Origin of the sequence: Acinetobacter halotolerans, assembly GCF_004208515.1 — a bacterium.
GTDB classification, from domain to species: Bacteria; Pseudomonadota; Gammaproteobacteria; order Pseudomonadales; family Moraxellaceae; genus Acinetobacter; species Acinetobacter halotolerans.
Genome location: NZ_SGIM01000002.1, coordinates 1 through 115,343, shown reverse-complemented (window position 1 = coordinate 115,343; position 115,343 = coordinate 1). Strand labels below are relative to the sequence as shown.

The following is a 115,343-nucleotide window of genomic DNA, read 5'->3' as shown; positions in this document are numbered from 1 at the left end:
TTTACCAGTTTGACCCACTTGGAAGTCGTTTGGTACGAAACCAGCATCAACCGCAGCACGTGAAGCACCTTGTGCAGCACCTAACTTATCAGCTAATGGATCAAGTACTTTATGGTAGTTCTCACCAGAACCTACACCACGACCACCAGAAACAACGATACGTGCAGCTGTTAATTCTGGACGATCAAGTTTCACGATTTCTTCGTTTACAAACTTAGAAATACCAGCATCTTTTGCATCACTTACCGCTTCAACAGCAGCAGAACCACCTTCAGCAGCAACTGCATCAAACGCTGTACCACGAACTGTACCAACGATGATTGCTTCATCAGATTGAACAGTTGCGATTGCATTACCTGCATAAATTGGGCGCTTGAATGTATTTGCAGAATCAACAGCAATGATGTCTGTGATCATGCTTACATCAAGAAGTGCAGCAACACGTGGAAGTAAGTTTTTACCCGTCGTTGTAGAAGCTGCTAATACGTATTTGTAACCGCCTTTCGCGATGTCAGCAACTAAGCCAGCAACGTTTTCAGCCAATTGGTTTGCATACGCAGCATTATCAGCAAGCAACACTTTGCTCACACCAGCAACTTTAGCAGCAGCATCAGCAGCTGCTTGAGCGCCTGAACCTGCTACTAATACAGTAATATCACCACCGATTTTTTGAGCTGCCGCAACAACGTTTAAAGTTGCACCGTTAAGTGTCTGGTTGTTGTGATCAGCGATAACTAAAATACTCATGATTTTATCCTTCTGTATTAGATCACTTTCGCTTCATTTTTCAATTTTTCTACAAGCTCATCTACAGACTTCACTTGTACGCCAGCTTTACGTTCAGCAGGTGCTTCAACTTTAATTGTTTTAAGTTTAGTACCAGTCGCAACGCCATAATCAGCAGGTGACTTAACATCAAGCGGCTTCTTACGAGCTTTCATAATGTTTGGAAGCGCAGCATAACGTGGCTCATTCAAACGTAAATCAGTCGTGATGATTGCAGGAAGACCAAGCTCAACAGTTTGTAAACCACCGTCGATTTCACGCGTAACTTGAACTTTACCGCCATCAACTTTAACTTCAGATGCGAAAGTACCTTGACCCGCACCAAGTAAAGCACCAAGCATTTGACCTACTTGGTTAGAGTCATCATCGATTGCTTGCTTACCTAGAAGAATAAGTTCTGGTTTTTCAGCATCAACAACGCCTTTTAAGATTTTAGCAACTTCTAAAGCACCGACTTCATCAGCAGTTTCAACTAAAATACCGCGGTCAGCACCTAAAGCCATTGCAGAACGAATTTGTTCTTGCGCGTCTTTAGAACCCACTGAAACAACAACGATTTCTGAAACCGTTCCTTTTTCTTTTAAGCGAACCGCTTCTTCCACTGCGATTTCACAGAATGGGTTAATTGACATCTTAACGTTGGTAAGGTCAACCCCACTATTGTCCGGTTTAACACGAACTTTAACGTTGGCATCAACCACACGTTTTACAGCAACAAGAGCCTTCATGTAATCCTCGGCTGTTCTAAACAAGTAAATGTAGTAAAGAGCATTCTAACTCTTCGATCGAAACTTTTTAGGTGCCCTATCTTGCAATGTATTTGGCATTTTGGTCAAGTCACAATTTCCGCTACGACTAGAAAAAAGATGAAATGCCCAGTTCACTAATTTAAATTCCCAATCCAGATCATAAATTTCAACATCACCTAACATCAATATTAAACTTTGATTTTTCTAATAATTTAAAAAATTCAACAACCTAAAACACGTATTTTCTTTCAAACACCCCTGATCTGTAAACGACCATTACCAGTGCACTTGATTATTGCAACTATTTTGCAAAAACTTGGCAATAAAGTAAGAACACCAATTAAACAAACTTTCATGACAAAGTTGAAAGTAGTCGGCTATTAAACACTCAATTTTGCAACATAATATATCATTTCAAGCCTATTTAGCTTGGCGTTAACAGTCAAAATCACCATTTAAACATCGGTAATGGACTCCAAGGTTTTTGCACTAAGCGCTTTATACCCAAATAAATCAATGTTTTGTGAAACCCAAAATTTGGAAACTGTTTGGTTAATTTTTTAAACTGGTTCACTGGGATATTTGAACGTAATAAACCTAATGAAAAATCTGCATAATCGGCCTGTCTAAAATATTCAACCAGTGGATATTCCGAAAATTCTGCTTTAGTTAACTTATGATGTTCTGTAATCATCAAGGCGATTTCTTTTTCCCAATCTAACAAATCATTTGTAATAAGGTATTGTTGCATTTGATCTACTGATGGGGAGAGATAATCAATCGTTTTTGCAGTCCAAATACCGATATCATGAAAAGCAGCAGCAATCGCTATTTTATAAATTGTCTCGCTTCCGTTATCTTGGCATAAAGTCAAACAACATGCTGCAACACGCTTACAATGATTGAGATAACCTTGATAATCTAACTGAATAACAGTCTTGTATTCCTGTAAGATCGTTTCAATCCAAGTGCTACATTGTATAAAAGCATCATCATCTAGAGATAATGAAAATTGTTGTTTAATATTCATTTTTCTGTGCTCTTGGGTGGGCTTGGTCATATACTTTTGCGAGTTGATCAAAGTCCACATGCGTATAGATTTGGGTCGTTGAAAGATTGCTATGCCCTAACATTTCTTGTACAGAGCGTAAATCCCCACTGGCAGAGAGCATATGACTGGCAAAACAATGTCTCAATAAATGTGGGTGTAAATCAACATCTACTCCCGCTCTTTGTGCTTGCAGCTTCACCCTATTTTCAATTTGTCGCGGCTTTAATGTCTGCCCACGCTGAGTAATAAATACAGCTGAATCTGCGGTGAATTCACCCACCCAAATCCGATAGATTTTAAACCATTCGATCAGACTTTCTTTGGCTTTACGTCCAAAAGGGACAATACGTGTTTTATTACCTTTACCAGTGATACGCAATAACTGTCGATTGAAATCAATATCTTTAATGGTCAAACCCTGCAATTCAGCCAAACGTAAACCACTAGAATAGAGCAGTTCCAATATCGCTTTATCCCGCAACCATAATTGTTGATCAAGCGGTTTTTCAGGCGCCGCTTGGTCTAATATTTGATTGACAGTTTCAATATCAATCAAACCTGGTAAAGGTCGAGATTGGCGTTTTAATTTAAAATCTTCTGATGGGTTTTGTGCTAAATATTGCCCCTGTTCCGCCCATTTCATAAATTGACGGATGGAAGTCAGATGCCGTTGCAAACTACTTGAGCTAAGTTGATCTCGTTCCACTCGCTCAGCTAAATACTGTCTAAGGTCAGAAGCCTCAACATCTTGTAATTGGAGTTGTTTGTGCTCACAAAATAGAAAAAAATCGGTTAAATCACGCCTATAAGCTGTAATAGTATGTTCAGACTGATTTTGAATCATCCGTTCTTTTAACCACATGGAAAGCAGTTTTGCTGGGGTTTCCAAATAGCTCTCCATATTATTGAATTCATCATGTCTACAGTCTAACAATTTTTTTACGCTGATGTATTAGGGTTGTAATACAATAAATTTCAAGTTTTAGAACGTGCTTTCTCATAATGACAACAATTTTAATCCCTTATCTGATCGCAATCACACTGCTTACGATCACCCCCGGCCTAGACACGACCTTGATTATTCGTACTGCAACACTCGAAGGAAAATTAAAAGCATTTCAAGCCGCTTTAGGGATTAATTTAGGTTGTATTGCTTGGGGTGTAATCGTCGCTTGTGGTTTAGGGGCGTTGTTGATGACCTCCGATCTAGCCTTTGATGTTTTAAAATGGATCGGTGCCGCTTATCTCACATGGCTTGGACTCAATATGATCTTCAAACCTAGAGCAGAACTTGCAAGTACAGCGAATTCTGGATCGAATCAAAATTGGTTTATCAAAGGTTTTTTCGGAAATTTGCTCAATCCCAAAGTCGGTATTTTTTATATTTCATTCCTTCCTCAATTTATTCCACATTCAGCCTCACCAATTGCGTGGACAATGGGATTGGTCATGATTCATGTGATCATCGGATTTATTTGGTCCGTTTTTTTAATTTTGGCCATGCAATCTGTTGCGCATTATTTAAAGCAACCGAAATTTATTCGCAACATGGATCGAATCACCGGCAGTATTTTTATTTTATTTGCACTGAAACTCGCATTCAGCAAACGTTAAAACTACAAAATTCTGTTTAGGTAGTTGTTGATGTGTTCAGCAACAATTTGTGCATGTGTATGCGCAAACTGGTGATCACCACCCTTAATGACATGTAATTCAGCATGTGAAAAACACTGACTTAGATATTCTCCGACAGTAGGTGGACTCAAAGGATCTTGGTCTCCCCACAACAACAATACGTCATTTTTGATTAAACCCAATTCAGCTTCAAAATTGATATTGGCGGTCACAAACCAATCTGGATATTGTAAATAATGCTGACGATATCCTTCTCTCCAATCTTGTACATCAAAAGGATCCAGTGAAATTCCACCAGATGTCGCAACCAAAACTAATCCTTTTACCAGTTCAGGTTTTGTTAATGCCGCAGCCACAGCAAAAATGCCACCCATTGATTGAGCGACGATTATACATTCTTGTTGTATTTGCCCAACGACATAGTTAATGAGTTCATCAAAACTTGTTAATTCATGATTCGCTTCAACACTACCAAACCCCGGATAACCTATAATTTCTTTCGCATATGTGCTTGGCAATAAGTCACGAACAGGCTGCCAAAAGCTCAAATCGCCAGAAGCACCAGGTAAAAAGATAATTTTATTCATAAGCAATTTTTTGTCTGAACCTAAAACAAAAGAGCACCATCATCTGGTGCTCTTTTTTAGTTAACCTTGAAAATATCTTAAATCTAATCGTGCATCATAAACATGTGTGGTTGGACCTGTCATCCAAACCACATCTCCTTCACGCCATGCGATATGCAACTTCCCACCCGCAAGCTGAACCTCAACTTCACTGGCAAGTAAACCACGACGCATACCACTCACAGCCGCAGCACACGCCCCTGTTCCGCACGCTAAAGTTTCACCTACTCCACGCTCAAACACACGTAAGCGCACGTGTTTTTCATCCAAGATTTGCATAAACCCTGCATTAACACGTTGCGGAAAGCGAACATGAGATTCGACTTGTGGGCCAATCCCTGCAACATCAGCAGTCAGCACATCAGGAACAATCGTAACGGCATGCGGATTGCCCATATTGACCACATCAATGTTAATGCTTTTATCATTGGCTAAGCCAAGTGCATAAAGACCTTCAGCATCTTCATGTGCATCGGTTAAAAATGGGATTTCTTGTGGTAGAAATTTAGGATAGCCCATATTCACACGAACTAAACCATTTGCACCCAGCTCAGGCTCAACAATACCCGCTTTGGTCTGCACACGGATTTTGGTTTTCGTGGTTAAACGACGTTCATGTACAAAGCGTGCAAAACAACGTACACCATTACCACACTGTTCCACTTCAGAACCATCGGCATTGAAGATACGATACTTAAAATCCACATCTGGAAAATCAGGTGGCTCAACAATCAAAAGTTGATCAAAACCCACACCAAAATGACGATCTGCTAAACGTTGGATCGTCACGGTATCTAAATAAGCGCGCTGGGTAATCAGGTCAACAACCATAAAGTCATTGCCCAGACCATGCATTTTGGTGAATTCTAAATACATCCCGATTTACTCCTGAGGCAACAAATGCTCTTTTTCCCAGAGTGATTCTATTGTTTCACGTTCACGAATTAAATAGGCTTGATCACCATTGACCATAACTTCAGCAGCACGACCACGCGTATTGTAGTTTGAGCTCATTACAAAACCGTATGCGCCAGCACCTAATACCGCTAATACATCATTTTCCTGCAATGCCAAATCACGCTCTTTACCTAGAAAATCGCCTGTTTCACAAATGGCACCAACTAAATCCCAAGTTTTAGTTTCAACATCAGCATTTGGGTTGACCGACTGAATATCCATCCATGCTTCATACAAAGCTGGGCGAATTAAATCATTCATTGCCGCATCAATGATGGCAAAATTGCGATGATTGGTTGGTTTAAGTAAATCAACTTTAGTCAGTAATGCACCAGCATTGGCTGAAATACTACGACCTGGTTCCATATAAACTTTTAAACCGAGCTTTTCTAAAGCAGGTCGAAGTGCATTGGCATATTCTGCAACAGTAGGCGGTATTTCATCTTTATAACAAACACCCAAACCACCACCAATATCAATATGTTTTAGGGTGATACCTAGGCTTTTCAACTGCTCGATCATCAACATCACACGATCAAGTGCATCAACAAAAGGCTTGGTCTCAGTCAACTGAGAACCAATATGACAGTCAATCCCCACGATCTCTAAGTTCGGAAGTGATGCCGCATATTGATAAGTTTCATTTACAGTATCGCTAGGAATACCAAACTTATTTTCTTTCAAGCCCGTTGAAATATAGGGATGAGTTTTAGCATCAACATCAGGATTGACACGTAAAGAAATCGGCGCTTTTTTCCCTAACTTGGCTGCAACTTTTTGAATACGATCAAGTTCGGCATAGGATTCCACATTGAAACAAGCGATACCCACATTTAAGGCTTTTTCAATATCTGCTTCAGATTTCCCTAAACCAGAGAATACAATTTTTGATGGTTCGCCACCTGCAGCCAGCACACGGGCTAACTCACCGCCCGTCACGATATCAAAACCAGCGCCAAGTTTTGCCAAGACATTTAGAACAGCGATATTTGAGTTTGACTTCACCGCAAAACAGATTTGATGATCAATAAAATCAAAAGCACGGTGCATATCTAAATAATGCTTTTCCAAAGTTGCTTTTGAATAAACATACAAAGGCGTGCCAAATTGCTGTGCGAGCTGATCTAATGAACATTGCTCAGCATGCAATACTCCATTAATGCGCGTGAAACTCATGAAAATGTCCTTGTTTACAAACTTAAGGTGACGTTGGTTGTGATTCAGTCGTTGATAATGTTGCTTGGCTTTCCGCTTTCACTTCATCTACATTTACGTCAGATGATGCTTTGGCTGTAGACACTTCATTTTTATAAAGCAGGTATTTTGCACGCTTATCATGATTTGGATCAGAAGGAAGTTGCAATGCACCCGACTGACCGCATGCGGTTAATACAACACAACTCAGCAACACACTGATAGAACAAATGACTGGACGCATCTGAGCACCTAACTTTTACAATTCGCAGCAGTATAGCGTGATCAATCGATAGGCTAAAGTCTAAACATAAAAAAACAGCCACAAGGGCTGTTTTTTTATGTTGGGCGATACTTCACTAGAGAAAACTAGATCACTTTTTTTGTTCTTGTTCTTTCTTTAAACGATCTTCCCAGAATGTTGCATTACGGATTCCAAGTTTGACTGGATCAAAGGTAAACTTGGTCACGCCTGCTTTTTGTTGTTGCTCGTAATCGTTGAGTGCCTTGATGGTTGGTTTCCAAATGAAATAGGTCATGATAATACCAATGATATTAATCCATGCCATTAAACCAACACCAATATCACCGATCCCCCAAATATAACCTGTCGCGCTAATCACACCATAAATTACAGCTGAAAGAATAAAGCATTTGGTCAGGAACATTAATGAAGGTGTTTTAGTGATATAGCTCAGATAAGTAATATTGGTTTCAGCAATATAGTAATAGGCAATAATTGTAGTGAAAGCAAAGAAGAAAACTGCAAGTGCGACAAAGATTTGACCAAAACCACCAAAGACCGTATTTACTGCCATTTGAGTAAATGCTGGTGAACCAATTTCAACAGAAGCACCGACATTTTGCACAATAAACTGACCTGCTTCTAAAGTACCTTGAACGTTATACATTCCCGTAATCAAGATCATGAAAGCGGTCGCAGAACAAACGAATAAGGTATCAACATAGACAGAAAAAGATTGGACTAAACCTTGTTGTGCTGGATGTTGAACTTCAGCTGCTGCTGCTGCATGAGGACCTGTACCTTGGCCTGCTTCATTTGAGTAAACACCACGTTTTACCCCCCAACCAATCGCAGCACCGATACCCGCCATTGGTGAAAAAGCATCTGCAAAAATCATTTTTATCACACCCGGAAGTTCCTGAATGTTCATAAAAATGATCACCAGCGCCATGATAATGTAGCCAAGCGCCATAAATGGTACAACAAACTGAGCAAATCGAGCGATACGTTTAATACCACCGAAAATAATGACAGATAATAACGTGACAATGATAACAAGTGCCAACAACTTATAAGCACCGACATTGCCAAAAACAATAGCACCATCACCTGTAATTTGAGTAAATGCATTTCCAACCGCATTCGCTTGAATACCCGGCAAGAACAAACCACAGGAAATGATTGCAGCAATCGCAAAGAGAACACCTAACCAACGTTGCCCTAAGCCTTTATCAAAATAAAATGCAGGTCCACCACGATACTGACCTTGGTATTCAACTTTATAGATTTGACCTAAAGTTGATTCGACATATGCTGTACTAGCACCTAAAAATGCAACCACCCACATCCAAAATACAGCACCAGGACCGCCAAAACCGATTGCTGCTGCTACCCCAGCAATGTTACCCACACCAACACGACCAGAAAGTGAAACTGATAACGCTTGAAATGATGAAATACCCTGCGATGAGGATGTTCCTTTAATTAATAGTCGCCCCATCTCTTTGAGTTGTCGTACTTGAACAAACCGCGTAAGAATAGAGAAAAATAAACCTGCACCTAAACATAAGTAGATTAGCGCGGGGCTCCAGATAATGCCATTTACCCAATTAACAATTTCTGCTGCACTCATATATATCAACCTTTTTTATATAAATTGAAAATATAACAACTGTTAAATTTTCATTTGCTTGAGCAACAGCAATATCTATGCCAATCAACCGTAGTTTCTTGACAAGAATTGAACAATTGCTCAAAACCGTCCATGGAAAAAGTGAACTGAACAAGTATATTAACTCAAAAACACACTGTATCTTACTTGTAAAAGTCTTATATCATGTTATTTTGCTGAGCACTTCCCTTTAACCAGTGAGTTACGAAAACGTCGTTTCTCTTCATCCTTATTAAGAGAAACATGATCAACGCACTGTTTTCGTAATTACTTTACTTTTTAACTAATTTACAGAAAATTTTCAATTTTAATATGGCAAAAATTAAAACTATTTACCGTTGTGAACAATGTGGCACAGATCACCCCAAATGGGCTGGGCAATGTACTGAATGCGGTGAATGGAATAGTCTCACTGAAGTCCGTATAGAACCGAGTGTCACTCATCGTGGTCAACCCAAAATGGGCGGCGGATATTCAGGTCAAGCAGCAAGTATTACCACCTTAAACCAAGTCTCTGTTTCCAATGAAACACGTCTAGCCACCGGTGTGAGTGAGTTTGACCGTGTTTTAGGTGGAGGTCTAGTCACAGGTTCAGTGGTTCTGATTGGTGGCGACCCTGGAATTGGAAAATCCACCATTTTGCTACAAACTGCAACACATATGGCCAGCAAAAAAAGTTCTGCCCTGTATGTCACAGGCGAAGAATCACTTTCTCAAGTTGCATTACGGGCACAGCGTTTAGATTTACCCACCGATCAGCTCAAAGTTATGGCTGAAACCTGCGTTGAACGGATATGTGAAGTTTTAGCTCAAGTGCGCCCTGCTGTTGCTATTTTAGACTCCATTCAAACCCTATATACCGAAACCTTGCAATCTGCACCCGGCGGCGTCTCGCAAATTCGTGAGTCAGCTGCACTTCTTACCCGTTTTGCTAAAAATAGTGGCACTGCTTTATTCCTAGTCGGCCATGTGACCAAAGAAGGTGCGCTGGCTGGCCCGCGTGTTTTAGAACACATGGTTGATTGCGTGCTCTATTTTGAAGGTCAATCTGACTCACGTTACCGTATGATTCGTGCAGTGAAGAACCGTTTTGGTGCAGTCAATGAACTTGGGGTCTTTGCCATGACAGATAAAGGTCTACGTGAAGTCGCCAATCCATCGGCAATTTTCCTCAGCCGTTATGATGAAGCCATCCCTGGTTCAATTGTAATGATCAGCCGTGAAGGAACTCGTCCTCTATTAGTTGAAGTGCAAGCATTAGTTGACGATGCCCATGGACAGCCACGTCGTGTGGCTCTCGGTTTGGAACAAAACCGTTTGAATATGCTACTGGCGGTTATGCACCGACACGGAGGAGTACAAACCGCTGGTCAAGATGTTTATATCAATGTGGTCGGAGGATTAAAAATCACCGAGACAGGTTCTGACCTTGCGGTTCTACTCGCCTGCGCATCCAGCTTACGCGGTAAAGCTTTACCTCAACAATTGGCTGTATTTGGTGAAGTTGGGCTATCTGGCGAAATCCGCCCCGTTCCAAATGGTCAAGAACGCCTAAAAGAAGCAGCTAAACATGGTTTTAAATATGTGATTTTGCCTCGTGGCAACGCACCACAAAAACCAATTGAAGGTATCCAAGTGATTGCAGTTGCCCGATTACATGAAGCCTTGACTGAAGCGATGCAACTTAGTGATGAATTGTAATAAAAAATATGCTTTTCTAGTTGAAATTCACGGCAAATGCCTGCATAAATACACTTACTAATTGGAACTAAATAGGGATTTTCGATGCAAGTACACCAGCGTGGCTTGATGGCCGCTTTATTAATGGCAACCTTGGTTGCTGCACCACTCGCAGAAGCGAAACGTGCAGGCGGCGGAAAGAGTCATGGTATGAGCAGATCTAACTCATCTAGCCAGTCTTATCAACAACCTCGCCAAGCGACTCCACCAGCACAACAACAAGCCGCTCCGACTGCTGCACCTCAAAAAGCAGGTCCTGGTGTCGGTGGTATGGTTGCCGCAGGTGTTGCTGGCGCAGCATTAGGTGCCGTTGCAGCAAACGCAATGGCAGATGATAAAGATCCATCTCAAACAGAACAACAAGCTGTTGCAGCCGAGGAGGAGAAACAAGGGCTTCCTAGTTGGATTTGGGTTCTACTTGCAGCAGCCGCCGCCTTCTTTGTGTTCCGCAGATTAGGCGCAAAAAAAAAATTAGCAGCAGATAATCCGTACGCTCCGAACAATAGCGGTCGAAATAACTTTAGCCGCCAAACAACATCGCAACCAACTGCTCGCCAAACAGGTGACAACACCAATATCTTTGGTCAATCAGTTGGTGGCGGTGCTGCGACTCAAGCACCGTTCGGTAATGCTCCAACTCAAGCACCATTTGGTAGTGCTTCGACCAGTAATGGTAATCAACTACCAGATGGTACCGAACCAGCTGCATTTTTACGTACTGCCCGTCAACGCTTCAATCACATCCAATCAGTAAACAACGCAAATAATATCCAAGAAATCCGTCGTTATTTGTCACCTGAGCTTTACAGCTCAATGTATAGCGACATTATGGCCAACCAAGATCAAGACGTTGCTGAATTTAGCAATCTCAATGCCATGGTAGTCGAAAGTTCAACTGAGAATGGACAATATGTTGTCAGCGTTCGTTTTACAGGTACTGTGAGTGAAGACTTAAACAGCTTGCCACAACCATTTACCGAGATTTGGCACTTTGTTAAACCTGCTGGCTCACAACAAGATTGGGTTGTTGCAGGTATTCAACAAGCCTAAACGATTTCATCAAATTCAAAGGAGCTGTTTCGACAGCTCCTTTTTTATTACCCGTAAATCCTATATCCATCTACATAGACGTTTATTAAGCTTTTTCTTTTTAAGCATCTTTGATCTGAAAACCAACTTACAATACGCCGTCCCTATTCAACTAACGGATGCAATCTCAATTACGATGTGCAGACATTATCGACATACACGATACTTCGAAGATTACCGTCAGGCATATTTTCAGAGTGGACAGCCCTCAAGCATTAGAACGAAGTAGTGATCAGATACAGATCACAGCTGAGACCTTTCACGGCTAGGCATAGACATCTTTCATGGAACCAACTTCGACAAATGATCACTCAGAAATTCACAGACATAAAAAAAGCCTTGCCGAAGCAAAGCCTTTAATATCTATTAATATCTATTTTCAGATTGAATCGTTAAATCAAGAAACAAACTGCAAGAATAACCAGTACAAGCCGCCAGATAAACAGATCGTTGCTGGTAAAGTGAATACCCATGCAGATAAAATCGTTCTCACCGTAGCGAAGTTCAAGCCTGACTTATTCGCAACCATCGTACCCGCAACCGCACTGTTTAAGACATGCGTCGTTGAAACTGGCATACCAAAACCATCAGCCGCAGCAATAGTACTCATCGCAACAAGCTCAGCAGACATCCCCTGACCATAGGTCATGTGATTCTTACCAATACGCTCACCCACAGTAATAACAATACGTTTCCAGCCCACCATCGTACCGAGACCAAGCGCAAGAGCGACTGCTACTTTTACCCAAGTCGGGATGTACTGTAAAAATGAATCCATATTGCTACGATATTCTTTTACAACTTTTTTCTGTTCGTCAGTCATCACTGGTAATGCTTCAGCTTTGTCTAAACGTTTAAATGCTGTCGTACTCAAGTACATGTCATTTCGCAACTCAGCCACACCCTCTTCAGGAATGCTTTTGAGATCACCATAAGCTGCAACTTTTTCACCTAAATGATTGGTCATACTTGCCAATGCAGGTACAACTTCAGGCGTTTGTTCTTTGGTTTGAATATACGTGGTCAGCACTTCACGCGCTTTTTCATCAGAAAAATCTTGTCGATCAACATTTAGAACTAAAGCCGTTTGAGAAGACAATTGTTCAAATGATTGTAGATGTTTTTCATCTAAATTTTTATTTAATGAATATGCCAATGGAACCAAACCAATCAAGATCAACATGATTAAGCCCATGCCCTTTTGACCATCATTTGAACCGTGAGCAAAACTAACCCCAGTACAAGTAAAAATCAAAATACCGCGAATTAACGGTGGTGGTGGCTTATTGCCAACAGGCGGCTGGAATAACTCCATTTGGTTTTTAAATATCTTCTTAACCAACAAGAATAGAACCGCAGCGAAAGCGAAACCAATCATTGGCGAGAACAGTAAAGCCTTACCAACTTTAAGCACTTGATCCATGTCAATGCCACTGGTCGCACCAGTTGAAGCATTGAGCAAGTGGTTCATAATCCCCACGCCCAAAATTGAGCCAATCAAAGTGTGCGAGCTAGAAGCAGGAATACCGAGAAACCATGTTCCAAGATTCCACATAATCGCTGCAATCAGCAATGCAAATACCATCGCAAAGCCTGCACCACTGCCCACATTCATAATCATTTCAACAGGAAGCAATGCAATAATACCGTATGCAACTGCCCCACTCGCGACCATAACCCCTAAGAAGTTACAGAAGCCCGCCCACATCACCGCTACAGGTGCAGGAAGCGCATTGGTATAAATGACCGTCGCTACAGCATTGGCAGTATCATGGAAACCATTTACAAACTCAAAAGCCAAAGCAATAAAAAGAGCCGTTGATAATAAAATGACAGAATATAAACTTAAGGCAGGAACATGCGCTAAGTCAGCACTGACCTGAAAACCGATATAAATTAGTGTTGCAACAATAATCGTCAAAAACACCGGCATAAAAAATTTCGGTGTTGGTACATGTACATTCGTTGATTTTGCCGCTGGGTTGGCAAGTGGTGAATCCGAAGCAGGGGGAAGATTAGAATTCATGTAGACGGACAGAGGATAATGAAATCCCCCGTATTGTTTAATTAAATTATGACAATTATATGACAAAGGAATGCCATATAAAGCCAAAATTTCATATTTTCACACTGATTTTCGATACTTTTTGGCGATAAATCCACCTTTGTATTATTAAAATATTAACAAAAACAACATCTTAATCAAACAAAAATCAGTTCAAAACTGTTTGTCTGATTTTGCAACAAATGCTACGAAAGTTGACATCTTATTGTCACATTTCAGGGCACTTGTTTTATTTTTAGACATTATTCCGTTTAATTATTTCAATTTAATGAAACTTCGATGACATTTTTAATGTGAACTGACAGATCATCACTCTGCTGTACTGAAAATACACGCATTGATACGGCTTCTGTTACAATGCCACTGCTTTTTATCTTCATTTTATACTGGGGTTCCTTATGTCCACACTTGCCACCCTAAAATCACTTCTCGCCCAGCGCATCCTGATCATTGATGGTGCGATGGGAACTATGATTCAACGCCATAAATTAGAAGAAGAAGATTATCGTGGGGAACGTTTTGCAGACTGGGCATCGGACCTTAAAGGTAATAACGATTTATTGGTTCTAACACAACCACAAATTATTCAAAGCATTCATGAAGCGTATTTGGATGCTGGTGCAGATATTATCGAAACCAACAGCTTCAATGGTACTCGCGTCTCAATGTCCGATTATCACATGGAGGATTTGGTTCCTGAGATCAACCGTGAAGCAGCGCGTTTGGCGCGAGCTGCATGTGATAAATATTCAACGCCAGATAAACCACGCTTTGTTGCAGGTGTATTGGGTCCAACATCACGCACTTGTTCAATTTCACCAAATGTAAATGATCCTGCATTTCGTAACATTACTTTCGATGAACTCAAAGAAAATTATATAGAAGCAGCTCATGCACTCATTGAAGGTGGTTCGGACATTCTTCTGATCGAAACCGTATTTGATACTTTAAACTGTAAGGCAGCAATCTTTGCGGTCAAAGAAGTCTTCAAGCAAATCGGGCGTGAACTGCCATTGATGATTTCAGGCACGATTACCGATGCTTCTGGTCGTACCTTAACAGGTCAAACTGCCGAAGCGTTCTGGAACTCTGTCCGTCACGGCGACTTACTTTCTATCGGCTTTAACTGTGCTTTGGGTGCAGACGCAATGCGCCCGCATGTCAAAACTATTGCCGATATTGCAGATACCTTTGTTTCAGCACATCCCAATGCTGGCTTGCCAAATGCGTTTGGTGAATATGATGAAACACCTGAACAAACGGCTGAATTCATCAAAGAATTTGCTGAAAGTGGTTTGATCAATATCACAGGCGGATGCTGTGGGACTACACCAGATCATATTCGCGCCATTTATAATGCCGTAAAAGATATTAAACCACGACAAATACCTGAAACCGTTCCTGCCTGTCGTTTAAGTGGTTTAGAGCCATTTAACATTTATGATGACTCACTCTTTGTGAATGTCGGTGAACGTACCAACGTCACAGGTTCTAAAAAATTCCTGCGTTTAATTCGTGAAGAAAACTTTGCCGAAGCCTTAGAAGTTGCTCAGCAACAAGTGGTGGCAGGTGCACAAATCATCGATATTAATATGGATGAAGGGATGCTCGATTCGCAAAATGCGATGGTGCATTTCCTGAATCTTGTGGCATCTGAGCCTGATATTTCTCGTGTACCGATCATGATTGACTCATCAAAATGGGAAATCATCGAAGCGGGTTTGAAATGTGTGCAAGGCAAACCTGTCGTCAACTCGATTTCCTTAAAAGAAGGTTATGATGAGTTTGTCGAGAAAGCTCGATTATGCCGCCAGTATGGTGCTGCAGTTATTGTCATGGCCTTTGACGAAGCTGGTCAGGCGGATACCGCTGCGCGTAAACGCGAAATCTGTAAACGCTCTTATGATATTTTGGTCAATGAAGTCGGCTACCCTGCTGAAGATATTATTTTTGACCCGAACGTCTTTGCAATCGCGACAGGTATTGAAGAACACAACAACTATGCTGTGGACTTTATCGAAGCAACGGGTTGGATCAAACAGAACTTACCTCATGCGATGATTTCAGGTGGGGTCTCTAACGTATCATTCTCATTCCGCGGAAATGAGCCTGTCCGAGAAGCGATTCACTCAGTGTTCCTATACTATGCCATCAAACAAGGCATGACCATGGGGATCGTCAATGCTGGGCAAATGGCCATTTATGATGATATTGACCCTGAGCTCAAAGCAGCAGTTGAAGATGTTGTTCTGAATCAAAATCAAGATGAATCAGGGCAAGTTGCCACAGAAAAGTTGCTTGAAGTTGCTGAAAAATACCGCGGTCAAGGCGGTGCACAACGTGAAGCGGAAAACCTAGAGTGGCGTAATCAATCTGTAGAAAAGCGTCTTGAATATGCCCTTGTTAAAGGCATCACCACCTATATTGATGAAGATACAGAAGAAGCGCGTTTAAAAGCAAAACGTCCACTTGATGTAATTGAAGGCGCATTGATGGATGGTATGAACGTCGTCGGTGATCTATTTGGTTCGGGCAAAATGTTCCTACCCCAAGTGGTCAAATCTGCGCGTGTGATGAAGCAAGCCGTAGCTTGGTTGAACCCTTACATTGAGGCTGCAAAAACAAATAGCCAACCTAAAGGTAAGGTTCTAATGGCAACCGTCAAAGGCGACGTTCATGATATTGGTAAAAATATCGTGGGTGTGGTGCTCGGTTGTAACGGTTACGACATCGTTGACCTTGGTGTCATGGTTCCTTGTGAAAAAATCCTGCAAACTGCAATTGATGAGAAATGTGACATCATCGGTTTGTCGGGTTTGATTACCCCGTCACTCGATGAAATGGTTTTTGTTGCCAAAGAAATGCAACGCAAAGGCTTTAATATTCCGCTATTGATTGGTGGTGCGACTACCTCTAAAGCACATACCGCAGTAAAAATTGATCCACAATATTCAAATGATGCGGTGATTTATGTTGCCGATGCATCGCGTGCGGTGGGTGTTGCAACTACCCTACTTTCACCTGAAATGCGTGGCAGTTTTATCGCAGAACAACGTGCTGAATATGCCAAAATTCGTGAACGCTTAGCCAATAAGCAACCAAAAGCGGCAAAACTGAGCTACCCAGAATCTGTTAAAAATGGCTTTAAGGTCGATAAAGACTATGTGCCGCCGATTCCAAACACATTGGGCACACACGTTCTCACCAACTATCCACTTGCAACCTTGGTGGAGTATTTTGACTGGACACCATTCTTTATTTCTTGGAGTTTGGCAGGCAAATTCCCGAAAATTTTACAAGATGAAGTTGTCGGTGAAGCAGCAACAGATCTATATAACCAAGCACAAGCGATGTTAAAAGACGTGATCGACAACAAACTGTTCGATGCACGTGCCGTGTTTGGTTTATACCCTGCGCAACGTACTGGTGCGGATACGGTCAGTGTATTTGATGAAACAGCTCAACAGCTCACGCATACTTTTGAACACGTACGCCAACAATCTGACAAAGTCACAGGTAAACCAAATCTGTCTTTAGCTGACTTTATTAAACAATCTGAGCAGCCAGAAGATTATTTAGGTGGTTTTACCGTGTCGATCTTCGGTGCGGAAGAATTGGCAAATGAATATAAAGCCAAAGGTGATGACTATTCTGCGATTTTAATTCAGTCTTTGGCAGATCGTTTTGCAGAAGCATTTGCAGAGCATTTACATCAGCGTGTCCGTAAAGAGTTTTGGGGCTATAAAGCCGATGAGACTTTGGACAATGATGAACTGATCAAAGAAAAGTATGTCGGTATACGTCCCGCACCGGGTTATCCTGCGTGCCCTGAGCATTCTGAAAAAGCAGTGCTATTTGATTGGTTAGGTTCGGAAGAAAAAATCGGTACGAAACTGACTGAACACTTTGCCATGATGCCACCTTCTTCTGTCAGTGGTTTCTACTATTCGCATCCTGAAAGTGAATACTTTAACGTCGGCAAGATCTCTCAAGATCAGCTTGAGGATTATGCGAAGCGTAAAGGTTGGACACTGGATGAAGCGAAGCGTTGGTTAGCACCGAATTTAGATGATTCGATTGGTTAATCTAGAGTTCTTATAATCTCCCTTGCGAAGCAGTGCTTCTCACCTCCTTTAAAAAAAAGAAGGGTATGTCATGTGATTTAATAAAATTACATGACTGCTCCTCCCTTTTTTAAAGGGAGTTTGGGAGGGGTTTATAAAACTTCAAAAAGATTTACTTTATATATTGAGGTAGACTAAATTTCCAAAAAAAATTAATAATAATGTATAATTTATATTCGTGCACATCTTGTTAAATAATCAAAATTGAAATGAAAATTGGCATTAAACTAAATAATCATCAAAAAAGCAATCTAGCACAAATTATAGCTTTAATATTAACTACAATCATAGTTTTTATAATCACGCTAGGTATCTATAAGCTATTAAACCCTCAGAAAATAGTTAGGGTAATTCCACACCTACATCTTAAAACTAATGAGTCTATGATTTATGAGTTTAGTATTAAAAGGTTCAATAAAGCTGACACCATATTCATCACTCAAAATAAAAACCGTTTTTTTCTCATTGGCTGTTCAAGCTACTCTGAAACCATTTGTAATAAGCAACAAGTAGAAGAACAGAACTATATAATACAAGAATTAGATATTGTAAGAGTGGGAGACAAATTTTTTATCAAAAAAATCAGTTGGATTAATTCTTTAACGAAAGAGAAAACTCTGTACACTTTGAAAAACCAACAACTCATTGACTTTTATAAAGTAAAAAGTGAAACCTCAAAATTATCTATTGCTGTTTTTTTACTTTTCACTTGTGGGGCATTTTTTTTAATAATTTTTGGGCGTATTTATAAAATACTTCTAAGTAAGCTTATCATTAATTAGATCTACTGACATTTTTGTATGCTAGATAGCAATTAAACTTTATCGAAAACCTAAAATTACGATCCTTAATACCATACATGAAATTATATTTATATTAAAATCTAGAATAAGTCTTTTAAATGACAACTTTTTCTTTCTGTAATATCACTTATAGAATCAACTAAGAGCATATTCTTATTTCCATCACCTCTATAAGCTCCAACAACCTCAGCATATACAGGTTTTACCATATCCTTTTCCTTAGATAAAAAGTTTGATACTGCTTTTTCATCACTCCATTCAGCATCTTTTAGTTCATATATATTTCTACTAATATCACAACGCGTTAAAATCACTTTCTTGTTTTTAACATCCAACGTCCCAATAAAAATATCCATCACCTCATTTGATTCAATAGACTCAGCAAAAGCAGCCAAAGGATTCAGCAATATATACACAATTAAAAGTAATATGAGGTAAATTTTTTTCATTGAAACGCTCCTAACGTATGATGTAAGAAAATACGAAAATATATTCGACATCTGGTCTAATCAATTCTATTGATTGAGTTTAGTATATTTATCAGGGATGGCTGTTTTAAGTTTTTATAATAAGGCTCCTTTAATCTCCACTTTTAAGCAGACATTCGCTCTACAAACAACACACCATCCAAATGATCAACCTCATGTTGAACGATCCGCGCAGGAAAACCCTCATAAGTGGTTTCAACCACCTCACCTTGCAAAGTGTAATAACGTACTTTAATCGCTTGTGCTCGCTCCACTACCCCGCGCTGATCAGGAACACTCAAACAACCCTCTTCACCTAAACAAGTCGCTTGAGAAAAGGCTAGAATCTCAGGATTCACCATTACCACCGCATCCATTTCAGGCGCATCTGGATAGCGTATATTTGGACGAGAAGCGACAATAATAATTCGTTTTGAAATATAAACCTGCGGTGCAGCAATCCCAACACCATTACGCTCAAGCATGGTCGCATGCATCGCTGAAGCAAGTTGCATCAACCATTCACTATTAAACTCACCATCCCCAACGGTTGCAGCTTTAAGGGTTAAAATATCCTCACCGCGCTGTGCTACAGCTAAAACCACACTCATAACAATGACCTTATTCTTGATCAAATAGTAAATAACATAGTATTGGATATTTCATGTGGCTTCTATCATTTTCGCGCTAAAATAAAAAAACGCTCCGTATTGATGATACGAAGCGTTTTTTCTAATCTAAGTTGAATTAAAGATTTTTCTTTAATTCATCAGCAACAATTTCAATTTCAAGTTGGCTAAATTTACGAATTTCACCTTCAGCATGTCTCTCTAGCATACCGCCAATCAAAGGCACTTTCACTTTTACAGTCCAAGTCAAAGAGATATTTACTTTCTCACTGTCACCAGTAACACTGCGCTCACCTTTTGCTTCTAAAGGTAAATTTGCACCCAACTCAACTGTTGAGGTTAAATTTTTCAAATGGGTAATATCAGAACGTTTTAAGCGGAATGCATTTTTTAATAATTTTTTCGCAACATCTGGAATATTAACATCAAGATTATATTCACGGCGCAGCGTATAAGTATCACCGTTTATAGCCGATTCAATAATTTCTAAGTTTTCCCCAGGAATACGTTTACACACTGCTTCATGCAATGCCGTATCCGCGACTAATCTTGAAAAGTCTTCAATTGAAACACCATGGATTGTTTCATTTACCGTAAATTGATGTGCCATTTTTAAATTTCCATTTCGTTTTATTTAGGATTTCATCACGGACCGAAGTATATCATTCTCATTTGAATCGCAAAGTCTGAAGCAGCAAAAATTGGTGACTGCTCCGATTAGTTATTTTTATTGAGATTTTCTCGAGTGGCTAATTTTACAGCAATTGATGTCGTACGACTGATCGATAAATAATGATGACCATATTCAATCACAGCATGGAACTGTTCAGCACCATCGTCTAAGCCTGTTGCTGACCATGTCGTACCTTGAGGAAATTCATCTAACCACGTCGCTTTATAAAAATCTGAAACCGAATCAAAACATAAATATGTTTCAGGATCAGCCATTATTTTAGTTGCCATCTGGTCGAATTTTTGCTGTTTAAAAGCATCAAAGCTGATTAACACAAAGGTTCCTATTTTTATTTGCTAGAAGCGGCTCAAGTATGTTATCAACATATTACGGTCTTCAACAAACCCGAATGATCACAACGATAAATTATAAGGAGTAACCATGTCTTATCAAAATATTTTAGTCCCAGTGGACGACTCGCCAATATCTTATGCGGCGGTTGAACATGCACTGTCTTTGGCGAAATTATCGGGTGCAAAAGTTACAGTGCTGAGTGTGGTTGCAGTTGATCCTTATGTGGGCGTGGACTTTTATCAAGTTGCTCCTGCAATCACTGAACATTTCATGCAAGCTGAAGCACATGCAAAAACACAATTACAAGACATTGCCCAATCATTTAGTCAAAATGATATCACTGTCGCCACTAAAATTTATCATGGCTCAGCCAGTGAAGGCATTCTTTTTGTTGCCGATGAAATTGGGGCAGATTTGATTATTATGGGTTCGCATGGTCGTACTGGGGTAAAACGTTTATTGCTCGGTAGTGTGGCTCGTACTGTTCTAACAGAATCACATATTCCGGTTCTGATCATAAAACAATAACGTCATATTTTTAAATCAAAAACCTTGTGCTAAATCACAAGGTTTTTTTATTGGATTAAATCTATTCTCGAAAAGTCTCCCAGCTTTCAAAAGCATGCTGCTTATATACCTTTAATTCAGAAAACTGAGGAATAATTGCCTCGCTTTGTGTGGGTCTTAAAAACACAAAATCATCTACTTGAATATCACAATCTTTCGGGACATTAACCAGCTCTTGGTTACTACTACGTCCATACAAAGCATGTGGATGTGATTGTTTTGGATAGACATAATTTGCTAGCCAATACCCTCCATATATAAATAATGCTTTCGATTTATGTGGCAGTTTATCGAGTAAAGACATAGAAGGAAGCTGAGTAAAAGGCAACACTTTTAATATTGGCGCAGCAATCCATAACGCAGGTTGCAAAGCTTTTAAAAAATCACTGTCAAAATCGCTTGGTTTTAATAACATAGAGCCGAAAGATAAGTCGTTGCAATCACTTTCAGTAGTATGAAAACTAAAAGTTGGACTACCACCACCATTAAAACAAAGTCCATCATTCCATAGCGTTGGGAACTGTTTTTGAATGAGATTTTGATAATTGGCATAAGTCTGTTGTGATTCCAAATAAGCCTGCTCTGGTTTTTTAATCAGTGCAGGTATTTTGGTGACATGTGCGTCGTAGCCCATTAAACCTGATAGCTTTAAATGCTGTGGATATTGCTGAATCAGTTTCAATATTTCAGCCAGTTGCTGGGTGGACTGCACTCCACCACGATGTAAGCCAACATCAATTTCAATATTCACGTTTAAGCAAATTGAATATACCTGAGCAATTTCCAAATACTGCTGTAGGCGTTGTTTGGTATCAATTAGCCACTGAACCTTTGCATCTGACCATTCGGAATGCTTTTCATAAAAACAACGTGCAGCTTGAGCTGGCATGGGCTTGCCTAATAAAATATCAGCTTCTGCAAAGTTCTCTAAGATTGAAATAATATGTGGTTGATGAAACACCATAAACCGTTGCGTATTGATCTGTTCAGACAACATTTTTAATAAATCTAGACAGGCAAGCGATTTCACCACCAAACGTGCTTTCAAGTGTTGAGCATGTGACAAACGCACTTGTACATGTTGGATATTTTGTTTTAAAGCAGCCGCATCCACGATGAGTTGTGGTGTCACAACCCCCTGTTTTTTTAGATCGAAATTGAGTTGTTTAAAATAATGATCCAACATTTTTTATCCTTTATCTAATAATTAGAGATATGCCGACCCCACGGAGTCTTATCTTATTCTCATCCTATTTCAGGATAAGCCTTCGGCTCGACCTACTTTTCTTTCGGGAAAAGTAGGCAAAACCTGAGCTGCGTTTGAAGCAGCGTAAGATCTACAAAACTCGATGGCTACCACCTAATATCAGAACAATCGCAGAAACTTTATGTAATTGATTTAGTCCTGCCTCAAACAGTTGCAGATGACGATTTCGAGTATCAAAACAAGGAGAAAAGTTTGATATCAAAACGGACCCAAAAACAACTTTTCCAAATATGGGTTTAAAAACTTGGCTTGCGGATCAAGTCGCTGACGTACGGCCATAAAATCATCCCACTTTGGATATAAAGCACGAAGCTGCGTGGTGGTTATATTATGCATTTTCCCCCAATGTGGACGACCCTTATATTTCTGCAAAATCGGTTCAACCACATCAAAAATCAAACGCGGATCTTGTTTGTGATATTGATGAACCGAGATCGAAATCGAGTCTTGCTGATAAAAAGGACTCAACCAAATATCATCACCTTTGACAAAGCGAAATTCGAGTGGGAAAAAAGTTGAGACTTTATAATTTCTTAAGGTATGTAAAACCTCATCTAGACATTCGATGCCTTGCTCAACAGGAATCTGATATTCCATTTCATTGAATTTGGTATTTCGCGGCGTTGGAAATATCCTACTCGACCAATCCACGTAAGTTGTTGGTTTAACCAGTACCCCTAAAAGCTTCTGCAAATAGGGATTGATTGGTGGGAAAAATCGGGTGAGCTCAGAGCACATGGTCAGCAAAGTATCATCCGATGGGAAGTTTTCTTTACGTGGCAATATCTTCTCATCAGTTTCATCTAAGGTTTTTAACATCACCTGTTTTTCATAGGAAAATACAAAACACTCAATGTGCCGATGCTGATGCTTCCATTGCTGAATATGATGCATCATATCTTCGAGGCGGCAAAGTTCGATATGCTCTTTCAGCTTATAGCGTGGACGATTTTGCATGGTGATCTTGGTCAAAACCCCTAAACTGCCTAAGGAAACACGTCCTGCGGCAAAAATTTCAGGATGTTCGCTTCGACTACATTTTAGGATTTCCCCTGAAGCCGTCAGCAACTCAAAGGCTTCGACATACGCTGAAATACAATGCAAATCTGCGCCTGTTCCATGTGTACCTGTTGAAACTGCACCTGCCAGACTTTGCTGATCGATATCGCCCTGATTCATCAAGGCTTGATTGATCGGGTGTAAGTGTTGATCTAAATTGTATAATCGCGTTCCTGCATAGATGGTACTTTGACAGCGGTCAATATCTGAAGACTCCACACCCGCTATACGATCTAAAGACAATAACAAAGCATCTGTACAGACCAACGGCGTAAATGAATGCCCTGCACCAACTACCCGTATTTTGGGATAGTCTTGCACAATTCGCTGTAACTCTAAAATATTGGTTGGTTGTAAGATCTGCGTAGGATAGGCCTTTTGAAAACCTGACCAATTCGACCAAGTTGCCTGACTAAATTCATTCATACTGCCTCTCCTTGGCCTACGGCAGTTTTTAAGTTACCGTGATTGGTTCGCTTTACGAGTTCTTGTTCTGGAATCGGCTTTGGCCGCGTCGTTTGATCATAACCTTGATCATCGTTACGTTTATGTTTCCCCTGTAATAATTGTTCTGCTAAATGTTTGAATTTGCTTTGACAAGCGGCAAGTGTCCATTGCCCAAATAAGGTATGCCCACCTTCATAAGCTTGTTCTTGGTATTCTTCATAAGTGGTGACATACCCCATATAATCATTGCAATAAGAACTTAACCAAACTCGATCTATATCAGACTGATCAGCCAAAACTTGTTTTACAGTATGAATAACGCGCTGTCCTGCAATCGTCGTAAACTCACCCGGACAGCACACAAGTGCTAACTGACCTAATCGAATGATTTGTAATGGCACAACACTCGGCACTAAAGGACTTTGCTGTATTGCCCCTACTTTGATTTGTCTATTCATTTCTGCAATCAAGGGATCAAGCATACTCGGCGGAAAGCCAATCGGCTGCCCTAAAATCTTTTTTGCGCCTGCTTCTAGAAAAATCAGCTTTGGTCCTTGTGAGGCATATAGTTGTTGATAGGCAGTAAAATCAGACGCTAAAGGATGCTTGGTTTTTTGTTTACGATATTGATTGGCTAAAAACTGCATCGCTTTGATTAAAGGCTTTGGCGCACCGAGTCCATCGACAGGCGTTCCTGCAAAAAAAGCAACGCCATGACATGGTTGACTGGTTTTGGCACCGACGTGCCCAGCAGCAAACTCAGGAGGAATCTCAATATTGCTTAAATCCACATAAGACAATACTGCATCAATTTCTCCCTTAATCTGTTGCAAAGGATGCTGAAATGCCATTAAAGCCAATTCACTTTGATAACGTCCATTTTGCTGTGCATATTGGTACTCTTGTTCGCCTTTAATTTTGTTGCGAATCTTGAGTTGGTTTTTGCCATGAAAATGTGGAGACACATCGCCTGCGGTTGCTTGCGCAAAAATCGTGACAGGATTTTGAATCCCTTGATCAATCAAAGCCTGCTCTGAAAATGCAGCGGCATAGCCCTTATTATCGCCATCATGTGCTTTTAAATTATTTCCAAGACAAGTTGCATGCACCCCAAACAAAGAAATAAAGGATTGTAATTTTTGCGCTCGATAAAAACCGATCAGTTGCATTTCACGATTCATCGCCAAATGTGTTTCAGTTTCTGAATAATGGATGACATCAGGATTACGGTTATAAGCCTTGATTGAACGATTCCATGCCACAGGTATGTTTTCTGCAAAATTCTGTGTGGTGAGGAAAATCTCAGTCTCTTGTTCTTGCTCTATGGCGGTCAGAATACTCAGAATAATCGCATCGACAATCGCGCTTAAATGTTCGGGCACAAAACCCGGTGTTGGCATGTTATACAAGGCTTCATGTGCACAGCCACCCGGCCCTGAATGGGTATGGGTTGCGGTCAAGACCAATTGATTTTCATTAAACGCTGAACCAAAGCTTTGCTGAAGTCTCGTCACCGTTTGATTACGCATGGCATGGGTAATACAGCCTAAATCGACACAGCAAAAAATAAGCCGATTTTGCTGCTGATCGACGATGCTAAAACTACGCACATATAAAGCCGTTCGCTTTTCATAAGCACGATGTGACCATTGGCCATAACCGAACATGGCGTAGCCTTTGGGTTTTATTTGAATTTCCTGCTTATCCCAACCAACCTGATACATTGGTACATTCCCTTATTAAATTCTTTTTCTAACTATCTGTTATAAAGCATGTTTAAAGTTAAACAAAATTATGCGATAGCCAAAAGCGTTAAGGGAATTTATTTTTTTATAAAAAGGGATTTTGGTCTAAAAAAATGTATTTTTTGTCAAATGTTCAACAGATTATCATTCAAGCACAAACAAGCTTAGGGCTCACTAGCATCCCAAGCTTGCTTTAAATAACCGAAAAATAGAAATTTAACTTGCAGCTTGATAAAACGGAACATCACCATTAATGGTGGCGCGATGCATAATCCGATGCGCATCACCATAATCAAATAAAGCCTTATGCTGCGTGCAACGATTATCCCAAATTGCCACGTCACCCGCCTGCCACTGCCAACGTAAATGGAACTGCTCACTGGTCGCATGCGCAAATAGATACTGTAACAACTCAGCACTTTCGGCTTTATCTAATTCATTAATACGCGTGGTAAAACCTTCACTCACGAATAAAATCGGCTGACCTGTGACAGGATGGGTTCTCACCACTGGATGAATGACAGGAGGATTACGTTTAAAGGTTTGTTCCAGTTTTTGACGCTCAACCTCATTGTGTGCAAAACGTTCAATCGGGAAAGACTGACGAATATCATGGGTAGCCGTTAAGCCTTGCAACTTTTGCTGTAAGTCTTGATCCAGTGCAGCAAATGCAGCGACTCCACTTGACCACAGTGTATCGCCACCCACAGGTGGAATCTTGATGGCTTGTAAGACGCAACCTAATGGCGGATTTTGGCTAAACGTGACATCAGTATGCCATAACTCATTGTCACGTAAGTCTTGTTTCCAGCTATCCAATACAATGATTTCAGGTACATTTTCCACCGTTGGAAAAATCGGATGAATATGCAAAGAACCAAAACCACGTGCCAAATCAGCTTGGGCTTGCGGTGCTAACTGCTGATGACGGAAGAAAATCACATGATGATCAAGCAACGCCTGTTGAATGTGTTGGGTCGTCTTTGCATCAACCATATTTAGATCTACATCGTGAATAATTGCACCAATGCTTGGTTTAATGATTTCAATATTTAACGTCATTTTTACATCCACACTTATAACTGTTGACCATACCAAGGCGAGAGTTGCTGTTGTAACCAACGCAAAAACAATTCAAAACTGACGGCGACAATGGCAATCACAATGATGCCGAGTACCACAGTATCGGTGATCAGGAATTGCGCCGCTGACTGCACCATAAAACCAATACCACGATCTGCTGCCACCAACTCCGATGCTACTAAGGTTGACCAGCCCACACCTAGACCAATACGGATTCCTGTCAAAATATGCGGTAAAGCCGTTGGTAAAATCACATGCCAAAACACTTGTGACTGGCTCGCGCCTAAAGATAAAGCAGCACGCTCACGATTAAGTTGATGGCTCAACACGCCATGGGTACTGCTGATAATCACGGGTGCAAGGATCGAAAAGAAAATCAAAAGCACTTTGGTGGTTTCACCAATGCCGAACCAGATCACCAATAAAGGTAAATAGGCCAAAGGTGGAATCGGACGCAATAACTCAACCAACGGATCAAGCAGCGCACGCACCCATTTGTTCAATCCCATCCACAAACCGACAGGCACACCAATGGCAATCGCCGCGACTAAAGCCAGCAAGACCCGTGAAATACTTGCCGCCAAATGCTGCCACAATGTTGCTTGCATAAAGCCTTGTTGACTGACTTCAAGGAACTTCTGCCATACCGCTTGCGGACTCGGTAAAAATAGGCTTGGGACAATGTTTAATGCAGTGATCAGATACCAAATCGCTAATACACTCAAAACACTCGACAAACTAAGAATCAAATTACGGCGGCGAGCTACAAACCCTCCTAATGCATTCAGAACGAAACTTGATTGCTTTGGCTCGGATGGATGCAGCTCAGCCGTCTTCGTAACTTCATAGACGATATTTTTTGCTTGACCCGTCATACAGTCACCTCATTTACTGCTTGTTTCTGTACACGTAACCGTTCAAACAATTGCTCACGTAATTGAATAAATTTTGAATCAGATTTAATCGCACGAATGGATTCGCCCCGTTTATAGCGATCAGCAAAATCTAATTTTAAAGTTTCCACGATCTTGCCGGGACGAGCTGTCATCAACACCAGTTGATTGCTCAGTAACAAGGCTTCTTCAATATCATGTGTGATCAGAAAGAAGGATTTATTTTGTTCAATCCATAAATCCAAAACCAACTGCTGCATGGTTTCACGAGTAAATGCATCTAATGCTGCAAAAGGTTCATCCAACAAGATAAAAGCTGCATGGCTAATCAAAGCACGTGCAATACCAACACGTTGCTTCATGCCCCCTGACAGTTCCCAAATATTAGCTTTGGCAACATGGCTCAAACCAACAACTTTCAGGATCGTATCAACTTGCTGTTGAATTTCATGTGCTTTTAAGCCTTTGAGCTGCAAAGCAAAACCAATATTTTCAGAGACATTTAACCAAGGCAGCAAAGCGTGATCCTGAAACACCACAGCGCGGCGTGCATCAGGTGCAGTAAGCACTTCATCATCCAGTTTAATCTGCCCCGAACTTGGCTTTTGAAAACCTGCCAAAATATTCAACAATGTTGTTTTACCACAGCCGGACTCACCCAAAATAACAGTCAAAGTCCCTTCTTCAATCTTGAGATGAATGTCGTGAAGTACAGGCATCGTCTGCTTTGGAAAAGTTAAATGAAGATGCTCGGCAGCTAATACGCTCATTTCGATCTCCTATGGCTGTAAGAACTGAGTCGTGACAGTGGCTTTATAGTCAGGTTTGACTTGATCCACTTTGCCCTGACTTTTTAAAAAAGTTGCTGTATCAAAAATATTCTTGGCGAACTCACCCGCTAACGTCGCTTGTTGTTGCTTACCAGCCAGATATATATTTCCAGATAGGAGCAATGGAATATCTTTGCTATCCGACCCCGTCAGTTGCGCAATTTTCTGAATATTGTCCGTATTTTGTTCAAAGGCTTTGGGATCTTGGTTATAGGCTTCGATCTGCTTCAAGCTGGTTTTTACGAAGGCTTTGAGGAATTCAGGATTTTTATCAGCAAAATCTTTGCGCACTACCCAAAGATCATAGGTTGGTGCACCCCACTCGCCGACTTGTTTCGAATCCGTAAGCACCTGCCCGCTAGCTTTGATTTTGCTTAATGCAGGTTCCCAAACATAAGCTGCATCGATATCACCACGTTCCCAAGCCGCAGTAATTTCAGGTGGACGTAAATTAATAATCTTGACTTGGTTATCCGCAATATCCCAATGCTCTAAGGCAGACAATAGGCTGTAATGTGTAGTCGAAACGAATGGCACAGCAATGGTTTTACCGACCAAATCTTGTGGTGTTTTAATTCCAGATTTATGACTCACCACCAAAGCCTCAGAACCACCTAATTTTGAAGTCACTAAAAATACTTCGATGGGTAAATCACGACTGGCAGCGGCAGCGAATGGACTTGAACCAATATTGCCGATCACCACATCACCTGATGCTAGTGCATTGACTACATCTGAGCCCGCATCAAATTTACGCCATTGAATGGATTGCTGACTATCACGCTCATAATCACCATTGGCCTGTGCTACTTTGGTTGGATCAATACCCGTCTGATAAGCAATCACCACCGATTTGTTATTTTTTGATTGTACTGATGTAGCATCTTTTTGATTTTGATAAATAATAAAAACAACTATCGCCACAAGGACGATTGTTGTAACAATAAGTGGCTTGCGGTTTTTGAGGCCCATAATGAGATGATCTTTCAATAATAAGGACTTATGGTATGCGTCATGTTTTATGATTAAAAATAAGAAAAAATGCGTTGTTTATTCTTTTGAGGTATATAAAACATTCATTCTTCTTATAGATTTCCCCTAAGCCCCTTTTGTTTCTCTTGATGGAAGAAATACAAAGAGGCTAAGCAATGATGCAAAGGGTCTATCAAAACCGTGCAAATATTTATGGCATTTTCATTTTTTTGAATAAATACACATGCAAAATATACAAGACGAATAAAACTGACTCACCTATAATTCGCTGTTATTAAAGTGCATAGACGATATCGTTTATGTGAAAAAATCAACAGCGTTCTGAGAAAAATCATGCAACAAGCTGACGCACCAAACCAAGCTCCAACGATTCCATTTTGGCAAGCCTTTTTATTTTGGCTAAAGTTAGGTTTTATTAGCTTTGGTGGTCCAGCTGGTCAAATTGCCGTGATGCACCAAGAATTAGTCGAACGCAGACGCTGGATTTCTGAAAAAAGATTTTTACATGCATTGAATTACTGTATGTTGCTTCCTGGTCCAGAGGCGCAACAATTAGCCACCTATATTGGTTGGTTAATGCATCGCACTATCGGTGGTTTGGTTGCTGGCATTTTGTTTTTTCTACCCTCATTATTTATTCTGATCATACTCTCATGGATCTATATCCAATTCGGTGACGTTCCGATTATTGCAGGACTTTTTTACGGCATAAAACCCGCTGTCACAGCGATTGTGTTTCATGCAACCTATAGAATTGGCAGTCGTTCATTAAAGAATCCTTGCTTATGGAGCATTGCAGTAGCCGCATTTATCGCGATATTTTTCTTTAATATTCCCTTTCCACTTATCATCCTCAGTGCAGCAATACTTGGCTATTTAATCAGCAAAAAATACCCACTATTGTTTACTCAGCAGAATGCCCACGCAAATACTTCAAAGCGTTATGGTACAGCAGTGATTGATGATGATACACCGCCGCCTAGTCATGCTATTTTCCGCTGGGGAAATCTGCTCAAGATTTTAAGTATTGCAGGATTATTATGGTGCATCCCTATTTTAATGCTGTCTTTAACGCTGGGATGGCAACATACTTATACCCAAATGGCATGGTTCTTCACTAAGGCTGCCTTACTCACCTTTGGTGGCGCTTATGCAGTTTTGCCATATGTGTATCAAGGTGCCGTTGAATATTATGGTTGGCTTAGCCCAACGCAAATGATTGATGGGCTCGCATTAGGTGAAAGTACCCCCGGGCCGCTGATTATGGTGGTGGCTTTTGTCGGTTTCCTTGGCGCTTTCAATTCTGCTTTATTGGGAACTGAACATTTATTTCTCGCAGGCGCAATTGGCGCTGTGATCGTGACTTGGTTTACCTTTCTCTTTTCTTTTGTATTTATTTTGGCGGGTGCACCTGTCATCGAATCTACCCATAACCAGCTTAAATTTACAGCTCCACTTACTGCGATCACTGCAGCAGTGGTTGGGGTAATTTTAAATCTCGCACTGTTCTTTGGCTACCATGTACTGTGGCCTAATGGTTTTGATCAGGGATTTAATTTTGAAGCTGCACTGATGACTCTTGCCGCTTTAATTGCATTATTTAAATTCCAGATCAATGTGCTGTATGTGATCTTTGCTTCGGCATTATGTGGTTTGCTTTTATATCTCATATAAGATTGAAAATAGCGATTCGCGTTGTCCACTTATTAACGCGAATCGCTTCAAGATTAAATATAATGAATCTCGACAGATGCATGTACAATTTCTTCATGAATGGCCAATCCCGCTTTAATTCGATCTGGCGTTAAATCCATGGCTCCTGTTTCTAATCCGAGAATACAAGAAAACTTGCCCTTACCTACTTTCCACACATGTAAATCAGTAATTTCAACCTGAGGAAACTGTTCAATTACGTCCTGTATTTCTTGAACGAGCGGATGCGCCATCTCTGCATCTAGCAATGTTTTTCCTGTTTCGCGCATTAATCCCCATGACCATTTTGCAACCAATATTGCGCCTAGAATACCAAGTACCGCATCCAGAAAATTCCATCCAAAATATTTTGCAGCAAACAAAGCAATGATCGCCAATACAGAGGTGACAGCATCAGCAACCACGTGCAAAAAAGCAGCTTTCTGATTTAAATCATGGTGATGTTCATGATGATGGTGCTGGTGATCATGGCCATGATGGTGATGTCCATCCTCATGCAGTAACCAAGCACAAATCAGATTCACAGCTAAGCCCACAATCGCAATCGGAATTGCTTGATTAAAATGAATCGTGACGGGATTAATCAATCTTTCAATCGAGTGAACACCCATTAACACAGCCACGACCATCAATAAAATCGCACTGCTATAACCTGCCAGTACCTCGATTTTCCACGTTCCAAAACTAAACCGCGGATCATGGGCATAATGGCGCGCCATACGATAAGCAAAATAGGCCAACCCCAAAGCCAACATATGTGAACTCATATGCCAGCCATCTGCCAGCAAAGCCATGGAGTTAAAAATCCAACCACCTAGAATTTCTAATATCATCATGACCGCAGTCAATAGCGTGGCAATTAAAATTCTTTTTTGAGCTAAAGGATTTCCCTGATCAAATTGATGAGAATGACGACGTTTCAAGTTACTATGCTGCATATTGTTTAACTTTAAAATATACTCCCTACCAGTATATTATTTTTTTGGAGAAAAATAATGGCACATCTACAGCAGGACAAAAAAATTTTAAATCGAGTAAAAAGACTGCAAGGTCAGCTTAATGCTGTTGAGAAATCGTTGACCCATCCCGATCAGTCGTGCATGGATGTATTGCAACAAGTTGCTGCAATTAGAGGTGCTGTCAATGGACTCATGAATCAATTGATTGAACAACATTTAAAAGAACACGTTTTAAAAGACACTAATCAGGTGAATGACGAAGAAATTCAGAAGTTTCTAAGCTTATTGCAACGCTATTTATAAATACCACATCACATCTGTGAGTTGCTCTATTTCTGCTTTGTCATGGCTGACATACAGCATCGGGATTTTAATATCCTGTATCACCTTTTGAAAAAAAGGAATAATCTCAGCTTTGTGAGCAGCATCTAAGGCAGATAATGGCTCATCCAAGAGCAATAGTTGCGGTGAATAAAGCAATGCTCGGCCCAAGGCCACACGCTGTTTCTCTCCTCCTGAAAGTTTAATTGGCATCCGATCAATCAAATGACCTAATTTGAGTAACTCTACAATGTAGTCCACCTCAAACTGTCGCTGCTGTGGCTGAATATGCTTAAATCCAAACAATAAATTTTGCATCACATTTTTATGTGGAAACAGTTGTGCATCCTGAAAAACTAATCCGACACGGCGTTGTTGCGTGCTTAAATTAATTTTTTGGCAGTGATCAAACCATGTCTGATTCTGAACCTTGATCCAGCCAGATTGGGGAGTAATTATGCCAGCAATACTATGTAAAATTGTGGTTTTTCCTGAACCTGACGCGCCAAATAAACCAATAACTGTATGATCCGACTGGAAATGCTGATCAAGACTAAATTGACCTTGTTGTAAACGAATATGACAATCGATCATCACGCATACCCACGCTTATTTTTCTGATAGCGATTGAACCACTGCGCAAACCATAAGGCAAAAAAGGCAACGGTCAGTGACAAAATAATCAAGCGCCAAACGGCGGCTTCAGTATCAGGTTGCTGCATGAGACTATACATCGCTAAAGGTAAGGTTCGCGTTTCACTGGCAATGTTACCAACAAAGGTTATGGTCGCACCGAACTCACCTAAACTTCGACAGAAACATAAAATACTACCCACTAGAATACCACTACTGGCCAATGGCAAAGTCACCTGCATAAATGCACCAAATGAAGAAGCACCCAAACTCTTTGCCGCAATTTCTAAACGCTGATCGACCAGTTCAATTGCAAGTCGTATCGATTGTACCAATAACGGAAACCCCATCACTGCCGATGCAAGCACCGCTCCTTTCCAGTTAAATGCAAACTCTATCCCGAATGGTGCGAGATACTGCCCTAAAAATCCATTGTTTCCAAAAACTTGCAATAGTAAATAACCGGGCACCACTGGTGGCAACACCAACGGTAAAAACACCAGCGTCTCTAATAGTGATTTTCCCCAAAACTCTTTTCGCGCCAATATCCAAGCAATCAAGGTGGCAGGAATTAAACTAAAAATGAGACAAGTTGCTGCCACTTTACATGACAGCTTCAGGACTTCGATCTCTTCAGGTGTAAGCATCATTGCGGCAGTACACTAAAGCCATATTTTTTAAATATAGAAGTTGCTTCTCGGCTTTGCAGAAACTGATAGAACTTTACGGATTCTGTATTGTTCTTAAGTAATCCAACAGGATAAATAATCGGTGTATGGGTATTTTCAGGAAATACGGCGGCGATCTGCACATTCTTTGTCACCGCGGCATCTGTGGCATAAACAATTCCCGCGTGGCATTCACCACGTGCCACGAAATTTAAAGCTGCGCGTACATCTTCCGTTGCAACGAGACGGGGCTCTATGCTCCCCCACCAGCCCAACGATGTTAGCGCTTGCTTTGCATATCGTCCAACAGGCACACTTTTGGTATCTCCTGTGCAAACCCGACCTCGAATCACACTCAGAGGATCAAAGCTATTTTGCATTTTAATCTTGATTGGACGATCTTTTGGACTAATCAGGACTAAACGATTGCTGAGTAAGTTGATCCGATGATGAGCCGTGACTCGTTTTTTATTTTGTAAATAATTCATCCAATCTACATCAGCGGAAATAAAAAGGTCCGCTGGTGCTCCTGCTTCGATCTGTTTGGCCAAGGTTGCCGAACCTGCATAAGAGGTTTTTATTTTGACTTTATTTTCGTGTTGATAATGCTGAGTTAATTCATTGATTGCATCCGTCAGACTTGCAGCTGCATAGACCGTTACTGTATTGCTCGCCAATACATTTGCGCTTAACGATAAATTTCCTGCAAACAATATTGTTGCAAAGCATGCTGCTTTAATCTTCATAGGCGTTCTATCTACCTTCCTCGGATTCGCTATGTTTCCATAAACATAACGCCTAATAAAGATACACGAAAAACCACAATTAGCCAGTTTTGTTCACTGGTAAATGTCGCTAAAAATAACGATAAGTGAGAAATCTAGCCTTTTACCGCTAGATTTTGCTTCGGCAACAATTTACAACCACAAGACAGAGGATCATTGACTCGTGCAGCTATTTTACCCATTACCAGCATATTTGGATCGCCTGCAATAATCGTTGAAACAGTTTGATGCTTAGGGCAAGTCGCTTTATCTCCTACACAAGCAATCGGAATACCCTCAATCAAGAAGCTACTATTTCCAGAAATAACCTTCCCACCACCAGTTGTTGGACAACCAATCACAATATAGGGTGTTGCCATAATCACATCCCTCGCATCTTTAATGCTAAAAAACTAAAGTACTTCAAACTCAATTCGACGATTTTTACGGCGGCCATCAGCGGTTGCATTGTCTGCGATCGGTTGGCTTGAGCCCTTACCTTCGGTACTTAAACGATCAGTCGCAATATTCTTAGCGACTAAATAATCTTGTACAGCAACAGCACGCTCCTTACTCAGAATTGTATTTTTATTGGCATCACCCGAGCTATCGGTATGCCCAATGATTCGGACTTGCTTACCACCGACCTTATTTAAAGCAACGGCCATTTCATCCAAAATACGTTTACCTGCATCAGTTAAAATCGCACTGCCTGATTCAAATTCAATAATGCGATCTTTTAAAGCATCATCAATGACCTTTTGCTCAGCCAGATTTACAGAAAGCTGAGCATTGAACCGATAGGGCTGTTGCACTAAAGACTGGAAATTTGATGCTGTAGGTTGAATCTCATTTGGATTTGTCATTTTCCCAGTCAGTTCAATCTGAGTCCCTTGTACTCGTAGTTGTCCCTGCTTCACTTTCTTGAGATCTGGTGTAATGACACGTGTCACCGAATCGCTCCAACCGCTTGGCGCTGAAACAGGACGAACCTGAATCTTGTCTACCACTTGATCTGCACCATAAACCGACTGCATTTTAACCAAAATCGCCTGTTTGCTTGCCTCATTAGGAACAACGCCTTCAACCACTATCGGTGCTGCGATGGCTATAGGACTCAGTGCTAAACTCAATAAACCGACAACACAGCTACCCAATATAAATTTCGTATTATTTGTCATATTTATTCATCTAAAAAAGTTTGTCGAAATAACTTTAAACCTTGATTAAGGCTTAACTGACGTTGACACAATGATTGCTCTAAAGTGGCAAGACCTGCATTCTGCTCAAGATAAGCATCAATCCACTCGGCTTGGATCAAAGATACCCAATGATCACTCTGCATATTCTGGGTAAACAGATCACTTAGCGCCATGATATCGGCCCCTTGAAAACCGATGAATAAAATAGGGTCTTCCCGATGCAAGATACCAATCAATATTTCTGTATTACTTTTTTCTAAAAAGCGCCCAATCATTCCCACCCAAAAGGCAGCAATTTCATAGCTATACATATGATTATTGATTGGCAAAATCAGTACTTTATTCAGACGACTGGTGCCATTTTTTAAGATTGGCTGGAGCAAAAGCCCCAAGCCGATCATACTTTGTACCAGTTGATAGACATTGATTTTCATCAATTGAGCAAATGAATGCAATGTATGATTTTCATAAAAACTATTGCATTCTGATGCGGTGAAAACCTGAACTAAATTGGGTAAATTGTTGAGCTTATCCAACATCACATCCGTATCGCGGATACTGCGTAATACTCGATTTCGTTGAAATAAATCCACCAATACCGACTTATAAAAATAAGGTGCAAGCAACAGATTTTGATAAGGCTGTTCAATCTCTAATAATTGACTCAATACCATCGGGAATGCTCGTCCTGAGCTATCTTGGCTGGCAATCAAGTTTGCGACCAAGAACATTGATTCCGAAGGATTTGCAATAAAGAAATCTAAAGCAGGCAAAGTCTCGTAGCGCTGCTTAAACTCAGGTGCTTGCATTGCATGCTCAAGTGCTTCAGTGATCCACTGATCAAGCACTTGAATCAACGCATATTGGCCTTTAGATTTAATGAAATCCCCACGAGCAGGTGTTTTTCCATAATACAATGGCGTAGTTTTTACCGCTTGCATACGCCCCCCTCATGGTACTGCTTGATCATCCTAATCATTACGGTGTTGCTCCTTGAGATGGCGAAACAGTAGAGGGTTGTGATGCAGCAGCGTTGGTTGGTGTGGTTTGAGCAGCGACAACGCGAACTGCTTTCTCGGTTACCACTTTATCCACAAGTTTTAAATCTGCATAACCACGACTTGATCCGACGTTGCCTGAACTATTGCCGCTGATTAATCTAAAGTTTACTTTCAACGCCAATGCTGGATTTGCCTTGCTCTTCCAGAGCATCTCAAAACTACCGTTCTGCTCTTTACGTTGTGCACTATCAATCAAGCGATTAATCCCGTACTCACCAGGTTCATCAAAAATAGTATGAGTTTGTCCTTCTAGATCAATCGCAGTAATGCGAGCACCTGGAATCGCGCCTTTATTTGGCCAAACAAAATTCACCCATTGTTGAATACCGTTTTCATAGACCATACGTTGCCCATCAATATCAATGGTATAAGACAAGAATTGTGGGTTCTGTAATGGATAAAACTGGAAGTTAGATTGATTCGATGCTGGCGCAGCCGCCGGCTGATCCAAACTGCCCGTCGCCATACCATTCACTGGTGCGACATATTGTTGGAAAGCCATCACAAATTGTGGATTCAGGCTGATGCCTAAATCTTTCCAAGTTTTAGAAGTCAGCACATAACCACGACGAATCACAAATGGATCTAAAGCCTCTTTCACAAAACGAGAAATACTACCTGTTTCACCAAAGATCTGACCAATTTCATTACTGGTTGCTTGAAGTGTCACACTAGAATTAAATGGATACTTCTGACTGAGATTGGTTTGGAATGGTTGATACGCTTGTATACCCCAAAGTTTATTTAACTCATCCTGAGTTGGCAGGATCAAACTTGAAAATGCCTGCGTCAACGGACTCATCAATAATTTCTGCGCCACTTGCTGATCAGCTTCCTTCATACCCACCATCATTTTCTCATCAACATATTTCTGAGTAATGTTAAAGACAGAAGTTTGATCAGTAATGGTCTGTTTCACCAATGCCATTGCACTTGGTCCAATCTCACCTGCTGTTTTGAGGTCATTGAACTTACTACGCACTTGCGCGAGATTGTTCATGTACTCATCAAATAATGATTTGTCTTGTAGATCATCACGTTTACGCACCAATTGATAGAACATTTGGTACTCTTGCGAAATTGCACCCTGTGCTTTATTCATGGCTTGAACAGTGCGCTGATCATCCGAATTCCTCAAAACTTTACGTTTAAACCACGCAATAAAGCCTTTTTCAGGAATCGCCAATTCTGCTTGTACAATCGGATTATCCCAATTGGTTTCGATAGCTATGCGTTGTAATAACACACGGATTGGTGAGTTTTGTGGTTCACCTAGAACATCTATATTTTTGACTTGTTGGCTAAACTGATCCGCTTTTGCATAATAAATACCATTCAGGAATTTTTTCCATTCCGCAACATATTCTTGTTTATACAAAGCCACCAACTGTTTACGAATCTGTTCTGGGCTACCAGAGAAAGTAAGATCATCGGATTGACGACTGTTCAACACCCAATCTTTGCTGTCTGTTGGTTTGTTTGCGGCATCATCGATAGCGGTTTCCACATATTCATCCCAAGCTTTCTGTGTGAAAACACCTGGCAATGCATAACTACCTAACACGATACCTCGATTTTGCTCGCCAACAATTTGACCAACGGTTACCGCAGGGAAACGCACTGCAGCACGCATTTTAATTTCATTATAAACACGATCGCGTGCTGGCATACCTTGAACGACAGACAACAGTACTTGACGCGTTTGATCAACAACTTGCGCGTCAGTTTCCAAGATAGGGAAACCACTTTGATTGGCTAAGGTCATCGCATAGGAAAGAATCTTTTCCGCATCTTGAATCATCTCGCCACGTGGCATTTGGCCTCGATTGCTATCTAGCCAAGAACGCCAGAAACGAGAGACTTGATCACTCAAGTGACTGCTATCCATATACTCAGGATTGCTCATCATCAGATAAGCTTTAAGCGCATTGTAAGCATCTTGTGGATTACTATCAGACGGCTCTAAATACTGTTGAGTTTTAGCGACTTGTTTAATTTCGACATTGACATGATTTTCTTTCAACGTTGTTTCATTGTTTTTAACACGTTGTAAATATTGGGCAATATTTTGCTGGGTCGGTGTCAATACGATCTGCTTGATGCCTTTCAAGTATTCAGTTTTTAGGCTTTCACGCAATTGATTGCCTTGATATAAGCCAAAACTAAACTTGAGCGGGCGATTGTTATCGAACTCATCCAGTTGTTGTAGACGCTCTTGTAATATTAATAAGGCTTCAAGTTGAGTTGATAGCTGTCCTCCAGAGGACTTTTCTAGATGCACAACTTTGTCTAGATCTGCCTGTACATCATTAATCAACTGTTGATTATTACGATATGACCAGACCCATACTCCCAATATCAGTGACACGCCCACCAACGCACCAATAAAGGCGATATAGCGTTGACGTTTTTTAGCGGGGTTAATATGTTGTTTAACTAAATCCTTATCTCGCAAAATGACATTTGAGAATAATCCCTGTAAAAAATAACCATGATTCGGCGCGACAGATGGGGTGATGCCTTCTTGGGTACTATTTGGGATATGCTGAAGCTGAAACTCTTGTGCAATATTCTCAGTCATCGGGCTTTCAATCACGCCCTCTTGCAAAGCACTGGTAAAATAGAAACCACGGAATACTGGTTGGAACTGATAGGGATTATCTTCAAATAACGTCCCAATAAAGCTCTTAAGTGCAGGCTTTAATGTTTTAAATTCCAGTGGGAATGTCATGACACTTGGTGAGATGTTTTGCGAATGACGACGACTGAGATGTGTCGTACTTACGCTTTTCAAACCGTCATAAAGTAAGGTGTAATGTTTATCAAATAATTCGACAGCATTTTGTGAAGAGTTTTGCTCATAAGGCAAAGTCGCCCCCCAAGCTTGATTGTATTCTTGCGATTCATAACAATCAAAAAATTCAGTAAATCCAGCAATCAAATCCATTTTAGAGAAAATCAAATAGACTGGAACCACAACTTCTAATTTTTCGGTTAAATCTTGAATACGAGCGCGTAAGTTCTTGGCCAATTTCAATGAACTTTCAGGACTCTGACTGACTAACTCAGCGATACTCACAATCACAATCAAGCCATTTACAGGGGCTTTTGAGCGATTTTTCTTTAAAATATTGAGGAAGCCTAACCATTCAGAATGATCTTCTGAATACACCGAATAACGCCCTGCGGTATCCAGTAAAATTCCCTCTGTAGAGAAAAACCAATCACAATTACGTGTCCCACTTAGACCAGCAGAGACCATTCTTTGATGTGTTTCTTCAAAAGGAAACTTTAATCCTGAGTTATAAATTGCTGAACTCTTTCCAGCAGCTGGATTACCAATCACCATATACCACGGCAATTCATATAACGCAGCATTACCTTTTTTATCGCCTAATTTTGATTTACGAATCAACTGAATCGATTCTTTCATCTGCTGATGGATTAACTGTAATTCAGCCTTGTCTTTTTGTTGACCGTGTTCAGCACTACTTTCTTGCTCAATCGCATTGGCTAACTCTTCACCCTGCGCGGCGTGGCGTTTTCTTTGGATCAACCAATAAATGCCATAGACGATTAAACCCAGTACATACGTCGCAGCCAAAGCCAAAAAAATATGACGTGGAATAACCGAATAGGAAGAAACAAGTGCCACAAATAAAGACAAGGCAATAATTGCTTTAGGATTGGTGATGTACTGCCACAGATAACCTAAAATGATGTACATTGAGTTCTCGAATTCTTAAAAAGTTAATCAATCAGCAATTGCTACTCTTTCCTGATCTTGATTGATCTCAGAAAAAGTTTGAATAAATGCTTTTAAATCTTGGCTATACACAAAAGCAACCTGTGGATCTGGAAGCTGTGCTCCTAACATCAATCCAAAAACTTTTGCGACGTTTTGAGTGTGCCCTGCCATCGGTTGGCAATAAAGATAGTGATGTGGTTCAACAGGGCTTTGTGCAAAAAACTGTTCTAGTTTTTTAACAACCTTGATATCAGCACCATCTTCAACCACCAAGACAAAAGGCACTTCATCCTCATATTGTGGTAAATCATGAATATCTAGCTCATCAAAAATTTGCTTTAAATTATTTTGATTTGATACAAGCTTTAATGTCTTTAAAGGTTGTAACTGTTCTATCTCAACCACAGGTGATGTAACACACCAACTGCTGACAAATTCAGCAGGGGTATATGCGTTCTTACCCCAAATCTTTTCATCAAGTATATCTTGATCAAGCTCAGAATCAGCTGCAATGATCAATGCAATTTCATGTGATTGTTTTTGGATTCGATCAAACAATTCAATCAGATACTGATCGACAGATGATCGACTTATGAAGTGATATTCAATATAAAACTTTTGAGGGATGATCCCCAACTCATAGAAAATAGCCTGAATACTTTGATGACTGCTTTGATCATTCCAAGTATGAATCACATCCTCAGAAAGAATAATATGCACATTGAGCTTATCTAAACGATAGACCGGTTCAATCTGTTTCAACTCAGTTTCTTCATCACTCGATACTGTTGGATCAATCCAAGCTGGATGCATACGATACTCATGTAAATTCTGACTTTCGTAAAACAGGCTAGAATGTTGTAAATGAGCTGAGATCGCGTTCAGAAGTTCATTATGCTGTTGAATTTGATGCTGAATAAGTAGCATGATTCGCTGTTGTCGCGTCGTTATAAATTGCATGTCCTCATCAGTGGTATCTTCACTGAGCAATTGATCTAATGCTTCGATACGATAAGACAAAACAGGCAATCCATGCGAACCCGATAATTTATTATCTAACAGCGGACCCGCCAACATTTGGATGCCTTCAAGGGTAGAATCATTTTCACCTAAGGCACTGTATGCCCCAGAAGCATAAATATTCAGTTGCAACCACGTGCTTTTTTGAACTTGTGTTGGTTCAGTAGCATCCACGTTTTGGTTTTGCGCATTGGCTACAACTTGTTGCTTTTTATCTTTATACTTTTGATAAGCTTGATAAATCAACCATGGTGAAATTAGCGCGGTTGTAATTAACAGCGGTAATAATACAAAGTAGCGGATAAGATCATTAGACTGTGGTTGGAATTGTGTGTCACGCCAAAAATAAATGACAATCACCCCAACCAAAATGAAACAACTGATAAATATTGCAATAATCTTCTTAACCATTATGCCGCCCCTAACAGTGCATAACGCGTTTCAATGTTATGTTTTAATTGTGTGGATGGCATTAAAAATGCCCCTTGTCCTAAACCAATTTCATGAGTTGAATTTAAACCAATCGGGCTAATTTCATTTTTATCCAAGATCAATCGAACATCGATAAACAATGTTGGACTACACCACGTTTGGACCAAATGCTTCAATTTTTTATTTAAGGGTTGTTCGGGTAAAAAGGCCAAATACTGCGCACGTTTTAATGGACCAATTTGTATTTCAATCTTGCCATCAATTTGTTGTACGGTATCCCCGCAAAAAGTATTCACACCCAATAAACTTGGATTTTTTCCACCTAAACTGGTCTTCTGTTCTTCACTTAATTGGAATTTTTCTTTCACAAATTCCTGAATATGTACCTGCTCATTAAACATGCAGGTCAATACAGTTTTCAAGGCATGCGCGGTGTTGTTCTGCCCTTGCATCAAACCTGCAAATTCCGCAAAGTATTCTTCTAAATCTTGCTGCTCATGTTGGGAGCTAATATAACCATTTAAAGCGTGCAGAATATCGAGATAATGATTATCCTGTTCGATTTCATAGCGTATCGGCAAATTATAGGTCAGACTTGCATCCACATACTTTGCAGTTAAAGTATGATTGAACAATCCCAAAAACTCTTTGGCTTCAAGTCTTTGCTGTCTAGAACTTTGCTTTAATTTATTGGTATAAGTATAAGGCAGTGCCCCTTGCGTACCAGTTAAACCCACAACAAGATTTGTTAAATAAATACGTTCATCCTGATAGCGTAATTCTTCAATTTCAGTCGCAGGAAAGCTTAAACTAAAGGATGTTTCAAATTTAAAATCTTCTGACCAATCTCGAGAGACAGATGAGTGAGGCACATGCCGCAACAGCCGAGCTGACTGGATAAACTCAAAAGTACCCGCCCTGTTAAAGAGCTGATCAACTACAGAAGCGTCTTGCCACCAACGTTCTGAACGCATTGGTATATCTCCTGTTGGTTAAGGCTATCTTTAACAATCACATCGACAAAACTATTGATCTGTACTTTAAGATTAAAAATATGGCTGAGTAATTGACTAAAAATATATAAGCTGTGCCCTCTAAACACACTACGATTCACAGCTAACTCTACTTTTACTCCTCTTATAAACATGGGAAATGGTTTCGCATTCACCAGTTTATTGGTCGTAGAAAAGTTTAATGTTTTCAAGGCATCAATCAATAAAATATTTTCTTTGGAATGCGGCAAATTATATAAGGCCAACAATTCTTTGACATGACTGAGTGCATCGCCTTTCATCAATGCCAAGGTGTTTAATGATAGATGAGAAATAATCCGCCACTGTTCATTTTTATTTTTATCGAATTCAAAAGGAGACGTTGGGCGTTTGAGAATCAAAGCACGTCGAGCCAAACTACTATCGTTTAGATTTAAGATATTATTACTCTGCCCCAAAGCCTCATGTGGTAAGTCGCCATTTGAGCACAACAACTTGGTACTAATAAAATCAGATTTTATTTCATACGGTTTTAAATGCTTTGAAACAATTGAATATCCCATTTGCATGGTTTTGTTGGAAGATGGGAAATAATTTAACGCATAAAAGAACTGTACTTTATCGTTATGGTAATGGCTCATTGCGAAGAAAGGAAGCACAGGCAAATACGTTTGTTCTTGATTGGTTTTTTCCCGCACCATATTCATTTCTACCACTGAATACACCTGATATAGCTCAGGATGATGTGCATCTGTCACAAGTGGGTATTGCAATTGAGTATGGGCTATTTTTTGTGGCTCAGCCTGCTTTTCGAACAAATTAATCGCAGGTGTGGTAAATAATTTAAAATTTGCGATATTCAATTCTGAATAATTACGCACGACAGCCTGATCATTCAGATTCAATTTAAGATGGATCAAAATTTCAAAATTCGGTTGTTGTTGAAGAATTCCTTTCAACTGACTCAAATCGAGATTCAAATAATTAAATTTCTCAGGAAAACAAAAATATTCCATCAATAAACGATAAGCATGGTGTGTATGCTGATCTACAGGAAGTAAACTTTCTTGTTCATTGAAACCCATCACCATAAAGGGATTAGGAATCTCAACAATACGTGACCCAACACGAACAGAAAAAGCCGTTTCTTTGCGGAAAATACTATCTAAAACTTGTAATGGAAAATTTGAAATTGCATCTAAATATATCGGTAGTTTTTCTTCAAGCAAACAAGGCTGAGCATCATTAAACACTTCAAACTTCAAACTCAAGGTTGCATTCTGATTTAGATGCATATGCGTACTTGGTGAAGTTTGAAAATCCAATTCAGTTAAAGCAATCGGTAATAACCGAACTTCATTGGTAGTATTAAATTCACATTGAACGCCCTTAAAACTACGCGATCGCAGTGCGGTTTTTTGAGGAATAAGATGAGGTGATGTCAGCTGTTTAATTTTATTAATATCTTCAAAGCTGACCACCGTACATGCTGGAAAATGACGCAAATATTGAGGAAACATCACCTCAAATAATGAATAAGTAAATACGTCATAGCTATCTGCTAATTTTTTATCAATCCGTGCCGCAATCAATGAAAAGGCCTGAATTAACCGCTCAATATGAGGATCATCGATTTGTTCTTGGTTCAGTGATAATCGTTGAGCAATCTTTGGATATTTCTGTGCAAACTCTCTAGATTGTTGACCGAACTCTTGTAATTGTTTTTCATAATACGGTAAAAGTTGTTCTATCACAGTTCTCTCGCGCTAAGCTCTTGCAGAAATAACATATTGTTGTGTCGTCGGTTTTAATAAAGCATCAAAAAAAACCGGCTCATATAAAGGATGTATATTTAAGTAAGCTTGGATACTTAAACACAATGCCCCCATGTTATGCCCGTCTAATAACATCTCAACTTTAATCTGTCTCAACCTTGGTTCATGGGCTGCAATAGATTGCTCAATTGACTGACAAATTTTATCTCGATCCAATGGATTTGCAGTTGAAAGCCCGACGAAGTCAATGATCCCAAATTGCAAAATAGATTTCTTTGCGAGAGGATATTCATCCATATCAACATCAAACTGCGCAATTCTGGTATTGAGTAGATCCTCCAAATCACGAGCAACTGATTCCCGTAATTGTTGAATCGACAATCCCCTTAAATAATCTTCATGCTCAGGTAATAAGCGATCAAACAGTGTTGACCTAAACCCATATGGATATAAATGATCTAAATTCATTTTTTGATAAAACAGAAAGATAAGGGAAATAGAGGTTAATGAATCATTAACCTCTATGAAAAAATCACGATTCTAATTATGCAGCGTATGATGCTGTATTGTTAGAAAGTGACCATTTCTTAGTAACAGCACCTTTCGCAGTACCGTTAATATCTTGTTGGTTATACGTCCACTCAACAGCAGCGTATTTCAAGCCGAACTGTTCAGTTGGAACACCTTCTTCATTTACAATCGGAGTTACACTTGAAACTAGAACATGCTTCAATTTGATTTGTAAGTACTTGATACGCTTATCACCGTTTGCACGATAAAAATCAATTTGTACTTCATCAAAAGTATAACCAGCAGAACATGCTTCCCAAAGTTTAGGACTAGTTGCGTCCAAATCTTTAAGGAAAATCATATCTTCGTGCTCAACACGTTCAGCAGTATGCCCCCCAACACTACTTGAAGTCGCAGACTTAGGCTGACGGATTTTGTGAGACCAAGAGTTAACTTCTAGCCAACCTTTGTGCTCTGAATCACGAGATTCTCCATCTACCTTGTATTTACCACGAAACTCAACGTATATATCTTTCATTTAAAAATTACCTCTGTTTATTTAAAGTTATTTTAGGGTCTGTTCACACCTCAGCTATGTTTTGAATCGTCTAAAAAACATCTTTAGTCTCAAACATTTGTGAAGTGCAAACCTCCCCTTTTGGCTGATCTCATTTTTTAATTTGAGGACTGCGGTAGTTCAGTCACGAGTCGCAAAGAAACAGACAACTCATCCAGCTGGAAATGTGGTCTTAAAAAGACCACAGATTTGTAGTGACCTGGCTGTGCAGGATCTTCTACAACTTTTACTGATGCCTCACGAAGCGGATATTGTGCTTTCGCCTCTTGAGATGCACCATCATCAAGCAAAACATATTGTGAGAGCCATTCGTTTAAAAAGGCTTCAACATTGCCTGCTGATGCAAAGCTTCCCACTTTGTCACGCATCATTGCTTTTAAATAATGTGCGATACGTGAGACAGCCATGATGTACTGGATCTGACTTGAAAGTGCAGAGTTTGCGTTCGCAGTATCACTGTCATATTTCTTCGGTTTTTGCGCAGACTGTGCACCAAAGAACGCAGCATAATCTGTATTTTTACAGTGAACCAATGGGATGAAACCCAAGTCACTGAGTTCTTTTTCTCGGCGATCTGTAATCGCAATCTCAGTTGGGCATTTAAAGACCACTTCACCATCTGAGGTTTTAAAGGTATGTACTGGTAAGCCTTCCACTAAACCACCACCCTCTACACCACGAATGGCAGCACACCAACCATGTGCATCGAAAGCATTAGTTAAACGTGTACCAAAGGCATAAGCAGCATTCATCCATAAGTAATCATTATGGTCTTCACCTGTTACCGCTTCGATGAAATTAAAGCCTTCAGTCGCAGTCCCTTCTTTAGGATGATATGGCAAGCGTCCTAAAACATGCGGCATGGTCAAAGCGACATAACGTGAATCTTCGCTATCACGGAAAGAACGCCATTGCACGTATTCAGCAGTTTCAAAGATTTTTGAAACATCACGTGGACGATCAATATCTGTGAATGATTCAAGACCTAAAATATTGGGGCTCGCTGCAGAGATAAACGGCGCGTGAGCTGCCGCTGCGACATGCGAAACTTGCTCTAATAAATACATATCAGACGGTGTGCGATCAAACTCAAAATCACCGATTAACGCAGCGTATGGTGCACCACCAAATGAGCCATATTCTTCTTCATAAATCTTTTTAAACAAAGTACTCTGATCAAAGTCTGTAGCACCTTGGAAGTCCTTCACCAACTCTTTTTTGGTCGTATTTAACATACGAATTTTAATCATTGAGTGAGAAGGTGTTTCTTGACAGAAATAGTAAAGCCCACGCCATGTTGATTCAATTTTCTGAAACTGCTCATGGTGCATGATTTCACTAAGCTGCTTTGAAATTAAAGCATCAATTTCAGCAATACGTTTATCAATCGATAAGGTCATATTTTCTGAAACAGTGATTGTTCCTGCCATCACTTCTTTGGCTAATTCGCCAATTAAACTTTTAGCACGAACATGCTCGTCATCATTGCGGGCAATACGACTTTGCTCTACGATCGAATCAAGCAAATTTGCTGATTCAGCTTCTACATTTGATGCAGTTGCAGTTTGTAAATTACTCATTTTCTGCCTCCGCGCTCAATTGGCGTACTTGATCCGTATTTTTTAGCACTTCATCTAATAAATCTTCCAAACGCTCACTGTTCGAAATTTTATTTCGAAGGTCCGTTAAGCGTTCACGCGCTGCAACTAATTTGCGTAAAGGATCAACCTGCTGTACAACTTGCTCAGGTCTAAAATCTTCCATTGAATTAAAGGTTAAGTCGACAGACATACGTCCACCTTCTTCAGTCAACGTATTTTCAACTTGAAATGCTGCTCTTGGCGCTAAAGACTCCATCACTTCATCAATATTGTCCAAATCAACATTGATAAACTTCTTGTCTTTTAATTTGGTCTTTTCAAGCTCTGAAGCAGCAGAAAAGTCCCCCATTACACCAACAACAAAAGGTAACTCTTTAGACTCTTTGCCATCGCCTACTTCAACATCGTAAGTGAGCTGCACACGAGGTGGACGAATACGTTGCAATTTTTTCTGTACGCTTTCTCTTTTTGCCATAACTCTATACCCTTGATTATTTTTTCAACGAAGCGAATGGATTCGTACCTGTCGGTCGAACAGCACTTGGTGTTGTGGTTGTTGGACGACTTGCTGGTGCAGCAGTCTGTGTGGTGTTACGCGACGCAGAAGTGGTTCGTGTTTTAGGCTGACTCGCTACACGTCGATTCGCGGTACTCGTAGTTCGAGCTTCTTTTTTTGGTGCTTCTTCTACGGCTTTGGTCGTGATCACAGGTGCAGGTAATGCTGTACGAATATTCTCACTTAGCTGCTTAGCAGGTGGATAAGTTAAATCAGTACTGAGATAACGCATTTCATCAGACCGCATGTGTTGCAAGGCATCGTTTGCAATATCAACACTCGCCAAAAAAGTGACATCAGTTAATGTCGAACCATGAATATTTTTCTGTTGCAACTCAGTTGCCAGCCTCAAAGCATTCATTGGTTGCTTTAACTCGTACATTCTCATCGCCGCTTGAGCCAATAAATCATTGACCTGATTAGCATTCGATTTATCGCAAACCTGCTGATAAATTTTCAATAGCGCTTGGTCCGTTTGACCCGCGACTAATGGATTCTGTTTGACACACTTTCTTTTTAACTTTACTGGTTTTATTTTTTGATCAGTCAGGCTGGCTTCTTGATCAACACTTTTTGTTTCTTGATCGTCAGCGTAAGCCAAACTACCCATAACCATACAAAGAATTGATACTACAATACCTTTTTTCAAAATATGCCTCATAATTATTTAACTTATATAATTGAAGAGTCGACAATTATTGTTTAAAAAACCCTCTTACTCATCAATTTCGTGCACCTAGAACATTGTGGCGAATTTAACAAAAAAACCACATAGAAAGTCAATACTATTTACGTTTTCTAACATTATTAAATTATTTTAATTATATTACCTCAAATATTTTTTTTAAGAATAGTACTCCCTTTCTATTTAAAATTAATATATTTTGTTGTAGAATAATCTGTACACTCAGATAGAGTAAAGCTAAGTTTTTAATTTTATTCAGAAAATATATTTTAGATATAACAACAATATCAAGTCTGAACTTACTTAGCGGGGCTTGATATTCAAAATTATTGTGAGTAATAAATGAGTAATTTAAAGGTTTTAATTACAAAACTATCACCTCCTACTCGTGCTGCATTAGAAAAATCTGCCAATTACTGCATTAATCAATTGAATTATGAGATTGAGATTGAGCATTTATTTGTAGAGTTATTAAATCAAAGTCCAGTGAATGATTTACTTATTTTATTACAAAAAAATAATATTTCCGCAGATGCTTTAACTAATGATTTAAAAGAAACAATTGCCTCTTTACCCAAAGGTAATACTCGGACCCCTATATTTGCAAAATCGATTGTTAAGTTATTTGAACAAGCATGGCTTTTAGCATCTGCTGAGCAAACACCGTTAATTCGGAGTAGCCATTTAATTATCGCACTGTTAACAGCCCCTGATTTACAACAAATTGCCTTCAGAGCGTCGAGCTTGTTTGAGCTATTCCCTATCGATACTATGAAACACAAGTTTTTAGATATTTGTGGTCAGAGTAGCGAGCAAACGCAAACTGAACCATCGACAGCATCAATAGAACCACAAAAAGAAAATACAGCAACTGCTACCACTGTAAAAACGCCTGCATTAGACCAATACACCATCAATCTGACGACAAAAGCACAAAATGGGCAGATTGATCCTGTTATTGGGCGAGAATTCGAAATTCGCTTAATGCTCGACATCTTGATGCGTCGTCGCCAGAACAATCCGATTCTGACAGGTGAACCTGGTGTGGGTAAAACCGCTGTTGTAGAAGGGTTAGCATTAAAAATAGCGCAAGGCTTAGTGCCTGAAGCATTAAGAAATGTACAATTGCATGTATTAGACATGGGACTATTACAAGCTGGTGCAAGTGTTAAAGGTGAGTTTGAAAATCGTTTAAAACAAGTGATTCAAGAAGTTCAAGCATCGACCCACCCGATTATTTTATTTATCGATGAAGCACATACCTTGATCGGTGCTGGTGGTCAAGCTGGGCAGAATGACGCTGCCAACCTGCTTAAACCTGCCTTGGCACGTGGTGAATTAAGAACGATTGCAGCTACAACTTGGGCAGAATATAAACAATATTTTGAGAAAGATGCAGCCCTGAGCCGTCGCTTTCAAGTGGTTAAAGTAGAAGAGCCAACCGAAGAGGTTGCCATCGATATGTTGCGTGCCATGATTCCTGTCATGCAAAACCATTTCAACTTACATATTGATGATCAAGCCATTGTGACTGCTGTTCAGGCATCTCATCGTTATATCAGTGGACGTCAGCTTCCCGACAAGGCAATTAGCGTGTTAGATACCGCTGCGGCTCGTGTAGCATTAACTCAAAATGCCCAACCCGTTATTCTGGATCAGTTCAAAGCTCAACAACACAATTTGAAATTGGAACAGCAAATTCTAACCCATGAGCATCAGCAATTCCCGATCCATCATGAGCGTTTAGAGCAGCTTAACCAAGAACTATCAACTTTAGAAAATGAGATACAAGCAATTGAAAGCCGATGGCAACAAGAGCTTGCGTTGGTAAAACAAATCCAGCAATTGAATGCTGAATATGAATACGCTGAGACCAAAAATCAGATCGCCGATTTAAGAGCGGATTTGATCAAACTTCAAGGACAAAGCCCTTTGGTCTTTGAACGTGTCACACCAAGAATTATTAACGAAATTATTTCTGACTGGACAGGAATTCCTGTTGGAAATATGGTCAATGATGAAATTAAGCAGATTTTAACGCTTGAGGATAAATTGGCTGAGCGAGTCATGGGTCAAGACTATGCACTTAAACAATTGGTGCAAGGTATTAAAACCTCTAAAGCCAAATTAGAAGACCCCAATAAACCTCAAGGCGTGTTCATGTTAGTTGGGCCAAGTGGTGTTGGGAAGACCGAAACAGCCTTGGCTTTAGCCAATGAGCTTTATGGTGGCGAACAACATTTAATCACCATCAATATGTCTGAATATCAAGAAGCACATACCGTTTCTTCTTTGAAAGGCGCCCCTCCTGGCTATGTTGGTTATGGCCAAGGTGGCGTTCTCACTGAAGCTGTTCGCCGCAATCCATATAGTGTTGTGTTATTGGATGAAATCGAGAAAGCCCATAGTGATGTACAGGAACTTTTCTACCAAGTATTCGATAAAGGGACACTGGAAGATGGTGAAGGTCGCATCATTGATTTTAAAAATACAACCATCTTGCTCACTTCAAATACTGGATCAAGTGCAATTATGCAGGCTTGCTTAAATCAACCTGTTGAAGAGTGGCCAAATGCTGAAGATTTACTCGAACACTTAAAACCAAGCTTATATAAGCAATTTAAACCAGCATTTATTGGTCGTATGCGGATCGTCCCTTACTTCCCATTACATGATGAGTTACTAGTCAGAATTATTAAACATAAGCTGGGTAAAATTGTTTCTAGAATTGAAAAGCAATATGCCACTAAAGTTCAATATTCTGACGAGCTTGTCGAACTACTGTTGAACCGTTGTACTGAAGTTGATAGTGGTGCTCGAAATGTGGACAATATCCTAAACTCGACTGTATTACCTTCACTTGCAACTGAAATTCTCGTTGCTTTAGCTGAGCATAAACTACCGAAACTCATCATTATTGACGTCAAAGATGAGGATATTAGCTATCAATTAGATCCTGTAGAAAAAGGAACTAGAAAGCGTTCGAGTAAAAAAGCAAAAGCTGACGTTTAAGATTCTTGAGATTGAGCCCCAATTGTTATGAATATGGACATATCCCTATTACTTACACCAATTCATGAGCAATCGCCTTGTGGTGAAGATTATTCTTTTTCCAATGAGTTTCACAGCATCAAAAAAGCGAGAACGCAAGATGATGTTTTGTTGGATCAAGGGGATTGGGTCACCGAACCTAAGCAAGCTGATTGGGATTTTGTGGCATCTACATCTATTGATTTGCTGCAATCTAAAAGTAAAGATATTCGCTTGCTTACGTGGCTTTCAGAGGCTTGGGCAAATCTTTATGGTTTTTCAGGTATTGCTAAAAGCTTAGAATTAAGCCATCGCTTACTTGAGGAATACTGGCTCACAATACACCCAGAAGTTGAAGATGATGATCTTGATCAACGCATTGGTTTATTACAGGGGTTAATTAACCAGTTACCGTTACTCATTAAAAAAGTCTCGTTAGTTGATCACTCGCCTTTTTATCATTTGCTCGATTATGACAATTTTCTCTATCATGAAAATATTCGTCGTAAACAAAGTGATGATTATGATAGTACGAATAACCACACTGAATTAGAGCAATTTGAACAGGCTTTATTAAATACAGATAAAAACTTTCAATATTCAAACTATCAACATTTTAATGAAATCCTCCAGCAATGGTCTGTACTTAAAAATGTTTTAGATGGTTTATTGGGCTTAGATTCACCAAGCTTTGCAGCGATTGATTCAAGTTTAGATACGATTCATATTAGTCTAAAAAAGATCTATAAAACCGATCATTTTGAACAATCTACTCAACTAAGCGCAACCCAAGTCGAAATACCAAGTTCACCAATAACTCAACCAGTTACGGCTCAGGCTCCAATGACCCACAATCAACTGTCTTTTCAACCGCAAGTTCAATCTCATGTTGAAAATCGTGAACAAGCCATGCAAGTGCTGCAAGAGATTGCAACTTATTTTCAAAAAAATGAGCCACATAGTCCCGTGAGTTATATGCTGCAAAAAACAATTAAATGGAGTCAAATGCCATTACATGAATGGTTAAGCCAAGTCATTAAAGATGAACATCCATTGCAAATGGTGCAAGACATGCTCGGCGTTCAGCCAAAGAATGAATACGAATAATTACTGGTAAATTGATATGTTTAAAGCAGAAAAAATTCTTTGGGGCGAAGGCTTATTTTTACGTCCACAGCATTTCCAAATTCAAGATACGTATCACGAGCAGCGTTTAAACCATACCATTAGGGCCTTGGTTCCTTATGCTTATGGCGTACAAAAGCTCAAGTTTGATCAAGTTCAGCTTTCAACCCATATTTTGGCTTTAGAAGAAATCGAAATCATCTGGCAAGATGGTGAGATTTATCACGCACCCGCTCAAGATCTACTCCCTGAACCATTATTGTTAGATGACTTGAATCTAAAAGGTGAAATGGTTGTTTATCTTGCCTTACCGATTCTGCAAGCCAACAAGAAAAATATTGCAGATGGAAATCACTCACTTTCTAGTCGTTATCATAATTACTTAGCTGAAACCCACGATTTATTTACCGATGCGAGTCCCGCAGAGCTCAGCTTACTGCGTCGTCGCGCAGAGTTTAAACTGCTTGAACAACATATTCAGCCGAGCCAAAATCTAGATGGTTTCTTATATTTGGCAGTTGGCAAGATAAAACGTCAAAGCTCAGGTTCATTCGAGTTAGACCAGAAATTCATTCCACCCATTTTACATATTGCAGCATCAGAAGCTTTAACCAGCAACCTAAAACGAACACTCAATGTCATTAAAGCTAAGATCAAAACCATTCAAAGCAGTAACCGAGAAAATGAACAGAAACTCATCGAATTCCGTTCTGGAGATATTGTTTCATTTTGGCTGATTAATGCACTAAACACTGCTTATGCTGGTTTGAATCATTTATTGCAGTATCCACTGATTCACCCTGAGCGTTTATTTTCAGAGCTATTACGTTTAACTGGATCCTTACTAACCTTCTCCACCAATTATGACGTAGATCATTTACCACACTACAAACACCACCAGCTTCAAGAAAGTTTCCAACAGCTGGATGTTATTTTAAGAGATCTGTTAGATACCATTATTTCCAACCGATACTTTAACATTGCATTGAAAGAAACTCGCCCATCTTATTGGGTCGGTAGTTTAGAATCAGACAAAATCACACGCGATACTCGTCTGTATATTGCAGTTTCAAGTAGTATGATGCAAACCCATGAGCTTATTCAGATCGTACCATTACGATTTAAAGTGGGCAGTACCATTGATGTTGAAAAACGTGTAGTTGCTGCCTTACCAGCAGTCCCATTGCACCATTTAATGCAAGTTCCGACAGCTATTCCAGTCCGTTCAGGTGTAAGTTATTTTGAGATTGAACCACACCATGAATTGTATCAACAGATGCTTGAATCAGAAACTATTTGTGTATACGTACCTGCTGGTTTTCAAGATATCACGATCGAACTTATTGCCGTAATGAATACCTAAGAGAACAACGATGAGTCAACATCCAACGGGCATACCTTCTTTATTTGATGATGGGAAAATTGGTTCAGGTCTACCTACAACCAATCTCCCGCAAAATAAATCTCAAACCACAAATTTGATAGATCTGTTGCATGACGGATTCTATTTGGTATTTCTAATTCGTAATCGTTATATCCCCTCAAACCCAAGTGATTTCCGTACTAAAATTTTAGATCTATTAAATCGTTTTGAGCAGCAAGCGAAACGACTTCAATTTTCCAGCGATGATATTCATGATGCTAAATATGCATTCTGTGCATTAATCGATGAAACCATTGCCACTCAACAAGACCCTGCTTACTTCAACTTGCAAAATACGTGGCTGGTCAGTCCTCTGCAACTTAGTTTATTTGGTTCACAATTAGCAGGTTATCGTTTTTTTGAGATCTTAGAACAACTCCGGAGTCGTGGTAAAGAACGCTTAGCCGCACTTGAGATATTCCATTATTGTTTACTGTTGGGCTTTCAAGGGAAATATAGACTTGAATCTGTTGAAAGTTTAAATCATCTGGTCGCACGTGTAGGTGATGAAATTGATTATCTCAAAGGTAAAAAAGCAGCCTTTTCACCTTTTGCAGCAATCCCTGATCAAATTAAACATATTATCCATCATGAGCTACCGTTCTTCTGGATTTTAATATTTTTATTGGTGTTTGCTGCACTGACTTTTGCTGGGTTGAAGTTTATGTTATCCCAACAAAATCAGAGTGCATTATCTCCTTATCAGAATGTGATTTCAGCACCAGCGGAAGAAGCACATATCACGATCCATTTACCTTAGTTGATGCAACATGATTCAGGAAAGACCTACCTCTTTACGCATATTACAGACCAATAAAAAAAAGAATTTATCACCTGTGATTTATTTATTCATCGGATTTCTTTCAGGAATCATATTTAGTCTTTTGATATTCTTTATATTTTTTAAAGGACAATCACATCAGGAGATACAAGAATCTCAACAGACTGAAGAATTGTTGCCATCCCCAACCAATGTCCAACAAGATTCTCAAAACGCGCAAGTGATCGAGTATGTTCCTCAAGAAAGTAACGAGTCTGAGGAAGATAGTAATTTTACTCAACCAGAAAGTAGCGATTTAAATAAATTCTTCCAACATGCCGTGACGCCACCTGTAAATACAGCACAACGTGCCTCTCCGTTCACCAGTGAGCAAAATACTGGAAAAACAACGCACACCACCACACCCAAGCTCAACAACAAAAATGGGCAAACACCTGTGAGTGACAAAGTCAATAAAATAACAAATCAGCCAACTAAGACTGATACAGCAAAGGAAGTAGAACCTGAAGCAGAAGCACCTCAAGCAACGGTACAAATCAATGTCACCCAACGGCCATTTACTGTTAATGAATTGAAATAACCAATGATTTGGTTTGTTTCCCTCTGTTTTATTTTCGTCGCCGTAACACTGACGCTATTAATGTCGTATGAGTTACGCTCGAAATGCATACAATTATTACAATCGCTACTCCCTAGTAGTAGAAAGAAAATCGTCAATGCGATGCAGTTTGCAGAAAACATGCATCAAGCGGCAGCACCTGAAAAACTGCAATCGCATTGGCATTTACAACAGTGGTGGGTATTAATTGCGGGTTTCTTTTTATTTGCCAGTATTCTCATCTTTGCATTCACTCGTCCTATTAATTCAACGCGTATCGAAGCTGAGTATTTAAAAGAAACAGATCCTCAGGTTTATGCTTTATTGAATGGTGAAATACTCAGTCCTCCACCAGAGGTCGATGTAACACTGATTCACGATGCTCTCGTTGAAGCCACACGAATTGAACAAGAATATCTCGCTCAACATAATGGTTCAGTAGATGCATCACAGATAGAAGTGCCAATCACACATTCCCATGGCGCATTGGATAGCAACATGGTCGACCGTAAATGGGATAAGATGAATCCGCGTTATAAGCAACGTTTACTCATGGTCTTTAAGATCATGAAGGAACAGTATGGATACGAGCTGGTGTTATTGGAAGGCTATCGTAGCCCTGCTCGTCAGAATATGTTGGCGGGAAATCCAAATACCACACGAGCTAGAAGTTATCAAAGCTATCATCAGTTTGGACTGGCTGCCGATGTGGCATTTAAACGAAATGGTAAAGTGGTCATCACTGAACGCGATCCGTGGGCGATGAGAGGCTATGAGTTATATGGCCAAGTTGCTGAATCCGTAGGTTTAACTTGGGGTGGTCGTTGGAAGTCGATTAAAGACTATGGTCATACTGAATATCGTATGCCAGGCTTGAAGAAAACCAAAGAAATGGCAGAATTGCTCACCTCTGAAGGTCAGGTCAATAGCAATATTTCTTGACCTAAAATTAAAGAAACCCATATATATGGGTTTCTTTAATGGATTCATTGATAAGTTAAATCAAAGGGCTATGCTGATTGCTTCGGTTGTACCATGTTTTCTACAGCTAAAATATCCGCCAAAACTTGATCAGATAATAAGTTTTCCGCTTTGATTAATGCCAACACACTTTGTCCTGATTCATTGGCTTGTTTCGCGATACGTGTGGTCGTTTCATAGCCTAAATATGGGTTAAGCGCGGTAACAATACCGATTGAATTTTCGACCTGAGCCTGACAAAGTGCAGCATTGGCACGAATGGTAGCAATGCACTTATATTGGAACATATGCATTGCTTTGCCTAATAGCTCGATTGATTCAAACAGTTTAAATGCAATCAATGGCTCCATCGCATTCAACTGTAGTTGACCCGCTTCTGCTGCTAAAGTGATTGCTAAATCGTTGGCGATCACTTGATAGCAAACCAAATTCATTGCTTCTGGGATCACAGGATTTACTTTACCAGGCATAATTGAGCTGCCTGGCTGACGTGCTTCTAAATGAATTTCGTTTAAGCCTGCACGTGGACCACTAGATAATAAGCGCAGATCATTGGCAATTTTTGAAAGTTTGGTGGCTGTACGTTTTAACAAACTCGAAAATAATACGAAATCCCCCATATCCGATGTAGCTTCGATTAAATCAGGCGCACTGCTAATTTTGCGTTGAGTAATTTCAGATAGGGATGCAATGGCATATTCACGATACTTTACTTCAGTATTGATCCCAGTACCAATTGCAGTACCCCCTAGATTAACCACGCTCAATGCCTCAGGCATGATGTGATTTAATTTGTCTAAGTCATTTTGCAAAGTCGTTGCAAAAGCACCAAACTCTTGTCCTAAAGTCATAGGCACCGCATCTTGTAACTGAGTACGTCCCATTTTCAAGATATTAGAAAACTCATCTGACTTAGATTTGAAGCATTCAATTAAATCTTTGAATGGTGCATTCAATTGTTGAATAGCAGTGATCAATCCAATTTTTATCGCTGTTGGGTAGACATCATTGGTTGATTGGGACATATTTACATCATTATTCGGATGTAAATATTGGTACTCGCCTTTCGAATGACCAAGATATTCTAGACCGACATTTGCAACAACTTCATTTATATTCATATTCGTTGAAGTGCCAGCTCCACCTTGAATCATATCGACCATAAATTGTTCATGATACTGATTATTCAAAATTTGCTGACAAGCATATTGGATTGCGTTATTTTTATTTTCGTCAATTTTATTTAATTTAAAGTTTGCTTGTGCACATGCTGCTTTCACCATTGCCAGTGCTTTAATAAAAGCTGGAAATTGACTTAATTTATTTTGACTTAGATTAAAATTCTCAATGGCTCTTAAAGTTTGAACACCATAATAACAATGTGCTGGAATTTCTTTAAAACCTAATAAATCTTTTTCAGTCCGTGTGTTAATCTTAACGTTCATTTAAATAGACTCTGCTTAACGATGAATTTATATTAGAGGACGGATCTTTTTTTTTCTAATGTAAAAAAATATTACCACATGCATTTTTTGCATAATAGATTATAATGTATATAAGCAGACGTTAAGGATAGGTTATGACCTTGGAAATTCGATGGATAGAAGACTTACTTGCACTTGAGCAAGAAAAATCGATCTCCCAAGCAGCAGAGATGAGACACGTCACACAATCGGCATTTTCTCGTAGACTTCAAAATATTGAGACCGCATTGGGTTTCCAAATTTTGAAACGACATAGCAAAAATATTGACTTCACTGAAGCTGGACAAATTTTATTGGCCTCAGCAAAAAACATCCAGAACCAACTTGAAACAACAATAAATTATCTAGAAAAAAATATTAAAAACAATGAATTAACAGTTAAATTTGCAGTATCACACTCTTTGATAACGCAATTTTTTCCACGTTTCATCCACGATTTATCACTCAATTTAGAAGACTTAAAACTAGAAATTATCGCAGCCAATCAGAAACAAGGAATGCGTTTGCTCAAAGATGGATCATGTGATTTTTTAATTTGTTACTGTGATCAAAAAACGTTACAGCAACTTGATCCCTCTCTTTTTATTTTTCATAAAATTGTGAAAATGGAAATCCTCCCCGTTACCGCACTCAATAATAATCTCCCCAAATATTCATTTGACCAACTTTTTCCATTATTGGCTTATAGTAAACAAGCTTATTTAAGAAACTGTGTAGATGAAGTGATTGAAAATAAATTAAATTACCGTACTTTATATGAAACAGATAATGCAGGTGATCTAAAAGAATTGGCTTTACAAGGTTTAGGTATTGCATGGCTACCTAAATTACTTGTTGAAAAAGAGATTTCTGAAAATAAATTAATGATCGTAGATCAAGAAAATTATCATACTTTCCAAAACATATACATTATTAGGCGTCAAATAATACTTTCAAATAGAATAAGCTATATTTGGAACTCTCTAACCTCTCATGAAGTTTAAGAGCTCCACCTTTATTATAAACTCCAAAAATACTCTATATAAAAAGTGATTGTTTAGAAATTATGCTTTGGAAAAAATCCAAAATAAATAATCTAAACAACCACTCTTAATAAAGCACTTAAAATATTATATAATCAATAGATATGAATACCTATAACTAAAGTTTTAACTATTATCTGCCAATCGACTTACTGGAATAATTGGTTCAACCATGACTTCATCTTGCTCTTCAACCTCATGTTTGTCACCTTCAGTTCGTGCGATAACAGCGGTTGCAATGCTATTTCCGATAACATTGGTTGCAGTACGTCCCATATCTAAAAATTGATCAATTGCAAGAATTAATAAAATACCGGCTTCGGGAAGCTGAAACATGGCAAGCGTCGAGGCGATCACCACAATTGATGCACGAGAGACGCCAGCGATTCCTTTACTGGTGATCATTAATGTTAATAGAATCAAAGCCTGCTGAGCAAAACTTAAATCAATATTATAGGCTTGTGCAATAAACAACACCGCAAATGCCATATACATCATTGAACCATCGAGATTAAATGAATAACCCAAAGGTAATACAAAACTGGTAATACGTTTAGGCACACCAAATTTATCCAAAGCTTCCATCGTTTTTGGATATGCAGATTCACTACTCGCTGTGGCAAATGCCAACATGGTTGGCTCACGAACCGCTCGCATCAATCTAAAAACATCTCTTCTCAAGAAGATATAACCAAATGAAATGAGGATCATCCAAAGGATCAATAGACCAATATAAAACTGCCCAATGAAAATACTATAATCAAGAATTAATTTTGGTCCCTGAACCGCAATTGCAGATGCGATTGCTGCAAATACCGCGATCGGTGCTGCAGCCATGACATAATCGGTGATACGGAACATGACACGGCATAATTCATCAATAATTCGACCAATGACAGAAGCACCCGTTTGATGCTGTACATACGCTAATGCTGAACCAAAGAAAATTGAGAACACCAAAATTTGCAAAATTTCGTTATTTGCCATCGCTTCTGCAAAACTGCGTGGGAAAATATGGGTAATAAATGTCTGCAAACTCAAGCTAGAAGCACTCACTCCGACATCAACTGCTTCTTTTGGAATACTAAGATTCATCCCAGCGCCAGGTTGGAAATAATTGGCTAAGCCCATTCCAAGCAAAAGTGAGATAAATGATGCACCAACGAACCAAGTCATTGCTTTCAGCGTAATCGATCCGAGTGAGGATGATTTCCCCATCGAGATTAAACCTGAAACAATAGTTGCAAACACCAAAGGTGCAATAATCATTTTAATTAGTCTTAGAAATACATCTGTGACGATTTTAAAGTAACCCGCTATGTCTGTTGTTTGTGCTGTGCTTAAAGTGCTATGACATGCCCAACCGACTAATATTCCTGTGATCATCGCAATCAGAATATATTTGAGCAGTTTTTTTTGATTCATAATAGTTATTCCTTCCCTATTTCGCTTAGCATCAAAATGACAAACATACGTTTGATCTTTGATGGCTATCCATGCTGATCTCATCAGATAGGCTGTGCTTTTTCTAGAAACACACACCCGTTGACTCAACAATTAGCAGAGGCAAGTGTTACTTTTTTTCAAAAAAAACAACAATGCAAAAATTAAATATTTCATGCAAAAAATGCATAATTTTGAATGTTTTTTGAGTGATATAAATGAAATAAAATTCAGATTCAAAGCTCAAATAAGCAAGACTTGGTAGATGAAATACGAGTTATATTTATTTGATAAATTAAGTAAATTTCCACTATTTTATGTTTATTATGCCGTAAAGATTGAATGTAAGAGGTACCTTGAATTTTATTTCATCAGACTTTCTACAAAGCCTATGCCTATACGCAAAGATAAGCAACTGAGATAGTTAATCATCAAACAGCATTAAATAACTGTAACTTAAAAGATTTGATTTCTTCCTTCTTTGCCTTGTAGTTGCGCATATAACTAAGTATTGGAATCAAATCAGGCCGAGAGATTTTATCGATTCATCAAGCTTGGTTGTGAAGAGACCAATGAAGCATATGATTAATTTTAGGTGCAGGTATATTCATCTGAAAATTATATTGTTGATTCAGTTTTGAGCAATAGGATTGTGTAACAAAATCATAAAAACAAAACAATGGTATTCACATAAAAAAATATCAGTATTTCTAAAATTTATAGGATATTTAAATTATTTGTGATAAAAATACACTCCCAAAAATACAGACCTGTATGTTTAATAAATCTGTAATTTTTATATATTAACTTCGATCTTAAAACTAAGATTTAAAAAATACACAAAACTGCCTATAGAGCACTTAAAAAGGAGTAAAAAATGGGCCATCTAGAACAACTAGCTTATCTAAAATTGGGTTTGTCTTCAGAAAATTTATTAGAAGATGGTTATCAGTTTCTGCCTGGTTCAGCTTGGATATTTCCTTCATATCTTTCTAAATTCTGGAATCAGCTAGTAGATAGCTGGAATCACTTAGAACTAGATACTTATATGAAAGAAGGAGATATTTATCGATATAGAAAGTTCGGAAGGTTTATTTATGATGATACAACAGGACATGTACAACCAATAATAAATAGCATTTTTTACCAAAGTAAATCCATCAATCAATATGCTGGTGATGTCGAAAGAAAATTCACCCATCTAGATGATAATATTTATAAAAACAGATTTCTACATTACATCATTGCCTCTTCACTTCATCATTTTATAGAAACTTATAAACTAACTGAGAAAAAATGGGATGTTACATTACATCAATTCCGAATTTTAGCTACTAAAGAATTAACAGGATTACCTACTCCAGAAGGTATTCATCAAGATGGGCATAAATTCATTAGTATGCATCTAATAAATAGACAAAATGTAGTTGGAGGTATCTCTAGTATTTATAATAGTGATAAAGAAAAGTTAAGTGAAATAACACTAAAAAAACCAATGGATAGCTTATTCGTTAATGATGAGGCTCTTTACCATTCAGTATCTTCTATTTCACCTAAATCAGATGATATCTCCTATCGCGACATTCTAGTCATTGACTACAACATAGCAAAGTAAAAAATCAAATTATTGGAAATATTTATATGAAAATTGCAATTACTGATCGCATACAGAATCTCGGTGCTCATCAAAAAAAATTTGATGACTTAGGTTATGAGTTTTACTTTTTAAATAGTTTAAATGAAAATGAGTATTCAGAAGAAATTCTAAAGCAAGTTGATGCTATGTTAGTTTGGCATGCAAAAATAACTGAAAAAACAATCAATCATTTAAATAATTGTAAAATCGTGATCCGCTATGGAATAGGATATGACCAAGTTGATGGCGAATCACTCCGCCATAAAAAAATCCCTTTTGCAAATAACCCATCTTACTGTGTCGAAGAAGTTGCTGATACTACAATAGGCATGCTATTAGCACTTACTAGAAACATATCTCGATACAATAATTTAGCTAGAAAATATAAAGATAGTTGGCAAGAAAATCATCTGAACTCTTGGCGTTCTAGCCAAAGAACTGTCGGACTTATTGGTTTAGGAAAAATTGGTACAGCAACGGCATTACGATTAAGAGCTCTTAATTTTAATGTAATTGTTTATGATCCTTATATTACAACCTCATATTTTAAGTCTCTTAATTTAAAAAGAGTCCATACATTACAAGAATTACTTAGCACGTCTGACATAGTCTCTTTACATTGCCCACTTACCAATGAAACTCATGGACTAATAAATGAAAATTTTCTTAAATTAATGAAACAAGATGCAGTATTAATTAATACTGCTCGCGGAAAAATGTTGAAGAACTTCGATGTACTCTATGATCATTTAATAAACAATCCTGATTTTAAGGTTGCCTTAGACGTATTACCAGAAGAACCACCAAAAGAACATCCACTTATTGAGTCTTGGTGTAATGGTGCAGAATGGTTAGCTGAGCGATTAATAATCAACCCACATAATGCATATTTTTCAGATGCGGCATCTATTGATCAAATGGGAGATGCTTATTTTGAACTAGTAGAAGCCTTATCTAAAAATAAATTCAATAATATTGTTAATTAAAGGAAAATTATGTCAATTCATTTTACAGATGGTGTTATAGAAAAAATCAACAATGTTTATTGTATTGGAAGAAACTACTCAGAACACATTAAAGAGCTAGGAAACCAAGGCGAAGACTATCCGGTCGTATTCTTAAAAACCAATACAAGCATTGTTACGGATAAAGAAATTTCCCTACCAGATGCTAGTTTTTCAAAAGATATTCATCATGAAGTTGAGCTCGTAATCTATATCGATGAAAACATAGATCATATCTCTGAAATAGAAGCTTTGTCATGTATCGGTGGATATGCCATTGGATTAGATTTTACAGCTAGAGATTTACAATCCACTTTGAAAATGAAAGGTCTACCTTGGACATTAAGTAAAAGTTTTAAAAATTCTGGTTGGGTTTCTGACTTTACTCGTGGAAAACCAGAAAAAGAAGCTTTGATTGAACTCTATATAAATGATGAATTAAGACAAATCGGAAGTACGAAGCAAATGATATTTCCTATTACATATTTAATATCTTACTTAAGCCAGATTTACGGTTTAAGAAAGGGCGATATTATTTTCACTGGGACACCTGCTGGCGTTGGAAACGTAAAGCAAGGTGATTGTTTGAAATTAATTTTGAATAGAACTTTGAATTACGGCCTTGAGATTATTTAACATGGAAAATTTATTTTCTTATTTCTTGATATGCCTATTACTAGTCATTTCACCTGGGCCCAATACTTTTTTAATTTTCAACACAGCTTCGTCTGTTGGTAAATATGACTCTTTTCTAAAAATTTTTGGTTTAGTATCCGCCACATACCTACATGGACTCTTGTCACTATTTGGTATTTCCTTAATTATCTTAAATTCACCATTTTTATTTAATATTTTGAAATACATAGGTGCAGCTTACTTACTTTATTTAGGAGTTAAATTCATAACCTCTCTTCTAAAGAGAAAAGAAGCCAACTCCACTGAAAGTAAAGTCATAGCCAAAAAGTCTGCACTATCTAGCTTTAATGAGGGTTTCTTAACACAAATATTGAATCCTAAAGTTTCTATGTTTTACATAGCTGCATTCCCGCAGTTCATAAACTTTGTTGATTCTAATCACTATCTTAAAGGTATTGTCTTAATTACAATACATGCCCTAACAATCATGACTTGGTTTGTTTTTATGACCCTTTCTATTAAGCTTTTTACTAATAAATCGGGAGATAATAAGTTTACGAAAGTGGTTTCATTAATATCTGGTGTTTTCTTAATTTACTTTTCATTTCTATTGATTACTCAACCGTTACCAAGTTATTAGTTTTAATCGATAAGGGGCTTTATTGCCCCTTATACGTAATGATAAAACAGAAACTTTCACTTGGTAAAATTTACATCCTCATCAGAAATTTATCATGAGAAGTTGAGGGGTAAACCATAGATATAAAAAAAGTCCTTGTATAAACAAGGACTTTTTGAATTTGGCGGAAGCGGTGAGATTCGAACTCACGGAGGACTCACACCCTCGTCGGTTTTCAAGACCGGTGCATTAAACCGCTCTGCCACGCTTCCAATGGCGGCTATCATATAAATAAAACCGCGCCTTGGCAAACCTTTTATGCAAAATCATGCATCAAATGATCAAAATAAAATCAACATCCTGTTATTTTAACAATTTTCGTTTTTTTCATAGCGAATTGAGTTGATATACCATACTTTTTTTCCGAGCGGCGTATGTACTTCAACATCATCATCAACGGCTTTACCAAGTAATGCACGAGCCATTGGTGATTCAATCGAAATATGCTGAGGGTGATGATCGTAGATCTCATCAACACCAACGATACGCAATGTTTTCTTCTCACCAACATCATTTTCAATCTCAACCCAAGCCCCGAAATAGACTTTTCCTTCTTGCTCAGCTACATAGTCGATGATCTTCAACTCTTCGAGACGTTTTCCCAGATATCGAACACGACGATCAATTTTCCTCAGTATTTGTTTATTATATTGATAGTCTGCATTTTCTGACCGATCACCTAAACTAGCCGCCCAGTTTACTTTTTTAGTAATCTCAGGGCGTTCTTCATGCCAAAGCTTCTTCAGCTCTGCAACCAATAGATCATGTCCTTTACGAGTTATTAAATTTGATTTCATAAGAAAAAAATACGCTAACATAACAATCTGTTTACAAGTTGTTGCATTGTATTCCTTATTTCATCATCACTAAAGTGTATAAATTTTATTCTTTTTCAAATCATGCGGTTGTGATGAATCTCTCAGTATTTTATTGCTCAAAATTTGACAATCCTTTTTTTGCCGCTTATTATGCGCCCCTAAGTTAACTTTTTGTTTATTTTTTATACACTTTATGAATGATGTGTAACAAGAACATCATTTCCACGATTAATTCAATGTCATTTTGAATGGCGTCATGATTTGCCCACCCTTATTGAATTTATCAACTTTAAAAAGTTAAGGCACTGTTTTGCTGAACTTTTTGGGCATAAATTACCTGTAGCGGAGACAACATGCACAGTAATTCAAGTTCTGGGTCGAGGCTTAGCCTTAACTCTTTATCTTCCAAACTCCCATTTCAAGCTTTAGCATTAGGTGTAGTCATCCTCCCTTTCAATAGCTTGAGCGCTGAAAAATCACATCAATACAATACTGTTTTGGCAAGCAATGTATTAACTGTGGTTGCAGTTGAAAATCCAACGATCGTATTTAAAGAAGATCAGTTTTTACATGGTTTTGGTTATGATTTAGCACGAAACTATGCGCAAAGCTTAAATGTAAAGCTCGATTTTAAAACAGTGCCAGACAATGCAACTGCATTGAAATGGATCGCCCAAGGCAAAGCCAATCTGGCTATGACGACAGCGAGTCTCAATCAGATTGAAAATAAACAACTGGTTTCTTTCTCAGCAAGTTGTGGTGATCAAGAAAGTTTGACCAAAAATGGTTTAAATCCACAACTGAATTGGGTATTTAAACAAGCTGATGATCCACTCACACTGACAGCAAGTGGCTTTGTATGTCAAAGTAAGCAATTGGGTACAACGCAACAACTCGCTTCTTTCTACAATCGTAATGTAGTTAAACCTGAATCTTGGTCAACAATTCAAAAAGATCTGAATCAACGTTTACCTATCTACAAAGCGAGCTTTAAACAAAGTGCATCTAAATACAATTTAGATTGGCATTTGTTGGCAGCAATTGGTTATCAAGAATCTTATCTTAAACCAACTTCGGTGTCGCCTACTGGCGTCCGTGGCTTAATGATGCTGACCAATAGCACTGCTCAAGCAATGGGTGTGACTAACCGTGTTGATCCTGTACAAAGCATCCAAGGGGGTGCCAAGTATTATGATTTGATGTTGGAGCAGTTTGCACATGTTCCATATCCTGATCGTAACTGGTATGCCTTAGTGGCATATAATATGGGACCAGGTGCAGTCAGCCAAGTGCAAAAAAGAATCAAGGCACAAGGCAAAGACCCAAATCAATGGGTAAATTTATATGATTATTTAGAGCGTAACCAAGCTAAAAATGGTCGCTATAAACAAGCTGTAAAATACGTTAAACGTATCCGTACTTATTTAGAACATATCAAGACCAGTAGTTTGATTAATGTCTAAAACAAAAAAAAGCTTACCAGTTCGGTAAGCTTTTTTTGTAAAGAATTTAAGCAGTTTGCTCAAGAACTTTTTTGAATAAATCTTTTTGCTCTTGGCTTGGCTTAGCAGTTTGTAAAGCCATAAGCTGAGACATATCACCTTGTACTTTGATTTTACCAGTCATGAACGCTTGCATTGCAGCAGCCATATCAAACTCTAAGAATACTTTACGTAAAGTTTCAGCATCCATATTTAAAGTCGTTTTAGCTTTTGAAGATAATCCTTTTTGGATTTTACCAGCGTCTAAAGCCAACTCTGTATTACCAGCTGCATCTGTTACAACCAAGTTAATTGCCAAATTCGCAAGTGCTGGTGGTAAGTTTAAATCACCTGCTTCAGCAGTAAGTGTATCGACAGTTGCAAACCAATCATCAGTTAAAAATGCAGCCATGATTATTCCTCAAATATATTTGTTCAATTTCTTGTGCCATCTATCCAGACGACATCACATGAAGCAATTTGCTTGTGCCATGTTATAGCACGTATATTTTCTTTTAGGCTATGACTTTTTGTACGTAGGATTCAATTTTTAAAAAATTTATAAAGAAAAGGCACTTAACAAAGTGCCTTTAAAAAATTTCTTACATTTTATTCAGCAGCGAAGCTTAAATTCACTACATCTAGGCGATTTTTCAATTCTTCTGGATCTTTCATATCAAACTCACGCTGTTCATCCAAAGCTTCAAAATCAAATAACTCTCGATCAGCCAACTGCGATGGCGATACATTCTGTAATGCGCCAAAAATACTATGTAAACGTTTAGGGTATTGCTTATCCCACTCACGTAACATGTCATTCAAAATCGCGCGCTGTAAGTTCTCTTGAGATCCGCACAAGTTACATGGAATGATCGGGAACTGACGCATTTCTGCATATTTGATAATGTCGTTTTCTTCAACATAAGCCAAAGGACGAATCAGAATATTCTTTTTGTCTGAAGACAGCAGTTTCGGTGGCATCGCTTTCAAACTACCGCCATGGAATAAATTCAGGAAGAATGTCGCTAAAATATCATCACGATGGTGACCTAAAGCCACTTTCGTCGCACCGATTTCTTGAGCAAAACCATACAGTGAACCACGGCGTAACCGAGAACATACTGCGCAATAGGTCTTGCCTTCAGGTGTTAAGCGCTTGGTAATGGTATAGGTATCTTTTTCAAGGATGTAATATGGAATATTGTTTTCTTCCATATAACGTGGCAATACATCTTCTGGGAAACCTGGTTGCTTTTGATCAAGGTTTACTGCAACGATATCAAAATTAATCGGTGCAATACGTTTAAATTGCAGCAAGATATCGAGCAAAGTATAACTGTCCTTACCGCCTGACACGCATACCATGACTTTATCGCCATCTTCGATCATCTTGTAGTCACGAATTGCATGCCCCACTTGGCGACGTAGTTTTTTCAACAAGCGATAATAGGCCGAACTAGTTGGAAGCTCTGGCTTGAAATTAAATCCTTGGTTGGACTCCACTGGCGCGTACATAGACGTGATTTACTCATAAACAAAATACCGCAAGATTTTATCCCATTCCGAAAAAATGCGCACCTAAAGAATTTTTCAATTTCTTTCAATCGTCATATTTGAGTTTCATACTGGTAAAATTCTGATCAAAAGTTATCAAAATCGGCTAGATCGCTTATATTTCAGACTTCTCCACAGTTTTCCACAAAAACTGTGGATAAAATTGTGGATTTCTTCGCTATTGACAAACTTTTTTTATCTTAGAATAAGGCTTTCAATCAAATTGATCACTTTTTAACCAATCATTTTAGTATATAAAAAACAATAGCTTATATAAGTCAACACATAATTTTTAAAAAAAATTTAATTTTTTTTTTGCTGAACATTCGAGCAAAAGGACTTGATTTTTTGTCAGACAGTAGAAAAATAAAAAAATGTAGCTAAAGTACTTTTTAGAGATTTTTTTGTTACACTGCTGAAGTGAATTAAAGCTCATCTTTTGTGAATATTATAACGATGAACAAAATAACTTATTTTTTTATGTTGTGTTTGGGGACAATCGGTTTTTTTAATACAACAGTAACTACACATGCTGGGCAAACCATCTATCAATTTAAAGATAGCAATGGTACTACACTGCTGACCAATAAAAAGAAAGCTGAGTACAGCCATTTAAAAGTGGTTAAAGCAACTTATTACCCCGATAGCAATATCCACACCTATCGTAACTGGGGAAATAGTGAAGCTTCCGTTCTGCCCAGTTATAGCCGTAATCGAAATACTTTTGACCATCTGATCCGTCAAGCAGCACAACAACATGGCGTTTCCGAAGGCTTAATAAAAGCGGTAATGCACACTGAATCTGGTTTCAATGTTAATGCACGCTCACCTGTGGGTGCTCAAGGCTTAATGCAGTTGATGCCAGCGACGGCGAAGCGCTTTAACGTCTCCAATGCTTACGACCCTCAACAAAATATTTTTGCTGGCGCTAAGTATTTAAGCTGGTTACTAAAACGATTTAAAGGTGATACTCGACTAGCCTTAGCAGCTTATAATGCAGGTGAAGGCAACGTTGATAAATACAAAGGCATCCCCCCATTTCGCGAAACACAGGATTATGTGCGTCGTGTCACAAGTCGCTATCAAAATCTTTATGTATCTGGTTTAGGGGCTGATTTATCTCAACCAACGGCTCATTCGACCAATGGGCAAGTGATCGCCCAATCAGTCAATTATTCTGGTTCAGATCGCGTTACAAATATTGATCCAACACCGAGCTCGAAACAGTACAATCGACAAATCATCACTTTGGCTGATGGTACTTTTACAGATGCGCCAGCAGGCAGTTACTCCACAGCGAATGCCACGGCTTCTGCGCACATACGTTTAACGGATTAATGTGTACATTAAAACAACGATAAATAGCACTTATTTGTTACTTTTTTGACACTCAAATTGTTTTTAAGTGCTTGTTTATCATTAGATTCATTATTTTACTCACAAACATGTAATAACATCTATATTTTCACTTGAATTTTTAGGGTCGAGCCTGCATATTATTGGGGTGATTTATATTTATAAATCAGATCACTTTTTCTTTATAAGAGGGTTCTCTCAATGATGCGGATTGGTTTGTTCTTGCTAACCAACCTCGCGGTACTGGTTGTAGCTGGCATTATTTTGTCACTCTTCGGTGTCGGTAGTTACCATGGCGCGGGTGGCTTAAATCTAGGCAACCTACTGGTTATCTGCTTTGTCTTTGGTATGGTAGGTTCTTTGATTTCCCTATTCATGTCAAAGTGGATGGCTAAGAAAACCACAGGGACCGAATTAATCGACCCTAATGCACCTCGTAATCAAGCCGAAGCGTGGTTATTACAAGAAGTTGCTCAATTATCCCAACGCGCAGGTATTAAAATGCCTGAAGTTGGTATCTTCCCATCTTATCAATCTAATGCATTCGCAACAGGTTGGAATAAAAATGATGCGTTAGTCGCTGTTTCGACAGGTCTATTAGAGCGTATGAACAAAGACGAACTTCGTGCTGTCCTTGCGCATGAAATTGGTCACGTTGCAAATGGTGACATGGTTACCCTTGCTCTGATCCAAGGTGTAATCAATGCCTTCGTTATGTTCTTTGCGCGTATTGCTGGGGACTTTATTGACCGTAATGTATTTGGTCGTGAAGATGGCGAAGCGCCAGGACTTGCTTATTTTGCGATTACGATTGCATTGGATATCGTATTTGGTATCTTGGCATCAACCATCGTGATGTGGTTCTCTCGTCAACGTGAATACCGTGCTGATGAAGCAGGTGCACGTTTGGCAGGTAAAGATGCGATGATTTCTGCACTACTTCGCTTACAAGCAGAATCAGAAATGCCTGATCAAATGCCTAAAGAGATGAAAGCGTTTGCAATTACGGAAGGTAAGGAACAAGGCTTTAGCTTAGCTGCTTTATTCCAAACTCACCCAAGCATCGAACAACGTGTTGCTGCATTGAAGCAATTAAACGTTCACTAATCCAAACAGATACATAAACAAAGCCTCCAAGATGGAGGCTTTGTTTTTTGGGAAAAATTAACCCATTTTAAAAGATTGATACAACTGCCACGCGTAACTCAAGCCAGCCCAGAGTGCAAGCACAAGTAAAATCAGAACGGCAATACCGAGTAAATCTGGTATCCGCAGCCAAATCCAGCTCACTATCGGATTACGCCAAAATGCTGAGGTTTTCTGTTTTTGCTCTAGAGATTCATGCAAAAATGGATGCACCACATGAATATCACTGTGTACCTGATATTCCTCACGGATATGATTATGCACAATCTCAAGGGTCTTACGGCTTGGCCGAATAAATACGTCAAATAAAGTCCCTACGATCGGCACAAAACCGACCAACATATCTAAGATCGCAAGTTTTACCACGCCATTGAGTTTGTGTTGTGGAACACCGACTTCTCGAGCTTTTTTAAAGGCATATAAGGTCAGAATAAAACCTGCTATATCACCCGCAAAAGGAATGGTACTCAGTGCAGCATCTGCACCAACACCTTGTTTAGTGAACGGAATTCGCACTAAGCTATCCATCGTATTGGCGAATTTCGCCAAATCACGCTCTACAACGATTGCTTGCTGCTGAGTTAATTTTTTTTGTTCTGACATTTGCTCAACCTTAAACCAAGTTTATATATTGATAATAAATAGTTTTTCACTCAAGTTGGTATAATTATTACAACTAGAATAAGATCATAGAAGCTATAAATAAATATACGATTACACCAGTGGCATCACAGATCGAAGTGACCAACGGCGCTGAAGCACTTGCTGGATCTAGTCCGACTCTATTTAAAATAAAAGGCAAACTCATCCCAATCAGACACCCCATTAGCACGATTCCCATCATACTCAAGGCCAACACCAGTGCCACCCATTCATCACCACGGAAATATCCAAGGAGTGAAACTGCGATCGCCATCGTTCCTCCCAAACTTAAAGCAACTAAGCTCTCTCGACCGAGGAGATAAAACCAATCTTTAAACTGTACATCACCTGTCGCCAACGCCCTTACCATTAAGGTAGAAGACTGAGAACCTGCGTTCCCTCCACTGCCAACCAATAAAGGTAAGAAAAATACTAAAACTAAATGCTGTGCGATCAAATCCTCATAATGTGCTATCCCTAAACCAGACAGCAAACTACCAAATACTAAAAAAACCAGCCAAAAAACACGCTTTTGGTAGAGTTGTAAAATCGGTGCAGATTTAATACTCAGTTTCGAAGATGCATTCACCGCACCAACTTTTAAGAAGTCTTCCGTTGCTTCTTCACTGGCGACATCCATCGCATCATCATAAGTTACGATCCCCACCATCATGTCATGATGGTCAAGAATTGGGAGTGCCAATAAGTCATATCTTGCGATGGTTTTGGCTACCTCATCTTGATCTGTACCAACATAGGCAGTCAGCACATTGGTAACCATTAACTCATTAATATTTTGTGTTTCAGGAGCAAGGATTAATTGTTTTAATGACAAAACTCCCAAAATTTTTCGTGCTTCATCTAAAACATAAGCAAAATAAATGGTTTCTGTGTCTGGCGCTTCAAGACGCAACATTTTAATTGCATCTTTCACCGTGATATTGGGTTTTAAGGTCGCATATTCGGAGCTCATAATCGCTCCTGCCGTTCCTTCTAGATATGATGAAAGTTGACGAATATCTTCTCTTTCAGCTTGAGCAAGTGCTGGAAGCAATGCTTTTTGTTGTTGTTTATCTAAACATTTAAAAACATCAGCTCGTTTGTCCGATGACATTTCCCCGACGATATCTGCCAAAATATTTCTTGGCATCGCTTTGGCAAGTTTGACTTGTTCATTGGGTGCAAGATAAGAAAAGACATAAGCTCTTTCAGGTAAATGCGTCAATAATAATTGACTTTGTTCTATAGGGAGCTGGGGTAAAAGATCAGCAATATCGACTGCTGGAAACGTTTCGACTGACGCAAGCGCAAGTTCAATATTGTTATTCTTCAATGCGTCTTGCAATAAATATAAAAAGTTGTTGTAGCTCATCTCTACCTCTTCACTACAATAGATCAGCAATGAAGAGTTCGACACTATTCTACTGTCGAATAACGACCTTCATTCTGATTTTTATGAAAATAAAATATGTAATTCGTAATAAATTACAACTCTGCGTGTCCATTTAGGGATTCAATCCTCAAGTAACCGTTTATACGGCGCATGAATATTAAGGACTTGAGCCAAATGACTCAAGTCCTATCTCTATGAAATATGTCTTATTTTGTTTCTATAAAAATGTTTTAGATTAAATGTAGACTCCAAATAGCATTTAACTTAGGACGGTACTTTTTCCTTTAAAAATTGATCGGATGAGCACATACATTAAAGGAATAAAAATAAGGACTAGCACCGTACCGAAGACCACCCCACCAAAAACACTATATCCAATCGCTTGACGGCTAAGTGCTCCAGCTCCTGTCGAGAACATTAATGGAATGACACCTGCACCAAATGCAATTGAGGTCATGAGAATCGGACGTAGGCGTAACCCAGCAGCATATAGAGCAGAGTCAAGTGCATTCCGCCCCTGTTGCTGTAGACTGGCAGCAAACTCCACCATTAAGATCGCATTTTTACAGGATAATCCGATCGTCGTGAGCAGTGCGATCTGAAAATAGATATCATTGGCAAAACCAAACCAGTGGCTAAATAAGATCGTTCCTCCAATGCCAAGCGGAATAGCCGCCATGACCACCGAAGGGATCGACCAGCTTTCGTATAGAGCAGCTAAACACAAGAAAATAAAAGCAATTGAAATCAAATATAGCCAAATCGCTTGGTTACTCGATTGCTGTTCTTGGTAGGATAAACCACTCCAAGCCAATCCCACTTCGGGCATTTGCGCCACTATATTTTCTAGGTCTTGCATGCCTTGACCACTACTAAAACCACTAGCTGCATCTGCCTCCAACTCAATCGAAGGATAGCCCATAAAACGTTCTAATAAGGGTGGCGCACCCTGCCATGCAACTTGACTAAACTGTGTGAAAGGAATCATTTGTCCTTGTGCATTTTTCACATGCCAAAAGCTCAAATCCTCTGGTTTGGAACGATACGGGGCATCGCCTTGTAAATACACGCGCTTGATTCGACCACGATCAATAAAATCATTGATATAGCTTCCACTCCACGCCGTCGAGATCGTACGATTAATCTCATTGATATTTAAACTGTGTAGCATCGCAGTACGATGATCAATTTTAATATTGAGAACAGCTTGATCATCATTGCTTTTTTTATCGAGATTTTCGACACTGGCTAACCTGTTCCCTTGTTGTTGCACGTTTTCAAAAGAAGTGATCAGACTATCTCTTCCTAAGCCTTGAGTGTCTTGAAGCCAGAAATTAATTTTGTCCGAATTGCCTAATCCTCGTATCACCGCCGGCATGACTACCACGATACGGGCCTGATTATTTTGAGCAAAATGCTTCATGGCGCGCGCACGAATGGCTTGCGCGCTATTTTCTGTGCCTTGGCGTTCATCCCAATGTTTTAAAGAGACAAAAGCTTGTCCCAGATTTTGACCTGAGCCTGAAAAGTTACGTCCATGTATCACCATGATGCCATTTAAATTATCTTTCTCTTCCGCTAAAAAGTAATCTGAGATTTGTTTTCCGATGACTTGGGTTTGGCTCATAGGCGTGCCTTCAGCTAGGCGAAACTGAACACCCAAAATCCCCTGATCTTCCTGTGGTAAAAAACTAGTGGGTAATTCACGATAGGTCCAAGCAAAAGCACCCACCAAAAACAATAAAGCGACAAGCGACAGAAATTTAAGCTGTATCACTTTTTTAGCGACATTCAGATAAAAAGACCGAACCCGAGCTAATCCGCGCTCGAAATACTGTGCCCACTTGGCTTTCTGTTGTTGCGGTTTTAATAAAATTGCACATAATGCAGGAGTCAGAATCAATGCCACCAACAGAGATAAAGACATTGCTGCGACCAAGGTAATCGAAAATTGGCGGTAAATAATTCCTGTAGCACCTGTAAAAAATGACATTGGGATAAATACTGCCGTCAACACTAAAGTTATGCCGACCAGTGCCCCGCTAATCTCCTTCATCGACTGAATGCTGGCTTGTTTAGCATCCAGTTTCTGTTCATGCATGATCCGTTCAACATTTTCAACGACTACAATCGCATCATCCACTAATAAGCCAATCGCCAATACCATCGCGAACAAAGTCAGGGTATTAATACTCATACCTAATACTGCGAGGACAGCAAAAGTTCCTAAAATCACGACAGGTACAGTGATTGCAGGAATTAAAGTTGCACGCCAATTTTGCAAAAATAGGAACATCACTAATACGACTAAAATGATCGCTTCGACCAGTGTTGTCACCACTTGAGACATTGATTCTTTTACAAATGGGGTATCATCACGTGGATACACCACGAAATATCCTTCAGGAAGTCCTTTCTTTAAACTTTCGATTTCTTGATAAATCAAATCTGCAGTTTGCATGACATTGGCGCCCACAGCCAATGAAACTGAAAGTCCTGAAGCTGGATAACCATTGATACGGTTAAATACCTGATAGTTTTCTGCACCAATCTCGATTCGAGCAATATCTTTGAGGTAGACCAAGCCACCATCGGGGTTCGCTTTTATAATAATGTTTTCAAATTGTTCAGGCGTACGTAATAAAGAACCAGAGGTCACTTTGGCATTTAAATATTGATCATCAACACTTGGTAATTGTCCAATCGCACCTGCTGCCACCTGTGCATTTTGATTTTCCAAAGCAGTACGCACTTCACTGACACTGAGCTGGTATTGTTGTAGTTTTTTAGGATCCAGCCAAATCCGCATCGCATATTGTGAGCCGAAAACATTAATTTCACCCACACCATCTAGACGACTCAAATTCAGTTCAAAATGATTGGTTAAATAATCTGATATGTCGATGTTATTCGAGCGTCCAGAAGCATCCGCCAAGCCAATGACCATAAAAGAATCACTGAGCGATTTGCGAACATTCACCCCCTGTCGCTGTACATCTGCTGGTAAACGGTTAATTGCACCATTAATCGCATTTTGCACTTGTACTTGCGCCTGATCAGGATCAGTGCCTTGCGCAAAGAACAGACTAATTCGACTATTGCCGCTCGCATCACTACTTGAACTAAAGTAAAGAAGATGGTCAATCCCTTTGATTTGTTGTTCTAAGATTTGGGTAACACTGTCTTCAACCGCTTGTGCATCCGCGCCACTATAATTGGTAGATACTGTAATTCGAGGTGGAGCAATATCGGGATAGCGTTCTACTGGTAAATTTAATACGGCAAGTAAACCTACAGCCATCACGATAATCGCTAGGACACTTGCAAAAATAGGGCGATCAATAAAAAACTTAGATAACATGGCTGTTCATTCCATTCCTGAAACAGTCAATTTGTCAAAAAGAGAGATCAATATTGGCAAATATAAACACTGATCATTACTGAGCCAATAAGGAAACACTATCCCTATTAACATATCATTGCAAAAAGCCAGAATTACGAAGAAATTATGGATTTATCACGTACATTAAAACAGATCTAACCTAAAATAAACTGATTAAATTCAAACAACTAAAAAATAAAAAATTGAAATTACTTTGCGATCAATGAGTTCCTAAATTCAGATTGACAATAGCGAATCTAAAACCGATAGTAGCACGCTTATTGCGCTCCCTAATTTTATTAAATACCTATGAAGGCTACCCTGAAGAACTTTAATATTCTCTTATTAATTTTGCTACCAGCTCTGATTACTGGCAGTTTATTAATTTTTTCAGGTAATGTATCTGATGGTTTAAGACTTGGCTTTTTATCACTACCAGGTGCGTTTTTTTTATATTTGGCAGCCATTCAAAATAAAAAATCTTGGTATATCCCGTCCATCATTTGGTGGCTGATTTTTTGGTTCGACTCACTATTACGCTCCAGTACTTGGATTTTATTTAGTAGTGACAATGAAGCCTACTTTATTATTGAAGCGATCGCGAATACCAGTTATGCCGAGACATGGGAGTTTTTGCAACTTCATGCGATTAGCATTATTGCGGTGTTATTTAGTTTGGTTTCAGTTACTGTCGCCTATCACTATATCGTATTTAAATATTTGAAAGCTGAGAATTTCCAACAACTTTGGCACAGCTATTTTTACCGTGCATGTATCATCTTTTTGGTTCTTCTTACCTTGACTTGCTATCTGATGAAACCATCACGTAACGTTCATCCAATTGTATTTTGGAGTAATTATCAGGAAAAAATTCAGGAGTTTAAAGACCGAATCAAGCAACATAAAGATGTTCATCGGCAGTGGGATATCAGTGCTAAAAAGAACCTAATCGTTGCAGAACAATCTAAACAGAAACAAACTCATGTATTGGTCTTGTCTGAAAGTATCACCAGTCTTGATTTGGGCATATGCGGCTATGCACGAAATACCACACCAGAACTGTCTAAAAAAATTGATCAGATCAAAGTGTTTTGTAATGCATTCTCGCCATCTCCCTCCACGATTAATGCTTTACGGGTACTTTTAACCGAAAGTCCTGCTTCTGAACATGATCGATATTCACCAGAAAGCATACTTGCTTATGCAAAAGCAGCAGGTTATAAAATCTACTGGCTCAGTAATCAAGATGATATTTACCTTTCCTCATTGTTCGGTTCTTATGCAGATAAAGCGATCTATAAAAATACCCGTTCAGGACGCAGCAGTACATCATTAGATGAAAATCTTTTGCCAGCTTATCAACAAGCCCTTGCTGACCCAGAACCTAAAAAATTAATTATTCTGCATATGATCGGTACACACCCCAATTATAAAGAACGCTACCCTGTCATTTATAATAAGTTTAGTAGCGATAGTAATGATGCAGTAGAAATGCTACTCAAGAAAAATGATATTGATCCATGGATACGCTCTATGCGTAACCATTATGACAATGCCATCTTGTATCAAGATGCGTTATTGGCTCAGATTTTGGATAAGCTAATGGCTGAAAAGCATTTAGACTTTAGATCATTTACCGTTGTTTCAGATCATGGCAATGAAGTTGGGCATGAGATGGACTATGCAGGTCATAGCCCCAATACTAAAGCGGGTTATCAAGTTCCTGTGATGATGTGGTATGACCATATGCCTTCAACAGGCGTGGATCTCACCAAAACCATTAACACCGCTGAACTCGATAACAATTTGATGCAGATTATGGGGCTCAAAGACAAATATGCCCCGCCCCAGTCCTATTGGCTAGACAAAGATTATCACTTTAGCCCTGAAATCAACTGGCCCTATTGGGAAAAAAAGCATTAGATTTTGATTGATAGAATATTCTTTTTAACATTGAGTAAAATTGGATACTCAATTTAGATTGTTTTATCTGAAAATTATTTGTAATTTCATCAAATGATCATCTCTTTGTCATCCATTTGATAAATTTAATCAGCACACTAACGACTCAAATAAAAACACATGAGTTTATGTATGTTAAAGCAAACAGTCGCGAGTCTCTGTCTGATCGGCCTTGTGGGTTGTAACAATGATGACAATGCTTCATCCAACGCCAATCAACCACAATATCAATTGCCACAAATTTTAGTGGTTGGGCATCGCGGCGCGAGCGCGCTTAGACCTGAACATACCCTTGAGGCTTATCAAAAAGCAATTGATGATGGTGCAGACTTTATTGAACCCGATCTAGTATCAACTAATGATGGAATATTGATCGCTCGTCATGAAAATGAAATCAGCGGTACCACCAATGTTGCCAGCCTGCCAGAATTTGCCGATCGTAAAACCACGAAAATCATTGACGGCGTCTCTTTTGAAGGTTGGTTCACCGAGGACTTTAGCCTCAAAGAATTACAACAACTTAAAGCACGTGAACGTATTCCACAATATCGACCAGAAAATCAACAATACAATGATTTATATAGCATACCGACCTTAGAGCAAATCATTGAACTGGCTGAAGCGCATTATAAAAAAACAGGTAAAATCATTGGGATATATATCGAAACCAAACACCCAACTTTCTTCCAAAAACAGAATTTGGCAATGGAAGATACATTGCTAAAAACATTAGCCAAATATAAATATAGCCGTGACATTGCACCCATCTATTTACAATCATTTGAAGTGGGTAATTTAAAATATTTAAAACAACAGCTTGATCTACATAAAAGTATAAAACACGCTCAGCTCATCCAATTGTATGATGAGAAAACAGCTCAACCAGCCGATTATGTTGCGCAAAATATCTCAACCACCTATGCGGATATGGCAACAGCGCAAGGATTAAAAGATGTTGCAACTTATGCAAATGGGGTTGGGCCGTGGAAGCCTTATATCTTTAAAGATGCAGCCATGACCGAAACCACGTCTTTTATTCCTGATGCTCATCAAGTCGGCTTAAAAGTACATCCATATACATTCCGTCCAGAAAATAACTTCTTGCCTGAGACTTTAAAATGTAGTGCTGAAGCATCAAAAGCAGCCGAGCGTTGTCCAACAGGATCAATCAAAGAATTACAGCTTTATTTCAAAGCAGGTGTGGATGGGGTATTTGCGGATGATCCAGCGATTGCACGCCAAGCAGTGAAAGAATATCTGGCAACAGCGTCTAAATAATCGAATCAATCACTCAATGATAAGGACAGCTCACTCGGCTGTCCTTATTTAGGATAGTTTCATCAACTGCTTTCGTTGCACCTGTTGCCACTGCCACCAACCATAAGTCGCCAAGCCCACAAATGCGGCATATAAAGCTGCTGTTAAAAATAGTTCTTTGTAAATAAACATGCCCACATAAACAATATCCACAAATATCCAGAGTAGCCAAGTTGCAATATGTTTTTGACTGGTCCAATAGGTCGCAAGTAAACTAAATGCAGCAAGCTGAGAATCTAACATCGGCACAGCAGCATCCGTAAAATGCTTTAAAATGAGACCTAATAATAATCCGCTCATCGCAGCCAAACAGATTTGAGCGACTGCAATTTGAATGCCGATCGGCTCAATCCGAATCTCGTGGTCTTGGCGTTTTCCTTTTAACCAAAAATAAAAACCATAGCAATTGAATGCGATAAAGAAGAATTGCAGAATGGTTTCGGCATACAATTTATAGGCGAAAAAAAGATAAGCGTACAATGCACAGGCCAAAATATTGAAACCCCAACACCACATATGACGTTGAATAGTTAAGGTGACACCGATAATACTCATCAAGACGGCAATGATTTCTAAAGGAGACAAAGGAAAACTTCTGTTTAAATATCGAATAATGTCATTATGAAAAGATCTTAAATTTAAGCAACTATAAAATCTTTAAAGACGATCTTTAAATTTTTAAGTTTATTGCGAATAATGACTATTTTTCATTCAGCCCTTATGCTATAAAAATCCAAAGCTTATTTTTATATGACCCACATGATTATCCATAAAGTTTCCACCACAGGTCTTGCTCATATCGCAGATTGCTTGCTCGCCAATGCAATGTGGCGACGTGTCTGCATGTCTATGCGAGGGGACTTTGCATTATTTCATCCGATGACAAGTTAAAAAAAATGACATCTCATGAAACATAGGTCGCCTCAATGGCGGCCTTTTTTTTACCTAAATTTTAAAAATCTGAATAGACCTTAGTTATTACTGGAGATTCCCATGTCGCAACCACATGAAAAAAGTTTTATACCCACGCCACAGATACAACCGACTGTCGCCTCTACTTCCCCACGCCCAGCGCCAGTCGGTCAATTTATTGCAGTTGTTCTGATTTGGTCATTCACCCCGTTAGCAGCGGTATGGACAGTGCAAGATATTCATTGGGCTTGGGGTTTATTTCTACGATACAGTCTCGCCATTCCACTTAGCTTTGTTTGTCTGTTTTATTTTGGACTCAAGCTCAGCATAAATTTCAAAGCAATCACCAGTTATACAGCAGGTGCAATTGGGTTATTTGGCTCTATGACTTTTTGTTATATGGGTGCGACACGTGTTCCATCGGGTATGATTTCAATTATTTATGGTACAGCGCCCTTGTGGTCAGGTTTGATTGCGGTATTTATTTTAAAACGTGAACACTTTCATCCACGTCAATGGTACGGTTTAATTCTTGCCTTTCTCGGCTTATTACTGACAATGGGTTTAGCTACAGATGATGTTCAGCTCGATATGCTGGGGATCGCCTATGAAATCATTGCAGTTCTACTCTATGTTCTTTCTATGCTAGCCGTTGCAAAAGTAGGTGCAGAAATTCATCCGATCACTCAAACCGCTGGCTCAACCTTAATTTCATGGATCGGCTATCTCTGTTTATTACCTTTTTTTATCTCAGAAGCTCCAACGCATCTGCCGAGTCTTCAAAGCAGTATGGCTTTGCTGTATAGCGCATTATTTTCTTCAGTGCTTGCTATGATTTTTTATTATCATTTAATTCAAAAACTCAACCCAACTACAGTGATGCTCATCATGATCATAACTCCTGTATTGGCAACACTTTGGGGAATCACGCTCAATCATGAGCCACTCAGTTCGCATTTGATTATGGGCTTGATATGCTTATGCTTTGGTCTATTTTTATATGCTTATCGCAAGAAAGCCTACAACCTATAAGACAATAAAACCGATAGATCAGTAAAATGATCTATCAATTTAGATTATAGTATTTGAGCGTTTGCTGCATTAAACCAGAACCATCATTGAAGATATATGATTTCCTTATGTATCACAGCATAACTTCACAGAGATTTATTCAAGGATGAAAGAATCTATGCGTATTTATCTTTTATGGATATTTTTGAGCTTTGCGCTCGTCATACAAGGTTGTGCCTATCACTCCCCGACGCCCATTCAGGCCCATCAAAAATCAGTTGAATTAAAACAACGTTATTATCACGCCAAAACCATAAGCGCAGATGGAACTGTGCTGGCTTTCACTGTGTATCAGCCTCATTTAAAAGTCGGACAAACAGCGCCGTTACTCTTGCATACCCATGGCTTTGGCTTATCCCGTATGAAACGGCCTGAACTGAGTTTATACGGTTTTCTCTTACCTACAGGTCAAGTCGCCAAAACTGCATGGAAACAAGTTTATTGGGTGATCAGTTATGACCAACGTGGACATGGTAATAGTCAAGGTAAAATCCGTCTGGCTGATCCAGATAAAGAAGCACAAGATGTCATTACCATCATGAACTGGGCTGAAAAGCACCTGCCCCAATTAGCAAAAAACCAAAACGGCGTTCGTACGGGTATGATCGGTGAATCTTATGCAGGTGGTGTACAGTACCTCGCATCGGCATTGGACCCACGCTTACAAGCGATTGTCCCGATTACCACTTGGTATGATCTGATAAATAGCCTTGCGCCAAATGGCGTTCCTAAAAGCAACTGGATTGGGTTCTTAAATTTAATCGGTGACTGGTGGAATTGGAATAAATTTGATTCCGAACTTAAGCAAGCCTATCGAGAAACGCAACAAGGTGAACTTAATGTATCTTCCTATCATTTTCTCAAGACGCATCAAGCACGCTGGTTTTGTGAACATGACCAAGCACCTCAAGCAGATGCACTGATTATTCAGGGATTTAGAGATATATTATTCCCATTTAATGAGGGCGCAAAAGCAGCTGAATGTATCAAACAAGCACGGCATAAAGTCCATTTAATCGGGGTACAAGGCGGACATCTGCAACCATTGGCACAACAGTCTCCTTCAGGTCAAACACCTTTTTGGTACATCGGAAAATCTGTGCATTGCGGCGACAAACAACAATACAACTTACAAGACACAATCTTAATTTGGTTCGATCAGAAATTAAAAGACCAAAAATCTACAATGAACCTACCTGAATTATGCGTGGATCATAGTCCAGTTAACCATCTTGCAGATCTAAACCCAACAACGTCCTACACACTAAATAGAACATGGATCACAGCAACCACAACCCAAGCTGTTTTTGTCCCTATTCATGTTGCGCAGCAAGTTACGCATATCACCGGTGCGCCTCGCTTAAGCTTAAATGTCGAAGCAAAAGCTGAATCCAGTGATCCTGTATTATTTATATCTGTTGCAGTTAAATCAAAAGAAACGGGGAAATATGTTGTTTTAAATGAACAGACCGCACCCTTTAATCAAGGCAGAAAACAAATTTATGATCAGATTACCTTAGACTTAGCTGACCCCAATAAATCACTACAAAGCATTGAGCTACCAAGTATAAATGGGGAATTGAAACAGGGAGATACCTTGGGCTTGCTGATCAATAGTGAAAGTATTTATTATCAAAAATTTCAACAGGCTAAAATAGAAGCTTGGGTTTCAGGAGAAATAATTTTACCTAAACTATGGATAGATTCTCATTAGAAATTTTATTTAAAAATGAATATCGAGAGTGACTTCTACCACTCTCGATTAACGATTAATTCTTCCATTTCAATATCGAAATAACCCGCCTCTTGCACGATCATCATCATCGCTTCGGCAATATAATCCGCCGCGGTATCATCTAAAGATGAATCTAGGTCTTCAAACTGCGGTTTCATTTCATTAATTTCAATGGTAGTCAAATTTGCAAAACGATAAATCTCAGTTTCAGACAACCCAGAACGACTGACCTTTTTTGCAAACTGATGCATATGCTGTTTGACTTCTGCAACCAGAATATCGGGATAATAGTCATCATCAAACATGGGGAGGAGTAGATTTTCAAACATAAAAAATAATATGCCAATAAAACGCCATGCTTATACCACAATCCAGAAAAAATCACGATATTTAGACATAAAAAAAGCGGTTTTTCCGACCGCTCTTGATCAATTAACCTTAGCCTATTTCAACGTATCCCGTTGTAGAACGTAAGGAAAAGAATTCCAAAGCTAATTTATAAATTTAAGCTACTGTTTTTAGAGAAAATTGCTCAGCATATTTCGAAAGTTGTTCAAAGGTAATAGATGCACCACCACATACAATCACCAGCACATCCTCCGTTGGCGAAAAGCTAATTTTTTTATCATATAGAACAGATAGTGTTGCGCCACAAGCAGGCTCAACCAATGTTCGATGATCATCTAAAAATTTCAGACATGCAGTTACCGCGTCTTGATCCGAAACAGTCATAGCTTGAACATTTTCACTTTGCGAAATGAGAAATGCATTTTCACAGACTTGTTTTGCTGCAAGTGTTGTTGCAATCCCCGTCACTTCTTCTAACTTTATATGCTTGCCCATCTTCATTGCAGTATTCAAAGAAGCGGTTCCATCCGTTTCAATCGCATAAATTGGAATATCTAGATGATTCCGTTTTAGGCCTTGATGAATTCCAGAGATTAAACTGCCTCCTCCTACTGATAAAATGACAGCATTCGGATAAATGCCATCCGCAATCACTTCATCAATAATCGTTGCAACACCATCCCATAAATATTGATCGTCGAAGGGATGAATATAAATGGCTTCATCATTCACCAATGAAAGTGCCAGTTCATTGGCTTCCACCCAAGATTCACCTTGGACAATCACCTCAGCATCTTGTTGTAGCATTAAATCAATCGCTTTTTGCGAAGTCGTTTTAGGAACAATAACGGTGACAGGAATATTAAGTGCTTTTCCCATATAAGCGACTGAAATACCAGCGTTACCACCAGAAGAGCTAATGAATTTCTTTGCCCCTTTTTCTACGTATTTTAGACAGGCATTGCCGATACTTCTTTGCTTAAAAGAACCTGTAGGCTGAGCAGATTCCATTTTCAACCAGACATTACAGCTATTGAGTTCGCTTAATTCACTTGATCTAATTAATGGTGTTTTCATCGTGATTGTTATTCCATCCTGCTATAAATATGTACCATTCATGGTCGGTTAGGTCATCGTCACCGACCACTTTTATAACATGAATATTCAATCTTTTTTAGCGCTTAAACTTTTGGCAATTTTAGCAAGTTCGACAAATTCCTCACGCATTTGATAAGGGTCAGGTTGAGCAGACTGCTGTGCCAATTGAATAATTTGATCCCATCCGACTGAACCATTGTATTGCCCACCTTTGAGTTGTTGAGCATAAGAGGCAACAGCGACCGCAAAACGAGTATCACTATGCGCCTGAGCAAGCGGTTTACTGCCCATTTTCACGGCTTGATTCAATAAAATACTCTTATCTTGATTCGGTAGCTTATAGCGTAAATTCACAAAAGCGTATTCTGATTTTTTAGTGGCATCGGGCTTTGTTTGTGCTTGATAGCGCGAGTCATTTAACCAGCCCTGCTGACCAGCGGGAATAATTTCATAAAATGCGGTCACACGATGCCCTGCACCGATATCTCCCGCATCCACTTTATCATTATTAAAATCTTCTTGTTTCAACATGCGATTTTCATAGCCAATGAGACGGTACTCTTTGACCGTTGCAGGATTAAACTCGACCTGAATTTTGACATCTTGCGCAACCGTTGCAAGTGTCGATGAAAGCTGACGCTGTACTACTTTTTTGGCCTCATTTTTATTGTCGATATAGCTATAATTGCCATCTCCTGCATCGGCCAATTGTTCCATTAATTGCTCATTATAGTTTCCTGTACCGAAACCTAATGTAGTGAGTGAAATACCACTTTTACGTTTTTCAGTTACCATTGATTTTAAAGTGTTAAAGTCGGTGATCCCCACATTAAAATCACCATCGGTGGCTAAGAGAATACGGTTAATTCCATTTTTCACAAATGCCGTCTCAGCTTGCTGATATGCCAGTTGGATCGCTCGCTCACCTGCGGTTGCACCATTCGCTTTTAATGCATTAATGACACTTAAAATCTTATCTTTTTGATCTCCTGAAGTCGGTTTAAGCACCAGTTTTTCACCACTGGCATAGGTAATAATCGTGACTTTATCTTGTGGTCGTAATTGCTCAGTCAACAAGCGCAATGTTTGCTTCACCAATGGCAACTTATCTGGCGCACTCATACTCCCTGAGACATCTATCAAAAAAACTAAATTTGCAGGTGGCAATTGCTTGACCGATAAGTCCTTGGCTTGAATTCCGATTTTGATGAGTTTGGCATTTTGTTTCCAAGGCGAATCCACTGTTTCCGTGGTCACTGAAAATGGATGTATGCCAATAGGTTGTGGATACTGATAGTCAAAATAATTAATCATTTCTTCGATACGAACCGCATCTGCTGGCGGTAAACGACCATCATTTAAAAAACGGCGCGTATTGCTATAACTTCCTGTATCCACATCAATGCTAAAAGTTGAGATTGCTTGATCAGAAACTCTAAAAACTGGGTTAACTTCATTTTTCTGATATTTTTCGGTGTCTTGTTCTAAGCGTTGTTGTTCTGAAATGGGTACTGGCATGACCGCCTGTGCAAAACTTGGTGCTCGCACCTGCTCATATGCTCCTATCCCAGTCATACTTTGTGGGGTATTTGGTACTTGTTGGCAGGCTGCTACCAAACCACTGAGCAATGATAATGCAAATATTTTTGTGCCTTGATACATTTTATAATCCCAAAGTTTTATTTTGTCTTTTCGAATGAATAGTAATATTCACGTTATTGTATGCAAAAAAATATAAAGACACCGTATTCGAATGTATCTATCACTCTTTCTTAGTCACTACGCTGATTCAGCCATACGCATAGCATTCCAAACTTTTACAGCATCACTTGTTGCTTTCACGTCGTGTGCTCGCACAATGCTTGCACCTTGTTGAATACTGAGTAAATGCCCCGTCACACTACCGACCACTCTCTCTTGGGCGGCAACACCATTCAATGCTTCGCCAATAAAACGTTTGCGCGACAAGCCTGACAAAATTGGATAACCCATTTGATTGAGCTTCCAAAAATCATGCAGCAGTTGAAAATTTTGTTGGGCGTTTTTAGCAAAACCGAACCCCGGATCAAGAATAATATGCTGAGGTTTAATGCCGATCGCAATTGCTTGCTCCAATCGCTGATGTAGTTCCCTCATCACATCTTCAGTAACATCGTTATATTGGTCGAGTTGATTCATATTGGTTGGTTCGCCACGCATATGCATCAATACCACTGGAATGTTGAGTTCAGCAGCGGTTTCTAATGCTTGCGGACGAGTCAATGCACGCACATCATTCCAAATATGTGCACCTGCTTGGATGGCTGCACGTATCACTTCAGGCTGACTGGTATCGATCGATATGATCACATCATATTTTGATAATTCCTGTACCACAGGAATCACACGGCGAATTTCTTCTTCAACAGCAACTGGCGAGGCATTCGGGCGAGTAGATTCACCACCTATATCAATAATGGTGGCGCCATCCTCAATCATTTGCAGCGCATGTTTGATGGCTTGATCTCGGTGATGATACTGCCCACCATCGCTAAATGAATCAGGTGTTACATTGAGGATTCCCATAATGTGAGGCTGAGATAAATCTAATGTAAAACGACCACACTGTAACTGCTGCTGTGGTAATGGCATCAACTTCATCAAAACACTCCTCACTTTAATCACATTATATTAACAAGAACAATGTTTAATGTTTGATGATTTATTTTCAGCTTAGGTCAAAACCAAGACAAAAAAAGAGCGACCTAAGTCGCTCATTCTTTCTAGAATCGTTTAACTCATTGCTGGCAATGGTGGTGGTGTAGACGGACCATCTTTAGGCGGTTCAAAATCAGCCACAGGATTTTCAGCTACATATACTTTTGGTGGTTGTGGTTCACGACCTTCCATGATGTCACGGATTTGGTCACGATCAATGGTTTCCCAATCCATCAACGCTTTTACCATTGCATGTGCGATATCTTGATTATTTTCTAAGATATCACGAGCAACTTTGTACTGCTGATCAAGAATACGACGTACTTCTTCATCCACTTTTTGTTGAGTGGCTTCAGAAATAGTGCGACTACCGACATTACCGAAGAAACCGCTTTGGTTTTCATCTTCATAAACCATTACACCAAGCGCATCAGACATACCGTATTTTGTGACCATAGCACGTGCCATTTTCGTTGCACGTTCAAAATCATTCGATGCACCAGTAGACATTTGGTTAATGAATACTTCTTCTGCAATACGACCGCCAAATAAAATGGAAAGTTCATTCAGCATCTTATCTTTATAGTGACTGGTTTGGTCTTGTTCAGGAAGCTGCCAAGTAACGCCTAGCGCCCAACCACGTGGCATGATCGTAACTTTATGCACTGGATCTGTACCTGGTAAGATTTCAGCAACAATCGCATGTCCTGCTTCATGGTAAGCCGTTGCACGACGTTCTTCTTCACGAAGTACCATCGATTTACGTTCAGGTCCCATATAAATCTTATCTTTCGCATCTTCGAAGTCATGCATATCTACCGTATTTTTATTACGGCGAGCAGCAAACAATGCCGCTTCGTTGACTAAGTTTGCGAGCTGTGCACCCGAAAACCCTGGTGTACCACGTGCAAGAATTTTAAGATCCACACCTGTTACAGAAGGAAGCTTCTTCAAGTGTACATTGAGGATTTGCTCACGCCCACGAATATCAGGCAAGCCAACCATCACTTGACGGTCAAAACGACCTGGACGAAGAAGTGCTTTATCGAGAACATCAGCACGGTTGGTGGCAGCAATAACGATAACACCTTCGTTGCCCTCAAAACCATCCATCTCGACCAACATTTGGTTAAGTGTTTGCTCACGTTCATCATGACCACCACCTGTACCTGAACCACGGTGACGACCAACTGCATCAATCTCATCAATAAAGATGATACATGGTGCATTTCGTTTTGCTTGTTCGAACATATCACGAACACGCGATGCACCCACACCAACGAACATTTCAACGAAATCAGAACCTGAAATACTAAAGAATGGAACTTTGGCTTCACCAGCAATTGCTTTCGCTAATAAGGTTTTACCCGTACCAGGAGGACCAACCATTAACACGCCACGCGGAATAGTTGCACCAAGACGTTTAAATTTGGATGGGTCTTTCAAGAAATCAACGATTTCAACCACTTCTTGTTTTGCTTCATCACAACCAGCAACATCCACAAAAGTGATCTTGATTTGATCTTCAGATAGCATTTTGGCTTTTGACTTACCAAAACTCATTGGGCCGTTCTTACCACCGGCACCGCCCCCCATGTTGCGCATAAAGAACATGAACAACAAAATAATGAGCAATATTGGGAAACTTGCGATGAGAAGTTGCATCAAAATGCCTTGGCGTTGTGGCGCGATGCCCTCAACCACGACATTTTGTTTGTTTAAGCTTGGTAGCAACTGAGTGTCTTCTACTTGTGGACGAACGGTCTCAAATGGAGAACTATCAGTTTTTTCACCACTGATATTTAAACCATCAATGGTGACTTGTTTAATTTGTCCAGCATTCACCGCTGCAACGAAATCAGAGTATTTCATCGCCGCAGGTTTATTTCGGTCACTGACGTTGCTAAAAATCAAAATCAGAACACCGAGTATGACGAGCCACAATACGGCATTCTTGAAGTAATCGCTCAAGGCTTTATTCCCATATCAATCTAATTTGATCATACCTAATCTTGGCTGACCTTCACAAAAACAGCAATGAATTTGCGTTGCAAAAAACTTAAAAGGTACAAAATGCACAATTTTTAACAACTTGGCAAGTATACTTTTTATTTCAAGGCCTTTTTACGACCTTGTCCAATCAAAAAAACCTCTTTTGATCGAGCACGCGACGCCGCTGGTTTAGCTGTTTTTAATACATCAAAACTATCGACCACTTGTTTTCTAAACTCATCAAATCCAGTACCTTGGAACACTTTAACCAAAAACTGGCCATTCGGTCCTAACACTTTCTGAGCAAAGTCCAAAGCCAATTCACATAAGTAAATTTGACGCGGTTGATCAACAGCCTTATTACCTGATGTATTGGGGGCCATATCTGAAATTACAATATCAACTTGACGCCCATTTAAAATATTTAACAATTTTTCGAAAACTTCTTCTTCGCGGAAATCGCCCTGTAAGAAGGTGACATCTGGCAATGCATCCATGGCTAAAATGTCAGAGGCAACAACCAAACCGTTCGCCCCGACTAATTTACCCGCAATTTGCGACCAACTACCAGGTGCTGCACCTAAATCAACAACCGTCATCCCGGGCTTGATCATTTTATATTTTTCTTGGATCTCAAGTAGCTTATATGCTGCACGTGCACGATAACCTTCCTTTTGTGCTTTTTTTACAAAAGGATCGTCTAAGTGCTCTCTCATCCATACACGACTGCTTTTCGACAATTTTTGATTGGTAATGCGTGTCGCCATAACTCTCTAAATTTCAAAAAACTTCTGATTGATCATTGTACGTGAAAATTCTGCTTATTACAGTATCGGAGCAGTTCAATGCTACGATCTTTTACAGTTTTTTGATTATCACTATTGATCGTTTCAATCGTTTTACGCACATTTGCCTCAAGTGCTTGCATCCTGAATCTATCTTAGATTCAGGATGCAAGCTATACTAGGTCGTTTTTCAAATCAGGTATTTTTCAATGGCAGCTTTATCTATCCATGAACGTAAACGTTTACGTCAAATCGGTCATGCACTTAATCCAGTTGTCATGATTGGTGGTCAAGGGCTTACAGAAAGTGTAATTGAAGAAGCGCATCGTGCGTTAAATGATCACGAATTGATTAAAGTAAAAATTGCGGGTGAAGATCGCGAGGCACGTGCAGCTGTAATTGATGCGATTGTTGAAGCTACTGGTGCAGAAGCAGTACAAAAAATCGGTAAAATCGTTTTGCTCTATAAAAAAGCAGCAAAACAAAATCAACATCTGTCAAACCTCGTACGCTTTGCTCACCTAAGTCAGTAATCGAAATGGCAAGTTATGATCTTTCTGCTTTTGATCGTTTTCACAGTATTAGTGTGGTAGGAGCGATTGAGCAGCTAACCCCAGCAACCTTAAATGTTGCTTTCTGGGTGAGTGATCCAAATCAGTTTTTGATTTATCCAGAAAAAGTCGCGGCACACCCACGTCAGGACTTTTTGTGGGAAAACACTTGTTTTGAACTCTTTGTGGGTGTGAAAGACCAAGATTTCTATCGTGAAATCAACCTCTCCCCTTCACAAGCTTGGCAAGTGTATCAATTTGAAGAATACCGCTTTCCTGAAAATATGCCGCCGGTTGCGGCATACGACATCGAGCTAAATCATTTACAGCGAACCCATTATGGTTTGAATGTCAGCTTAGATTTATCCAAATTTATGCAACAACATCAACTAAAATGGTCTGACTTATATCTAGGCTTAGCAGCAGTATTGAATACTTCACAAGGCGTGCAGTATTTTGCCATGCAGCATAGTAGTCCCCAAGCAGACTTCCATAATAAACGAGATTGGTTACATCAGTTTTAAAACAAAAAAAGCGAGAAATAAATTTCTCGCTTTTTTTCATTCTAACTTAGTGCTTAATTTGCACGTACTTTGTTCCAAGCTTCAACAGCTTGACCTTTAGTACGCTTAAAGCTACCAACTAAAGTATCTTTATGCTTCACTGAAATTTGACTGATGTCATCTTTAAGCTCTTTGCTTACTTTAGTTAAATCTTCGATCAAAGTATTTAACTCAGTTTTCAATGCATTTTTGAGCTCAACCAAGTTACCTTGAGATGAATTCAATTGAGTTTTGATCACATCAATACGCTGTAAAAGATCTTGCTTAAGTTGCGTAAGTTGATTTTGAATATTTTGATTCAATTCTTTTGCTTCAGTCTCAATTTTTGCTTGAGTGTCAGCCAAAGCTTCTTTAACTTGCTCTTGAGTTTCAGCAATCACTTCTTTTGCTTGCTCTTGAGTTTCAGCAATCACTTCTTTCGCTTTCGCTGTTTTTTCTGCAACAACTTCTTTCGCCTTTGCCGTTTTCTCAGCTACAGCTTCTTTCGCTTTTGCAGTTTTCTCAACAACAACGTCTTTCACTTCTTCAGCAGCTGCTGTAGTTTGATTCTCAGCCATTATGATTCCCCTCTATACTGATTGTTGATTTTTTGGCTAGATATAAGATAAAACGCTTTCGCCTAAAACCACCAAAAAATTGTTAGACAATTTGCATAATATCTCAAAAGGTAGATCTAAAAATGACGGATTCTGCAATAGACCCTTATTCAAATCTATAGTGTCAAAGAAATCACGTATTTCCTGTTTTTAATAAATAAAACTCATAGACTTCTCACATACTCATGCGTATAATGCGCTGTTAAGTTATAAGCGAGCAGACCAGAAGGAGGCCATGTTTTTTAAAGACAGCCTGCCTTTTTTTATGTCTTCTCGCTTTTTTACAGCCTTATTTTTGTGGTTTTAGTTCAGGAGCTTTGGTTTGAGCATCCCCGCCATTTTAGCCCTCGCTGATGGAACGATCTTTAAAGGAACGTCTATCGGTGCATCGGGAAATACGACTGGTGAAGTCGTTTTTAATACCGCCATGACTGGCTATCAAGAAATTTTGACTGATCCAAGTTACGCACAACAAATTGTGACGCTGACTTATCCTCATATCGGAAATACAGGCTGTAATAGCGAAGACGTTGAATCAGGTCGCATCCATAAAGTATGGGCGAATGGTTTGATTATTCGTGATCTTCCTTTATTACACAGCAATTTCCGTGCTGAACAATCTCTAAGTGAATATTTGCAACAACACAATGTTGTTGCAATCGCTGATATTGATACACGCAAATTGACACGTATTTTACGTGACAAAGGTGCACAAAATGGTTGCATCCTTGCTGGCGAAAATATTACAGAAGAAGAAGCAATTGCCAAAGCACGTGCATTTGGCGGCTTAACTGGTTTAGACCTTGCTAAAGAATGCTGTGATCCAGAAGGTTTTGAATGGACTGAAGGCTCTTGGGTTTTAAATCAAGGCTTTACTCAACCTGAAATGAAATTTCATGTTGTGGCATACGATTATGGTGTCAAAACCAACATCCTACGTATGCTTGCTGACCGTGGTTGTAAACTCACTGTCGTTCCTGCGCAGACCTCTGCGGAGCAAGTGCTCGCGTTAAATCCAGATGGTGTGTTCTTATCAAATGGCCCTGGTGATCCAGCAGCATGTGATTATGCCATTGCAGCAGTGAAAACCATTGTTGAAACAACAAGTTTACCTGTCTTCGGTATTTGTTTAGGTCATCAAATTTTGGCACTCGCTTCTGGCGCAAAAACCATGAAAATGAATCATGGTCACCACGGTGCTAACCATCCTGTACAAAATCTTGAAAAAGGTACAGTGATGATTACCTCTCAAAACCACGGCTTTGCTGTTGATGAAAGCACCTTACCAACAAACTTAAAAGTGACTCATCGCTCACTGTTTGATGGTACAAACCAAGGTATTCATCGTACTGACAAACCAGCATTCAGCTTCCAAGGTCACCCTGAAGCGAGTCCTGGCCCACATGATTGTGCTCCATTATTCGATCATTTTATTGAATTAATTGAAGCATCTAAACAGTAATCAAGAGCGAGTAAATTATGCCTAAACGTACGGATATTAAAAGCATCTTAATTATTGGTGCAGGTCCAATTGTTATTGGTCAAGCATGTGAGTTTGACTATTCTGGTGCGCAAGCATGTAAAGCCCTTCGTGAAGAAGGTTACCGCGTTATTTTGGTCAACTCGAATCCAGCGACCATCATGACCGACCCTTCAATGGCAGATGCAACTTATATTGAGCCGATCACTTGGCAAACTGTTGCACAAATCATTGAAAAAGAACGTCCAGATGCAGTCCTCCCAACCATGGGTGGCCAAACAGCATTGAACTGTGCACTAGCGCTTGATGAGCATGGTGTCCTAGAAAAATATAATGTTGAATTGATCGGTGCATCAAAAGAAGCAATTGAAAAAGCTGAAGACCGCAAACTGTTTGACATTGCAATGCGTAAAATCGGCTTAGAATGTCCTCGTGCGGATGTTGCTGAAAGCATGGAACATGCCCTGGAAATTCAGTCACGATTCGGCTTCCCAGTGATCATTCGCCCATCATTTACGATGGGTGGCTCTGGTGGCGGTATTGCATATAACAAAGAAGAATTTATTGAAATCTGTGAACGCGGTTTCGATCTTTCACCGACCAAACAATTATTGATTGATGAATCTTTGATTGGCTGGAAAGAATACGAAATGGAAGTTGTTCGTGACAAAAACGACAACTGTATTATCGTATGTGCGATCGAAAACTTTGACCCAATGGGTGTACACACAGGTGACTCCATTACCGTTGCCCCTGCTCAAACACTAACAGATAAAGAATATCAAATCATGCGTAATGCATCGGTTGCTGTTCTTCGTGAAATCGGTGTTGAAACAGGTGGTTCGAACGTTCAATTCGGTATTAACCCGAAAGACGGTCGTATGGTTGTGATCGAGATGAACCCGCGTGTTTCTCGTTCATCTGCACTTGCATCTAAAGCAACTGGTTTCCCTATTGCAAAAATCGCAGCAAAACTTGCGGTTGGCTATACTCTTGATGAATTGAAAAATGACATCACAGGTGGTATCACTCCTGCAAGCTTTGAACCAGCAATTGACTATGTTGTTACCAAGATTCCTCGTTTTAACTTCGAGAAATTCCCACAAGCTGAGCCTGTATTAACAACTCAGATGAAATCTGTGGGCGAAGTCATGGCGATTGGTCGTAACTTCCAAGAATCTGTCCAAAAAGCACTTCGTGGTCTTGAAGTGGGCGTAAGCGGCTTTGATGAAAAAATCGAAGTTGGTGCTGCCAATGCAAAAGACGTTATTCTAAAAGAACTTAAAGTTCCAGGTCCTGAGCGAATTTGGTACGTTGCTGATGCATTCCGTCATGGTTTCTCACTTGATGATGTATTTGAAGCAACTAAGATTGACCGTTGGTTCTTGATCCAAATCGAAGATATCGTTAAAGCTGAAGCCCAAGTAAAAACTTTAGGTTTTGGTGACTTAAACGCTGACAATATCCGTTCATTCAAACGCAAAGGTTTATCAGACCTTCGTATTGCGGACTTGATGGGTATTTCACAAAAGCAATTCCGTAAACAACGTTGGAACTTGGGTGTTTATCCAGTTTACAAACGTGTTGATACTTGTGCTGCTGAGTTTGAATCTGACACAGCCTACATGTACTCAACTTACGATGAAGAATGTGAAGCCAATCCATCAAATCGTGACAAGATCATGGTGATTGGTGGTGGCCCGAACCGTATTGGTCAAGGGATCGAGTTTGACTATTGCTGTGTACATGCTGCTCTTGCAATGCGTGAAGACGGTTATGAAACGATCATGGTCAACTGTAACCCTGAAACGGTTTCAACTGACTATGACACATCTGACCGTTTATACTTCGAACCAGTAACACTTGAAGATGTACTAGAAATCGTTCGTATAGAGAAGCCTAAAGGCGTGATCGTACAGTACGGTGGTCAAACACCTTTGAAATTGGCACGTGCTTTAGAAGAAGCAGGTACGCCAATTATCGGTACATCTCCTGATGCGATTGACCGCGCAGAAGACCGCGAACGTTTCCAACAAATGATTCAACGTTTACAGCTTCGTCAACCAAACAACAGCATCGTGAAATCTGCTGAAGAAGGTATTTCTGAAGCGGCTAAAGTCGGCTATCCATTGGTCGTTCGTCCATCTTATGTATTGGGTGGTCGTGCGATGGAAATCGTCTATAACGAAGATGAACTAAAACGTTACCTTCGTGAAGCAGTTCAAGCATCTAATGAAGCCCCTGTCCTACTTGACCGTTTCCTAGATGATGCAACTGAAGTTGACGTTGATTGTGTATCTGACGGTAAAGACGTCGTGATTGGCGGTATCATGCAGCACATCGAACAAGCAGGAATTCACTCAGGTGACTCAGCATGTTCAATTCCTCCTTACTCTCTTTCACAAGAAGTTCAGGATGAAATGCGCCGTCAAACCGTTGCAATGGCAAAAGAACTTGGCGTAATTGGTTTGATGAATGTCCAGTTTGCAGTTAAAGGCAATGATATTTATATCCTTGAAGTAAACCCACGTGCATCACGTACTGTACCTTTCGTTTCTAAATGTATTGGTGAATCGTTAGCAAAAGTGGCTGCACGCTGTATGGCTGGTCAATCACTCGAGTCGCAAGGTTTCACTAAAGAAATTATTCCTACACACTTTGCTGTGAAGGAAGCTGTATTCCCATTCGCTAAGTTCCAAGGTGTTGATCCAATGCTTGGTCCTGAGATGAAGTCTACAGGTGAAGTGATGGGTGTTGGTCAAACATTTGGTGAAGCATTCTATAAAGCGGTACTTGGTTCAAATGAACGCTTACCAGGCTTGCCAACTGAAGGCGAAGTGAAACATGCATTCTTATCTGTTCGTGAATCAGACAAGAAATATATTGCCAACATCGCTAAACAATTGATTGCTTATGGTTTCAAACTTATTGCAACCAATGGTACTTACCAAGTACTTCAAGAAGCTGGTTTAGCATGTGAAGCGGTCAATAAAGTAACCGAAGGTCGTCCTCATATTGTTGATCGCTTGAAAAATGGTGAAATTCATCTTATTGTCAACACAACTGAAGGCAAACAAGCTCAATATGACTCTGCAATGATTCGTCGTGCTGCCCTCCAAGGCAAGGTGTACTACACCACGACTATCAATGGTGCAGAAGCAGTTTGCCAAGCATTTGCTGTGAAATTGCCAATGGATGTATACCGCTTGCAAGATTTACAAACTGTAGGTTAATTATTTACCAATAAGTCCCGCCACCTTATTGGTGGCGGGCTTTTTGTTTTTTTAATCCTGTATTTTCCCAACCCATTTAGAGGGGACTAGAATGCAACGTTATCCGATGACTCCCGAAGGCAAAATTGCCTTAGAGAAAGAATTACAACAGTTAAAAATGGTTGATCGCCCACGTATCATTCAAGCGATTGCGGAAGCCCGTGAACATGGCGACTTAAAAGAAAATGCTGAATATCATGCCGCACGTGAACAACAAGGTTTTTGTGAAGGTCGTATTCAGGATATCGAAGGTAAACTGGGTGCAGTACAAGAAATTGATGTCAAAACACTCGAACAAAATGGTCGTGTAGTATTTGGTGTGACTGTGACCATTGAAAACCTCGATACCGAAGAACGTAAGACTTATAAAATCGTCGGTGATGATGAAGCAGATTTTAAAATTAATAAAATCTCAGTGAACTCCCCCATTGCCCGTGGGTTGCTTGGCAAAAGTGAAGGTGATGAAGTCAAGATTCAAACACCACAAGGTGAGGTTGAATACGAAATCGTGAGTGTGGAATATATTTAATATTTCATCTTAACTTAACCCCTCTTTAGAGGGGTTTTTGTTCAGCAAGATGTATAACACTTTTGGAGTTAACATGGACACAGCACAGATCAATACCCCATTAAAACATTGGTGTGAGTTCGAGTTTATTTCAAAAACAGTTAAAAATCCCAATATCCATATTAAAGGCAACTACAGTTATTACTCTGCCTATTGGGATCAAGGTTTTGAAAGATGTGTGGTGCGTTATTTACACGATAAACCATCAACACAAGAAAAGCCTATTGATCAGCTTTATATCGGAAACTTCGTCTGCTTTGGTGCAGAGTGCGTGATTATGATGGGTGGCAATCAATTGCATCGACCCGATTGGATCTCGACTTTCCCTTTTGATACCCGTAGCTTTCTACCTGCTGGCGATACTGTGATCGCAGATGGTTGCTGGATTGGCAGTCGAGCTATGATTATGCAAGGAGTTAAACTCGGTGAAGGTGCTGTGATCGCAACAGGCGCTGTAGTTACACAAGATGTACCTGCTTATGCTATTGTCGGTGGAGTCCCTGCAAAACTGATTAATTATCGCTTTCCCCAAGAGCAGATAGAAAAGCTATTGGCTTTGAAGCTTTATGACTTAGATGAAAAGAAATTTTTAAAAATACGTGACCTGTTACAAACAAATAATATTGATCAACTGGCCTATTTCCTTAAAGAAAATTGATTGGTTGTTGAGCTAAACCATTGATATACAATCACTCTGTTTTTTCAGGAAATTTCATTTATTTTCACCAGCAATAATTCTTCAATTTAAGCACATTAAAAACAACTATCCCTATAAAAATACTAGGTTTTATTTTATAAGTAACAGGTTTAATATAGAACTATAAAACATATTTTGAACAAAATTTTATAAACTAAATCCATAGAAGATCGTAGAAATAAGGAGTAATAAACATGACCTATCAAAAAATTTTAGTTGCGATTGATGACTCAGATACCGCAAATAATGTCATTCGGGAAGCCGCTCAACTTGCCAAAGCATTAGATAGCCAAATTACAGTTGTTGGCGTAGTCACATTAGATCCATATCTAGCTGATACCTATTTACGTTTTGGTCAAAGCAATGAATTGATTGAACGGGTTAAAGGCTATGTACAAGACAATCTAACGAAAGCTGAAGAAAAATTCGAAGCTTTAGGTGTTACCGTGTCCACCCAAATATTGGAAGGTCTTTCTGTTCACCAAGAAATTATTGGCGCAGCCCAAAATCTAGGTACAGACCTCATTATTATGGGTTCACATGGACGAACAGGTTTTAAACAATTCGTTTTGGGCAGTGTTGCGCAAAAAGTTTTAGCCGAAAGTCATATTCCAGTGCTGATCATACGTTAAATCTATAAAACACCAATACCCTACTTTTCTTCTACATTTAACTGAATAAAAGTAACAACGGTTCAACCAATAAAAAAGCATGGTAAATATAATGACCATGCTTTTTTATTTTATTTATGCAAGTTTTTACAGCACTTAATTGACCTGAATTGGCTGAGCTTTATCTAAAACACCTTTTGGTAGCTCAGTCGTCGAAACAATTGTTAATGATTGAGCATCTGAAGTGGTATCACTCTTATTTAAGGCGTTCAGCACAATACTGGTTTCTTTAGTGCTTAAGCTATACATTGCGCCTGTTGCAGGGTCAACGATTAACAAACCAATCAAACCACCCAATAAAATATTACCCACATACCAGCCATTTACATGAGAAGAAACATCAATTGTTTTTTTCTCATAGCCTTCCTTTTCAAATACTACACTATAACGCTCAGGCACAAAAAAGCCCGCGCTGCGCTTTAGTTTCACCGTAACAGGTGCTTGACCCACATGTACCTTTTTTCCAGCTTTATTAAAAATAGTAATATCGCTAAGTTCAGGTGTACTTGCAAACGTCATGGTTTGACTTCCACCAGACATAATACTTGCACAGCCCGATAAACTAAGTGCAGCAACCCCAAAAACAATAGATAATTTTTTCATTTCAATACCCAAAAACATACGTAATATTATGTATGCAGATTGTATTTAAAACGTAATTCACATTCAATATACTGATGTCATTTAAGTTTATTTTTTATCAAATGGTCCAACCAAAGATTTTTAGATTTACCTTACCGCTCACTAAACAAACCCCTTCCTCCTCCAGTAAGTTTTGTTGAATATTTTCACCTTGGTCATTTATTCGTGTCACACTGATTCTCCCTTGTGCATTAATCACTCGATGCCAAGGAATCTTGCTCTCTTTATCTAAATGCTTTAATACATAACCCACTAAGCGAGCATGTTTAGGCAGACCTGCTAATTTCGCAATTTGCCCATAACTTGCTACTTTTCCATAGGGAATCAATGCAATAACTTCTAAGATTTGTCGGTGTAGTTCATTCTGATTCAACGTGAAAAAACCTCAAAAAATTGCTATTATGAGTCGAAAACCACACAACAATACTCGCGATCTACATAAAATCTTACTGCGCAAGAGAATCGAATTATGTCATATAAAAAAATTACAACGTTTATCCTTTTTAGTTTTATTTGTGTCGCGTGCAGTACACCTGAGAAAAAATACATAGAATTAGAAACATATCCCAAAAAAATTCATAAAGAAGAAGACCATAATTTACCAGTAGTCTATGTAAGTTTCGTCTATACAACTAATACTCCAAAAGCAAAAGAGCTTGATAATAGAAATCAAATGCTAAGAGAAATAAATATATTAAATCAATACTTTGTAGATGAGAATAATCAAAAAATATTTAAATTTAAACCTTACCGATATTATTCATATCAAAACTTCAGTCAGCGTAAATGTGATTTAGCTTATCAGTTAAATCAACCTAGAGCTTTACTAACAGAAAAGATCCCTGATGCAGTCAAACGTTGTTTTCCATCTCGAAAAGAAAAAGAAGTGCTTTTCATTATTTATGATTCATATAACGAAAAATTTAAATATAAGGACGTGACGAGTTGGGGGTTTCGTAATGGAGGGCAACCTTTTATTTTGATTGACTGGCAGAGATTAAATTATCGAATTCAAGCTGCCACTCCCCATGAAATGGGGCATGCTTTTGGTTTAAGACATGTATGCGCACCAGGCGCGAAGCTAAAAGATTCGACCAACATTATGACCAGCGCGGATTGTAAACTAGGTAGTGGTGGACGACGAAATATTGGATTTAATCGCGAACAAGTTTCAACGATAATGGATTATTATCATAAGGCGAAGTAGTTGCATATAAGGGACTTTGTTGCATAAACCTAGCTTTAACGACTCATTCAGCAATATAATTCGATAATGGCGTAAACTTTATATTGATATAGATGATAAAACATTTCAAATACGGGTAGTTCAGCTTACTACAAATATTGTCAGTGATTCTCAGCTACTCGGTAATTTACTTAATCAAACTCTATAAGGGGCGTAGATTGACTCTGTCTATACAGATAGCGCTTATGACACAAAACACTGACTACTGGTTATTTCGGACAGACAGGCACATGAGTTGATTCAGCTAAGTAAATGCGAAGCCTTGGAAGGATAAAAGAACCCACTCGCTTGAAAAAATGAGCTGCTTCGAACGGGTAAGCATTTAAGTAGGACAATATGGAAAACTCAGGCTACCATTGTTGAAGTTTGGTTGAAATCAAGCACTGCATCAAATTATTAATCGATAAATAGTCAGGAAGGTATTTTCAAGTGAGGTCAATGAGGTACATACGAGAATTGCGGTTCTGAATAAATTTACAGATTTAGGTGTACATCTTACCCAAGTTGTAACTTAAATTTATGTAACTTAAGAGAGCTTCAACTAATAAATCTTTGCGCAACGAAGCGGAAAGAAATCATCGATTACATAGAATAATTGGATACTATAAACATAAGGACTAAAGCTGTGAGGTTGGTATAGTAACTCAAATTAGAGCTCTAGCCCTCTTTTTTTCAAGTTAGTTTCTTCACCGAAATTTGGGATAATTAAGGTGATGCTAATTTAGCTTTAATTAAGGGGACGTAATACATAATTGTATTAACCTGACTATCATTAAACCCAATATCCCGTTTCCCTCCTGAACCATCACATCCTCCAGCGGAAGCCATAATATTTGTCGAAGAGTTGATTGTTGCTCCTGGGACACAAACATGGTCCAATCCGAACGCATGTCCCATTTCATGCTCTTCAGGTGATTGAATATTATGATTTATTCTTTGCCAATCTAACATCACATATGGGCGATTAGAGTTCCTTTTTCCATGACTATCTTTCTCATTAAATCCATTAGCAACTGAATAGCCATCATAAACATAAAAATTTATTGCATTTTTATCCTTAACTAGTGGATCATTACAAGCATTAAAAAGTGCTGCCCATCCATCAGAATTATATGGCGTTGCTGAATTAACAACTGAAACAAAATCGCAATTTGAATCTTTCACATCATTATAAAAAGACACGCTTTTAAACTTAAATTTTATAATTGGTGACCTATCCTCCTTTACGAAGTAGGTGTTAAGAATATTTACCTCCTCTTCCATTTGACTTAAAGTAGCAACCATTTGTGCAGATGGATTAGATGTTAATATAGTAAAGTGAATATCAAATGTTTCATAAACTGGATCAGCATAAACACCAGTTGTAGCTATTACGCAAACGGCCAGTGTTGAGAATAGTGATTTTATTTTCATCGTTACTTCCTTTTAATTATTTCTTGAGATTATTATTCATCTCAAATATCGTATAGGTTTATTTATAAATGCTCACCCTAAACAGCTCAGCTTTAGAATTGATAATTTTGGATGTGATGGCTATACATAAACTCACACGTCACAATATATATTTACCTAGTTAATTATTTAAGGAACTATATCGTTCATTCAAAAATGTAAAAATATTTGCTCTTTGCTCTTCATGCTCAGTTTTTTATAAATCAACACTTAATAACCCAGTCAAACCAATATCTTCAGAAAATTCAGGGTAAAGCTCCCATTCGTCTACATTAAAACCATGATTAATCGGTGTCTTATAGTTCACATTTGATGCAATCAAAATGTTATTACAATAAACGTTTAATCCATTATCAACACTAAATGTAGCCATATAAAAGGCTTTATTACCCCTGGAATTAATACATCTAAAATAGTTCCTCCTATAAAATAAGATTTTTATTTTTTAGAGTTTAGCTGCATATAAAATAATAAATTTAATTATACAAGCCCAGTTAAGTTATTGATTAACTCTGTCGCTTGAGGGTTAAAATAGTGACAAGATTGCTTAGACAAATCAACATATAGCCCTGAATAATTACTACCTGACAGATCTAAATCATCTATATAATCAAATTCTTTTTTAACTTCATCCACAATTTTCTCAAACGAAAATACTTCACCTTTAGCATAAAAATTTAAATAATAATATATGCCATTTAATTTAGCTACTCCCGAATTACCATAATCTGCTATATATCCTTCTGTATCTTTAAAAAGTATTTTTCTGTTGGATTCTGCTTTATATCTTTCCCACAATGCTTGAATACTTACTTGGTCATAAGGTACAGGTGCTGGCTTTGGATAATGTATTAGATCTAAAGTATCTTGATCTTGAGAAACAGTCTGTATCTGAATACATTTTGACCCACTTAAAAAAGTCGAAGAAGATAATTTTTTATATAATCTTGTTGCTTCCACTCCATAAATTGGATCGAAATAGGGTATCCCATTAAATTTTATTGCAGTTTGAGGATCAATTGTATAAAAAACTTTTTGGCCACTAATATCTAAAACTTTATAATTTGTTGTCTTAGAAAAATTACCTGTTCCACTCACTAAAGTTGGTGACAATACCCATTCATCTTCGTCAATTAAAGTCAATTTCCCTAAATGTCGTCCATACTGTTGGTGAGTAGTATTACTTTCAAAGATTCCATTATTAGTAACATAACTTTTAAATTGAATTTGATGATTGAAATGCATATCAAAAAATTCAGATTTTTCATACAAATCATTATCATAAAATGTTAATGTCGTTCTAGAAGATGAAACTATAGCAGAACCATCATCTGAACCTTCACCAAAAATATCATCTGGGATTGGATATAAATATGGTTCCCTTTCTACAAAATTAAACTTAGTCCACTGCTCAAATATTATAGGTTTTATATTATCTGTTGTAATTAATGATTCATTATTATCATTACAAGCACTCAACAATAAACCTAAAAAAAATATAAGCATTTTTTTCTTAGCTATCATATTTTTTCCTTTTTCTATATTTAATTATTATTTAATAGTGATTTTAATTAAAATTATCAGCACCATTAAATTTAACTTATTATATTATTTTACCCTATTAAATGAAATATTAATAAGTAACTATATGTGTAAAATCCAAATAAATTTAAGCTGAATCCCAATTATGTAGAACGTTGTTGCAAAAACCTATCTGTAAAGACTAATACAATAATATAACTCTAAGATGAAAATCCTGCACCTCAAATATATCATATGGTGAATTCGCCTTCTTAAAACCAAGCTTAAGTTAGAGAATTTATAAATATCAAATTTCAATAAAAACAATTTTATAAATACTAAGCAGTGCAGGAAAAATTCTTGAGCATGTAAGGTTTTTCGTCAAAAAATCCCAAAAAATTGATTCAAATTTTAGAAAGAAATAATCAATTAGTAGAATAATTGGGGGCTATCGAACATAAGGACTTTTGTATGGTAACTCGACTGATAGATCTAGTCCTTTTTTCAAGTCAATTTCTTATCTACGATTCATATTTTATAAGATAAAATTCATATAAACTTTGCTATTTCATTTGCATTGTCAAATAATGATAAGATTAGCTTAATATTACGGCAATGCCAATTTAGCTTTAATTAAAGGAACGTAATACATAATTATATTTACTTGTTCATTATTAAAACCTATGTCTCTTTTTCCTGTAGAACCACCTTGACAAGAAGAAGACATAATATTAGTTGAAGATGTGGGACTAGCACCTAATGCACAAAAGTGACTTAATCCAAAAGCATGCCCCATTTCATGTTCTTCTGGAGCCTGAATGTTATGATTCAATCTTTGCCAATCTAAGACTATAAAAGGACGATTTGAATTCCTCTTACCAAAACCATCTTTGTGATTATAACCATAATTTTCATTATAACTATCAAAGATATAAAAATTTAGAGCATTTTTGTTTTTTACTAGAGGATCATTACAACTATTAAAATGAGTGGCCCAATCTGTATCATTTTGATTCATTGTATCTCCCAATTCAATAAAAGAACAAGTAGAGTTTTTAATATCATTATAAAACGATGCACTTTTAAATCTAAACTTGATAATTGGTGATCGATCCTCTTTAACAAAATAAGTGTTTAAAATATTAACTTCCTCTTGAAATTGGCTTAAGGTAGCTACTAAGTGAGCAGAAGGGTTGGATGTTAATACTGTAAAATGGATATCGAAAGTCTCATAAGATGTATCCGCCATAGCAGATGAAGAGCTAGATAGCATCAAAAATATTTTAAATATAGAGCAAGATATTTTTTTCATAATAATTTACCTTTTTATTTTTTAATAAGTTTCACTTTAATAGACGTATATTAAGCATACACACGAATAAAATCCACATCCAATATAAAATAAATTGTTTAACAATATTACCAAATTTAAAGATCAAATATAACGGTTCTTGTATGTATTTAAAACAAAACACTGAATTTATTAAAATTTTTATCGCAACCTGTTTTACATAGTACCTAAAATTTAAAAAGCTCCTCATGACTTTTTATGTTAAATTTAGCATATTCACTGTCCATCACATGGAACAACTCTAACATAAATTCTCAAATCTGCGGCTTTATCTAGCGAGATACTCTAATGACTAATGATCAATACTTTTTCTTTTTCCCAAAAATAGATGAAAAAAAGAATGGACTTATATTCGCACTTTTAAAGCGAGCAAAAATTCTGCATGAACAGCTAAATATTCAACCTATTATTGTCACAACAGATTTCGATAGGAATCTAGCCCAAAATTATTGGCAATTGATATCTAACAATCTAACCCCAGCAGAAACTAAGTATCTGAATCTATATGGATATTTTCAAGGCACTTCCTTGAGGCTTGCTCACCCACGGATCACAATAACAAATAATGAGAAATTCAACCAAAATATAAAACTGAGTCAACACCCAGAGTCATTTGATCGGCGTTTTCATGATCAACAAAATAAAAATATAATTTATGAAGTTTATCGAGATGAACAGCCCGTTTTACGACATATAAATACATTCCAAAATGGAGTCAAAAATGGTCGACTTATTTATGATACATACGGTTATTTGAGCTGTATACAAGTCATTTCTCCAACCACACAATTCATAAGTACCGAAATTTACTACCATGTTTATGGTCATCCTGTGATCATTAAAAACTATCAAACCAATAGTGAAGGCAAAAGCATTGTTTCAAATATTTTATTGATGAATGAACAAGGTGTTATTGATGAAATATTTGATAGTGAAGAGCAACTGATTCAATATTGGTTTTTAAAAATTCATCAGCAATATGCAAACAGTCTTATTTATATTTTTATCGATCGAGCGATACACTCCTTTGATTTGCTGCGTAAAGTCAAACAAAAAAATATGCGTTTAATAGGAACTATTCATGCATCCCATCTAAATGGTTCCGATATTTTGAAATCAACCATTAATCGACATTATCGTGGATACTTCAAGTATCATCATGACCTAGATGCCCTTGTTGTATTAACAGAAAAGCAAAAAGAACATATTACCAGAAGATTCGATATTGAGAATAAACTCTTTGTCATCCCCCATATTTATGAAAAGAACATCGAACCGGCACAGTTTGAGGAACGAGATTCTTTATTCTGCCTTACAGTTGCACGTTATGATAAGGCAAAAAACTTAGATAGTCTCATCCGCATCTTCAAAGATGTCGTTGAACAACTTCCAAATGCATATCTACATATTTATGGCTTTGGTCCTGAAAGGGATTTTTTACAAAATGAAATTAAAAAGCATAATCTTGAAGATCATATCAAACTCATGGGCTATACTGAAAATACGGATCAGCTCTATAAAAAGGCAAGCTTATTTTTATTTTCAAGTCGCTCCGAGGGCTTTGGAATGGCTATCTTAGAAGCTTTATGTCATGGCTGTCCAAGCATTAGTTATGACATAAATTATGGGCCGTCAGATATGATCAAGCATGAGGAAAATGGTTATTTAATTCCATTTGAAAATGAAAAATTATTTTCTGAAAAAATGATATTATTATTAAAAGACCATAAAAAAAGACAAGCATTTAGTGAAGCTGCTTATACATCTACACAATTATCTGATCATAAGCTCTTTGCTGATAAGTGGAAAACACTATTTCAGGAGATAAGATAATGGGTAAATTAAAAATTTATATTCCGTTTTTATGCTTTATGAATACAGCTTGTGCTACGAATACATCTAAAATTTGCCAAAAAAGCAACCCTGAAGTTATTGAGCAATTAAATAAAGTCTATTATGGGAAAAACAAGATTCGTATTTTCTATACAACTCAAGGTGATAACGCAATTAAAGATAAAACTGATCATAATCAAAATAATATACCGGACTACATTGAAAATATTGCAATTCAAACAGAAACTGTAATGCAAGCATGGGATGCTCTTGGTTATCAAAATCCATTGCAAAGCCCACGTTACAAATCTGCAAAATATATAGACATCCACATACAAAAGCTGAGTGGACTTGGAATAGCATATAGTAAAGCACATTTACATACCAACAATCCTCTGAAAGAAAATAAGTGTGCTTTAATTATAAGCTTAAGCAATAATATTACTAACTTTACAACTCAATCGTCTGTAGCCGCGCATGAGCTTTTCCATCTTTATATATATGGCTATACCATGTTCAAGCCTAAGTGGTTAAATGAGGGGCTTGCAGCATGGTCAGAAGGTATTATAAGAAAAGGCAAAACAGGTGCTTACGGGGACAAAGATCTACCAAAAACAAAAAAAGAGCTAGAGCAAGATTTTTTACAACGTAGTTATCAAGCTTCCAAAGTATGGAGCTCGATTACCATATTAACAGATCAGTCAAATGGCAAACTTCTACTCCCCAATAACATACTAGAGAAAAAATATACAGATGGACAACCAGTATTTCAGGATCACTATTTAAAAGGAACGATTTTCATACAAAAATTTCTTCAAAACTTAGGTAAAGAAGACAAGCATCTCTCAAAAACAAATCATTGGCAACCTTATAGTTGGAAGGATAGCACGCAAAAATCTCAGATTTATAATAAAAATATCATTTCAGTTCTATTAAAGAGTTTAGAAAATAATAGCGTACCTGAAAACAATCAAAATATCTTATTTGAATCATTACTGAAACAACAAACTGAATAAAAAAAATTTAAGTCACTCAAGAGATATGTTATAATAATTTTTATAACGTCTTGGCAGAAAATTACTTACAGGTAATTTACATCCTTGCTCCAATATCCATTCATAATATAATATTTGCTGCTCAGCAACAGGATAAGCCATAAAACCAATACCAGGAGCTGCATTCACTTCAAAAATTCGCATTTCACCTTCTTGTGTAATTCCAATATCAATACCAATAGCTTCTACAGGCCAATCATATAAGTTATGCATAAAGCAGACCATATCACGGAATAATTGATCCACACCAAAGAGAATTCTTTGATAACTATCTGGATAATATTGCTGAAGAAACAATTCTTCTCTTGTTGAAATTAAAGCACCTTGTATACCATTTGCTACATCTTGTTCATCACGTAGATTTACATAAGGAAAGAATTTAATTTTTTTCCACTCACCACCCTTCCCTACTACCATGTGCAACCTAAAAACTGATGTTAAATTATTATTCGTTTTACTCGCAATAAATGGACTTATAAAAAATCTTTTATTTTTTATTTTCATATTAAAGAATATATTTAGCTCACCCTTATTAAATAATGTCTCTTGATCAAACGCTTTAACAATAAATTTATTTTCAAATACCTGTATTGTATAAACACCTATTGCTTGTTTACTTGACATAGGTTTCAGAACAATATAATTATATTTTAAAATATAATATATTAGTATATCAAAATTATCACAACGCTCAGATTCAACAACATATTTTTTAACTAAATCATGCTCTCGCATTTTTTTATAAAGCTCAAATTTTGTCTCAATATGATGCGTTGTGAAATAGATCTCTTTTGCCAATTTCACATAAGTTAATACATCTTCTTCATTAATACTTAAACGATTTTGTATCAGATCAGGGAATGGAAATCTTTTTACTGTAACTTCACCATGTATCAGTGATTTTCCTAATATGGTTCTTGATGAAAAATCAACATTTTTGGCCGTAAAAACATAACTCTGATGTCCATGACAATGGGCAACCACCATAAATATTTTTTCTATTTCCATCACACTAAAGCTCGGTTTCAATATCCCAATTAACATTTATTCCCCTTATAACTTTATCTTAAAAAAATGACCAAGTTCATCTTTCTCTTCTTCTAATTTATTTTCCTTTAAAAACTCTTTCACTTCACACAGCTCTTCATGAGAAACAAATCTTGGTTTCCAGAATGTCTTCAGATTATTCGTACATATGGGATAAAGCTTCACCTCTTGTTTTTCCATATCTAATTTCACAAGAAGACCATATGGTAATACATGATGAATATCATACTCTCCATCACTATTAAACACCCCATTTCCAATACCATAAATAACATTTTTATTTTTATAAGAATCAATATATTGAATGGAATGTGAGCCATGCCCAACAATAAGATCCACGCCAACATTTATCATTCTTTGAGCCAAGTACGTTTGATATTTTTGTACTGGTTTAAAGTCTAATCCCCAATGACAAAAAACCATCACTAGACTTTCAAGATTTTCTTTCTTATATTTTTCTATTTGATGAAATAGGACACCATTTAAAATATTCACTCCAGCTCTATCATGCAATGCATAAAATTCATAGTCGACATAATACCGATTCTTCCAATATGCATTAAAAATAGCTAATTTTTTACCTTTAAAATCTAATTCTAGAATTTTATTTGCTTCATATTGATTTTGTCCTCCTCCCATCACAATGAAATTACTATTCTCAAAATCATGAATCGTTTTTAAAAGACTCTTTTCTCCATAATCTAAACTATGATTATTTGCCAAACAAATGCAATTCAAGCCTCTTTCTTTTAACTCACCAATATTATTTTCTGAATTTGCATAAAGGAGATAGTCTTTCTTCTTCAAAAAAGGCGTATAATCAGTTATATTAAATGTTGCTTCAAAGTTTATAATATTAAACTCATCCTTCCGAATAAAATCTGAAATCCCAGAGAATGAATAACTATAACCATATTGCATCAGGGCATCATTTTGCTTTCTTTGCATCCTCTTTTTTGTATAACTTTCTCCCAAGTAAGTATCTCCAATAAAATTTACATTAGGGTTGGTAATATGAACTTTTTTTATATTCAAATCATCAATATCATGGCTAATTAAATATGGAATAATTACGTCATAATCACCATCCTCAAAATCCCCACCGATCACCATAAAATATGTTCGACCATTAACCCTATATTTAACCAAAAATACTCTTGTTTCAAGAATGGAAAGCTGAACTATAAAATCAATCAATCCTTTTTCTTTTAAGTTTGAAAATGGCTTTATACTTTTATTACCAATCATCATTTCAAAAGGTTGGAATATTTTCATATATTTATTTGACAGTAAACTATAAAAATTAACTATCCTATATATTGAATTTAATCTCCTTTGATCTTCTCCCAACAATTCAAGAGCTAACTCCCTAGATATATAGTTATTTATAAAGTTTAAATATTGAGACAGAATAAATCTATGACTTCTAATACCACCTCCAAAATCAATAGCTCTATCTAAAATAACTTCAGAATCAAACTGCTTATTTTTTTTAGAGATATTATTAATTTCATCTTCAAAAATATTACTTAATTCGAATACATACTCATTCTCAAGCCAGTCATTTGCATTATATTTTGCAAAAACATTTAAATCAGAATCAAATTTTATATAAAACATGCGACCTAACACTATGGCTACCTATATCAGATAATTTGATCAACCCTACAATTAGAATAGAAAGAAAATATCCTAAAAATATTTAATATAGGCAACATACCCAGATAAATTATGTTCTTGATCATCTATACGTGTTCTAAAACGGTCGTGACGTACATAAAATGCATTTAATATTTTATCTGGTCGTTCCATATACATTGCAACTTCTGGATAAAAATAACCATTACGCTGAAACTCACTTCTTGTTTCAATTAATTCTATTAATTTTTCAAATTCAGCTTTTTCATATAAATCATTATATCCCTGTTCTTTTAGACGATTGACCATCTTATACGCTGACATTAACATCTCTAGAAATGTTGCATAAACTGTTTTTCTATTTTTAATAAAATTCATATGTTTTAAATAATTATTCAAACCAAATTGAAAATATTTTTCTTCTGGGCAAATTTTGGTTAGCTCATTGGTACAGTAACTCAACCAATGATCATGATATTTATCATATTTTTTATCAATAAAATGTTCAAACATTAGCTTAACAGTGACGAGTAATTTTTCATCATGATTTAACTGATAAAGACGTAATAACGCCAATGCTGCTTCTCCATCGTAATAAACGATACGAAATTTTTCTTTTATTTCATAGCTTGGATAATGCAAAACATGTGTGGTCTGCCCTTCAGTATCAATCATTTCTAAAATACCATTAGCAATTGCCTCTGCATATTTAAGATAACGATCATCTCGTGTAAGCTCTTGATACTTTGTAAGCATGAGAATAGCGGCTGCATTTGATCCTAGTTTAATTTCTTGATCTTTTTCTCCATCAATCATAAATGCAACATTTTCTTGTTTTTCTCGATAGAAAGTATCTATCGCATATTGAATGGCTTTGTAGATTTTTTCCCAATATTCTTTTTTTTCTTTTACCTCAAAACTTTCTATCAAAGCATATACAGAAGTACAATGACGTACTGTATTATAGCTTTTTATTTCTCGATCAAAGGCAGGGAAATAACCATAAACAAAACGTCCATTTTCCTGAATTTGCTGATATAAAAAATTTGCATTGTTCTCAACTAAGTTCTTTAAATGCTCTTTTTTATTTTCGGTCAGCAACCGAACCCCATTCTGACAGGCACCACTTTGTAACTGTACAAATTGATTGTCTTCATAAATAGCGCCGTAAGTTTCAAACGTCCATACAAATTGAAGTTGATCTAAGGTAATTGTTTTCTGAATATTTGGATATTTTTTTTGGATAGCATTATTTAAATTTTTTTCATCAAAGAAATTAGGTTGATCATAGCGCAATCCGCGTATGATTGCTCTACCGTAAATTTCTTGCTCAAGAAATGCAATATTAAAGTTTTCATCTAAACTAATACCTTTGCGGTAATGATTATTATGTTCTTGATTCATAACTTGATAAACAACGCTTTGCCATGCCTGTTGTTCAATTTGATAAGCAATATCTATTTTTATAAAGTTAAGCTGAGTTTTATTTTTCTCAAACGTTTTTTCTATGAAGTTCAGTAACCTTTTTACAATCAACTGAATATCAATATCTGCATTACTCCAAATACTACATTTTTTACTCTCACTTCCGTATGAAAAAAAAATACAATATATCTCTTGATCTATTTTATGAGTTTCTATCTTTTCATCGATCCATATCTCTAATTTCTTCTTAAAGTCTTGTAATTCCTTATAAGTTTGAACGCTCATATCTTCCACTTTATTGTTCATAAATATTTATCATGATTCAAAATATAACATACAACGCCTATTGTAAAATATGAGTTTACTTTTTTTAGTAAAAAAAAAGAGAACCCGAAGGTTCTCTTTTTTATCAACTTAAATTAGAACAAAAGTTGGTTGTTTTGTAGCAACTCATCTAAAGAGGTATCTACATTTTTCAATGTAAGAATCTCAGTAGAACTATATACTCCTGCACCACCATCTCGATCGATACTAATGACTGTATCAGTACCATCAAAGACGACATTTACATAAGCACTTAGAGAAGCTTCACTACCATCACCAGCATAGCCAATCAGTAGATCACTAATATCAATCTTATCAGCCTCACCATCTAGAGAAGTATCTCCGACATGGAAATTCTCCCAAGTATCTTGACCATTTCCACCAGTGCTATCTGTAGCATTTAACAGATCGAAGATTAAGGTATCTGAACCACCATTCGCAGTATTGATTGTATCGTTACCTGCTCCTGCATAGATTAGATCATCTCCAGCACTATCAGTAATAATGTCATTACCTGCACTTCCTTGGATCGTGTAACCAACATTGATATCCAATGTTGCTGTTGCAGTATCACCATTCACATGAGTCAAGGTATAACTGAAACTTTCACTACCACCGGTTGTACCTGATGTTGGTGTATAAGTGTAATCACCATTTGCACTAATCACTAGATTACCATGTAGACCTTCGATCACAGTGCCATATGAAACATCGATTACATTACCATTTGCATCTGTTACTTGTAATTGAGTGAATGTTGAACCTGTTGAATCATTACCGAAAATATTACCTTCAGCAACAATTGTGTCAGCTACTACAAACTGGTCAAGATAAGTAACATTTACATCCGTATTAATACCAACCAATGCTGCCAATCCACCAAATAATGGTTGTTGCATTGTGGTTTGGATACGGTAGGTTCCAGCAGCTAAATCTAAAGTGGATAGATCTAGTGATGCCAAAGTACCAAGCAGCGAAATTATTCCAGAGTAACTATCATTCGCTACAGTAGTCCACACTCCACCGACATTCATCTGTAGATTTAAATTAATGTTAACACTTCCTGCAGTTGCCAAAGAGTTAACTGTAATCAAACCATTGGCATCCATATTAGAGCCTATGGTGAATGTGCCTGAATTGTAGGTCTGCGTGGTTGCTAAAATGCCTAACAATGAAGCCGAGGCATTAAAGTAGTCATTATCCACTTCATTTACCATCAACAGTGATGCAGTATCGACATCATCGGTTGCAGTAAATGTGAATGTTGCAGGTTCTGATGGATCCGCTGGATTCCAAGTCATATCTACAACACTACTATCGATATGGAAGTACAGAGTTGCACTTGCCGCATCAGCTCCACCAATAGGGTCAGATAGGGTATAAGTGAATTGATCCACTTGACCTAAGCCTGTTACATCGTTGAACGGTGTATAGGTGTAACTTCCGTTTGGTTGAATGACCAAGGTACCGTAAGTACCGTCTATGGTTGTTCCACCAGCAACAACTGCTACGCCATTGACACTGCTAACAGTCGTAAATGGTGTTGTAAGATCGGCATTACCATCAATACCAGCATCAGTAATTACATTACCTTCAGCTGCTACAACCTCATAACCTCCAATTTGTGCTTGATCGTAAAGATCCATGGTTGCTGACAAGGTGCCAAGCAATCCTAATCCAAGCAATCCATCAAAGGCCATGAAGGCACGGTATTGACCCTCTTCAAGTCCATCAACTGTAATTGTTGATCCACCAAATAATGCCAAGCTCAACAGATCAGCTTGACCTGAACCTGTGATCGAAGTCCATTGTCCTGTTTCTTCATCAAATTTTTGAAGAACAAGTACATAGTCTGCTAATGCATCAGCACTAATCAATGCACTGTAATTGAATGTCATATCACCTGTATGACCTTCATCAACATTGAAGTTAATACCTGCAGAACCGAGCTGTAGATCTAACCCTCCTAATGATGCAAGTAGCAAGTACGTATGACTACCTGCAGGAACATTATCTCCGACAAGCAATGCTTGTGGGTTAATCTCCGCAACATTCAGATCATCTGTTGCAACAATGTCTACTGTCGCAGGTTGAGATGGATCTGCTGGATTCCAAGTCATATCTACATCATCACTATCAATATGTAGATAGAGCGTTGCATTTGCAGTTTGACCTGTTACAGGATCAAGTAAGGTATAAACGAATGGATCCACTTGACCTAAACCTGCATCACCACTAAATGGTGTGTAGGTATAACTGCCATCTGGATTAATCACCAAGGTACCATAGAGTCCATCAATGGTTGTTCCACCATCTACTACGGCTACACCATTTACCATACTGACAACGGTGGTATCTGTAATAACATCAACTTCACCATCAATACCAGCATCAGTAATGACGTTACCTTCAGCGGCTATAACTTCATAACCGCCAATTTGTGATTGATCGTAAAGATCTGCTGTTCCTGACAAAGTACCTAGCAATCCTACGCCAAGCAATCCATCAAAGGCCATGAAGGCACGGTATTGACCTTCTTCAAGTCCATCAACCGTTACTGTAGTACCACCGAACAATGACAAGCTCAACAGATCAGCTTGACCTGGACCAGTCACTGCAGTCCATTGTCCTGTTTCTTCATCAAATTTTTGAAGAACAAGTACATAGTCAGCCAACGCATCTGCACTAATCAATGCACTGTAGTTGAACGTCATATCACCTGTATGACCTTCATCGATGTTGAAACCAATGCCTGCCGAGCCGAGTTGTAGATCAAGCCCTGCTAGAGAAGCGAGTAACAAGTAAGTATGACTACCGACTGAAACATCATCTCCAACTTGCAACGGTAGAGCATTAACGAACGCATCATCCACATTGTCGAATGCAATTAAAGGTGGGGTTGTATCCACAACCGCTGTTGC

Annotated in this window: 99 protein-coding genes, 1 tRNA gene and 2 pseudogenes (1 of these 102 running past the window's edge); 37 read left to right on the top strand and 65 right to left on the bottom strand. The window is 38.4% G+C overall.

The annotated features are described in order from the left end of the window. From EXE30_RS02605 to xerA, 4 genes are all read right to left on the bottom strand, one after another. A protein-coding gene (locus tag EXE30_RS02605) for an FAD-binding protein (protein WP_121928501.1) crosses the window boundary here: on the bottom strand, positions 1-747 show its 5' portion. It extends 189 nt beyond the left edge of the window; the window shows 747 of its 936 coding nt (coding positions 1-747); it begins with the start codon at positions 745-747; the stop codon falls past the left edge of the window. A 17-nt stretch (positions 748-764) separates the two neighbouring features. After that, positions 765-1,514 (bottom strand): electron transfer flavoprotein subunit beta/FixA family protein, encoded by a 750-nt coding sequence (locus EXE30_RS02600; RefSeq protein WP_130161072.1) that lies wholly within the window; start codon positions 1,512-1,514, stop codon positions 765-767. Positions 1,515-1,983: 469 nt separating this feature from the next. Continuing rightward, complete coding sequence (locus EXE30_RS02595) at positions 1,984-2,565, bottom strand: HD domain-containing protein (protein WP_130161071.1); 582 nt, start codon at positions 2,563-2,565, stop codon at positions 1,984-1,986. Further along, a complete protein-coding gene (xerA, locus tag EXE30_RS02590; RefSeq protein ID WP_165382362.1) occupies positions 2,555-3,448 on the bottom strand; it encodes a site-specific tyrosine recombinase/integron integrase in 894 nt (297 codons plus the stop codon). The genes EXE30_RS02595 and xerA overlap by 11 nt, the downstream gene beginning before the upstream one ends. A 140-nt stretch (positions 3,449-3,588) precedes the next feature. Between xerA and EXE30_RS02585 the strand changes: the two genes are divergently transcribed. Then, positions 3,589-4,200 carry a LysE family translocator gene (locus tag EXE30_RS02585; protein ID WP_130161069.1) on the top strand — a complete coding sequence of 204 codons (612 nt, stop codon included), beginning with the start codon at positions 3,589-3,591 and terminating at the stop codon, positions 4,198-4,200. A gap of 2 nt (positions 4,201-4,202) precedes the next feature. Here the strand turns inward: EXE30_RS02585 and EXE30_RS02580 are convergent, their stop codons facing one another. The 5 genes from EXE30_RS02580 to EXE30_RS02560 all read right to left on the bottom strand — a co-directional run bounded on the left by EXE30_RS02580 (position 4,203) and on the right by EXE30_RS02560 (position 8,875). Beyond that, positions 4,203-4,808, bottom strand: coding sequence for an alpha/beta fold hydrolase (locus EXE30_RS02580; protein WP_130161068.1), 606 nt, complete (start codon positions 4,806-4,808; stop codon positions 4,203-4,205). A 60-nt stretch (positions 4,809-4,868) separates the two neighbouring features. After that, positions 4,869-5,723: a diaminopimelate epimerase gene (dapF, locus tag EXE30_RS02575; protein ID WP_121928505.1), complete on the bottom strand. Its 855-nt coding sequence runs from the start codon at positions 5,721-5,723 to the stop codon at positions 4,869-4,871. Positions 5,724-5,729: 6 nt separating this feature from the next. Then, positions 5,730-6,980, bottom strand: coding sequence for a diaminopimelate decarboxylase (lysA, locus tag EXE30_RS02570; RefSeq protein WP_130161067.1), 1,251 nt, complete (start codon positions 6,978-6,980; stop codon positions 5,730-5,732). A gap of 22 nt (positions 6,981-7,002) precedes the next feature. Further along, positions 7,003-7,242: an LPS translocon maturation chaperone LptM gene (lptM, locus tag EXE30_RS02565; protein ID WP_130161066.1), complete on the bottom strand. Its 240-nt coding sequence runs from the start codon at positions 7,240-7,242 to the stop codon at positions 7,003-7,005. A 130-nt stretch (positions 7,243-7,372) separates the two neighbouring features. Further along, positions 7,373-8,875, bottom strand: coding sequence for an alanine/glycine:cation symporter family protein (locus tag EXE30_RS02560; RefSeq protein WP_130161065.1), 1,503 nt, complete (start codon positions 8,873-8,875; stop codon positions 7,373-7,375). Between the two features lie 351 nt (positions 8,876-9,226). On the opposite strand from EXE30_RS02560, the gene radA reads away from it, so the two are divergent. Together radA and EXE30_RS02550 are read left to right on the top strand one after the other, a co-directional pair. Further along, a complete protein-coding gene (gene radA / locus EXE30_RS02555) occupies positions 9,227-10,615 on the top strand; it encodes a DNA repair protein RadA (RefSeq protein WP_130161064.1) in 1,389 nt (462 codons plus the stop codon). 84 nt (positions 10,616-10,699) lie between these two features. Next, a complete protein-coding gene (locus tag EXE30_RS02550) occupies positions 10,700-11,704 on the top strand; it encodes a Tim44 domain-containing protein (protein WP_130161063.1) in 1,005 nt (334 codons plus the stop codon). A 436-nt stretch (positions 11,705-12,140) separates the two neighbouring features. Here the strand turns inward: EXE30_RS02550 and EXE30_RS02545 are convergent, their stop codons facing one another. After that, positions 12,141-13,769, bottom strand: a complete 1,629-nt coding sequence (locus tag EXE30_RS02545) for an inorganic phosphate transporter (RefSeq protein ID WP_121928511.1) — start codon at positions 13,767-13,769, stop codon at positions 12,141-12,143. Positions 13,770-14,206: 437 nt separating this feature from the next. Between EXE30_RS02545 and metH the strand changes: the two genes are divergently transcribed. Beyond that, a complete protein-coding gene (gene metH, locus EXE30_RS02535; RefSeq protein ID WP_130161062.1) occupies positions 14,207-17,893 on the top strand; it encodes a methionine synthase in 3,687 nt (1,228 codons plus the stop codon). A 248-nt stretch (positions 17,894-18,141) separates the two neighbouring features. After that, positions 18,142-18,714: a hypothetical protein gene (locus tag EXE30_RS02530; RefSeq protein WP_130161061.1), complete on the top strand. Its 573-nt coding sequence runs from the start codon at positions 18,142-18,144 to the stop codon at positions 18,712-18,714. A 101-nt stretch (positions 18,715-18,815) separates the two neighbouring features. Here EXE30_RS02530 and EXE30_RS02525 read toward each other — a convergent pair whose 3' ends face one another. The 4 genes from EXE30_RS02525 to EXE30_RS02510 all read right to left on the bottom strand — a co-directional run bounded on the left by EXE30_RS02525 (position 18,816) and on the right by EXE30_RS02510 (position 20,839). Further along, positions 18,816-19,184, bottom strand: coding sequence for a hypothetical protein (locus tag EXE30_RS02525; RefSeq protein WP_130161060.1), 369 nt, complete (start codon positions 19,182-19,184; stop codon positions 18,816-18,818). 143 nt (positions 19,185-19,327) lie between these two features. After that, positions 19,328-19,813, bottom strand: a complete 486-nt coding sequence (gene def, locus EXE30_RS02520) for a peptide deformylase (protein ID WP_130161059.1) — start codon at positions 19,811-19,813, stop codon at positions 19,328-19,330. 136 nt (positions 19,814-19,949) lie between these two features. Further along, on the bottom strand, positions 19,950-20,441 hold the full coding sequence (locus tag EXE30_RS02515; protein WP_130161058.1) for a DUF2505 domain-containing protein: 492 nt from the start codon (positions 20,439-20,441) through the stop codon (positions 19,950-19,952). A gap of 107 nt (positions 20,442-20,548) precedes the next feature. Further along, positions 20,549-20,839 carry a hypothetical protein gene (locus EXE30_RS02510; RefSeq protein ID WP_130161057.1) on the bottom strand — a complete coding sequence of 97 codons (291 nt, stop codon included), beginning with the start codon at positions 20,837-20,839 and terminating at the stop codon, positions 20,549-20,551. Positions 20,840-20,945: 106 nt separating this feature from the next. Here EXE30_RS02510 and EXE30_RS02505 point away from each other — a divergent pair, with 106 nt between their 5' ends. Then, entirely contained in the window at positions 20,946-21,386 is a 441-nt protein-coding gene (locus EXE30_RS02505; RefSeq protein ID WP_130161056.1) for a universal stress protein, read from the top strand. Between the two features lie 61 nt (positions 21,387-21,447). On the opposite strand, the gene EXE30_RS02500 is transcribed toward EXE30_RS02505, so the two are convergent. The 7 genes from EXE30_RS02500 to tauA form a co-directional block, all read right to left on the bottom strand. Continuing rightward, positions 21,448-22,611, bottom strand: coding sequence for an alanine racemase (locus EXE30_RS02500; protein ID WP_130161055.1), 1,164 nt, complete (start codon positions 22,609-22,611; stop codon positions 21,448-21,450). 279 nt (positions 22,612-22,890) lie between these two features. Then, on the bottom strand, positions 22,891-24,177 hold the full coding sequence (locus EXE30_RS02495) for a D-arabinono-1,4-lactone oxidase (RefSeq protein WP_130161054.1): 1,287 nt from the start codon (positions 24,175-24,177) through the stop codon (positions 22,891-22,893). Further along, positions 24,174-25,922 (bottom strand): neutral/alkaline non-lysosomal ceramidase N-terminal domain-containing protein, encoded by a 1,749-nt coding sequence (locus EXE30_RS02490; protein ID WP_130161053.1) that lies wholly within the window; start codon positions 25,920-25,922, stop codon positions 24,174-24,176. Before EXE30_RS02490 ends, EXE30_RS02495 begins: the two co-directional genes overlap by 4 nt. 237 nt (positions 25,923-26,159) lie before the next feature. Beyond that, the gene (gene tauD, locus EXE30_RS02485) at positions 26,160-27,005 is read right to left on the bottom strand and encodes a taurine dioxygenase (protein WP_130161052.1); all 846 of its coding nucleotides are present in this window, start codon (positions 27,003-27,005) and stop codon (positions 26,160-26,162) included. 14 nt (positions 27,006-27,019) lie between these two features. After that, positions 27,020-27,901, bottom strand: a complete 882-nt coding sequence (gene tauC, locus EXE30_RS02480; protein WP_130161051.1) for a taurine ABC transporter permease TauC — start codon at positions 27,899-27,901, stop codon at positions 27,020-27,022. Beyond that, entirely contained in the window at positions 27,898-28,689 is a 792-nt protein-coding gene (locus tag EXE30_RS02475; protein WP_130161050.1) for a taurine ABC transporter ATP-binding protein, read from the bottom strand. Before EXE30_RS02475 ends, tauC begins: the two co-directional genes overlap by 4 nt. A 9-nt stretch (positions 28,690-28,698) precedes the next feature. Then, positions 28,699-29,739, bottom strand: a complete 1,041-nt coding sequence (gene tauA, locus EXE30_RS02470) for a taurine ABC transporter substrate-binding protein (protein ID WP_171457314.1) — start codon at positions 29,737-29,739, stop codon at positions 28,699-28,701. A 336-nt stretch (positions 29,740-30,075) separates the two neighbouring features. Between tauA and chrA the strand changes: the two genes are divergently transcribed. Then, a complete protein-coding gene (gene chrA, locus EXE30_RS02465) occupies positions 30,076-31,416 on the top strand; it encodes a chromate efflux transporter (protein WP_130161048.1) in 1,341 nt (446 codons plus the stop codon). A 53-nt stretch (positions 31,417-31,469) separates the two neighbouring features. Here the strand turns inward: chrA and dmeF are convergent, their stop codons facing one another. Further along, positions 31,470-32,393, bottom strand: a complete 924-nt coding sequence (gene dmeF / locus EXE30_RS02460; RefSeq protein WP_130161047.1) for a CDF family Co(II)/Ni(II) efflux transporter DmeF — start codon at positions 32,391-32,393, stop codon at positions 31,470-31,472. 57 nt (positions 32,394-32,450) lie between these two features. On the opposite strand from dmeF, the gene EXE30_RS02455 reads away from it, so the two are divergent. Further along, positions 32,451-32,717, top strand: coding sequence for a metal/formaldehyde-sensitive transcriptional repressor (locus tag EXE30_RS02455; RefSeq protein ID WP_130161046.1), 267 nt, complete (start codon positions 32,451-32,453; stop codon positions 32,715-32,717). Here the strand turns inward: EXE30_RS02455 and EXE30_RS02450 are convergent. From EXE30_RS02450 to EXE30_RS02380, 15 genes are all read right to left on the bottom strand, one after another. Beyond that, positions 32,712-33,332, bottom strand: a complete 621-nt coding sequence (locus tag EXE30_RS02450) for an ATP-binding cassette domain-containing protein (RefSeq protein ID WP_171457313.1) — start codon at positions 33,330-33,332, stop codon at positions 32,712-32,714. The genes EXE30_RS02455 and EXE30_RS02450 overlap by 6 nt on opposite strands. Further along, the gene (gene modB / locus EXE30_RS02445; protein WP_004668992.1) at positions 33,329-34,018 is read right to left on the bottom strand and encodes a molybdate ABC transporter permease subunit; all 690 of its coding nucleotides are present in this window, start codon (positions 34,016-34,018) and stop codon (positions 33,329-33,331) included. Before modB ends, EXE30_RS02450 begins: the two co-directional genes overlap by 4 nt. Further along, a complete protein-coding gene (gene modA, locus EXE30_RS02440) occupies positions 34,015-34,782 on the bottom strand; it encodes a molybdate ABC transporter substrate-binding protein (protein ID WP_130161044.1) in 768 nt (255 codons plus the stop codon). Before modA ends, modB begins: the two co-directional genes overlap by 4 nt. 134 nt (positions 34,783-34,916) lie before the next feature. Then, positions 34,917-35,180, bottom strand: a complete 264-nt coding sequence (locus tag EXE30_RS02435) for a PAAR domain-containing protein (protein WP_130161043.1) — start codon at positions 35,178-35,180, stop codon at positions 34,917-34,919. A gap of 33 nt (positions 35,181-35,213) precedes the next feature. Further along, positions 35,214-35,981, bottom strand: a complete 768-nt coding sequence (locus EXE30_RS02430) for an OmpA family protein (protein ID WP_130161042.1) — start codon at positions 35,979-35,981, stop codon at positions 35,214-35,216. A 2-nt stretch (positions 35,982-35,983) separates the two neighbouring features. Continuing rightward, positions 35,984-36,943: a type VI secretion system-associated protein TagF gene (tagF, locus tag EXE30_RS02425; RefSeq protein WP_130161041.1), complete on the bottom strand. Its 960-nt coding sequence runs from the start codon at positions 36,941-36,943 to the stop codon at positions 35,984-35,986. Positions 36,944-36,980: 37 nt separating this feature from the next. Then, complete coding sequence (tssM, locus tag EXE30_RS02420) at positions 36,981-40,790, bottom strand: type VI secretion system membrane subunit TssM (RefSeq protein ID WP_130161040.1); 3,810 nt, start codon at positions 40,788-40,790, stop codon at positions 36,981-36,983. A gap of 27 nt (positions 40,791-40,817) precedes the next feature. Continuing rightward, positions 40,818-42,242 carry a hypothetical protein gene (locus tag EXE30_RS02415; protein WP_130161039.1) on the bottom strand — a complete coding sequence of 475 codons (1,425 nt, stop codon included), beginning with the start codon at positions 42,240-42,242 and terminating at the stop codon, positions 40,818-40,820. Continuing rightward, positions 42,242-43,237 (bottom strand): type VI secretion system baseplate subunit TssG, encoded by a 996-nt coding sequence (gene tssG / locus EXE30_RS02410; protein ID WP_130161038.1) that lies wholly within the window; start codon positions 43,235-43,237, stop codon positions 42,242-42,244. Before tssG ends, EXE30_RS02415 begins: the two co-directional genes overlap by 1 nt. Then, complete coding sequence (gene tssF, locus EXE30_RS02405; RefSeq protein ID WP_130161037.1) at positions 43,201-45,009, bottom strand: type VI secretion system baseplate subunit TssF; 1,809 nt, start codon at positions 45,007-45,009, stop codon at positions 43,201-43,203. The genes tssG and tssF overlap by 37 nt, the downstream gene beginning before the upstream one ends. A gap of 12 nt (positions 45,010-45,021) precedes the next feature. Then, on the bottom strand, positions 45,022-45,498 hold the full coding sequence (tssE, locus tag EXE30_RS02400) for a type VI secretion system baseplate subunit TssE (RefSeq protein WP_130161036.1): 477 nt from the start codon (positions 45,496-45,498) through the stop codon (positions 45,022-45,024). 76 nt (positions 45,499-45,574) lie between these two features. Further along, the gene (locus EXE30_RS02395; protein ID WP_005195657.1) at positions 45,575-46,078 is read right to left on the bottom strand and encodes an Hcp family type VI secretion system effector; all 504 of its coding nucleotides are present in this window, start codon (positions 46,076-46,078) and stop codon (positions 45,575-45,577) included. 137 nt (positions 46,079-46,215) lie between these two features. Continuing rightward, positions 46,216-47,697 (bottom strand): type VI secretion system contractile sheath large subunit, encoded by a 1,482-nt coding sequence (gene tssC, locus EXE30_RS02390; protein ID WP_130161035.1) that lies wholly within the window; start codon positions 47,695-47,697, stop codon positions 46,216-46,218. Continuing rightward, the gene (gene tssB / locus EXE30_RS02385; RefSeq protein ID WP_004805522.1) at positions 47,690-48,193 is read right to left on the bottom strand and encodes a type VI secretion system contractile sheath small subunit; all 504 of its coding nucleotides are present in this window, start codon (positions 48,191-48,193) and stop codon (positions 47,690-47,692) included. Before tssB ends, tssC begins: the two co-directional genes overlap by 8 nt. Positions 48,194-48,209: 16 nt before the next feature. After that, positions 48,210-48,923 (bottom strand): hypothetical protein, encoded by a 714-nt coding sequence (locus EXE30_RS02380; protein WP_130161034.1) that lies wholly within the window; start codon positions 48,921-48,923, stop codon positions 48,210-48,212. Positions 48,924-49,301: 378 nt separating this feature from the next. Here EXE30_RS02380 and tssH point away from each other — a divergent pair, with 378 nt between their 5' ends. Genes tssH through EXE30_RS02350 form a run of 6 tightly spaced genes read left to right on the top strand, consistent with a single transcriptional unit; the run spans position 49,302 to position 56,858 of the window. Then, positions 49,302-51,971 (top strand): type VI secretion system ATPase TssH, encoded by a 2,670-nt coding sequence (gene tssH / locus EXE30_RS02375; RefSeq protein WP_130161033.1) that lies wholly within the window; start codon positions 49,302-49,304, stop codon positions 51,969-51,971. A gap of 27 nt (positions 51,972-51,998) precedes the next feature. Then, positions 51,999-53,096: a type VI secretion system protein TssA gene (tssA, locus tag EXE30_RS02370; protein WP_130161032.1), complete on the top strand. Its 1,098-nt coding sequence runs from the start codon at positions 51,999-52,001 to the stop codon at positions 53,094-53,096. A gap of 16 nt (positions 53,097-53,112) precedes the next feature. Beyond that, the gene (gene tssK, locus EXE30_RS02365) at positions 53,113-54,477 is read left to right on the top strand and encodes a type VI secretion system baseplate subunit TssK (RefSeq protein ID WP_130161031.1); all 1,365 of its coding nucleotides are present in this window, start codon (positions 53,113-53,115) and stop codon (positions 54,475-54,477) included. A gap of 10 nt (positions 54,478-54,487) precedes the next feature. Further along, positions 54,488-55,297, top strand: a complete 810-nt coding sequence (gene icmH / locus EXE30_RS02360) for a type IVB secretion system protein IcmH/DotU (protein WP_130161030.1) — start codon at positions 54,488-54,490, stop codon at positions 55,295-55,297. A gap of 10 nt (positions 55,298-55,307) precedes the next feature. Then, positions 55,308-55,898 carry a hypothetical protein gene (locus EXE30_RS02355; protein ID WP_130161029.1) on the top strand — a complete coding sequence of 197 codons (591 nt, stop codon included), beginning with the start codon at positions 55,308-55,310 and terminating at the stop codon, positions 55,896-55,898. Positions 55,899-55,901: 3 nt separating this feature from the next. Further along, positions 55,902-56,858, top strand: a complete 957-nt coding sequence (locus EXE30_RS02350; protein ID WP_130161028.1) for a M15 family metallopeptidase — start codon at positions 55,902-55,904, stop codon at positions 56,856-56,858. Positions 56,859-56,926: 68 nt separating this feature from the next. On the opposite strand, the gene EXE30_RS02345 is transcribed toward EXE30_RS02350, so the two are convergent. Beyond that, positions 56,927-58,342 carry an aspartate ammonia-lyase gene (locus tag EXE30_RS02345; RefSeq protein WP_130161027.1) on the bottom strand — a complete coding sequence of 472 codons (1,416 nt, stop codon included), beginning with the start codon at positions 58,340-58,342 and terminating at the stop codon, positions 56,927-56,929. 134 nt (positions 58,343-58,476) lie between these two features. Here EXE30_RS02345 and EXE30_RS02340 point away from each other — a divergent pair, with 134 nt between their 5' ends. Beyond that, positions 58,477-59,364 carry a LysR substrate-binding domain-containing protein gene (locus EXE30_RS02340; protein WP_130161026.1) on the top strand — a complete coding sequence of 296 codons (888 nt, stop codon included), beginning with the start codon at positions 58,477-58,479 and terminating at the stop codon, positions 59,362-59,364. Positions 59,365-59,529: 165 nt separating this feature from the next. On the opposite strand, the gene EXE30_RS02335 is transcribed toward EXE30_RS02340, so the two are convergent. After that, a complete protein-coding gene (locus tag EXE30_RS02335; RefSeq protein WP_130161025.1) occupies positions 59,530-60,828 on the bottom strand; it encodes a dicarboxylate/amino acid:cation symporter in 1,299 nt (432 codons plus the stop codon). A gap of 895 nt (positions 60,829-61,723) precedes the next feature. Between EXE30_RS02335 and EXE30_RS02330 the strand changes: the two genes are divergently transcribed. The 4 genes from EXE30_RS02330 to EXE30_RS02315 are packed head-to-tail and all read left to right on the top strand — an operon-like array spanning position 61,724 to position 64,762. Then, complete coding sequence (locus EXE30_RS02330; protein WP_130161024.1) at positions 61,724-62,461, top strand: 2OG-Fe dioxygenase family protein; 738 nt, start codon at positions 61,724-61,726, stop codon at positions 62,459-62,461. Positions 62,462-62,487: 26 nt separating this feature from the next. Beyond that, positions 62,488-63,468, top strand: coding sequence for a C-terminal binding protein (locus EXE30_RS02325; protein ID WP_130161023.1), 981 nt, complete (start codon positions 62,488-62,490; stop codon positions 63,466-63,468). 9 nt (positions 63,469-63,477) lie between these two features. After that, positions 63,478-64,122 carry a fumarylacetoacetate hydrolase family protein gene (locus EXE30_RS02320; protein ID WP_130161022.1) on the top strand — a complete coding sequence of 215 codons (645 nt, stop codon included), beginning with the start codon at positions 63,478-63,480 and terminating at the stop codon, positions 64,120-64,122. A gap of 1 nt (position 64,123) precedes the next feature. Continuing rightward, positions 64,124-64,762 (top strand): LysE family translocator, encoded by a 639-nt coding sequence (locus EXE30_RS02315; RefSeq protein WP_130161021.1) that lies wholly within the window; start codon positions 64,124-64,126, stop codon positions 64,760-64,762. 161 nt (positions 64,763-64,923) lie between these two features. Here the strand turns inward: EXE30_RS02315 and EXE30_RS02310 are convergent. Both EXE30_RS02310 and greB read right to left on the bottom strand, forming a co-directional pair. Then, a tRNA-Ser gene (locus EXE30_RS02310) sits at positions 64,924-65,013 on the bottom strand. Between the two features lie 96 nt (positions 65,014-65,109). After that, positions 65,110-65,598: a transcription elongation factor GreB gene (gene greB, locus EXE30_RS02305; RefSeq protein WP_130161020.1), complete on the bottom strand. Its 489-nt coding sequence runs from the start codon at positions 65,596-65,598 to the stop codon at positions 65,110-65,112. 374 nt (positions 65,599-65,972) lie between these two features. Here greB and EXE30_RS02300 point away from each other — a divergent pair, with 374 nt between their 5' ends. Further along, complete coding sequence (locus tag EXE30_RS02300) at positions 65,973-67,082, top strand: MltF family protein (protein ID WP_130161019.1); 1,110 nt, start codon at positions 65,973-65,975, stop codon at positions 67,080-67,082. Positions 67,083-67,128: 46 nt separating this feature from the next. Here EXE30_RS02300 and EXE30_RS02295 read toward each other — a convergent pair whose 3' ends face one another. Beyond that, a complete protein-coding gene (locus tag EXE30_RS02295; RefSeq protein ID WP_121928548.1) occupies positions 67,129-67,512 on the bottom strand; it encodes an SCP2 sterol-binding domain-containing protein in 384 nt (127 codons plus the stop codon). Between the two features lie 197 nt (positions 67,513-67,709). Then, complete coding sequence (gene ttcA, locus EXE30_RS02290) at positions 67,710-68,615, bottom strand: tRNA 2-thiocytidine(32) synthetase TtcA (RefSeq protein WP_130161018.1); 906 nt, start codon at positions 68,613-68,615, stop codon at positions 67,710-67,712. Between the two features lie 495 nt (positions 68,616-69,110). Here ttcA and EXE30_RS02285 point away from each other — a divergent pair, with 495 nt between their 5' ends. Further along, a complete protein-coding gene (locus EXE30_RS02285; RefSeq protein WP_171457312.1) occupies positions 69,111-69,992 on the top strand; it encodes a lytic transglycosylase domain-containing protein in 882 nt (293 codons plus the stop codon). 219 nt (positions 69,993-70,211) lie between these two features. After that, positions 70,212-71,117 carry a protease HtpX gene (htpX, locus tag EXE30_RS02280; protein ID WP_130161017.1) on the top strand — a complete coding sequence of 302 codons (906 nt, stop codon included), beginning with the start codon at positions 70,212-70,214 and terminating at the stop codon, positions 71,115-71,117. A 57-nt stretch (positions 71,118-71,174) separates the two neighbouring features. On the opposite strand, the gene EXE30_RS02275 is transcribed toward htpX, so the two are convergent. From EXE30_RS02275 to EXE30_RS02265, 3 genes are all read right to left on the bottom strand, one after another. Next, positions 71,175-71,759, bottom strand: coding sequence for a DUF4112 domain-containing protein (locus EXE30_RS02275; protein ID WP_130161016.1), 585 nt, complete (start codon positions 71,757-71,759; stop codon positions 71,175-71,177). 73 nt (positions 71,760-71,832) lie between these two features. Then, on the bottom strand, positions 71,833-73,170 hold the full coding sequence (gene mgtE / locus EXE30_RS02270) for a magnesium transporter (protein WP_130161015.1): 1,338 nt from the start codon (positions 73,168-73,170) through the stop codon (positions 71,833-71,835). 280 nt (positions 73,171-73,450) lie between these two features. After that, positions 73,451-76,552: an efflux RND transporter permease subunit gene (locus EXE30_RS02265; protein ID WP_130161014.1), complete on the bottom strand. Its 3,102-nt coding sequence runs from the start codon at positions 76,550-76,552 to the stop codon at positions 73,451-73,453. 330 nt (positions 76,553-76,882) lie between these two features. On the opposite strand from EXE30_RS02265, the gene EXE30_RS02260 reads away from it, so the two are divergent. Further along, positions 76,883-78,496, top strand: coding sequence for a phosphoethanolamine transferase (locus tag EXE30_RS02260; RefSeq protein WP_130161013.1), 1,614 nt, complete (start codon positions 76,883-76,885; stop codon positions 78,494-78,496). Positions 78,497-78,667: 171 nt separating this feature from the next. Beyond that, on the top strand, positions 78,668-79,813 hold the full coding sequence (locus EXE30_RS02255) for a glycerophosphodiester phosphodiesterase (protein ID WP_130161012.1): 1,146 nt from the start codon (positions 78,668-78,670) through the stop codon (positions 79,811-79,813). 48 nt (positions 79,814-79,861) lie between these two features. On the opposite strand, the gene pnuC is transcribed toward EXE30_RS02255, so the two are convergent. Continuing rightward, positions 79,862-80,437 carry a nicotinamide riboside transporter PnuC gene (gene pnuC, locus EXE30_RS02250; protein WP_130161011.1) on the bottom strand — a complete coding sequence of 192 codons (576 nt, stop codon included), beginning with the start codon at positions 80,435-80,437 and terminating at the stop codon, positions 79,862-79,864. 408 nt (positions 80,438-80,845) lie between these two features. On the opposite strand from pnuC, the gene EXE30_RS02245 reads away from it, so the two are divergent. Further along, on the top strand, positions 80,846-81,796 hold the full coding sequence (locus tag EXE30_RS02245; protein WP_130161010.1) for a DMT family transporter: 951 nt from the start codon (positions 80,846-80,848) through the stop codon (positions 81,794-81,796). A gap of 157 nt (positions 81,797-81,953) precedes the next feature. Beyond that, positions 81,954-83,549, top strand: a complete 1,596-nt coding sequence (locus tag EXE30_RS02240) for a CocE/NonD family hydrolase (RefSeq protein ID WP_130161009.1) — start codon at positions 81,954-81,956, stop codon at positions 83,547-83,549. Positions 83,550-83,584: 35 nt separating this feature from the next. Here EXE30_RS02240 and EXE30_RS02235 read toward each other — a convergent pair whose 3' ends face one another. The 6 genes from EXE30_RS02235 to rlmE all read right to left on the bottom strand — a co-directional run bounded on the left by EXE30_RS02235 (position 83,585) and on the right by rlmE (position 90,472). Beyond that, complete coding sequence (locus EXE30_RS02235) at positions 83,585-83,899, bottom strand: DUF5713 family protein (RefSeq protein ID WP_130161008.1); 315 nt, start codon at positions 83,897-83,899, stop codon at positions 83,585-83,587. Between the two features lie 175 nt (positions 83,900-84,074). Beyond that, the gene (locus tag EXE30_RS02230) at positions 84,075-84,995 is read right to left on the bottom strand and encodes a pyridoxal-phosphate dependent enzyme (protein WP_130161007.1); all 921 of its coding nucleotides are present in this window, start codon (positions 84,993-84,995) and stop codon (positions 84,075-84,077) included. Positions 84,996-85,082: 87 nt separating this feature from the next. Next, positions 85,083-86,591 (bottom strand): vWA domain-containing protein, encoded by a 1,509-nt coding sequence (locus EXE30_RS02225; protein ID WP_407641633.1) that lies wholly within the window; start codon positions 86,589-86,591, stop codon positions 85,083-85,085. 204 nt (positions 86,592-86,795) lie between these two features. Then, positions 86,796-87,656, bottom strand: a complete 861-nt coding sequence (folP, locus tag EXE30_RS02220; protein WP_130161005.1) for a dihydropteroate synthase — start codon at positions 87,654-87,656, stop codon at positions 86,796-86,798. 132 nt (positions 87,657-87,788) lie between these two features. Continuing rightward, complete coding sequence (gene ftsH, locus EXE30_RS02215; RefSeq protein ID WP_130161004.1) at positions 87,789-89,684, bottom strand: ATP-dependent zinc metalloprotease FtsH; 1,896 nt, start codon at positions 89,682-89,684, stop codon at positions 87,789-87,791. A 137-nt stretch (positions 89,685-89,821) separates the two neighbouring features. After that, entirely contained in the window at positions 89,822-90,472 is a 651-nt protein-coding gene (rlmE, locus tag EXE30_RS02210; RefSeq protein ID WP_004669142.1) for a 23S rRNA (uridine(2552)-2'-O)-methyltransferase RlmE, read from the bottom strand. Positions 90,473-90,699: 227 nt separating this feature from the next. Here rlmE and yhbY point away from each other — a divergent pair, with 227 nt between their 5' ends. Next, positions 90,700-91,023 carry a ribosome assembly RNA-binding protein YhbY gene (gene yhbY, locus EXE30_RS02205; RefSeq protein ID WP_130161003.1) on the top strand — a complete coding sequence of 108 codons (324 nt, stop codon included), beginning with the start codon at positions 90,700-90,702 and terminating at the stop codon, positions 91,021-91,023. Between the two features lie 5 nt (positions 91,024-91,028). Next, positions 91,029-91,565, top strand: a complete 537-nt coding sequence (locus tag EXE30_RS02200; RefSeq protein ID WP_130161002.1) for a DOMON-like domain-containing protein — start codon at positions 91,029-91,031, stop codon at positions 91,563-91,565. Positions 91,566-91,618: 53 nt separating this feature from the next. Here the strand turns inward: EXE30_RS02200 and EXE30_RS02195 are convergent, their stop codons facing one another. Then, positions 91,619-92,161 (bottom strand): FliH/SctL family protein, encoded by a 543-nt coding sequence (locus EXE30_RS02195; protein ID WP_130161001.1) that lies wholly within the window; start codon positions 92,159-92,161, stop codon positions 91,619-91,621. Positions 92,162-92,522: 361 nt separating this feature from the next. Between EXE30_RS02195 and carA the strand changes: the two genes are divergently transcribed. The 5 genes from carA (at position 92,523) to EXE30_RS02170 (ending at position 98,849) form a co-directional block, all read left to right on the top strand. Continuing rightward, on the top strand, positions 92,523-93,662 hold the full coding sequence (gene carA / locus EXE30_RS02190; RefSeq protein WP_130161000.1) for a glutamine-hydrolyzing carbamoyl-phosphate synthase small subunit: 1,140 nt from the start codon (positions 92,523-92,525) through the stop codon (positions 93,660-93,662). A gap of 17 nt (positions 93,663-93,679) precedes the next feature. Further along, entirely contained in the window at positions 93,680-96,913 is a 3,234-nt protein-coding gene (gene carB / locus EXE30_RS02185; protein ID WP_130160999.1) for a carbamoyl-phosphate synthase large subunit, read from the top strand. Between the two features lie 91 nt (positions 96,914-97,004). Next, on the top strand, positions 97,005-97,481 hold the full coding sequence (gene greA / locus EXE30_RS02180) for a transcription elongation factor GreA (RefSeq protein ID WP_130160998.1): 477 nt from the start codon (positions 97,005-97,007) through the stop codon (positions 97,479-97,481). A 73-nt stretch (positions 97,482-97,554) separates the two neighbouring features. Continuing rightward, a complete protein-coding gene (locus EXE30_RS02175; protein ID WP_130160997.1) occupies positions 97,555-98,178 on the top strand; it encodes a CatB-related O-acetyltransferase in 624 nt (207 codons plus the stop codon). A 233-nt stretch (positions 98,179-98,411) separates the two neighbouring features. Beyond that, complete coding sequence (locus tag EXE30_RS02170; protein ID WP_130160996.1) at positions 98,412-98,849, top strand: universal stress protein; 438 nt, start codon at positions 98,412-98,414, stop codon at positions 98,847-98,849. Between the two features lie 135 nt (positions 98,850-98,984). Here the strand turns inward: EXE30_RS02170 and EXE30_RS02165 are convergent, their stop codons facing one another. Continuing rightward, complete coding sequence (locus EXE30_RS02165; RefSeq protein ID WP_130160995.1) at positions 98,985-99,491, bottom strand: hypothetical protein; 507 nt, start codon at positions 99,489-99,491, stop codon at positions 98,985-98,987. Positions 99,492-99,588: 97 nt separating this feature from the next. Further along, positions 99,589-99,903, bottom strand: coding sequence for an MGMT family protein (locus EXE30_RS02160; protein ID WP_130160994.1), 315 nt, complete (start codon positions 99,901-99,903; stop codon positions 99,589-99,591). A gap of 96 nt (positions 99,904-99,999) precedes the next feature. On the opposite strand from EXE30_RS02160, the gene EXE30_RS02155 reads away from it, so the two are divergent. Together EXE30_RS02155 and EXE30_RS16040 are read left to right on the top strand one after the other, a co-directional pair. After that, entirely contained in the window at positions 100,000-100,737 is a 738-nt protein-coding gene (locus EXE30_RS02155; protein ID WP_130160993.1) for a zinc metalloprotease, read from the top strand. A 67-nt stretch (positions 100,738-100,804) separates the two neighbouring features. After that, positions 100,805-101,291 (top strand): annotated as a pseudogene (locus EXE30_RS16040) (transposase); the annotation flags it as partial. Between the two features lie 190 nt (positions 101,292-101,481). Here EXE30_RS16040 and EXE30_RS02150 read toward each other — a convergent pair. The 5 genes and pseudogenes from EXE30_RS02150 to EXE30_RS02135 all read right to left on the bottom strand — a co-directional run bounded on the left by EXE30_RS02150 (position 101,482) and on the right by EXE30_RS02135 (position 105,061). After that, the gene (locus tag EXE30_RS02150; protein WP_130160992.1) at positions 101,482-102,189 is read right to left on the bottom strand and encodes a zinc metalloprotease; all 708 of its coding nucleotides are present in this window, start codon (positions 102,187-102,189) and stop codon (positions 101,482-101,484) included. A gap of 235 nt (positions 102,190-102,424) precedes the next feature. After that, positions 102,425-102,601, bottom strand: a complete 177-nt coding sequence (locus EXE30_RS15830; protein WP_165382354.1) for a hypothetical protein — start codon at positions 102,599-102,601, stop codon at positions 102,425-102,427. A 107-nt stretch (positions 102,602-102,708) separates the two neighbouring features. After that, complete coding sequence (locus EXE30_RS02145; RefSeq protein ID WP_130160991.1) at positions 102,709-103,752, bottom strand: hypothetical protein; 1,044 nt, start codon at positions 103,750-103,752, stop codon at positions 102,709-102,711. A gap of 307 nt (positions 103,753-104,059) precedes the next feature. Further along, a pseudogene (locus tag EXE30_RS16210) lies at positions 104,060-104,208 on the bottom strand (IS982 family transposase); the annotation flags it as partial. Positions 104,209-104,356: 148 nt separating this feature from the next. Then, positions 104,357-105,061, bottom strand: a complete 705-nt coding sequence (locus EXE30_RS02135) for a zinc metalloprotease (RefSeq protein ID WP_130160990.1) — start codon at positions 105,059-105,061, stop codon at positions 104,357-104,359. 327 nt (positions 105,062-105,388) lie between these two features. Between EXE30_RS02135 and EXE30_RS02130 the strand changes: the two genes are divergently transcribed. Beyond that, entirely contained in the window at positions 105,389-106,933 is a 1,545-nt protein-coding gene (locus tag EXE30_RS02130) for a glycosyltransferase (RefSeq protein WP_130160989.1), read from the top strand. Further along, positions 106,933-107,949 (top strand): peptidase MA family protein, encoded by a 1,017-nt coding sequence (locus tag EXE30_RS02125; RefSeq protein WP_130160988.1) that lies wholly within the window; start codon positions 106,933-106,935, stop codon positions 107,947-107,949. Before EXE30_RS02130 ends, EXE30_RS02125 begins: the two co-directional genes overlap by 1 nt. 12 nt (positions 107,950-107,961) lie before the next feature. Here the strand turns inward: EXE30_RS02125 and EXE30_RS02120 are convergent, their stop codons facing one another. The 4 genes from EXE30_RS02120 to EXE30_RS02105 form a co-directional block, all read right to left on the bottom strand. Beyond that, positions 107,962-109,032 (bottom strand): YheC/YheD family protein, encoded by a 1,071-nt coding sequence (locus EXE30_RS02120; protein WP_130160987.1) that lies wholly within the window; start codon positions 109,030-109,032, stop codon positions 107,962-107,964. A gap of 9 nt (positions 109,033-109,041) precedes the next feature. Beyond that, positions 109,042-110,667, bottom strand: coding sequence for a CapA family protein (locus tag EXE30_RS02115; RefSeq protein WP_130160986.1), 1,626 nt, complete (start codon positions 110,665-110,667; stop codon positions 109,042-109,044). 60 nt (positions 110,668-110,727) lie between these two features. Then, entirely contained in the window at positions 110,728-112,404 is a 1,677-nt protein-coding gene (locus EXE30_RS02110; protein WP_407641623.1) for an AGE family epimerase/isomerase, read from the bottom strand. Between the two features lie 113 nt (positions 112,405-112,517). Then, on the bottom strand, positions 112,518-115,343 hold a 2,826-nt coding region (locus tag EXE30_RS02105), incomplete at its 5' end, for a BapA/Bap/LapF family large adhesin (protein WP_130160984.1).

Coding starts and splice junctions, on each gene's coding strand:
- EXE30_RS02600 (WP_130161072.1), bottom strand. CDS start 1,514: ATGAAGGCTCTTGTTGCTGTAAAACGTGTGGTTGATGCCAACGTTAAA.
- EXE30_RS02595 (WP_130161071.1), bottom strand. CDS start 2,565: ATGAATATTAAACAACAATTTTCATTATCTCTAGATGATGATGCTTTT.
- xerA (WP_165382362.1), bottom strand. CDS start 3,448: ATGTGGTTAAAAGAACGGATGATTCAAAATCAGTCTGAACATACTATT.
- EXE30_RS02585 (WP_130161069.1), top strand. CDS start 3,589: ATGACAACAATTTTAATCCCTTATCTGATCGCAATCACACTGCTTACG.
- EXE30_RS02580 (WP_130161068.1), bottom strand. CDS start 4,808: ATGAATAAAATTATCTTTTTACCTGGTGCTTCTGGCGATTTGAGCTTT.
- dapF (WP_121928505.1), bottom strand. CDS start 5,723: ATGTATTTAGAATTCACCAAAATGCATGGTCTGGGCAATGACTTTATG.
- lysA (WP_130161067.1), bottom strand. CDS start 6,980: ATGAGTTTCACGCGCATTAATGGAGTATTGCATGCTGAGCAATGTTCA.
- lptM (WP_130161066.1), bottom strand. CDS start 7,242: ATGCGTCCAGTCATTTGTTCTATCAGTGTGTTGCTGAGTTGTGTTGTA.
- EXE30_RS02560 (WP_130161065.1), bottom strand. CDS start 8,875: ATGAGTGCAGCAGAAATTGTTAATTGGGTAAATGGCATTATCTGGAGC.
- radA (WP_130161064.1), top strand. CDS start 9,227: ATGGCAAAAATTAAAACTATTTACCGTTGTGAACAATGTGGCACAGAT.
- EXE30_RS02550 (WP_130161063.1), top strand. CDS start 10,700: ATGCAAGTACACCAGCGTGGCTTGATGGCCGCTTTATTAATGGCAACC.
- EXE30_RS02545 (WP_121928511.1), bottom strand. CDS start 13,769: ATGAATTCTAATCTTCCCCCTGCTTCGGATTCACCACTTGCCAACCCA.
- metH (WP_130161062.1), top strand. CDS start 14,207: ATGTCCACACTTGCCACCCTAAAATCACTTCTCGCCCAGCGCATCCTG.
- EXE30_RS02530 (WP_130161061.1), top strand. CDS start 18,142: ATGAAAATTGGCATTAAACTAAATAATCATCAAAAAAGCAATCTAGCA.
- EXE30_RS02525 (WP_130161060.1), bottom strand. CDS start 19,184: ATGAAAAAAATTTACCTCATATTACTTTTAATTGTGTATATATTGCTG.
- def (WP_130161059.1), bottom strand. CDS start 19,813: ATGAGTGTGGTTTTAGCTGTAGCACAGCGCGGTGAGGATATTTTAACC.
- EXE30_RS02515 (WP_130161058.1), bottom strand. CDS start 20,441: ATGGCACATCAATTTACGGTAAATGAAACAATCCATGGTGTTTCAATT.
- EXE30_RS02505 (WP_130161056.1), top strand. CDS start 20,946: ATGTCTTATCAAAATATTTTAGTCCCAGTGGACGACTCGCCAATATCT.
- EXE30_RS02500 (WP_130161055.1), bottom strand. CDS start 22,611: ATGTTGGATCATTATTTTAAACAACTCAATTTCGATCTAAAAAAACAG.
- EXE30_RS02495 (WP_130161054.1), bottom strand. CDS start 24,177: ATGAATGAATTTAGTCAGGCAACTTGGTCGAATTGGTCAGGTTTTCAA.
- EXE30_RS02490 (WP_130161053.1), bottom strand. CDS start 25,922: ATGTATCAGGTTGGTTGGGATAAGCAGGAAATTCAAATAAAACCCAAA.
- tauD (WP_130161052.1), bottom strand. CDS start 27,005: ATGACGTTAAATATTGAAATCATTAAACCAAGCATTGGTGCAATTATT.
- tauC (WP_130161051.1), bottom strand. CDS start 27,901: ATGACGGGTCAAGCAAAAAATATCGTCTATGAAGTTACGAAGACGGCT.
- EXE30_RS02475 (WP_130161050.1), bottom strand. CDS start 28,689: ATGAGCGTATTAGCTGCCGAGCATCTTCATTTAACTTTTCCAAAGCAG.
- chrA (WP_130161048.1), top strand. CDS start 30,076: ATGCAACAAGCTGACGCACCAAACCAAGCTCCAACGATTCCATTTTGG.
- dmeF (WP_130161047.1), bottom strand. CDS start 32,393: ATGCAGCATAGTAACTTGAAACGTCGTCATTCTCATCAATTTGATCAG.
- EXE30_RS02455 (WP_130161046.1), top strand. CDS start 32,451: ATGGCACATCTACAGCAGGACAAAAAAATTTTAAATCGAGTAAAAAGA.
- modB (WP_004668992.1), bottom strand. CDS start 34,018: ATGATGCTTACACCTGAAGAGATCGAAGTCCTGAAGCTGTCATGTAAA.
- modA (WP_130161044.1), bottom strand. CDS start 34,782: ATGAAGATTAAAGCAGCATGCTTTGCAACAATATTGTTTGCAGGAAAT.
- EXE30_RS02435 (WP_130161043.1), bottom strand. CDS start 35,180: ATGGCAACACCCTATATTGTGATTGGTTGTCCAACAACTGGTGGTGGG.
- EXE30_RS02430 (WP_130161042.1), bottom strand. CDS start 35,981: ATGACAAATAATACGAAATTTATATTGGGTAGCTGTGTTGTCGGTTTA.
- tagF (WP_130161041.1), bottom strand. CDS start 36,943: ATGCAAGCGGTAAAAACTACGCCATTGTATTATGGAAAAACACCTGCT.
- tssM (WP_130161040.1), bottom strand. CDS start 40,790: ATGTACATCATTTTAGGTTATCTGTGGCAGTACATCACCAATCCTAAA.
- EXE30_RS02415 (WP_130161039.1), bottom strand. CDS start 42,242: ATGGTTAAGAAGATTATTGCAATATTTATCAGTTGTTTCATTTTGGTT.
- tssG (WP_130161038.1), bottom strand. CDS start 43,237: ATGCGTTCAGAACGTTGGTGGCAAGACGCTTCTGTAGTTGATCAGCTC.
- tssE (WP_130161036.1), bottom strand. CDS start 45,498: ATGAATTTAGATCATTTATATCCATATGGGTTTAGGTCAACACTGTTT.
- EXE30_RS02395 (WP_005195657.1), bottom strand. CDS start 46,078: ATGAAAGATATATACGTTGAGTTTCGTGGTAAATACAAGGTAGATGGA.
- tssC (WP_130161035.1), bottom strand. CDS start 47,697: ATGAGTAATTTACAAACTGCAACTGCATCAAATGTAGAAGCTGAATCA.
- tssB (WP_004805522.1), bottom strand. CDS start 48,193: ATGGCAAAAAGAGAAAGCGTACAGAAAAAATTGCAACGTATTCGTCCA.
- tssH (WP_130161033.1), top strand. CDS start 49,302: ATGAGTAATTTAAAGGTTTTAATTACAAAACTATCACCTCCTACTCGT.
- tssA (WP_130161032.1), top strand. CDS start 51,999: ATGAATATGGACATATCCCTATTACTTACACCAATTCATGAGCAATCG.
- tssK (WP_130161031.1), top strand. CDS start 53,113: ATGTTTAAAGCAGAAAAAATTCTTTGGGGCGAAGGCTTATTTTTACGT.
- icmH (WP_130161030.1), top strand. CDS start 54,488: ATGAGTCAACATCCAACGGGCATACCTTCTTTATTTGATGATGGGAAA.
- EXE30_RS02355 (WP_130161029.1), top strand. CDS start 55,308: ATGATTCAGGAAAGACCTACCTCTTTACGCATATTACAGACCAATAAA.
- EXE30_RS02350 (WP_130161028.1), top strand. CDS start 55,902: ATGATTTGGTTTGTTTCCCTCTGTTTTATTTTCGTCGCCGTAACACTG.
- EXE30_RS02345 (WP_130161027.1), bottom strand. CDS start 58,342: ATGAACGTTAAGATTAACACACGGACTGAAAAAGATTTATTAGGTTTT.
- EXE30_RS02340 (WP_130161026.1), top strand. CDS start 58,477: ATGACCTTGGAAATTCGATGGATAGAAGACTTACTTGCACTTGAGCAA.
- EXE30_RS02335 (WP_130161025.1), bottom strand. CDS start 60,828: ATGAATCAAAAAAAACTGCTCAAATATATTCTGATTGCGATGATCACA.
- EXE30_RS02330 (WP_130161024.1), top strand. CDS start 61,724: ATGGGCCATCTAGAACAACTAGCTTATCTAAAATTGGGTTTGTCTTCA.
- EXE30_RS02325 (WP_130161023.1), top strand. CDS start 62,488: ATGAAAATTGCAATTACTGATCGCATACAGAATCTCGGTGCTCATCAA.
- EXE30_RS02320 (WP_130161022.1), top strand. CDS start 63,478: ATGTCAATTCATTTTACAGATGGTGTTATAGAAAAAATCAACAATGTT.
- EXE30_RS02315 (WP_130161021.1), top strand. CDS start 64,124: ATGGAAAATTTATTTTCTTATTTCTTGATATGCCTATTACTAGTCATT.
- greB (WP_130161020.1), bottom strand. CDS start 65,598: ATGAAATCAAATTTAATAACTCGTAAAGGACATGATCTATTGGTTGCA.
- EXE30_RS02300 (WP_130161019.1), top strand. CDS start 65,973: ATGCACAGTAATTCAAGTTCTGGGTCGAGGCTTAGCCTTAACTCTTTA.
- EXE30_RS02295 (WP_121928548.1), bottom strand. CDS start 67,512: ATGGCTGCATTTTTAACTGATGATTGGTTTGCAACTGTCGATACACTT.
- ttcA (WP_130161018.1), bottom strand. CDS start 68,615: ATGTACGCGCCAGTGGAGTCCAACCAAGGATTTAATTTCAAGCCAGAG.
- EXE30_RS02285 (WP_171457312.1), top strand. CDS start 69,111: ATGAACAAAATAACTTATTTTTTTATGTTGTGTTTGGGGACAATCGGT.
- htpX (WP_130161017.1), top strand. CDS start 70,212: ATGATGCGGATTGGTTTGTTCTTGCTAACCAACCTCGCGGTACTGGTT.
- EXE30_RS02275 (WP_130161016.1), bottom strand. CDS start 71,759: ATGTCAGAACAAAAAAAATTAACTCAGCAGCAAGCAATCGTTGTAGAG.
- mgtE (WP_130161015.1), bottom strand. CDS start 73,170: ATGAGCTACAACAACTTTTTATATTTATTGCAAGACGCATTGAAGAAT.
- EXE30_RS02265 (WP_130161014.1), bottom strand. CDS start 76,552: ATGTTATCTAAGTTTTTTATTGATCGCCCTATTTTTGCAAGTGTCCTA.
- EXE30_RS02260 (WP_130161013.1), top strand. CDS start 76,883: ATGAAGGCTACCCTGAAGAACTTTAATATTCTCTTATTAATTTTGCTA.
- EXE30_RS02255 (WP_130161012.1), top strand. CDS start 78,668: ATGTTAAAGCAAACAGTCGCGAGTCTCTGTCTGATCGGCCTTGTGGGT.
- EXE30_RS02245 (WP_130161010.1), top strand. CDS start 80,846: ATGTCGCAACCACATGAAAAAAGTTTTATACCCACGCCACAGATACAA.
- EXE30_RS02240 (WP_130161009.1), top strand. CDS start 81,954: ATGCGTATTTATCTTTTATGGATATTTTTGAGCTTTGCGCTCGTCATA.
- EXE30_RS02235 (WP_130161008.1), bottom strand. CDS start 83,899: ATGTTTGAAAATCTACTCCTCCCCATGTTTGATGATGACTATTATCCC.
- EXE30_RS02230 (WP_130161007.1), bottom strand. CDS start 84,995: ATGAAAACACCATTAATTAGATCAAGTGAATTAAGCGAACTCAATAGC.
- EXE30_RS02225 (WP_407641633.1), bottom strand. CDS start 86,591: ATGACTGGGATAGGAGCATATGAGCAGGTGCGAGCACCAAGTTTTGCA.
- folP (WP_130161005.1), bottom strand. CDS start 87,656: ATGAAGTTGATGCCATTACCACAGCAGCAGTTACAGTGTGGTCGTTTT.
- rlmE (WP_004669142.1), bottom strand. CDS start 90,472: ATGGCGACACGCATTACCAATCAAAAATTGTCGAAAAGCAGTCGTGTA.
- yhbY (WP_130161003.1), top strand. CDS start 90,700: ATGGCAGCTTTATCTATCCATGAACGTAAACGTTTACGTCAAATCGGT.
- EXE30_RS02200 (WP_130161002.1), top strand. CDS start 91,029: ATGGCAAGTTATGATCTTTCTGCTTTTGATCGTTTTCACAGTATTAGT.
- EXE30_RS02195 (WP_130161001.1), bottom strand. CDS start 92,161: ATGGCTGAGAATCAAACTACAGCAGCTGCTGAAGAAGTGAAAGACGTT.
- carB (WP_130160999.1), top strand. CDS start 93,680: ATGCCTAAACGTACGGATATTAAAAGCATCTTAATTATTGGTGCAGGT.
- greA (WP_130160998.1), top strand. CDS start 97,005: ATGCAACGTTATCCGATGACTCCCGAAGGCAAAATTGCCTTAGAGAAA.
- EXE30_RS02175 (WP_130160997.1), top strand. CDS start 97,555: ATGGACACAGCACAGATCAATACCCCATTAAAACATTGGTGTGAGTTC.
- EXE30_RS02170 (WP_130160996.1), top strand. CDS start 98,412: ATGACCTATCAAAAAATTTTAGTTGCGATTGATGACTCAGATACCGCA.
- EXE30_RS02165 (WP_130160995.1), bottom strand. CDS start 99,491: ATGAAAAAATTATCTATTGTTTTTGGGGTTGCTGCACTTAGTTTATCG.
- EXE30_RS02155 (WP_130160993.1), top strand. CDS start 100,000: ATGTCATATAAAAAAATTACAACGTTTATCCTTTTTAGTTTTATTTGT.
- EXE30_RS02150 (WP_130160992.1), bottom strand. CDS start 102,189: ATGAAAATAAAATCACTATTCTCAACACTGGCCGTTTGCGTAATAGCT.
- EXE30_RS15830 (WP_165382354.1), bottom strand. CDS start 102,601: ATGGCTACATTTAGTGTTGATAATGGATTAAACGTTTATTGTAATAAC.
- EXE30_RS02145 (WP_130160991.1), bottom strand. CDS start 103,752: ATGATAGCTAAGAAAAAAATGCTTATATTTTTTTTAGGTTTATTGTTG.
- EXE30_RS02135 (WP_130160990.1), bottom strand. CDS start 105,061: ATGAAAAAAATATCTTGCTCTATATTTAAAATATTTTTGATGCTATCT.
- EXE30_RS02130 (WP_130160989.1), top strand. CDS start 105,389: ATGACTAATGATCAATACTTTTTCTTTTTCCCAAAAATAGATGAAAAA.
- EXE30_RS02125 (WP_130160988.1), top strand. CDS start 106,933: ATGGGTAAATTAAAAATTTATATTCCGTTTTTATGCTTTATGAATACA.
- EXE30_RS02120 (WP_130160987.1), bottom strand. CDS start 109,032: ATGTTAATTGGGATATTGAAACCGAGCTTTAGTGTGATGGAAATAGAA.
- EXE30_RS02110 (WP_407641623.1), bottom strand. CDS start 112,404: ATGAACAATAAAGTGGAAGATATGAGCGTTCAAACTTATAAGGAATTA.